This window comes from Arthrobacter sp. W4I7, assembly GCF_030816215.1.
Taxonomy (GTDB): Bacteria; Actinomycetota; Actinomycetes; order Actinomycetales; family Micrococcaceae; genus Arthrobacter; species Arthrobacter siccitolerans_A.
In genome coordinates this window covers 1547435-1661913 of the sequence record NZ_JAUSXU010000001.1, presented here as the reverse complement: position 1 = coordinate 1661913, position 114479 = coordinate 1547435, and the positions used below count along the sequence as shown (strand labels likewise).

Here is a 114479-nt window from a genome sequence, read left to right as displayed (position 1 = left end):
GGAGGCCCTTGTCCAGCGCGGCGTGACCGGCGTCATCGAACTGGCTCCCGCCGGTACCCTTGCCGGCCTGGCCAAGCGCGGCATGCCCGGCGTCAAGACCGTTGCGGTCAAGACCCCTGATGACCTCTCCGCCGCACTGGCGCTCTTCGCAGAACTGGAGGGCAACGCATGAGCGTTCCCACGCTGAAACAGGCTCCGATCCAGGAGCACACCCGCATCCTTGGCCTGGGCGCCTACCGGCCGGATGTCATCGTCACGAACGAGGACGTCTGCCAGTGGATTGACTCCTCGGACGAGTGGATCCGCCAGCGCACGGGGATCGTGACCCGCCACCGCGCGCCCGCTGATGTCAGCGTCATCGACATGGCCGAGGGCGCTGCCCGCGAAGCGATGGAAAAAGCCGGGATCCAAGGCTCGGACCTGGGCGCCGTTATCGTCTCCACGGTCACCCATCCGTATGCGACGCCGTCGGCCGCGGCCAGCCTGGCGGACCGGCTCGGCGCCACCCCTGCACCGGCCTTTGACATCTCAGCCGCCTGCGCCGGCTACTGCTACGGCATCGCCCAGGGTGACGCGCTGGTCCGTTCCGGAGCCGCGAAGTACGTGCTGGTGGTTGGTGCCGAGAAACTGTCCGACGTCATCGACAACCGGGAACGGACCATCTCCTTCCTGCTCGGGGACGGTGCAGGCGCCGTCGTGATTGGCCCCTCCGAGACACCCGGCATCGCGCCTTCTGTGTGGGGCTCGGACGGCAGCAAATGGGACGCCATCGGCATGACCCGGTCCATGCTGGACGTCCGCGACCTTGGCATGGCTGCCCGGCAGTCCGATTCGACCGGCGACCTTGCCCTGCTCGAAGAAGCCCAGGAGCTCTACCCCACCCTGCGCCAGGATGGCCAGACGGTCTTCCGTTGGGCCGTCTGGGAGATGGCGAAGGTAGCCCAGCAGGCGCTGGAGGCGGCCGGTGTACAGGCCGAGGACCTGGTGGCGTTCATCCCGCACCAGGCCAACATGCGCATCATTGATGAGATGGTGAAGAAGCTGAAGCTGCCCGAGACGGTTACAGTGGCACGGGACATCGCCGATGCAGGGAACACCTCTGCAGCGTCCATCCCGCTGGCTACCCACCGCCTCCTGGCGGAGAAGCCGGAACTGAGTGGCGGGCTGGCCCTGCAGATCGGTTTCGGTGCCGGGCTGGTCTTCGGCGCCCAGGTAGTAGTCCTTCCTTAGAAGCGCCCCCAACAGGCCGCAACCGCGTCCTGAACCATTTCCGGCATTCCCTGCCGGCAATAACAAGAAAAGGAGCCATCACATGGCTAGCAACGAAGAGATCCTGGCCGGCCTGGCTGAAATCGTCAACGAAGAGACCGGCCTGGCCCCCGAGGCTGTAGAGCTGGACAAGTCCTTCACCGAGGACCTGGACATCGACTCCATCTCCATGATGACCATCGTGGTCAACGCCGAAGAGAAGTTCGGCGTGCGTATCCCGGACGAAGAGGTCAAGAACCTGAAGACCGTCGGCGACGCCGTCAGCTTCATCGCCGGAGCCCAGGCCTAGCCACCGGCTTTCGCCGTACTACGGCTTGGCGGGGCTGCCGGTCCGGATGACCGGACCGGCAGCCCGCCGCATTTTTCCGGCACCTTGCGCTGTTCAAGCCGTGCCGACCACCAACACGCGGGACCCTCCGGCAGACGGAATCCCACCGACGAAAGAGTGATCCCATGACACGCAAAGTAGTCATCACCGGTCTGGGTGCCACCACACCCATCGGCGGCGATGTACCCACGATGTGGAACAACGCGCTCAAGGGGGTCTCCGGTGCCCGCACCCTCGAAGACGACTGGGTAGCAAAGTACGAACTGCCCGTCCACTTCGCAGCCCGCTGCAGCACCCCGGCGCTGGACGTGCTCAGCCGGGTTGAGGCCAAACGGATGGACCCCTCCACCCAGTTTGGTGTTATCGCCGCCCGCGAAGCCTGGGCCGACTCCGGCATCACGGAATTCGACAAGGACCGGCTCGCCGTAGCCTTCGCTACGGGCATCGGCGGGGTCTGGACCCTGCTGGACGCCTGGGACACGCTGAAGGAAAAAGGCCCCCGCCGCGTCCTGCCCATGACCGTACCCATGCTGATGCCCAACGGCGTGGCCGCCGCCGTCAGCCTGGACCTCGGCGCACGCGCCGGCGCCCACACCCCCGTTTCCGCCTGCGCCTCCGGCACCGAAGCCCTGCACCTGGGCCTGGACCTGATCCGCTCGGGCAAGGCGGACGTGGTGATGTGCGGCGGCGCTGAAGCAGCCATCCACCCCATGCCCCTGGCGGCGTTCGCATCGATGCAGGCCCTGTCCCGCCGCAACGACGACCCGCAGGGCGCGTCCCGTCCCTACGATCTGGGCCGCGACGGCTTCGTCATGGGTGAAGGCGCAGGCGCCCTGGTCCTCGAGGCCGAAGAACACGCCCTGGCCCGTGGAGCCCGGATCTACGGTGAACTCGCCGGAACCTCCGTTACCGCTGACGCCTACCACATCACCGCACCGGACCCTGAAGGCCTTGGCGCAACCCGCGCGCTGAAGGCAGCTATGTTTGACGGCCGCATCCAGGCCGAAGACGTGGTCCACGTGAACGCGCATGCCACCTCCACCCCGGTTGGTGACAAGCCTGAATACACCGCGCTGCGCGCCGCCCTTGGATCACACATCGACAACGTGGCGGTTTCGGCCACGAAGTCGCAGATGGGCCACCTCCTGGGCGCCTCCGGCGCCGTCGAGGCGGTTCTCACCGTGCTCGCCATCTACGAGCGCAAGGCGCCCGTGACGATCAACCTTGAGAACCAGGACCCGGAGATCCCCCTCGACGTGGTCACGTCAGCCAGGGATCTGCCTGCCGGCAATATCGTGGCGCTGAGCAACTCCTTCGGCTTCGGCGGACACAACGCCGTGGTAGCGGTTCGCAGCATCTAACAACCGTCCGGCGTTGCTGGCGGACACCAAACAGGAGGCCCCGCCGGCTGGCGGGGCCTCCTGTTTTGCTATGGAGATTTCTTGGTGTTGTTGCCGGCCGCGGCTTGATTACGACGGCGGCACGGAGCCGCTGACGACGGCGACAGCTTGGCTTCGGCGGTCAGCCCACCTGGTGCAGCCAGCGGACAGGCGCGCCCTCGGCGGCGTGCCGGAAGGGTTCGAGTTCCTCATCCCAGGCCTCACCCAGCGCCAGGGACAGCTCGTGGTAGACGGCTGCGGGATCGCCCGCGCCTGATTCGTAGGCGTAGCGGATCCTGTCTTCGGAAACCATGATGTTGCCGTGGACGTCTGTCACCGCATGGAAGATGCCCAGCTCGGGCGTGTGTGACCAGCGGCCGCCATCCACACCCTGGCTCGGCTCCTCGGTAACCTCATAGCGGAGGTGGGCCCAGCCGCGCAGGGACGACGCAAGCTTTGATCCCGTCCCGGGGGCACCGGTCCAGGACAGCTCGGCCCGGAACATTCCAGGCGCAGCAGGTTGAGGGGTCCACTCAAGATCCGTGCGCTTGTCAACGACGGAGCCGATGGCCCACTCGACATGCGGGCACAAAGCAGTAGGGGCTGAGTGAACAAACAGCACACCGCGGGTCATTGCAACAGACATTCCATCCTCCATAGCTCTAGGTACGTCTTCCCCAACGACCTCTGCCTGGATGGAACTGCCGTGCCCTGCACTGCGGGGCCTGCTCCCTGCTTCAATATTCAACTGTTCAGATTAAGCAGTGTCCGGACTTGCTGGTCCGCTCGAAGCGATGGAGCTTCAAGCGGGACTTGAAAGTTGCCGGACGTGACTCTTATTGTGCCGTACCCCGGGTAATTACGCCAGTGCGATTCCCTTGGCAGAGCCGCGCCGTCCGGGGTCAGGCCCTGGGGTGCGCCTGCTGGTAGCTTTGGCGCAGCCGGTCCACGGAGACGTGCGTGTAGATCTGGGTGGTGGCCAGGCTGCTGTGCCCCAGGATCTCCTGGACGGCCCGCAGGTCAGCGCCCCCGTCCAGCAGGTGCGTGGCTGCCGAGTGCCGCAGGGCGTGCGGGCCCGAGGCCGAAGTGTCACCCAGGGCCTCGAACAGAGTATTGACCAGCGCCCGGACCTGCCGCTGGTCCATCCGGCCGCCGCGGGCGCCCAGGAACAGAGCGGGACCGCTGTTGTCCCTGGCGAGCTTCGGCCTGCCCCGCCGGAGCCAGTCGTCCAAAGCCAGCGCCGCGGGGACGCCGTAAGGGACGGTGCGTTCCTTGTTGCCTTTGCCGATGACCCGCAGCGTACGCCGGTCCGGGTCGAGGTCATCGATGTCCAGGCCCGTCAGCTCACCGACGCGGACCCCGGTGGCATAGAGCAGTTCGACGATTGCCCTGTCCCGCACGGGCAGGGGTTCACCTTCCGCGGCAACTTCCTCCAGCCTGGTCAGCAGCCGTGTCAGCTGCTGGGACTGCAGCACGCCAGGCAGGGATTGCTCCCGTTTGGGTGCTTTGAGACGCAGGGCAGGGTCCGCAGGGACGTGCTCTTCCCTCAGGGCCCATGCCGTGAAAGCGCGGGCGGTGGCCGCCCGGCGTGCCAGGGTGGAGCGTGCGACGCCTGCCTGGCTCTGCACTCCCAACCACCGCCGAAGGGTACCGAGTTCCAGGTCAGCCAGTTTGGTTGCCCCCTCGGAGGCCGCATGGCAGAACAATCCTCGCAGGTCGCCCTCATAGGCACGCAAGGTGTGCTGCGACAGGGCCCGCTCCCCCGACAGGTACCGCACGAAAGCGCCCAGCGCTTGGCTTAGCTCGGGGGGCAATTCCTGGTTTTCCACTCCCCTACTGTCTCAGGTCTTACCGCTGACCCGGTCACTGACACGGTCTCTCAACGTCCTCGCGCTGACCGGCCAGTCCAGTTGCCGGGCCGGCTGGTCGGTTGCCGCATCCGTTGCGGGTACAGTGCGGTTCGCCCCTATCAGGCTGATGCCTTGCCGCGTTTCCAGCCGCCCCGCTCGGACACCGCCAGCCCGAGCAGCCCCAGCCGACCCAGCCCGGCCCGCACCGATTCCGGCCCGAGACCCGCCACGGAACAGAGTTTCTCAACCGACGTGGTGGACCGCAGGGGCAGCGCATCGAGGAGGATCAGGTCTTCGAGGGTCAGCCCGTCCTGGACTTCGGCTCCGCTCTGCCGGGATTCGGGAAGACCGGTTCCGCTCGATCCGGCCAGCTCAGCAACTTCGGCTGCGTCGGTAACGCAAACGGCGCCGCCGTCCCGAAGGAGCCGGTGGCAGCCGGCCGAATTCGCGCTGTGGACCGAGCCGGGGACGGCGCCCACTGCCCGGCCCAGCGTCTCGGCGTGGTGGGCCGTGTTCAATGCTCCTGACCGCCACCGCGCTTCGACAACGACCGTCACCGCCGACATCGCGGCGATGAGTCTGTTCCGTTGCAGGAAACGGTACCGGGTTGGCGCCGATCCCGGAGGAACTTCCGCAATCACCGCCCCCTGGTTGCACACCGCCCGGAGCAGGTCCTCATTCCCGGACGGGTAGAAGCGGTCAACACCGCCGGCCATCACGGCGATAGTGGGCACTGCGGCCGAGGCGCCGGCAAGCGCGGCGCGATGGGCGTGTGCATCGATGCCATAAGCGCCGCCGGACACTACTGTGAAGCCGCGTTGCGCCAAAGAATAGGCGATGTCCCCTGTTACCGATGCACCATAGCTGGTGCTGTCCCGCGACCCGACGAGCGCCATGCACTTGTCCGCCCCGGGAAGGGGCTGCTCCTGTCCACGCCACCACAGGCAGAGGGGTTCCTGGATCCCCAGGTCAGAGAGCTGGATGGGCCACAATTCGTCCGACGGGATGATCAGCCGGCCCCCGAGGCGCGCCATGGTGGCGAGGTCCCGCTCCGGTGCCAGATCTGGAATCCGGGGCTGCCAGCGTTTCAGGGATGCGGCCATCCCCGCCCAGCCGGCGGACCCGCTGTCCGCCAGGAGCGAGGTGATCTCGCGCTCCAGCCCGGCTCCGGCAGCAACCTCACCGGTGGCAATCCGCAGGGCGTCGGCTGCGCCGCAGATTTGCACGAGTGCCAGGCCGGCAGCATCCTGGGGCTCCATCAGCCGGGCCAGCGCGGCGCGGGACAGCCTTTCTGCGTCCACTTCGGTCTCCTTCATGCGGCCACCGCGGCTGCCTGCCGCAGCCCCAGCGCCTGTCCGATATCGTTGGTGTCCGGCCGTTCCCGGTGCCCGAGGTCGGCCATGGTCCAGGCCAGACGAAGGACCCGGTCGTAGCCGCGGGCAGTGAGGACGCCGCGCTCAAGTGAATGGTCGAGGATGCGGGTGGATGCCGGCGGAAGCCGTAGCTCTCCCCGCAGTACACGGCCGGGGACCTGCGAATTCGTTTCCAGCCCAAAGGGCTGCAGCCGGTCACGCTGCCGGCCGCGCGCGTCACGGACCCGCGCGGCAACGGACGCAGTGTCCTCCTCGGCGCCTCCCTGCCCGAACTCTGCCAAAGAGACCCTGTCCACCTGGAGCTGGATGTCCACGCGGTCCAGTAGCGGGCCGGACATCCGGGCCAGGTACCGCCGGCGCATCATCGGCGTACATGTGCAGTCCAGTCCCTTCCCGGAGGCCTTGCCGCAAGGGCAGGGATTGGCTGCTAGGACCAGCTGGAACCGGGCAGGATAGGCGGCGGTTCCAGCGGACCGGTGAATCACCAGCTCGCCGCTCTCCAAGGGCTGCCGAAGCGCGTCGAGGACACGGCGCTCATACTCGGGGGCCTCGTCCAGGAAGAGCACGCCCCGGTGGGCACGGGAGGCGGCCCCCGGCCTGGGAAGGCCTGAGCCGCCGCCAATGATTGCAGCGGCGGTAGCGGAATGGTGCGGGCTTTCAAAGGGCGGCCGGCGCAGCAGCTGGGCTGAGGAAGACGGCAGTCCGCAGAGCGAATGGATGGCGGTAACCTCCATGGCCTCATGGTCGGCAAGATCCGGCAACAGCCCGGGAAGCCGTTCGGCCAGCATGGTCTTGCCTGCACCCGGCGGACCCATCAGAAGAAGATGGTGTGCGCCGGCAGCTGCCACTTCGAGGGCCCGCCGTGCATCGCCCTGGCCGGAGACATCAGCCATGTCAGGGCAGGTGGCGTCTTCCTCCTGCTCGTCGGCTGGAAGATCCGGATCCTCCGGGTCAAAATCCAGGGCCAGCTCCTGCGGGTCAGCGCCAAAATCCAGGGCCAGGCGCGCCAGCGTGCGGTAGCCAGTGACGTTGGCGCCGGGAACCAGGGCAGCCTCGGCCAGGTTGGCGTGGGCCACCACAATATCCGGATAGCCTGCCTGGACGGACGCCATCACGGCCGGCAGGATGCCGCGGACCGGGCGCAGCCTCCCATCAAGCCCGAGCTCCGCGATAAAGACGGTTTTTCCAGTCGGCTTGATGTCGTTTGCTGCCCGGAGCACTGCCATGGTGACGGCCAGGTCGAAACCCGAGCCCCGTTTAGGCAGTGACGCCGGAATAAGGTTGGCGGTGATCTTCCGGCGGCTCAACGGTATCCCGGAATTTTTGGCTGCCGAGCGGATACGCTCCTTGGCTTCATTCAACGAGGCGTCCGGCAGCCCGAGGAGTATAAAAGCCGGCAGGGTTTGGCCGATGTCGGCCTCGACCTCCACGATGTAGCCGTTCAACCCCACTAAGGCGATGGAGTAGGTTCTGCCCAAGGCCAATCACCCCACCCCCTTGAGGTGCTCCACCAGGGGTTCGCCGCCGCCGTCGTCCACCACGGCGATGACATCCACCCGCCGCAGCGGCATCCGCAGCTCGCGGTCGCGGCACCATGCCGAACCCAGCCGGTGCAGGCGGGCAAGCTTCTTGGGACCTACCGCTTCAAAGGGGTGGCCGTAATCGAGGGATCGGCGGGTCTTTACTTCGGCAATGACAAGGGCATCGCCATCCAGGGCCACGATGTCGATTTCACCCTCGGTGCAGCGCCAGTTGCGCTCAACCACCAGCATGCCGACGGATTCTAGATAGCCGGCGGCAAGCTCCTCACCGCGACGGCCCAACAGGTCTTTTGATTTCATTTCTACCTCCGCAACCAGCCTGCGGGGGCGCAGTTGCGGAGGTAAGGGAGCTCATCCCGTATGTGTAAAAATCACTTGCCGGGGGCGAATGTGCAGGACAAGTCGCCGGGGCCCGTCAGGGACTACTGGCCCAGGTCAACATCCTTAGGCAGCGCGAGTTCCTCGTTGCGCGGAAGCTCTTCCACGTTGACGTCCTTGAACGTGAGGACCCGGACACTTTTCACGAACCGCGCCGAGCGGTAAACGTCCCACACCCAGGCGTCCTGGAGCGTCAGGTCGAAGTAGACTTCGCCGTCGGCGCTGCGGGCCTGGAGGTCCACGTGGTTGGCCAGGTAGAAGCGCCGTTCGGTCTCGACAACGTAGCTGAACAGGCCGACGACGTCGCGGTATTCACGATAGAGCTGCAGCTCCATGTCGGTTTCATAGTTTTCAAGATCCTCAGCACTCATGATTCCATCTTGCACCATCCACGGCGCCGCTGGCGCCCGCGCCGGGCCGTCAGTCTTCGCTGCCGGGCTCCTCGAGCCCTGGCTCGTCCGTGCTGTCCAGCAACTCCCCGCCGAGCAGGCGCCAGCTCACCCGGTGGTATGGGGTTGGCCCTGCCGCCCGGAGGACGTCCCGATGCAGCACCGTGGCGTAACCCTTGTTGATGTCCCAGCCGAAGTCCGGGTACTCGGCATGAAGCTTCCGCATCATCCCGTCCCGTTCCACCTTGGCGATCACGCTCGCCGCCGCCACGCTCAGGCACTGCATGTCCGCTTTGATTTTGGTGTGCACCGGGGCGTCGCAAACGGCGTCAAGGACCGGCTCGTCGAAGAGGGACAGCTGTTCGGCGGGCGAGAGCCAGTTGTGGCTGCCGTCCAGGAGCACCATGTCCGGTGTCACGCCCGCCGCGAGAATCTCCTGCCACGCACGGGTTCCCGCGAGGCGCAGCGCAGCTATGATGCCAAGGGCATCGATCTCCTGTGCCGACGCGTGCCCCACGGCGGATGCCACGCTCCATCGTCGGACCAGCGGGTCAAGCCGTTCCCGTTCAGCCGGGCTGAGGAGTTTGCTGTCCCGAACCCCGGCCAGGGGGCGCTGGCGCTCCAGGTCCACGACGGCGATGCCGACGCTGACGGGCCCGGCAAGGGCGCCACGGCCGACCTCGTCCACGCCAGCCACGAGGCGCACCCCCTGCGCCTTAAACGTCCGTTCGTGCCGCAGGGTGGGAGCCTTTGCGGGACGGGCCACCTTGGTGGAGCCGGCGCGTCCTTTGGCCGTGTTGGCCTTTACCGCGCTGGCCTTAACTATCGGGGACATGTTCAGGGTGCCGCCGGCACGTTCCGGAACACATCCGGGTAGTTGTCCAGGGTGGTGATCCGGCTCAGCGGCCACGCGATCACGGCGGCCTTGCCTTCAAGGTCTGCCATGTCGATGAACCCGCCGTCGATCTCCATGTGGGCGCGGGAGTCGGCTGAGTGGTTGCGGTTATCGCCCATCACCCACACCTTGCCTTCGGGGACAGTGACATCGAAGTTGCGGACCTGCGGGACCTCGGCCGAATTGATGTACTTCTCGTCGACGGCGGTCCCGTTAATCGTCAGTTTACCGCCGGCATCACAGCAGACGACATGGTCCCCCGGCAGCCCGATGACCCTTTTGACCAGGTGTTGCTCTGAGTTGTCCGGCAGGAGGCCAACAAAGGTAAGTCCGTCCTGCACCCAGGTGAACGGTCCCTCAGTCTTTTCCGGCGCGGCCGGCAGCCAGCCTTTGGTGTCGCGGAAAACCACAACGTCCCCGCGGCTCAGTGAGAAGGGTTCAGGCACCAGGAGGTTAACGAAGATCCGGTCGTCAACATCCAGCGTGTTCACCATGGATTCGGAGGGGATGAAGAAAGCCCGGAACAGGAAGGTTTTGATCAGGAAGGAAAGCACGACGGCGATGACCACCACTGTGGCTATTTCCTTCAGCCAGGCGAGCATCTGGCCGCCGCCGCCTTTTTCGTCGGCGGCCCTGGCTTCGGCCCGGCTGCCTGCAGCGGGAGAAGGTGCTTCGGGACCCGAAACTGCTTCCGGCGCAGCGCTGGCCGGGGAATCCGGAGCGCCGTCCCGACGCGGCTCGGGGGTCCACGGGTGGTTCTCGGGCATCTACTGTCCGTTCTGTGTTATTGGCCCTGCCGCTGGCGGCCGAGGTAATGCAGCAAATCTATCAAGCGGCCAGACGATCCGGACCGGCCTGCCAATCACCCTGTCCAACGGCACCATACCTCCGCCGGGGGCACCAAGCAGGCTCCGGGAGTCGGCGGACACGGACCGGTGGTCGCCCAGCAGCCACAAGCGCCCCTCCGGCACCTCTGCACTGAACTTTTGTGTGCTGGGTACATCCCCGCGGAAGACGTAGGGTTCGGCCAGTGGTTCACCGTTGACGGTGATTTTCCCGCCGGCGTCGCAACAGACCACGGAGTCCCCCGGAAGTCCGATGACGCGTTTTACATAGGTGGTGTCGCTGCCCGTCAGGCCAAGCCATTGGCTGATGCCCGCGGCGGTATCCACCAGTGCGCCCTTACCGCTGTTGAGCGGTGCGAAAGTGCCCCGGCCGTCAAAGACCACGATGTCCCCGCGCCGGACCGGTTCGGCCTTGAAATCGGTGCGCGAGACGAGGATGCGGTCCCCGCCCTGGAGGAGCGGTTCCATGGACTCGGACGGAATGTAGTAGACGTCGAGCCAGAGTGACCGGACCAGACCGCTGACTGCCAGGGCCAGCACAAAGGCAAGGAACACAAAACGCCAGCCCGTATTGGCGGGCTGGCGTTTTATCTGGTCCATAAGTCCGTATCCTGGGCGCTGGTGCATGGCTCCGGCGCTGGCCGGGTACGGCTGCGGCCCTGCCTGGTAGGTCCAGTGGGACTTACTTGGCGGTGCTGAAGTCGCGCTTTTCCTTGATCTTCGCAGCCTTACCGCGCAGCGCGCGCATGTAGTAAAGCTTGGCGCGGCGGACGTCACCCTTGGTAATGACCTCGATCTTTTCGATGATCGGGGAGTGCACCGGGAAGGTACGCTCCACGCCGACACCGAAGGACACCTTGCGGACGGTGAAGGTCTCGCGGACGCCTTCGCCCTGGCGGCCCAGGACGAAACCCTGGAATACCTGGACACGGGTGTTCTTGCCTTCAATGATGTTCACGTGAACCTTGAGGGTGTCACCGGCGCGGAACGCGGGAACATCGGTGCGCAGCGAGGCTGCATCGACGGAATCGAGAATATGCATGATTGCACTCCTGGTGAACGCCACAGGTCATTCACTTTAGGTCACGGCAGCCAAGCCCGGACGCTGTTGGCGCACCGGAGATTGCTGCCGAAAGTTTGATGGTCCGGCCACTTCACTGATTGACGTGCCCGGTTGTCATAGCTGTTGGTTGCGCTCCCCCTGTGGCAGGTGCGGACCCAGCAGACACAAGGACTAATTTTGCCACAGTCCGCGGCGGACAGCCAATCCCGGGAGCCGGAGGACGGCGGAACCGCCGGCCGGTCAGTCCTGCTGCTCGTCCGGCTGGGCAGGGCGGCGCCGCAGGCGGCCGTCGACGACGTCGTACCCCAGGTCCTGCAGGGCGGTGCGGTCGGCACGCGGCAGCTTTCCGGCGTCGAACGCTTCGAGCAGGTCCGGGCGGCGTTCCGCCGTCCGGCGGAACTGTTCATGCCGGCGCCACTGCGCAATCTTTCCGTGGTTTCCGCTCAGCAGGACTGCCGGCACTTCGCGTTCCCGCCAGACTGACGGTTTGGTGTAGACGGGGTACTCCAGCAGCCCGTCGGAGTGGGACTCCTCCACCAGCGACTCGGGATTGCCCACCACGCCGGGCAGGAGCCTGCCGATGGCCTCGACCATGGCAAGGACCGCCACTTCGCCGCCGTTCAGGACGTAATCGCCAAGGCTGACGGGCCGGACAGTGAAATGTTCCCCGGCCCATTCGATAACCCGCTCATCGATGCCCTCGTACCGTCCACACGCGAACGCGAGGTGCTCCTGTTCGGCCAGTTCATAGGCGAGGGCCTGGGTGAACCGTTCCCCCGCCGGCGACGGGACGATCAGGACCGGCTTGCCCGCACCTTCGGGGCGTCCCCCGGCCACCGATGACAGGGCCTGCGCCCACGGCTCAGGCTTCATGACCATCCCCGCGCCGCCCCCGTAAGGGGTGTCATCCACGGTCCGGTGCCTGTCCGTTGTGAACGACCGCAAGTCGTGGACGTGCAGGTCCAGCAGCCCGTCCTGGCGGGCCTTGCCGATCAGGGAGAGTTCCAGCGGCGCCAGGTACTCGGGGAAGATACTGACGACGTCGATCCGCATTTAGGCGTTGCTTTCCGGATCAGTGCCGGCGCCCTGGTCCGAGTTGAGCTCGAACAGGCCGTCCGGCGGGGTGAGGAGGACGAACCCTTCCTCGATGTTGACCTCCGGCACGATCTGCTCAACGAAGGGAATGAGGATCTCTTCGCCGTCGGGCGTGGTGACTACCAGCAGATCCTGGACAGGCATGGTGTTGAGCGCGGCAACCTTGCCCACCACCCGGGATCCAACCCGTGCCTCCAGTCCTACCAGTTCGTGCTCGTACCAGCCTTCGTCGTTGTCCTCGTCCAATTCTTCGGTCTCGATGAAGAGCTTGGCGCCGCGCAGGGTTTCCGCTTCGTTGCGGGTTTCAATTTCCTCGAAGCCGAGCAGGAGGATGTCCTTGTTCCAGCGGGCGCTGATGACGGTCAGTGGCCCGGCAGAGGCCGGTTCCACTACAAATTCGGTGCCCGGCACAAACCGGTCCCCAGGGGCGTCGGTGAGGACCTGGACCGTTACTTCCCCCCGGATACCGTGGGGCTTGCCGATTCGTGCCACCTGAAGCTGCATGTGTTCCTCTGTTCCGATGTGTCTGTTCCGTGCGGTTCGCGGGGTGTCCCGGTGAAAGCACTCCGGCCCCTCCACCATGGGTGGAGGGGCCGGAGCAAAGCTGATGTTGCCGTGCGCTCAGCGGCGGCGGTCTGTGTCGACGACGTCGACCCTTACCGGCTCACCGCCGGCCAAGGCAGCCACAACGGTGCGCAAGGCGCGTGCCGTGCGGCCCTGGCGGCCGATCACCCGTCCGAGGTCGTCCTGATGAACCCGCACCTCGAGGGTGTCCCCGCGGCGGTTGTTCTTCGAGCTGACCTTGACGTCATCCGGGGAGTCTACGATTCCCCGGACCAGGTGTTCCAGCGCGTCTGCCAGCAATTTACTCAGCCTCGGTGGTCTCTGCCTCGGCCGGCGCCTCGGCTGCGTCAGACTTGGATGCCTTCTTGGTGATGGCTTCCGGGATGATCACGGAACCCTTTTCCGGGGCAACGAAGGCTTCCTTCGGAGCTTTGGTCTTCAGGGTGCCTTCCTGGCCCGGGAGGCCCTTGAACTTCTGCCAGTCACCGGTGATCTTGAGGATCGCGGCAACCTGCTCCGACGGCTGGGCGCCGACGGACAGCCAGTACTGGGCACGCTCTGAGTTGACCTCGATGTATGAGGGCTCTTCGGTGGGGTGGTACTTGCCGATTTCCTCGATGGCGCGGCCGTCACGCTTGGTGCGTGAGTCTGCGACGACGATGCGGTAGTACGGTGCGCGCATTTTGCCAAAGCGCTTAAGGCGAATCTTTACGGCCACTTTTGTGGTCACTCCTGTTTCAGAAAAGGGGGTGAACCCGGCGTTCTGCACCCGTGGGGCGGGCCGTACTTGCGGGTTCGAAGGACAAGATCCGGACGCGGAGAGAGGGGCCACGCAGATCGAGTACCTGTTTATTGTGCCAGATCAGCGCCCGGATTTCGACTTGGCGCGCATCCGGCGCTGCCCGAAGGAAGCGGGAGCCAGGTCAGGCGGACCAGACGTACAGGCCGGTGCGCTCCGATTCATCGACGGCGCCGGCAAGTTCGGCCAGTTGCTGCACGTAGGTCCGGGCCTGCGCCGCATCGAACGGCATGTCGTCCTGGGCCGCCCACTGCTCGGCAACGTCGTCCAGGACGTTGCCTTCGCCTTCGGTTTCATACGAGAGCAGGTCCGCCAGGGCACGAACCATGGCAGGCGGGACGGCCAGCAGTGAATCGCTCGCCACATCCACCATTGTCAGCTCGTAGTCTGCTCCGCCGGCGTGCACGGCTGTACCGGCAAGGTCCCCGAGCTGTTCGACCTCAAAGTCGCTGATTCCCTCGATCCTGACTGCCTGGCCGGCCGGCGCGCTGCTGCCCTGGTCCAGCACCCCGGCGCGCTTCAGCGCACCCGCATGGTCAGCGACAAAGATCTCGGTGAAGCCCATGGGAATTACCCTCATTCCGTTGACGGTCCGGCACATTGGGAGGCAGAATCCGCCGCCCCGCCGTTCGGGTTTCAGCCTAGTACACGGGCCCCGGCTGTCCGGCCACGGCGGCCTTAACGGACAGAGACCCGGATGTTGTTGCGCCAGGGATCCTCGAACCTCAGCTCCGCACCGGTGTGGTGCGCGGGCACCCCGGCGACCTTCAGCCGGTCAGCCAGCGCCCCGACGTCGTCTCCGGACGGAACCTCGATGAGCACCTCGCCAAGGCCCAAGGTATCCTTGCGGGGACCGGCGCCGCGGCTGTTCCAGACGTTCATGGCCATGTGGTGGTGGTAGCGGCCCGCCGAAACAAAGAGTGCCTGCCCGTGCCAGCCGGCAGTCTTTTCGAAGCCGAGGATGCCGACGTAGAAGTCGCGGGCCTGCTGGACGTCGCCCACCTGGAGGTGGACGTGGCCCACTCCCGCCACGGTTCCACGCTGGCGCTCGAGGGATTCCTCAGTGAGGTGCTGCTCCAGGTAGCGCTGCGGCGGCAGGGCCAGGCTGTCCATGACCACGTCCGTACCGTTCCATGACCAGTTACTCCTCGGACGGTCCCAGTAGAGCTCGATGCCATTGCCTTCGGGATCGTTGAAGTAGAAGGCCTCGCTGACCAGGTGGTCGGCGCTGCCCGTGAACGAGCGGGGCTCGAATTGAGCGGCCGTGGCGATGGTGGCGGCGAGGTCGGCCTGGTTTTCAAAAAGCAGCGCGGTGTGGAAGAGGCCCGCTTCTCCCCTGCCCGGGAGGTTCAGCCCCGGAGCTGGCGCAAGGTGGACCAATGGCTTCCGGAGCCGGCCGAGGTACAGCCCGCCGTCCTGTTCGGCAACAACCTCAAGCCCAAGGGCACGCTGGTAGTAGTCGGTCATGACGTTCATGTCGCCCACCTTGAGCATCACGGTGCCCATGGTGAGTTCGGCAGGAAGGAGATCCTGGGTTGCGGCTTGTGCAGTCATTGAAAACTCCCGGTGCTGTGGCCCGTCGGGGTGGTGGGCCTGTCACTATTAAAATTACTTGAAGCTTCAATTTATTCCAAGTAGCTTTCGGGACTTTTCGCCTCAGCGAACGATCCGTCCTCCCAGCACCACGTGGGCCAACCTTTGCACCGTTTCGGGAACCTGCCGCGGATCTTCCGCGCACAGCACGACGTCGGCCCGGGCACCTTCGGTGAGCGCTTCGGCGCCGAGCCACTCCCGGGCGCCCCAACATGCCGCGTTCAGTGCGGCGGTGACGGGCAGTCCGGCGTGGTGGAGGGCCAGGATTTCGTCTCCGATCCTTCCGTGCCGGATGACGCTGCCCGCGTCCGTGCCGGCGTAGATCTTCACGCCGGCCTCGAAAGCCTCTGCCACCCGCTGGGCACGGCATTCCCACAGTGCGCGCATATGGGCGGCGTAGCGCGGGAACTTGGGCTCCGCCTGCGCCGCGATATCCGGAAAAGTGGCGATGTTGATGAGCGTGGGCACAATGGGCACACCCTGCTCAGCGAACCGCGGAAGGTGCCGCGGGAGCAGTCCGGTGGCATGTTCTATGCAGTCGATGTCCGCGTCCAGCATCTGGTCCAGCGTTTCTTCGGCAAAGCAGTGAGCAGTGATCCGGGCGCCTTCGTCGTGCACAGCCTGGACGGCGTCCCTGACGACGGCGGCGGGAAACGACGGCGCCAGGTCACCGGCGCCGCGGTCTATCCAGTCTCCCACGAGCTTGACCCAGCCGTCGCCGTCGCGTGCCTGCTTGCGGACGGCTTCGACCAGCCCGTCGGGTTCCACTTCCTCGGCGAAGCCCCGGAGATACCGGCGGGTCCTGGCGACATGCCTCCCGGCACGGATCAGCACCGGTGCATGGCGGCTGACCTGGAGGAAGCGGGTGTCGGCAGGGGAACCCGCATCCCGGACCAGCAGCGCGCCCGCGTTAAGGTCGGTTCTTGCCTGTTCTTCCGCCGTCGCTTCGTCGACGGCGCCTCCGGGACCCAGGCCGATATGGCAGTGGGCGTCAACCAACCCCGGCAGTACCCAGCCGTCCAGGATCCTGTCCGGTTCCGCCGCCGGCCGGCGGAACGTAAGCCTGCCGTCAACGGACCAGAGCCCGCGCGCCTCAGTGTCCGGCCCGGTCAGCACGGTCCCGTTGAACTGGATGATTTCTGCCATGGATTTGCCTCTTTTCCCGCCCGGACAGGCTAGCACTGCCGGATATGACACGGGCCCCCGCCCCTGCTGTGGTAGCTTCTTGGTGACCACACGGGTGCCCTTGCAGGGGCTGAGATCGGGCTGACGCAGCCTGCGACCGTTGAACCTGTCCGGGTAATGCCGGCGAAGGAAGTGAGTATTCCTTGAGTACATCAAATGCACAGCTTAACCCTGCCCAAAACCCGTCCGGCGCGGCGGCCGGCGGCCAGGACCAGCCTCCTGTCACGCAGTCGCTGAAGAACCATTCCCTGGCGTTTATCGAAGACGAGGCGGCCGGAATCCGCGTGCCGGTCACGGAGATAGCGCTGGCGGATTCACCGAATGGCCAGCCCAACGGGCCGTTTCGCGTCTACCGCACCGCCGGGCCGGGCAGTGATCCCGTCCGCGGCCTCACCCCGTTCCGCTCGGAGTGGATTGAAGCCCGCGGCGACACGGAAACCTACGGCGGCCGCGGGCGGAACCTGCTCGATGACGGCCGCTCGGCCGTCCGCCGCGGGGCGGCCAGCGCGGAGCGGAAGGGGGCGCGGCCGGTGCCCCGCCGCGCCGTCGACGGTAAGACCGTGACGCAGATGCACTACGCACGGCAGGGTGTTGTTACCCCGGAGATGCGGTTTGTGGCGTTGCGGGAAAACTGCGACGTCGAGCTGGTTCGCAGTGAAGTAGCTGCCGGCCGGGCCATCATCCCCAACAACGTCAACCACCCGGAGTCCGAGCCGATGATCATCGGCAAGGCATTCCTGGTGAAAATCAATGCGAACATCGGCAACTCGGCGGTAACCAGTTCGATCGCGGAAGAGGTGGACAAGCTGCAGTGGGCCACCCAGTGGGGTGCGGACACCGTGATGGATCTTTCCACCGGTGACGACATCCACACCACGAGAGAGTGGATCATCCGCAACTCTCCTGTTCCGATCGGGACCGTCCCCATCTACCAGGCCCTCGAGAAGGTCAACGGCGAAGCGAACGCACTGACCTGGGAAATTTTCCGCGACACCGTGATTGAGCAGTGCGAACAGGGCGTGGACTACATGACCATCCACGCCGGTGTCCTGCTCCGGTACGTTCCCCTGACGGCCAACCGGGTGACGGGCATCGTGTCCCGCGGCGGTTCCATCATGGCCGGCTGGTGCCTCGCGCATCACCAGGAGAACTTCCTCTACACGCACTTTGACGAGCTCTGCGAAATCTTCGCCAAGTACGACGTCGCGTTTTCCCTGGGTGACGGGCTGCGGCCGGGGGCGACGGCGGACGCCAACGATGCGGCGCAGTTTGCCGAACTGGACACGCTGGCTGAGCTGACGCAGCGCGCGTGGGAATTCGACGTGCAGGTGATGGTGGAGGGCCCCGGCCACGTTCCGTTCCACCTGGTGAGGGAGAACGTGGAACGCCAGCAGGAGTTGTGCAAGGGCGCGCCGTTCTACACACTGGGGCCGCTGGTCACCGACGTGGCGCCAGGCTATGACCACATCACCTCGGCCATCGGTGCCACCGAGATCGCCCGCTACGGTACGGCCATGCTGTGCTACGTCACCCCGAAGGAACACCTGGGCCTGCCCAACAAGGACGATGTCAAGACCGGGGTGATCACCTACAAGATCGCAGCCCACGCAGCGGACCTGGCAAAGGGCCACCCCGGTGCGCACGAACGCGATGACGCGCTGTCCAAGGCACGGTTCGAGTTCCGCTGGCGCGACCAGTTCGCGTTGTCCCTGGACCCGGTGACGGCCGAGGCCTTCCATGACGAAACACTGCCCGCCGAACCGGCCAAGACAGCCCACTTCTGCTCCATGTGCGGCCCCAAGTTCTGCTCCATGCGGATCAGCCAGGATATCCGGGACGAATACGGTTCCGCGGCGTCGCAGGCGGCACTGGCCGATGCTGCGGCGGGGATGCGCGGAAAGAGCGAGGAATTCCTGGCCGCCGGCGGCAAGGTCTACTTGCCGGAGCTCAGCGTTCCCGCCGGGAGCCAGGGCGTCAGGACGCCCTAGGCGCCTGCAGCCTGCTGACGTCCCGGATGAAGGACCGGATGATGCGGTCCCCCTCCACGGAGTCGTGGGGCCGGTGCCCTCCCGCCGCTGTGCGGTGCAGGGCGCCGGTCTCCCGCAGGTATCCGGCGATCTCCTCGTAGAGCGGTTCCCATCCCCCGGTGAGGACCAGGGTGGGCACGCCGGGAACGATGTGCAGCGCGGCTTCCCAGGCCGGGGCCTGCAGCCGGAGCCGCCTGGCGGAACGCTTTTCCTCGGCGGTAGCCGGTTGCTGCAGATCCGTGGCATAGACACGCCGGACGAACTCCCGCTGGAAGTCCTGGTCGCTCATCTGGTGCCGGGCGTCGAAGAGGGGCCGCATGAGGCTGATGTGGGCCGCGGTGGCCGGCAGTTCGGCGGTGAGCGACAGGCAGGCCGGCTCCACCAGCGTCAGGGAAAAGACCAGATCCGGGCGTTCGACGGCGGCCATCATGGCTGCAACAGCGCCTTGAGAATGTGCCACAACATGCCCGCCCGCGGCGCCCCTGCCGTCGTCGGCCAGTGACCGCAGCACAATCCTGGCGTCCTCCTCGAAGGAGGACTCGACAGGCTCGGCCACAGGATCGTAGCCGTGGCGGCGGAGGAACAGTGCGTCGTAGGACAGTGCCATCCCGTGCTGGCGCGGCCAGGCCGCGGAGCCGAAGCTGCCGGCGCCGTGCACGAACACTACCCTCTGCTTGAACATGACCCAACCCTATTCCACGGCACCGACATCTTAAGTGAGTAGCGCCAAGTGTCGTTTTGAGGGGTCAAAACGACACTTGGCGCTACACAGTTGGGCTGTTACTTGCCGAGGAACTTGTCGAAACCCTTGGGCAGGTTCAGCTGCGAGGGATCGAAGTCGCCGCCCTGCTGGCCGAAAGCGGCACCGGTGGGAAGCGCCTTGGCGGCGTTCGCGCGGCGGGCCTCGGCGTCCTTGCGCTCCTGGGCAGCCTTGGCCGGGTTGCCGGACTTGGCCTTCTTCTTGGGGGCGGCGTTCTTCGCGTTCTTCCGTGCGCCGCCGCCGGGCATGCCTGGCATTCCGGGCATTCCCGGCATCCCGCCCTGGGCCATCTTCTTCATCATCTTCTGGGCCTGCGCAAAGCGCTCCAGCAGACCGTTCACCTCGGAAACGTGCACGCCGGAGCCACGGGCGATGCGGGCGCGGCGTGAACCGTTGATGATCTTCGGGGCCAGGCGCTCATGGGGCGTCATGGACCGGACGATGGCTTCGACGCGGTCAATTTCCCGCTCGTCAAAGTTCTCGAGCTGCTGGCGGATGTTTTGCGCGCCGGGCATCATCATGAGCATTTTCTTCATGGAGCCCATGTTGCGGATCTGCTGCATCTGGGCCAGGAAGTCTTCAAGGGTGAAGTCTTCCTGGTCGGCGAACTTCTTCGCCATCCTGGCAGCTTCGTCCTTGTCCCAGTTCTTCTCGGCCTGCTCGATGAGCGTCAGGACGTCGCCCATGTCGAGGATGCGGGAGGCCATCCGGTCGGGGTGGAAGAGTTCGAAATCGTCCAGGCCTTCGCCAGTGGACGCAAACATCACGGGCTTGCCGGTGACCGACGCGACCGAGAGGGCGGCACCGCCGCGGGCGTCGCCGTCGAGCTTTGACAAGACGATGCCGGTGAAGTTCACGCCCTCGTCGAAGGCGAGCGCCGTGTTTACGGCGTCCTGGCCGATCATCGCGTCGATAACGAACAGGACTTCGTTGGGCACGATGGCGCGGCGGATCTGGCGTGCCTGCTCCATCATGTCGGCGTCGACGCCGAGGCGGCCGGCGGTGTCCACGATGACGACGTCGTGAAGCTTCTGGCGGGCTTCCTCAACGCCGGCGCGGGCAACCTCCACCGGGTCCCCGGCCGGGTGGTCCAGTTCGGAGGACGTGGCTCCCGGGTGGGGCGCGAAGACCGGTACCTTGGCCCGCTCACCCACTACCTGGAGCTGGGTGACAGCGTTGGGGCGCTGCAGGTCGCAGGCCACCAGCATGGGGCTGTGGCCCTGGGACTTCAGCCACTTGGACAGCTTGCCGGCGAGGGTGGTTTTGCCCGCGCCCTGGAGGCCGGCCAGCATGATGATGGTGGGGCCGTTCTTGGCCAGGCGGATCCGGCGGGTTTCGCCGCCCAGGATCTCCACCAGTTCCTCGTTGACGATCTTGACGATCTGCTGGCTCGGGTTCAGTGCACCCGAAACCTCGGAGCCCAGGGCGCGTTCGCGCACCCGGGCTGTAAATTCACGGACTACGGGAACGGCAACGTCCGCGTCCAGGAGGGCGCGGCGGATCTCCCGCACTGTGGCATCAACGTCCGCCTCAGTGAGGCGGCCCTTGCCGCGGAGATTCTTGAAGGTTGCTGTCAACCGGTCAGAGAGTGAATTGAACACGTGCCGTGCACTTCTTTCAGTGGATGATCGTGACTCGACTATCTAGGGTACCAAGCCGGCCCGCAAGGTGGCATGCTGGCGAAATGACGAGCCAAACAACGGTAAAAACCCTGCTCATCCTCGGCGCTTCCGGAGACCTCACAGGCCGGCTGCTCCTGCCGGGCCTCGCACGCCTTGTGGCCACGGGCCGCGCGGCAGGGCTGCGGCTGGTGGGGGCAGGCTCGGATCCCTGGACGCCGGAGCAATGGCGGGAGAGGGTGCATCAGTCTTTTGCGGCGTCGGCGGAAGCGGCCGATGCCGCAGGCCGGACGTCTTTGGAGGACCTTGAAAAGGAAACCGTCTACCACCAGCTCGATGTCACCGCCGACGGTGCTCTGGCCGCGGCCCTGGCCACCCTGGAGGGTCCCACGGCCGTCTATTTCGCGTTGCCGCCGCGGATCAGCCAGCTGGCCTGCGAAACCCTCCGGCCGGACCAGGTGCCGGCCGGAACGCGGCTGGTGATGGAAAAGCCCTTCGGCTCCAGCGAGGAATCCGCCCATTCGCTGAACCAGACCCTGGCGCGTCTGGTCCCGGAGGACCACATCCACCGGGTGGACCACTTCCTGGGGAAGGCCACGGTGCTGAATATCCTGGGTCTGCGGTTCGCCAACAACTTCCTGGAGCCGGTCTGGAACCGGCATCACGTGGAAAAAGTGGAGATCATTTTCGACGAAGACCTGGCGCTGGAGGGCCGGGCACGCTACTACGACGGCGCGGGCGCACTCCGTGACATGATCCAGAGCCACCTGCTGCAGATCATGGCCCTGATGGCCATGGAGCCGCCGTCGAGCATCAGCGAACGGGACCTGCGCGATGCGATTTCGACGGTCCTGCGCGCGGCCAGCGTCGGCGCGCCCTACGCCGGGTCCACCCACAGGGCGCGTTACACGGCCGGCACACTGGCAGGAAAGGAAGTCCCGGACTATGCCCGGGAGGACGGCGTGGACGCGTCACGCGGGACTGAAACCCTCGCCCAGATCCAGGTAGGAATCGAAAATTGGCGCTGGAAAGGCGTCCCGTTTATTCTCCGGTCCGGAAAGGCGATAGGCGTTAAGCGCAAGGAAGCCGTGGTGACGTTCCGGCCAGTGCCCCATCTGCCTCGGGGCTTTACCGGGGTGGATTCGCCAAACCAGCTTCGGATCGGCTTCGGGCCGGACACCCTCGAGTTCGACGTCGATGTGAACGGTCCAGGGGAAATCCTCAGCCTGTCCCGGATCACCCTTGAGGCAGAACTAAGCGCCTCCGAACTCCTGCCCTACGGTGAAGTCCTTGAGGGTGTGCTGGCCGGCGATCCGTTGCTCTCCGTCCGGGGCGATACCGCAGAAGACTGCTGGCGGATCGTTGAGCCGGTGTTAAAGGCATGGCAGCAGGACAGCGTCAGGCTGGAAGAGTACGACGCCGGATCGGCCGGTCCGGCGGAATGGTCCAGTACCGCGCGCGCAGAGTAGCGCCAGGCGGACCAGCGCAGGCAGCGGGTAGGGCAGAACAGAAGAGCGGGCAGGAAACCTTTGGGTTTCCTGCCCGCTCTTCCCAGGTGCCAGCCTGCCGTGTCGACGTGCCGCCGCCTAAATGGCGGCGACGCCGCGTTCCCCGGTGCGGACCCGGACTGCTTCGAAGACGTCAATGGTCCAGACTTTGCCGTCGCCGGCCCGGCCGGTGTTCGAACTGGCGATGATGACGTCCAGGATGTCATCGGCCTGCTCGTTCGTCGCCAGGACTTCCACCCGGATCTTCGGCAGCAGGTCCACGTTGTACTCGGCGCCGCGGTACACCTCGGTGTAGCCGCGCTGCCGGCCGTAGCCGCTGGCCGCGCTGACCGTCAGGCCCTGTACGCCGTAGGCTTCCAGTCCTTCCCGGATGGCTTCGAGCTTTTCCGGCCTGACGATTGCGGTGATCAGTTTCATGCCCCCACGCTTTCCTTACCTGTTGCTGATTCTTTCTTCGACGCTGCGGCTTCGGCAGCCTGTGCGCCTTCCTGCTGGGTCTTGCCCGTGATCATGTCGTGCAGCGGCTGGAAGCTTCCGCCGTGGCCGCTGACACCGAACTCGTAGGCGGTCTCGGCGTGCAGGCTGAGGTCCACACCCACCGTTTCCTGTTCCTGCGAGACCCGGAAGCCCATGGTCTTGTGGATGGCCAGGGCAATGATGGCCGTCAGGATCGCGGAGTAGGCAATGGCGATTCCTGCTGCTGCGAGCTGTGCCCACAGCTGGGTGAATCCGCCGCCGTAGCACAGGCCGCCACCCACGCCGTCGGCGGGCAGTGCGATGAAGCCCAGGGCAACGGTGCCGATGATGCCGGAGACGAGGTGGACGCCGACGACGTCGAGCGAGTCATCGAATCCCCAGCGGAACTTGAGTCCCACGGCGAGTGCGGAGGCTACTCCGGCTACCACGCCGAGGCCGAGGGCACCGACGGGGCTGACGTTGGCACAGGCGGGGGTGATGGCGACGAGGCCGGCAACGACGCCGGAGGCTGCGCCCAGCGAGGTGGGGTGGCCGTCGCGGATGCGTTCGGTGACAAGCCAGCCGAGCATGGCTGCCGCGGGGGCAGCGAGGGTGTTGACCCAGATGAGGCCGCCCTGTTCAGCAGTGGTGGCGGCGCCGCCGTTGAAGCCGAACCAGCCGAACCAGAGGATGGCTGCGCCGAGCATCACGAACGGGATGTTGTGCGGGCGGTGGTTCGGGTCCTTGCCGAAGCCCTTGCGGTTGCCGATGATCAGGACCAGTACCAGGGCCGCGACGCCTGCGTTGATGTGGACCACGGTGCCACCGGCGAAGTCGATGGCGGGTCCGAGTGCCTGTCCCACGGCACCCTCGGGGCCGAACAGTCCGCCGCCCCAGACCATGTAGGCCAGCGGGCAGTACACCAGTGTGACCCAGACGGGGACGAACACGGTCCAGGCGCCGAACTTGGCGCGGTCGGCGATGGCGCCGCTGATCAGTGCGACGGTGATGATGGCGAAGGTGGCCGCGTAGCCAACCTTGATCAGTCCATCAGGTGCATCGATCCCCTCGAGGCCGAACGTAGCGAAGGGGTTGCCGACAATCTGCAGGAAACCTTCGCCGGAGCTCATGGATGCACCCCAGAGAACCCAGACAACGCCGACCATGCCGATGGAGATGAAGCTCATCATCATCATGTTCAGTGCGGCCTTGGCACGGGTCATGCCGCCATAGAAAAATGCCAGACCTGGTGTCATGAACAGCACAAGGGCTGCCGCCACCATGATCCAAACGTGACCTGCGGTAAGTTCCATGGTGCACGTCCTCTCTCATCGATTCTTGCGGAGTCCTCCGCCTGCCAACGCCTTTTTGCGTCCTGTAAAGAGTTTGTCGTTGGCGTGTTTCGCCCGCGGAGGATTTAGATTGCCGGCCTGTTACAACAACCTCTAGGAAGTAAATGGTGCATATCGCACTTGTTACGGTTGTGTTTCCTCGTTCCCGCCGGCACCTGGCCCACCTGACTGCAAGGATTTCCGCACCATGACGGCAGCACCCCGCGGAAGCGGCGCCACTTCAAGGATCCTGGCCCGCCTTCGGCCGAATCGGGACCGGCTTCCGCGCGACATCAAGGTGATGCTCGTTGCCGCGTTCCTGATTGCGCTTGGATTCGGGCTTGTTGCGCCCGTATTGCCGCAATTCGCAACAACCTTTGGGGTGGGCAACACCGAAGCATCCGTGATTGTTGCCATCTTCGCGTTCATGCGGCTGGTCTTTGCTCCCGCTGGCGGGAGCCTGATCGGCAAGGTGGGTGAACGGCCCGTCTACGTGGCCGGGCTCCTCATCGTGGCCGTGTCGACGGCGGCCTGCGCCTTTGCCCAGGACTACTGGCAGCTGCTGCTCTTCCGTGGGCTCGGCGGTGCCGGCTCCGTGATGTTCACTGTGGCGTCGATGGCCCTGGTGATCCGGCTCGCGCCGCCGGAGAGCCGCGGCCGGGTTTCCGGGGCATACGCGTCAGCGTTCCTTGTCGGCAACGTGTGCGGTCCCATTGTGGGCGGGTTGTTGGCCGGGTTCGGCCTCCGGATACCCTTCCTGGCCTATGCCGCGGCGCTGGTTGTTGCCGCGCTGGTGGTGCAGACACAGCTGAGCCACCAGCGCCGCGGATCAGCGAGCGAACAGCAGCGGGCACCGGACATGCACTTTGGGGAGGCCCTGGCAACGGGCGCGTACCGGGCTGCGCTGGCATCCAGTTTCGCGAACGGCTGGGGCACGTTCGGTGTCCGGATGGCCACTGTTCCGCTGTTGGCCGCTGCTGTCTTCGGCGCCGGTCCGGAGGCGGCGGGGCTGGCGTTGGCCGTCTTCGCCGCAGGCAATGCCGCGGCGCTGACCTTTTCGGGCAGGTTGGCGGACAGCATGGGGCGCAGGCCCATGATGATCGCGGGGCTGCTGGTGGCGGGCGCCGCCACTGCTGCCATCGGGTTCGCTGACCAGCTCGGGTGGTTCCTGGCCGCCTCCGCAGTGGCCGGCGTCGGCTCCGGGCTGTTCGGGCCCGCCCAGCAGGCGGCCGTCGCAGACGTGATCGGCACCGGGCGGTCAGGCGGCAAGGTGCTGGCTGTGTTCCAGATGGCGTCCGACGTCGGAGCGATCGTTGGGCCTGTCGCGGCCGGTGTGCTCGCGGACCGTTTGGGCTATGGCTGGGCTTTCGGGGTTACCGGCGGCATCATGGTGCTGGCAGCGGGCGCGTGGCTCGTCACCAGGGAGACCCTCAAACCCGCCAAGGCCTGAGGGTCTCCGGCGGGACTAGTTCAGCAGGGCGTCCACAAATGCTTCGGCCTCGAAGGGCGCGAGGTCGTCCGCGCCTTCGCCCAGTCCGATGAGCTTGACCGGAACGCCAAGGGATTTCTGGATGGCGACCACGATGCCGCCCTTGGCCGTGCCGTCCAGCTTGGTGAGGACGATGCCCGTGATGTTGACCACTTCTGCAAACACCCGCGCCTGGTTCAGCCCGTTCTGGCCGGTGGTGGCGTCCAGCACCAGGAGGACCTCATCCACCTCAGCCAGCTTTTCCACGACGCGCTTGACCTTCCCGAGCTCGTCCATGAGGCCAACCTTGTTCTGGAGCCGGCCGGCGGTGTCAATCATGACCACGTCGACTTCCTGGTCGATGCCGGCCTTGACCGCCTCGTAGGCAACAGAGGCGGGATCGGCGCCGTCGATGTCCGATTTGACGGTGGGGACGCCCACGCGCTGGCCCCAGGTGGCCAACTGCTCGGCGGCAGCGGCCCGGAAGGTGTCTGCGGCACCCAGGAGGACGTCCTTGTCCTCCGCCACCAGCACGCGGGCGAGCTTGCCCACGGTGGTGGTCTTGCCGACGCCGTTCACGCCGACGACCATCATCACGGCAGGCTTGCCGTCGTGGCGCTGGACATTGAGGGTGCGGTCCATCGCGGGATCAACGAGCTTGATGAGTTCTTCCCGGAGCAGCACCTTGACGTGCTCCGGGGTCCGGGTGCCCAGCACCTTGACCCGCTCACGCAGGGCGTCAACCAGCTGCATGGTCGGTTCGGTGCCAAGGTCAGCCAGGAGGAGGGTTTCCTCAACTTCGTCCCAGACGGTTTCGTCGATGTTGTCGCTGGACAGCAGGGCCAGGAGGCCCTTGCCCATGATGTTGTTGGAGCGGACGAGCCGTTCGCGAAGGCGCATGAGCCGGCCGGCTACCGGCAGCGGCGTCTCTACCGGGATGACCTCCAGCCCCGCCGCGTCGTCCGGGACTGTGGTGGTGTCCAGTTCCTCCAGGTCCACGGTATCGGCGGCCGTGCCGTCCGTGGTGGTGGCCGGCCTGTCCTCGACCGCCGTGCTGCCGCCCCGGGGCAGTACGGGATCGTTGGCGTCCCGGGTGCCCGGGTACTGGTTGATGTTTTTCCGCGTCTTGAGCAGGACCGGAATCAGCCCGCCAATAACCGCCAAGGCAGCAACAATGGACAAAATTATGGGGAGGATGTCATTCACTCCCCTAGCTTCTCACACAGGCATGACGCGTGATTGACGCCAAACGGGCACCGCCCGCCGCCAGACGCGCCTAGACCTCAGCTGCCAGGCGCTGGCTGATCACGGTGGACACGCCGTCGCCCCTCATGGTCACGCCGTAGAGTGCGTCCGCTACTTCCATGGTCCGCTTCTGGTGGGTGATGACAATGAGCTGGCTGGACTCCCGGAGCTCCTCAAAGATGGTGATGAGCCTGCCCAGGTTGGTGTCATCCAAGGCAGCCTCCACCTCATCCATCACATAGAAGGGCGACGGGCGCGCCTTAAAGGTGGCCACCAGCAGGGCGACGGCGGTCAGCGAGCGCTCACCGCCGGACAGCAGCGACAGGCGCTTGATCTTCTTGCCCGCAGGGCGGGCCTCCACGTCAATACCGGTGGTCAGCATGTCCCCCGGATCCGTGAGGACCAGCCGTCCCTCGCCGCCGGGGAACAGCCGCTCAAAGACCCTGGTGAACTGCGCCTGGGTATCCTCGAAGGCTTCGGTGAAGACCCGCTGTACGCGGTCGTCCACTTCCTTGATGATGTCCAGCAGGTCCTTGCGGCTGGCTTTCAGGTCCTCCAGTTGCGTGCTGAGGAACTGGTGGCGCTCCTCGAGCGCGGCGAATTCCTCCAGTGCCAGGGGGTTCACCCGGCCCAGGCTGGAGAGGTCGCGTTCGGCTTTCCGGAGCCGTTTCTCCTGCTCCTCGCGGACGTAAGGCTTTCCCTCGATGATTTCCGTTCCGGCATCGTCCACCGGGGCGCGCAGGGCCGCCCACTTGTCGGCGCTTTCCCCGGCCGGGACCGGAACGGGCACGTCCGGCCCGTAGTCCGTCACCAGGGCGTCCGGGGTAATTCCGAGCTCATCAATGGAGCGGCTTTCGAGGGCTTCGATCCGGGCCAGTTGCTGTGCGCGGGCCAACTCATCCCGGTGCACATTGTCCGTGAGTTCGGCCAGTTCCCGGGCGAAGGTGTCGTTCGCTGACCGGATGTGCAGCAGTTCGCTATCCCGCTGTTCCCGGTTCTCCTCCGCAAGGTCGCGCTCGTGCCGTGCGACGTCCACGGACACATCCATGTACCGCAGGGCGAGTTCGACGGCGGCTGCGACGGCCGCGGCACGTTTCGCCTGGGCGCGCCGGCTGCGGGCCCGTTCCGCGGCTTCCTCGCGCGCGCGGCGTTCGGTGGCCGCCGCACGCTCCAGTGACGCAACCCGGTTTTGGGTGGCGGCGAGTTGTTCTTCGGCGCTGCGCAGCGACAACCGTGCCTCCACCTCGGCGGCCCGGGCTGCTGCCGCCGCGGCGGCAAGGGCATCCCGATGCCCGGTGGAGGGCTCCTGCTCCAGCGGCGCTTCCTGGGCGGCGGCCAGCCGCGCGGCCACGGCAGCGAGCGCTTCCTCTTCCGCCGCAACGTTTTGCTCGGCCCGCGCCAGCGACGCCGCCAGCCTCTCGCTTTCACCCACGGCACTGCGGAGCACGGAATTGAGGTGTCCCAGCCGCTCGGCAACAGCGGCCAGCCTCGCATCTGACTCATGCAGCCGGTCAAGGGCGGCGTCGGCCCGGTCCTGCGCCTCTGACCGCCGGGCCTCGGCGCCGGCCAGGGCGAACCTGCTGCGCTCAAGCCCAGCGGTGACGGCCGAGAGTTGGCCTTCGGCGTCGTCTACCGCAGCCTGGACTTCCAAAAGCGACGGGGCTTTGGCTGACCCGCCCGTGGCGGAAACAGCCGTAAAAATATCACCCGCCCGGGTAACCGCGGTGACCTCTGGGTGGGCCGACACCACGGCGGCAGCTGCCTGGACGTCGGGGACGACGGCGATGCCGTTCAGCAGGTGCCTCACCGCGGGGGCGGACAATCCGGCGTCCCTGATGAGTCCGGCAGCCCATTCGGCTCCCTCGGGGAGGGACGGCGCCGGGCGGGCCTCAGCTCCGGAAGCGGCACCTGCGGAAGCCAGCAGGAGCGACGCGCGGCCGGCGTCGTCATCCTTCAGAACCTGAACCACTGCTGCCGCCGTCTCCTCGTCGCGGACCAGCACCGCTTCGGAAGCCTCCCCCAGGGCAGCGGCTATTGCCGTTTCAAAGCCCGGTTCCACGGTGAGTTCCGCGGCGAGGCTTCCCAGCACTCCTGCAACGCCTGCCCGCAGGACATGGGCCGCACCGTCTTTCCTGGTGAGGCCAAGTTTCAGGGCGTCCAGGCGCGCCGCGAGGGCATCACGCTTCCGGATTCCCTCGCTGACGGCGGCGGTCAACCCGGAGATTTCCTGCAGCACCGCGTCCAGGGCCTCGCTGGCGGCCTCGTAGTCCGCATCAAGGGATTCCTCGCCCTCCTCCACCCCGGCCACCTGGTTTTCAAGCGCTGTGAACTCGGATTGTGCCCGGGCGCGCCGCTCCAGCCCCGCGGCCTGGGACTCCCGGAGCCTGCCCAGCTCAGCCTGCGCGGATTCCACGCGGGACCGTGCAGCGGCAACCTGCCCGGCGAGCCGTGCCAGTCCTTCGCGCCGGTCAGCGGCGGCCCGCAGAACTGCTGTGAGCCGTTTGTCTTCGGCTAGTGCTGCAGCTTCGGCTTGCGCCTTTGCCGCACTGGCCGTCTCCAGGGCACTCCGCCTGTCCAGGATGTGGCGTTCGAGTTCGGCGAGCTCCTCCCGGACCCGGGCGGCCTGGCGCTCCAGCTGTTCAGGGTCCCGGCCGGCGGGGGCGGGCTCAGTGGAACCGAGCAGGCGGCTGCGTTCCCGGGCGAGCGAGCCGAGGGAGCGGAGCCGTTCGCGCGAGGCTGTCAGCCGGTACCAGGTGTCGCGTGCCGCGTTCAGTTTTGGCGTTGCCTCGGCAGCGAGCTGCTCCAGGGCGGCCTGCTGCCGGCGGCCTGCAACCAGTTCCTGCTCGACGGCGGCGCGCCGGGTTTTCAGGGCGGCTTCGTCTGCCACGTCCTGCTCCATGGCCTGCTGCAGCTGGACGAGGTCGTCCGCCAACAGCCTCGCGCGTGCGTCGCGGACGTCGAACTGGACACGCTGGGCCCTGCGGGCAACCTCAGCCTGTTTGCCCAGCGGGGTGAGCTGGCGCCTGATTTCTCCCGTGAGGTCGGTGAGGCGCTGCAGGTTGGCCTGCATGGCTTCCAGCTTGCGCACCGTCCGTTCCTTGCGGCGGCGGTGCTTGAGGATGCCGGCCGCTTCCTCAATGAAACCGCGGCGGTCCTCCGGGGTGGCGTGCAGGACCCTGTCCAGCTGGCCCTGGCCCACGATGACGTGCATCTCGCGGCCCAGGCCGGAGTCGGAGAGCAGTTCCTGGATGTCCAGCAGGCGGCAGCTGGCACCATTGATGGCGTACTCGGACCCGCCCGCGCGGAAAAGCGTCCGCGCGATGGTCACCTCGCTGTACTCGATGGGCAAGGCACCGTCGGTGTTGTCGATGGTCAGCGAGACGTGGGCGCGGCCGAGCGGTGGCCGGCCTGAGGTTCCGGCGAAGATGACGTCCTCCATCTTCCCGCCGCGGAGGGTCTTGGCACCCTGCTCCCCCATGACCCAGGCCAGGGCATCCACCACATTGGACTTGCCGGAGCCATTCGGGCCCACCACCGCGGTGACGCCTGGTTCGAACTCGAAGGTGGTGGCGGACGCAAATGACTTGAACCCCCGGACGGTCAGGCTTTTGAGGTGCAAGGCGTTTCGGATCTCCTGGCTGGCGTGTGGCACATGCTTCGCTGCACCAAATCTACTGGGTAGTGGTGGAATGCCCGGGATTTAGCAGCAGGCGGACTACCAGCGACTGTTTCGGGGGCGGGGCTGGCAGACCGGACACGTGTGTGAGGAACGGTTCATGAACTGGTCGCGGCGGATCACTGCATGGATTCCCGCAGCGGCGCAGCGCTTGCACGGCTGTCCCTCCCGGCCATAGGCGTTGAGGGACCGGTCGAAGTACCCGGAGGCGCCATTGACGTTCACATACAGCGAGTCGAAGCTGGTTCCGCCGGCGGCCAGCGCATCGAGCATCACGTCACGTGCGCTGCCCAGCACCCTTTCCGCTTCGGCCCGGCGGAGGGTGTCCGTGGGCCGGGCAAAGTGCAGGCGCGCACGCCACAGTGCTTCGTCGGCGTAGATGTTGCCGATGCCGGATACCAGCCCCTGGTCCAGCAACGCCCGTTTGAGTCCGGTTTTGCGCTTGCGGAGGCGGCGGTAGAAAAGGTCAAACGAGAAGGCCTGGTCCAGAGGATCCCGTGCGATGTGCGATGCTTCCTCTGCTATCAGCGGGAGGGGCGACTCGGCGAGTCCGCCAGGGCCGCCGTCGTCCGTTGGTACCAGCGAGGTGACGAACAATCCGCCGAAGATCCGCTGGTCCACGAACCGCAATTGTTCGGGCATGCCGTCGCTGGAACTCAAACGGAACCGCACTTTGAGGTGCTTCTCGTCCGGAACGCTTCCGTCCTGCAGAAGCAGTTGGCCGCTCATCCCGAGATGGGCCATCAGTGCCACGGCGGGACGGCCGACGACGGAAGGGCTTGGATCCAGGGTGCCGGCGGAGGCGTCCAGCAGCGGCATCCAGAGGAACTTGCCCCGCCGCACGACGTCGGCGACGGTGGCCCCCTCGAGGTTCCCGACGAAATCCCCGGCACCCAGCGCATGGCGGCGGATTGATCGTTCGTCAAGGACGTCCACGCCCTCGATGGTCCGGCCGCGGACCCAGCTCACCAGGCCGCGGCGGACCACCTCAACTTCGGGAAGTTCGGGCACAACGCCTACTTGGCGGCGATGGAGCCGGCTGACTTGCCGCCGGTGGCGGAAGCGGGAGCCTTTGACACGGCAGTGCCGGAAAGGGCCCGCCACGCATCAGCGGCAGCTTCCTGCTCCGCTTCCTTTTTCGAGTGGCCCGTGCCACTGCCGTAGGCCGTGCCGCCGATGTGCAGGACTGCTGTAAAAACCCGTGCGTGGTCCGGGCCGGAACCCTCCACCGCATAGTGGATGGTTCCGAGCTGGCGGCTGGCCGCAAGTTCCTGGATGCTGGTTTTCCAGTCGGTCCCGGCGCCCAGGGCAGCCGCGTCCTTCAGCAGGGGCCCGATCAGCCGCATCACGAGCTGGCGGGCCGTCTCGATATCGTTGGACACGTAGGTGGCACCGATCAAGGCCTCCATGGTGTCTGCAAGGATCGACGCCTTGTTTTTTCCCTCAGTGAGCTTTTCGCCCTGCCCGAGGTAGATGAATTCGCCAATGCCCAGGCTGCGCCCGATGCCGGCAAGGGCCCGGGTGCTGACTACAGCCGACCGGCGCTTGGCAAGATCGCCTTCGGGAAGGTCCGGGTTGTCCCGGTACAGGGCGTCCGTTACGGAGAACCCCAGGATGGAGTCACCCAGGAATTCGAGCCGCTCGTTTGTGGGGATGCCGCCGTTTTCGTAGGCGTAGGAACGGTGTGTGAGCGCAAGACGAAGCGTCCCGGCGTCAATAGAGACACCGAGACGCTTCAGAAGCTCTTCAGTTGAAGACATCATGTCAGCCTGAGTGGCCGATTAGACGTCCGCGACCTTGCGGCCCTTGTACTCAAGGAACAGCGCAGTACCGGCCGAGTCGGTGACAACCTTGGCCTGGTGCGGCAGGCTGTAAGTAACCTGGCCGTTCTCCACGGTCTTCACCAGGTGGGGGGCGGTCGCCTTCCACTGCGAGCGGCGGGCGCGGGTATTCGAGCGAGACATTTTCCGCTTGGGAACAGCCACGGCTAACTCATTTCTCTCTAGACAAACACGTACAAATCAATTTTGCCGGTCAGGCTTAGCCATATCAGCTAGGGCAGCCCAGCGAGGGTCCAAGACCTCGTGGTGGTGCCCCGGCTCGTCTTCCAGGCGAACTCCGCATTCGGAGCAAAGGCCCTGGCAGTCTTCCCGGCACACCGGCTGGAACGGCAGATTGGTGACAACCGCGTCCCGCAACACCGGTTCAAGATCGATTACATCGCGCTCGACTCGACGTTGCTCTTCATCATCTTCTTCGTCCGAAAGCTGTACGCCTTCATAGAAGAAAAGTTCTTGCACATTGACCTCAAGGTCATACGCAAGGGGATCCAGGCATCGGCCGCATTCACCGGTTACTTCGGCAAGCGCAGTTCCAGATACCAGAATTCCTTCGTGTACGGCCTCAAACCTCAGATCCAGCTCGACATCCGAGCCTTCCTGAACACCAATGAGCGCCACACCAAGATCACCCGGTGCGGGTACATGTTCCTTCAGTGTCCGCATGCTTCCCGGACTGCGTCCGAGGTCCTTGACGTCGAACGCCAGGGGCGAACCAGCATCTCTTTTAATGAGAACTCCTGTTGAACATATGACCGACGTACCATCTTAGCCTGAAGAGCCGCGGGGACTCAAACCGACCAGCGGGGACCGCCGAAGTACCTGACCAGCCTACCCTCTTGGCTGGTCATCGACCGACGACCCGCCCGCCACCATCCTGCGGTGCACTGACCTGGGGACGTAGTCGGAGACGCTGCCGCCCAGTCCCGCGACTTCCTTGATCAAGGTGGAGGACAGGTGGATGTAGTGGGCTTCTGCCGGCAGGAAGACTGTTTCCACACCGCTCAACTGGCGGTTCATGGTGGCCATGGGCAGCTCGTAGTCGAAGTCGGAAGAGGATCTAAGGCCCTTAACGATGGCTGACACACCCCGCTGCCGGCAATACTCCGCGAGGAGTCCATCGCCCACCGGTTCCACCACAATGCCCTTCAGCGACGCCAGCGTTTCGCGGGCCATGTCCAGCCGCTCTGCCAGCGTGAACCTGTACTTCTTGGCCGGGTTGGTGGACACCGCAACGATGACTTCATCAAACAAACTGGCAGCCCGTGCAATAACCTCGAGATGGCCATTGTGGATGGGGTCAAAGGATCCGGGGCAGACAGCTCGTCTCATGCTCCGAACCTACCCCATGAAAAGGCCGGGATACCATGACTGGATGCATCCTCGACGGGAACTTTCCACCCCCCTGGCCCCTGCCCCCTGGCAACGGACGGCACTAGGAGCCAATCTCCTCGGGCCGGACGGCGGGCTCGGCGTCACCATCTTCGAGGAGATGACCACCCTCGCTGCGCAGACCGGTGCCATCAACCTGGGCCAGGGTTTTCCGGATGAGGACGGACCGCTGGAAATCAGGGAAGCTGCGCGCGCCGCCATCGCCGCCGGCGTGAACCAGTACGCACCCGGCAAGGGAATCCTGGAACTGCGCCAGGCAGTGGCCGCCCACCAGGAAAGGTTTTACGGCCTCTCCCCTGACCCGCAGACCGAGGTCATCATTACCACCGGTGCCACCGAGGGCATCGCCGCCGCACTGCTGGCCTTCGCCGGTCCAGGGGACGAAGTCCTGACGTTCGAACCGTTCTACGATTCCTACGGCGCGGTGATCGGACTCACCGGCGCCACCCACGTAACGGCCCCGCTGCTGGCCCCGGATTTTATGCCGGACCTGGCCGCCCTGGAAGCAGCCTTCACCGGGCGGACCAGGGCGGTGCTGCTGAACAACCCGCATAACCCCACGGGTGCAGTATTTCCGCAGAGCGTCCTGCAACGCGTCGTTGACCTGGCCAGGAAGCATGACTGCCTGATCATCACGGACGAAGTCTACGAACACCTCACTTTTGGCGCCCGCCACGTGCCGGTGGCGTCCCTGCCCGGAGCCGGCGACCGTACCATCACCATCTCCTCTGCCGGCAAGACGTTTTCCCTGACGGGCTGGAAAATCGGCTGGGTCACAGGCCCGGAGGAACTTGTGTCCGCCGTGCGCACCGTCAAACAGTTCCTCACCTACAGTTCGGGCACCCCGTTCCAGTCAGCCATTGCCGCCGGGCTCGGTTTGCCGGACGCCTTCTACAATGGCGTTGCCGCCACCCTGAAGCGCAAGCGGGACATCCTCAGCGACGGGCTGCGGGCCGCGGGCTTCGACGTCTACACGCCGCAGGGTACATACTTCGTGAACGTCGACACCGCGCCGCTGGGAATCCATGATTCCGTGGACCTGGCCCGCAGGCTTCCGGGCCTGGTGGGCGTCGCCGCAATTCCGGTCCCGGTTTTCTGCCATCCGGAAGGCGCGGGGAGGACACGCAGCCTGCTCCGCTTCGCATTCTGCAAAAAGACAGAGGTCCTCGAGGAGGCTGCCGCCCGGCTCGCCACCCTTGGCGGGCTGGTTTGATGCAGGCAGGCAGCGGGCCGGGAGCGGCACGGTTCCTTCGCACCACCGGACAGCACGCATCCATCGAGCCGGACACTTTCACCGAGGGCAGCTACGTGCTCAGCATCGGCGGGGCGGAACAGTCGCACGTGAACCTGGCGCGGCCGGAGGAGATCTTCTACGAGTACCTGCGGCGGATCGGGCATCTGGTGGACCTTTCCGCCCCCGCAGGAGCGCCGGTCACCGCGCTGCATCTGGGAGCGGGGGCCCTGACATTGGCGCGCTACATCCAGGCGACCAGGCCGGGATCAACCCAGTACGCGGTGGAGCTGGAACGTGAGCTGCTCGATTTCGTCCTCCGGCAGCTGCCCCTCCCCGAGGGGACCAAGCTGCACTCCATCATCGGAGATGCCCGGGATGCCCTGGCTGACCTTGATCCGGGCCTCCGCTTTGACGTGGTGATCCTCGACATCTTCTCCGGCCCCGAAGCGCCGGCCCACCTTGCCTGCACCGAGTTTTACAGCGAGCTGCGGAACTGGCTTGCCCCGCAAGGAATCCTGATCGTCAACGTTGGAGACGAGCCGGGCCTCACCCTGGTCCGGAGCCAGGTGGGCGCAATGCGGCGCGCCATGGGTGACGTTGCCGCTTTTGCTGAAGCAGGCATGTTCGAGGGCCGCTACCCCGGGAACATCATTTTGGCCGGCACCCAAACAGCCTGGCCGGCCGGCTGGTCCGCGGAATTGGCCGCGCGGGGACCGCATCCGGCCAGGGTCCTGGCAGGAGTGGACCTGGACGCCCTCGCGGTCTGAACACGGCCGGACCGGGCGGGTTGCCTAACTGCCGGTGCCGTCCGCCTCAACCGGATCCGGGTCAGCCCTGTCCGCATCCACGCCTTCCGCCTCAAGGGCGTCCGCGTCGATGGCGTCCGGCACAAAGGGCTCCGCAAACCACAGCCGGGTTTCGCCGTACTTTTTCTCTGCGAACCGCGCCAGCCCGCCCGGCCACGCCGGTTCCGGCGAACGGGAGGACCTCTCCACCACCACCACTGCCGCCGGCGCCAGGTGGGCGGCCAGCTTTTCGAGCACAGCGGCCAACGCGACCTCCTCCAGCGGATACGGCGGGTCCAGGAACACAAGATCCCATGCGGCGGCGGCAGTGGCGCGCTCCAGGAACGGTTCCACCTTGGACCGGTGCACCGTCACCGCTTTGCGGCCCAGGACCCCGTTGATGAGGTCCGCGTTGCGCTGGCAAACAGCACTCGCCTTCGCATCGGACTCCACCAGGTCTACAGTTTGGGCGCCCCTGCTGCCGCTCTCCACGCCCAGGGATCCTGAGCCGGCATAGAGGTCCAGCACCCTGGCACCACTGATGACGTCAAAGGCATCAAGCCTGGAGAAAAGCGCTTCCTTGACCCGGTCCGTAGTGGGCCTGGTCAGGGAGCCCGGGACCGCCTGCAGGGGCGTACCACCCGCTGCTCCTGAGATGATCCGGCTCACTGGCCACCTGTATTTCCGCCGCCGTGCCTTGCGGGTCCCACCGTGCTAACCGCGTTCAAGGAACGCCTCCTTTTCGGGGTTGAGGTACTTGTCGATTGCTTCGGCCAGTTCCTGGTGTGCAGCCAGCGACGGATCATGTGACACGATCTGCTGGGCGTCCTCCCTGGCCCGGCTGATGACGGCTTCATGCTCAAGCACACGCAGCAGCCTGAGCGTGGAGCGGCCGCCGGACTGGGAAGCACCCAGGATGTCGCCCTCGCGGCGCAGCTTGAGGTCCTCCTGGGAAAGCTCGAAACCGTCCGTGGTGGCGGCCACTGCTTCCAGGCGCTTCCTGCTGGGGTGGCCAGGCTCCAGGGCGGTGACCAGGAGGCAGGTTCCGGGTAGCCCGCCCCTGCCCACCCGGCCGCGCAGCTGGTGCAGCTGCGAGATGCCGAACCTGTCGGCGTCGAGGATGACCATCAGGGTGGCGTTGGGGACATCAACGCCCACCTCAATGACGGTGGTGGAGACAAGCAGCTTGACCTGGTTATCCACAAAGCCGGCCATGGCGGCGGCTTTCGTGTCCGGAGGCTGCCGCCCGTGAAGCGGCGCCAGGGGAACACCGGAAAGTGCCGGCTCGGCCAGGAGTTGTTCGACGACGGCGGTCACCGACGCGAGTTCCCGTCCGTTTTCCCCCTCAACGCCCTCCGCCAGGTCCGCTTCCCCCGGGCTGAAGTCGCCGTCGTCGTCCGTACCGATCTTGGGGCAGACAACATACACCTGGTGCCCGTTATCGATTTCCTCGCGGGAACGGGACCAGATGCGCCCGGCCCAGGCAGGGTTTTCGGCAAGGCCAACCAGGTGGGTGCTGATAGGGGCCCTGCCTGCGGGCAGTTCGTCCAGCACCGACGTCTCAAGGTCCCCGAACACGGTCATGGCAACAGTGCGCGGGATGGGCGTGGCGGTCATGACGAGCAGGTGGGGCGGCTTCCGCGCCTTGGCGCGAAGGGCATCCCGCTGTTCCACGCCGAAGCGGTGCTGCTCGTCCACCACGATCAGGCCAAGATCGTAAAAGGTGACGTTGCCGCTGAGCAGGGCGTGGGTGCCGATGATGATGCCCGCAGTCCCGGACGCGGCATCGAGCATGGCCTGCTTCCGTGCGGCGGTGGGCATGGAACCGGTGAGCAGCGTGACCTGGACCGCGGCAGCGTCCAGCCCGCCCAGCAGGCCATCTTTGGAGAGCGCTCCCAGGGAACGGCGGATCGACTCATGGTGCTGGGCGGCGAGGACTTCGGTGGGCGCCAGCAGTGCGGCCTGTCCCCCGGCGTCCACCACCTGCAGCATGGCCCGCAGCGCCACGATGGTCTTGCCCGACCCCACTTCGCCCTGCAGCAGCCGGTTCATCGGCGAGTCGCGGGCAAGTTCGGCCGCCAGGGTCTTCCCGATGGCCGCCTGCCCCGCCGTGAGGGTGAAGGGGAGGTTCGCGTCAAAGGCGGCGAGAAGCCCGTCAGGAACCTGGCGCCGGGCCGTGGCTTCCTCCGCGGCCAACTGCGCCCGCCGGCGCGCCAGGGCGGACTGCAACACCAGCGCTTCGTGGTACCGGAGCCGGTCCCGCGCCCGCCGCCAGTCGTCAGCGGATTCGGGCTCGTGGATGAGGCGGTAGGCCCGAGCCAGCGGCAGGAATTTTTCGCGGCTTACGACGGCGGGCGGGACCGGATCGGGCAAGGCGTCCAGGTCCAGCGTCTCCAGCAGCGTCTGAACAGCCTTCTGGATTTTCCAGCTGGGCAGTTTGGACGTGGCCGGATACACCGGGATAGGCATGGCGGCGAGTTTTTCCGGGTCTTGGCTGCCCTCGCTGAATGGGTCATCATCCAGGAGCTGGAAATCCGGGTTGGTGAGGCCGAGTTGTCCCTTGAACCTGGTCACTTTTCCGGAGAACAGGGCCCGGCGTCCCGGCAGGAGGTCGGTTTTTGCTTTGTACCCGTTGAAGAATGTGATTTTGAGGGTGCCGGGCGCTTTGCCGCGGTAGTCCCTCCCGCCGACCAGCCGAAGTCCTTGCCGCCCGTCGTCGTCGGACACTATGACGTCGGTGATGGTTCCGCGCCGCGCCTGCATGTTCCGGGTACTGCTGGACAGCACCCTGGCGATGAGCGTGACTTCCTCGTCGAGGGGGAGCTCGCCGATGGGTGTCAGCTCCCCGCGGTTCATGTAGCGGCGCGGGAAGTAGTTCAGCAGCCCGTCCACCGTGGTGATGCCAAGATGCTTCTCAATGACAGTCGCGGAACGCTTTCCGAGCCGCCGTTCCAGCGCGAGGTCCAGTTCAGCGGTCATGCCCACTGGAGTTCACTGCATCGGTGTGGGGTTCGCGGGGCAATGCGAGTTCGCTGATACTGAGTTGGGAAGGCTCCCCCAGGCCCCGGATGATGCTGACAGCCGGTTCGGGTTGCGGAACGTGCACATGGACCCGCCAGCGGTAGTTCCCCTCCGCGTCCTCGTTGCCGCCTACCTGGCTCATGATCACGGACTCGCCGATTTCGTCGAGCTGCTGCCGGAGGGTGGCTGCGTTGAGGGGTGAAAGGTTGATGGTGCACATGACTTCGACGCCGTCATCGTCGGGCAGGGCAGTGTGGATGTGCGGATCGGATACGTCATAGCCGTGCAGGCCGTCGAGCAGCTCGCTTTGGAGTTCCTGTCCCAGGACGGCGGAACGCAGGCAATCCAGGATCAGGAGCATTCCCACTCCGCCGGCGTCCACTACCCGTGCCGAGGTCAGGGCGTCCAGCTGGTCCTCGGTGCGGATCACGGCAGCCAGGGCACCTTCAACTGCGGCATCCAGGGCCAGGCCCAGGGCGTGGTTGCTGTCGTCACCGTTTTGCCCGGCGTCCACCGAGGCCGCAGCCCGGGCTGCGGCCTCCATGACTGAAAGCATGGTTCCCGGAACGGGGTCGCTGAGGGCTGACCATGCCCGGATCTGGGCCCGGTTAAGCGCTGCGGCGAGCAGGGTGGACGTCAGCCGGGTGTGGCCCGCCAGGGGTTCAGCCGCGGCACACAGGAACACCGAGAGAAGGGTCCCCGAGTTTCCGCGGGCCTCCTCCATCGCGGCCTGGCCGGCGGCGGCCAGGACGACGCCGACATCCAGCTGGGCGGGCTGGTCTTCAGCCGCAGCAGCAGACCGGGCGGCCGCGCGCACGGTCAGGTACAGGTTGGTACCTGTGTCCCCGTCTGCCACCGGGAAGATATTGATGGCGTTCAGGCGGTCACTGTGGTTCCCAATGACGGTCTCAGCCTTGCCCAACCACCTCTTCATCGCTTGCGCGTTGGCGGCAACCTTAGTGTGCAAAGTGATCCCATCCTCCGGCGTCCGCGGGCCGGCCCGCGATCTTGACGCTCGGGCTTTCGTTGCTTCCCAGTGCTTGTACTGAGCCTATCGCAGCGAATCCGGGAGGCAGCTGAACATCGGCAGGGAATGTGGCCAGCAGGCCGTGGTCCTCCCCGCCGTTGAGCACCCATGCCGCGGGGTCCGTTCCCAGCAGCGCCGAGGCGGGCCGCAACACTTCCCCCAGCACCTGGACTTGCGCCGGGTCCAGGTCGATTGCCATGCTGCTGGCTGTTGCCAGCCGCAACCCGTCCCGCAGCAGCCCGTCCGAGATGTCCAGCATGGCCGTGGCACCGGCCGCCCTGGCTGCGGGGCCGGCATCCAGCGGTGGCCGCGGCCTGCACTGCAGGTCCAGGAAGGCGCGCTCAGTTTCACCCAGAGCATTGACGTTTACGGTGGACTCCAGAAGGGCCAGGCCGGCAGCAGCATGTCCGGCCGTACCGGCCAGCGCCAGGACATCCCCCGGCTTCGCCCCGGACCGCAGCACGGCGTGGCCGCCGTCCAGGGTGCCGAGTACGGCAACGGTGACCGAAATTTCCCGGCCGCGGCCAAGGTCTCCTCCCGCCACGGAACATCTGCCGGCTCCGAGTTCCCGGATCCCGGCCGTCAGACCGTCCGCCAGGTCTTCCACCCAGCTGACCGGTGTCCCGGGTGGAAGGGTGAGGCTCACGACGAGGGACGTGGCGGTGGCCCCCATGGCATTGATATCGCTGAGATTCTGCGCCGCGGCCTTCCAGCCGACGTCGAACCCGGTGGTCCGGTAGCCGTTCGGCCATTCCAGGCGGAAATCCTGGTCCTGGACCTGGGTATCGATGCTGATGATGGTCTTCCCGTCCGGCGCCGCCACCACGGCGGCATCATCCCCCGGCCCGAGCAGCGTGCTTGAGGTGTGGGCGTCGTTCATGCGCAGGCGCGGGAAGATCCGGGCCAACAGGTCGGCTTCGGAAAGGCCGGCGACAGTAGGCTGGCGGTCAACGCGGTTGCGGAGGTCTTCGGGCACGCCACTACGCTACCGCGCCCGGCCGACATCGTGTCCGCGTGGACGTTCAGCGCCCGCGCAACATGGTGCAGTTGACGGCTACCCGCCATCCCTCTGGGGTCACAGGAATGGATACTTCCGGCAGTGCCGAATCAGCGTCACACCGGGTCGCAGCGACCTGCACAGCGGCAGCCCATTCTGGTCCCGTCTGACGTGTAGTGGTGGCCTGAAAGAAGTGGATCGAAAGAAAAACAACCATGAGGGCGGGGGCCCAGTACCTGCTCCTGCTGGCGGCAATCAGCTTTCTGTCCTCGGCCACGGCACATGCCGCCGGTATCAGGACCAGCAGAAACATTGACGGGGCCGCTGCATAACGGAAGAAGGTGAAGACGGTCAGCCACTCTTCCCGCGTGAAATTGGGAAAGTCGAACTCGGGTGAGGGTGGGGGGTTCAGGACAGTTGCTGCCGTCCAACAGGCCGCGGCTGCCGCAAATGCATACAGTGCCACCGCCCTCCAGCGGGGATGGCCGAACACAAGGATGTAAGCAAGCAGGCCGACGATGACGGCGCACGGAACAGCAACGGCGTAGCCACCAAAGGTGGCAACGTTGAGCGCCATCGTATGCGCATCCGTCACCCACATGGACCCCACCGCCTGGAGCAAAAAGCCGTACAGGATGGACAACGGCTCGGCTGCGTCGACCTGTGGTGCAGCCGAGTACCGGGGCGCGACGATGGTTGCTACGAGCTGGAGGCCGCTCCCGAGGACCAATGCGGCGGGCGCCCAGTAGTTCCTCTTCCTAAAAGCGGACCAGATGGCCAGGGGGAGAAAGAAAGCGACAAGAATCTCGGTGGTTGCGGCGGCCAGCATCGCGGCGAAGACGGCAAGGCCTGAATACCAGGTCCGCGGACGATAGATGAGGAGCCATGGGCAAAACCAGAGCATGTACCAGTGGAGGTTGGCGGCGTTGCCCAGCACTTCCAAAGGCCCAACAGGCACAAGCACCGGTATCATCGCCACCATCAGACGGTAGCTGCGGTGCTGGAAGAGCTGGCCGGACAGGACATAGGAGCCGACAGAGACGGCTGCAACCACCATGCAGCTTGTGAAGGACATCATCGTGGCGTAGGCCTCAATGGGACCTACGGAGTAGGCGATGGCCGCTACGAGGCGTGGAACGGTGTGCAAATAGCCTGCATAGGGAGTCACGATGCTTTGCCAGGGCCCGGATGACATGGCGTCGGCCAGGAAGACCACAGCATCCTCAGCCCAAACGGTGCCTCGCGTAACTTCGGGCAGGCGGAACCAGGCCAGGAAGCTAAGGCCAACGACTGCAAGCAGCCAGCCTGCTGCACTAACGCCTCGCCGGCGGGCAGGGAACGACGCCTCGTTTTCCATTGACTCCCCGCGGGACAACTGGGCAATCGCAGTCTTTTTCATGGTGAAACCACCTTATAGGGGGCTCGGCGGCATCGAAGACGGGCGCGCGCACGGCAGGAGCCGCCGACAAGCGCGCCGGCGATTGGTCTTGCCGCATCCCAGCCGGGATGATGGAGGGATGCACCGCCGCCATACTTCCCTGACCGCCCGCGCTGCCAGGACCGTATTGATCGGGGCTTTTGCAGCCCTCCCCCTGGCCGCCTGCGCGCCGGTGGTGGACGTACCGGCTGCCAAGGATGCGGCTAACCCGGCATGTGCTCCCATGATGGTGGCGCTCCCCGAGGCCATTGGAGACTCTGCGCTGCGCAAGACGAACAGCCAGGCCACTGCCGCCTGGGGCGATCCCTCACTGGTGGTCCTGCGCTGCGGCGTGAACGTGCCGGGACCCACCACCGACCGGTGCGTCACCGTCAACGGGATCGACTGGGTCATCAAAGAAGGCGACCCCGTGTGGACGCTCACCACGTATGGCCGGGAGCCCGCCACGGAGATCCTGATGGACCCGGACAAGATCAGTTCCGCCACGGTTCTTGCCGACCTCGCCGCTGCCGCAGCGGAGGTCCCGGCCGGCCGGAACTGCGTGGGCCAGGAAGAACTGCAGAACCTGCCGAAAAGCCAGTAGGTCAGCGCAGGCCCGTCTTCCGGTTCAAGGCCAGGTAGATGAGTTCGTCGATCAGGTCAGCGTAGCCCAGGCCGGAGGCAGCCCACATCTGCGGGTACATGCTCTTGGGGGTGAAGCCCGGCATGGTGTTGATCTCATTGATGATCAAGTGGCCGTCCGGGGTGTAGAAGAAATCCACCCGGCTCAATCCCTCGGCACCCACGGCGTCAAAAGCGGCCGCCGAAAGTTCACGCACCCTGGCGATGGCTTCCTCGGGCAGCTCTGCGGGGCAGCTGAGCGCTGCGGCACCGTCCTCCACGTACTTCGCGTTGAAGTCGTAGAACTCGTGAGTGCCGCCGGCCACGGAGATCTCGCCGGGCATGGAGGTGCGGGGAGCATCGGCGCCCCTGCCTTCCAGCACTGCGCATTCAATCTCACGGCCAACAATTCCCGCTTCGATGACGAGTTTGAGGTCGTGCCGCCGTGCTTCCTCGATGGCAGCATCCAGCTCGTCCAGCGAGTCCACCTTGGAAATACCCATGGAAGAGCCTGCCCTCGCCGGCTTGACGAAGACGGGGAAACCGAGCCGGTCCACCTGTTTCCGCACGGACTCCGCATCTTTGCGCCACTGCCTGTCGGTCACCGAGATATAGGGGCCCACCTGGAGGCCGGCCGCTTCGAAAACCACTTTCATGAAGTGCTTGTCCATGCCCACAGCGGAGGCCAGGACGCCGGCTCCGACGTACCTGGTGTCCGAGAGTTCCAGGAGCCCCTGGATGGTGCCATCCTCACCGAACGGGCCGTGCAGCAGCGGGAACACCACGTCCACGGCTCCAAGCTCCTGCGGAACCTCGTTCGGGGAAGCCACGATCAGCTGGTGTTCGCCGCCGATCTGGGCGAGCGTCACTGTTTTCTCCGACGGGGCCACCTCCGGAAGCGAGGAAGCGGCGAGGGACCACTGTGCGGTGTCACCGGCAGCAAGGACCCACTGCCCCGTCTTGGCGATCCCGATGGGGATCACCTCATACTTGTCTTTGTTGATGGCACCAAGGACGCCGGCAGCGGTAACGCAGCTCACGGCATGCTCGCTCGAGCGTCCGCCGAAAAGTACTGCCACCCGGGGCTTTGCCCCGCCGGCCGGCTCTGCTGCGGTCAGTTCGTCGTGGGACATGGTCAGTAATCGCCTTCAGGTTTCAGTTCCCGGGCCAGCAGGACAGGCCCCAGTTGGTCAACGGACAGCTTGCCTGCCAGCACGGCGACGACGGCGGCCGTGATCGGCATTTCGACACCGAGCTTTGCTGCGAGTTCGTGCACGGCCTGGCCGGACTTAATGCCTTCGGCCGTTTGGGTCATTTTTTGGCCCACTTCGTCCAGCGTCAGGCCCTGGCCGAGCAGCCGTCCGGCCGTGTGGTTCCTTGAGAGAGGTGAGGAGCAGGTGGCCACCAGGTCGCCAAGCCCCGCCAGGCCGGCCATGGTTTTCGCTTCGCCACCCAGGGCCAGCGCCAGGCGGGAGGTCTCCGCGAGGCCGCGGGTGATAACTGATGCCTTGGTGTTGTCCCCCATTTGCCGGCCCTCGCAAATACCCACTGCCAGCGCGATGACGTTCTTGACGATGCCGCCGATTTCCACCCCAACAATGTCCGCCGTGGTGTAGGGCCTGAAATAAGGTGCAGTGCAGCTGCGCGCGATCCAGCCGGCGGCAGAAGAATCAGTGCAGGCAACCACGGATGCCGTGGGCTCCTCGCGGGCGATCTCCATGGCCAGGTTGGGACCGGAAACGACCGCGATGCGCTCGGTGGGAACGCCCAGTTCCTCGCTGATGACTTCACTCATCCTGGCGTCCGTGCCCAGTTCCAGGCCCTTCATCAGTGAGACCACCATGGCACCGGGGGCAATCATGTCCGTCCATCCGCGCAGCTGCGGACGCAGGGACTGCGCCGGCACCGCCAGGACCACCAGGTCCGCCCCGTCCAGCACATCACGGACCTCGGTGGAGGCCGTAATGCTCTCCGGGAGGGCGATGTCCTTCAGGTATTGGCTGTTGCGGTGGACGGTGTTGATTTCCTCCACCACCTCACTGCGGCGGCCCCACAGCCGGATGGCACGCGGCTCACCGGCCGCGGTGGCGGCATCCGCCAGAATCTTCGCAAACGTGGTTCCCCAGGAGCCGGCACCGAGCACGGCAACGGAACGGGCGGACCCGCCGCGGTCCCCCTCAGGAATCACCGGGCGTCCGTTCGCCGGTCTGCTGCCCGCGGTCCACGAAGCGCCCGTGCTTTGACTGCTGCTGCTTGGCCGGATCCCAACGCACCGCCGGGGGCTGCTCTCCCCTGAGCTCCGAGAGGAGGCTGGTGATGGCGTCCATGATGGCGTCGGTGGCCCCGGTGAGCGTGGCCTTGTCCAGGGGACGGCCGGAGAAAGCGCTGAGGTCTACAGGATCACCCACCACTACCCGGGACTGCTTGCGCGGGAAGATGTGGAACCGCTTACCGTAACGCGGGAAGACCTCGTGCGCGCCCCAATGCGCGATCGGAACCACGGGAATGCCGCCCTCAAGGGCCAGGCGCGCCGCGCCGGTGTGGCCTTTCATGGGCCATAGGTCAGGGTCGCGCGTCAGCGTGCCCTCCGGATAGATGATGATGGCGCCGCCCTCGGCAACAATCTCCTGGGCGACCTGCAGCGAGCGGTTCGCTCCCGCCGTCGAACGCTCCACCGGAACCTGCTTGGTGGCGTGCAGCAGCCAGCCCAGGGCGGGCACCTTGAACAGGCCGGCCTTCGCCAGGAAGTGCGGGGCACGCTTCTGGTTGTACAGCATGTGGCCCACCACGAGCGGATCAATTTCGGTGCAGTGGTTGGGGGCGGCAATAAACCCGCCGGCGGGAAGCTTCTCCGTCCCCTCCCACTTTTTGCTCATCATGACGGTCATCAAGGGGCGGACAACGCCGGCGATGAACATGAACGTGGCCCTGCTCTTGGCCGATTCCTTCACGTTGGTACCGCTACTTCGTGGGGGTGATGTCGAAGTCGGCGCCCAGTCCGCGCCAGCTTTTCGGTGAAGCGCTCGTAGCCCCGGTTGATGATGTCGATTCCCGTAACCCGGGAGGTTCCCGTAGCAGCGAGGGCCGCAATCAGGTGGCTGAAACCGCCGCGGAGGTCCGGCACGTCGATGTCGGTTCCCTTGAGCTGGGTAGGGCCGGAGATCACTGCGGAGTGCAGGAAGTTCCGCTGGCCGAACCGGCACGGCACGCTGCCCAGGCATTCACGGTGCACCTGGATGCTGGCGCCCATGCGGATCAGTGCGTCGGTGAAGCCAAAGCGGTTTTCGTACACGGTCTCATGGACGATCGAGACACCTTCGGCCTGGGTCAGCGCCACCACCAGCGGCTGCTGCCAGTCAGTCATGAAACCGGGGTGCACATCCGTTTCCAGGACCAGGGGGTTGAGCTTCCCGCCGCGGTGGTAGAAGCGGATACCGTCCTCGCCGATGTCCATGCCGCCGCCCACCTTGCGGTAGGTATTCAGGAACGTCATCATGTCCCGCTGGGAGGCGCCTTCAACGTAGATGTCGCCCTTGGTGACCAGTGCGGCAGAAGCCCACGACGCCGATTCGTTGCGGTCCGAGAGCGCGCGGTGGTTGTAGCCGCCAAGGTCGCGGACGCCTTCGATGCGGATGGTGCGGTCCGTCTGGACGCTGATAATGGCGCCCATCTTCTGCAGCACGGCGATCAGGTCGATGATCTCCGGCTCGGTTGCAGCCCCGGAAAGTTCCGTGATGCCATCGGCGCGGGTGGCGCTAAGGAGCACCTGCTCCGTGGCGCCGACGGACGGGTAGGGCAGGGAAATCTTCGCGCCGTGCAGGCCCTTGGGAGCGGAAATATGGATGCCGCCGGGCCGCTTCTCCACCACGGCGCCGAACTGGCGCAGCACATCAAGGTGGTAGTCGATGGGGCGGTCGCCGATCTTGCAGCCGCCGAGGTCCGGAATGAATGCTTCGCCGATGGCGTGGATCAGTGGCCCGCAGAGCAGGATGGGAATCCGGGAGTCGCCGGCGTGGGCGTCAATCGCAGTGCTGGGCGCCGTCTTGGCGGCTTTCGGGTCCAACGTGAGGTCCCCGTTGACGGGGTCCTTCACGACTGTCACGCCGTGGAGCTGCAGGAGGGAGGTGACTACCTCAACGTCCTTGATCTCCGGCACGTTCCGCAACACGGACGGTTCGTTGCCCAGCAACGCTGCCACCATCGCCTTGGGAACGAGGTTTTTCGCTCCACGGACGGTAACGCGGCCTGTCAGCGGGACGCCGCCGCGGATTGTCAGAACACTACTCATATACCGGTTTCCTCACCATAACTAGCCCCCAAAACCTTGCAAAGGCTCCAACCAAGCATAGGAGGTCGCGTTACCGAACCGAAATACGCGGGCGACGGCGGCAGGGCGTGGCGGACCGCCGTCGCGCGGTCAGAGGTACTTCCGCCCCCTCAGGAAAGGCGTGCCGGCAGGGTTTTCGGCAGGAAGGCAGGGCGCGTGGCCTCGAATGCAGTGATGTCCGCCTCGTGCTGGAGGGTCAGCCCGATATCGTCCAGGCCTTCGAGGAGGCGCCAGCGGGTGTAATCGTCGATATTGAACGGCGCCACGATGTTGCCGCACACCACCGTCTTGGACACGAGGTCCACGGTGACCTGGGTGCCGGGAGCGTTCTCGAGCTCTTTCCAGATCAGTTCGATGTCGTCCTGCGCCACCTCCGCGGCCAGCAGGCCCTGCTTGCCGGAGTTGCCGCGGAAAATATCGGCGAACCGGGACGAGAGCACAGCTTTGAAGCCGTAGTCCTTCAGGGCCCACACTGCATGTTCACGCGAGGAGCCGGTGCCGAAGTCAGGGCCCGCCACCAGGACGGAACCCGTGTTGAACGGTTCCTGGTTCAGGATGAAGGAGGGGTCCTTGCGCCAGGCCGAAAACAGGGCGTCCTCGAAGCCCGTGCGGGTGATGCGCTTGAGGTAGACAGCGGGGATGATCTGGTCCGTGTCCACGTTGCTCTGGCGCAGCGGGACGCCGGTTCCGGTGTGGGTAGTGAACTTTTCCATGGCGTCTCCTAGGCTGCGTCGGTACGGATGGCGGCGGACTCGGGGGCCGGATCAAGGTCCGACGGCGAACTCAGGGTGCCGCGGATAGCCGTGGCTGCGGCCACCACCGGGGACACCAGGTGGGTCCGGCCGCCCTTGCCCTGGCGCCCTTCGAAGTTGCGGTTGGACGTGGAGGCACAACGCTCCCCCACCTCCAACTGGTCCGGGTTCATCCCCAGGCACATGGAGCAGCCGGCGAAACGCCACTCTGCACCGAAGTCCTTGAAGACCTTGTCCAGGCCCTCAGCTTCGGCTTCCAGGCGGACGCGCGCCGAGCCGGGGACCACCAGCATCCGGATGTTCGGATCCTTTTGGCGCCCGCGGATAATGTCCGCAGCGGCACGAAGGTCTTCCATCCTGGAGTTGGTGCAGGAGCCCAGGAAGACTGTGTCCACCCGGATGTCCTTCATCGGCGTGCCGGCCTCAAGGCCCATGTACTGCAGGGCGCGCTCGGCAGCAGCCTTGGCGTTCTCGTCGCCAAAGTCCTCCGGAGAGGGCACGGATTCGGACAGGGAGACGCCCTGGCCGGGGTTGGTGCCCCAGGTGACAAAAGGCTCCAGGGTGTCGGCATCCAGGTCGACCTGCACGTCAAAGGTGGCGTCGTCGTCGGTACGCAGCGTGTTCCAGTACTCCACGGCGGCGTCCCAGTCCGCGCCCTGCGGCGCGTGCGGACGGCCCTGCATGTACTCGTACGTGGTTTCATCCGGCGCCACCATTCCGGCGCGGGCACCGGCCTCGATGGACATGTTGCAGATGGTCATGCGGGCGTCCATGGACAAGGCGCGGATGGCGGAGCCGCGGTATTCCAGGACGTAGCCCTGGCCGCCGCCGGTACCGATCTTGGCGATAACGGCCAGGATGACGTCCTTGGCCGTGACGCCCGGACGGAGCGTGCCTTCCACGTTGATGGCCATAGTTTTGAACGGCTTCAGCGAGAGCGTCTGGGTGGCCATCACATGTTCCACCTCGGAGGTTCCAATGCCCATGGCCAGCGCCCCGAAGGCGCCATGGGTGGAGGTGTGCGAGTCGCCGCAAACAACTGTCATTCCCGGCTGGGTGAGGCCCAGCTGCGGACCCACCACGTGGACGATGCCCTGCTCCGCGTCCCCGAGGGAATGCAGCCGGACACCGAACTCGGCGCAGTTGTTGCGCAGGGTCTGGATCTGCGTGCGGCTGGTGAGATCGGCGATAGGCTTGTCGATGTCCAGCGTGGGAGTGTTGTGGTCCTCCGTGGCGATGGTCAGGTCCGGGCGGCGCAGCGGGCGGCCGGCCAGGCGCAGGCCTTCGAACGCCTGCGGAGACGTGACCTCGTGGACAAGGTGGAGGTCGATGAAGAGAAGGTCCGGCTGGGCGTTGGCTCCGTCGCCGTCGCCTTTGCGCACCACGTGCGCGTCCCAGACTTTCTCGGCCAATGTCTTTGCCATGGCCATCTCCCTTCACTGCTGTTTGGCTGATGAGATCCACTGAACCAGTACGGCTCGCACCGCGCCAGCCGAAAGATTTGCATCTCAGATACTGAGACGGCAATATCATTACATGGACAATTCTAGTGGAGTCGGCGTCATTGATAAAGCGGCCCATGTGCTTGATGCGCTTGAGGCCGGTCCCACCACGCTGGCGCAGCTGGTGGCGGCAACCGGACTGGCCCGGCCCACCGTCCATCGCCTCGCCCTGGCCCTGGTGCATCACCGGCTGGTGAGCCGCGACATCCAGGGCCGCTTCGTCCTGGGAAGCCGCTTGGTGGAATTGGCGTCGGCTGCGGGCGAAGACCGTTTGATCGCATCCGCCGGCCCCGTGCTGATGCAGCTGCGCGATGCCACCGGCGAGAGCGCCCAGATCTTCCGCCGCCAAGGCGACTGGCGCGTCTGTGTAGCCTCTGCCGAACGCCCCATCGGCCTGCGCGACACCATTCCCGTAGGCACGCAGCTGTCCATGAAGGCAGGGTCGGCCGCGCAGGTGCTGCTTGCCTGGGAGGACCACGACCGCCTGCTTGAAGGGTTGCAGTCCGCCCGCTTCACACCGACGGTCCTGGCAGGAGTACGACGGCGGGGCTGGGGCCAGAGCCTCGGTGAACGCGAGCCGGGGGTCGCCTCCGTGTCTGCACCGGTGCGCGGACCGTCCGGCCGTGTGATTGCGGCGGTTTCAATTTCCGGTCCCATCGAGCGGCTCACCCGCCAGCCGGGGCGGCTGCATGCGGAAGTGGTCTGCAACGCCGCCCGCATCCTCACCGAGGCGCTCCGCAAGAACAACGACTGACGCAGGACACGCCTCACGCCAGGAACACCGGCTGACCCCTCGGGGCTTTGCTGCTGGGGCTAGGATTTTCGCCATGGGCAGCTACTCAGTGTTTCTTCGCGGCATCAACGTGGGCGGCATCAACATCAAGATGGCAGAGCTCAGGGACGCGCTCAAATCAGCAGGTTTTCCGGATGCCCGGACCCTGCTTGCCAGCGGCAACGTCGTGCTGACCAGTACCTCGGACGCCGCCGCAGTAAAACGGGACTGCGAAAAATGCCTCCGGGACACCTTCGGCTACGACGCCTGGGTGGTGGTCCTGGACGCCGCCCGGGTGGCCGAACTGGTGGCGGCCTGCCCCTACCCGGACGACGATAAGTCCACCCACACCTACATCACCCTCTCCTCCGATGTTGGCATGCTGGACGAACTTGAGGCAGCCGGAGCCGCGCTGGAGGGCGCGGAGCAAAAGAGGCTGGGCCGCGAGGCGCTGGCCTGGCTGGCACCCGCCGGCGGAACGCTGGAGAGCCCGTTCAGTAAAATCACGGCCAAGTCCAGATTCAAGGCCTCCACCACCACACGTAACCTGCGCACCCTCATCAAGGTCAGGGACGCCGCCGCGGACCTTGAGGCAGCCGGCCGCTGACTGCCGCCGGGACGGTCCGCTACGTCTACCCGGCCGCCGCCTTCAGGGCCGCATTGAAGGCTGCCAGCCGGCTGACTTCAACCTCCACGGGTTCCACTACGAGTTCCTGGGCCGCTACGGCAACCGCAGAGTTCAGCCGTTTCCGGGCCCGCGCTGCCCGGGCATTGGCGGCGGCCGCGGCAATGAAACGGCCCGTGAGGGCCAGGAAAATCCCGAGGACCACCCCGCCGGCGATCATCAGCGTAGGGACCGGCCAGCCCTCCACCCTGGGCACCTCCGGTACGGGCAGCTGGAAGTAGCCTAGGGCTGCCAGCACGCCGAGCCAGACCAGGCCTCCCAGTACCGTGAGCAGGGCCAGCCATTGCACCACGTTGAACAAGCCCCACCACCAGGATTTTCGGTTGGCGGCGAGGTCAGTTCCGGCAATGGCCTGGTCAAGTGCATCGGGCAGCCGCTCCCGGCCCTCCCGCGCGGCACTCCGAATGGCTGCCCGCCACGGGCCGGGAGCGCCCGCACTGGCGGCGTCGGCAAATTCCCGCACCGCTGCGTCGGTCCGGGCGCGTTCCGGCGCGCCGGCGGGCGGCAGCGAGGTCCGGTTCAACTCCGACGGTGCGGTGCCACGCAGGTTGAGCCGCCGCAGGGGGTCGGGCCGGAACCGGGAAAGCCACCGCGTGACAGGCCAGCCCGTCCGCTTCACTGACTCGAGCCTGTAGGACTGGCGTACTGCCTGGACCACAGCCGGCACATTCGCCGCCACGGCCAACTCGTCGGCAAGACGTGTCTTCGCGCTGGACCGGACTCCAGCGGCCTCGCCGTGACCGGACACCGCTCCCAAATACGCTGAAGCCCGGGTGATGTCTGCAGCGAGCCGCTGCGACTGGGCTTTGCGCTTCACCGCAACACGTTGGATAGCCTCCCGCACCTTATCCACCCCTGTCCCGGTGAGTGCGGAAGCCGCGAGAACCTGGACTTTTGCGAGGCCGTCGCGGGCAAGGATGGACCGCAGGGATTCCAGTACAGGCTGCACGTCGTGGACGGGAAGACGGTCAACCTGGTTGAGCACCACCAGTGTGACGGCCCCGTGCGAGGCCAGCCGGGACAGGAAGTCGTTGTGGACCGCCGCGTCGGCGTACTTTTGGGGATCAAGGACCCACACCAGGACGTCGACGAGCCCCACCATCCGCTGGACCACTTCACGGTTTGCTGCCTTGGTGGAATCAAAGTCCGGCAGGTCCAGCAGGATCAAGCCGGTGCCTTCATCGGCGAAACCTTCCACGGCTGCCGCATGGTGGCGGTTCCGGACCTCCAGCCAGTCCAGCAGCGGCTCGCTGCCCTCCGCTCCCCACACCCCCGCCAAAGGTTCCGATGTGGTGGGACGCCGGGCCGCCGCCGTCGCGATTTCCGCTCCGCTGACGGCGTTGAACAGGGAAGACTTTCCGCTGCCGGTGGCGCCGAAGAATCCCACCACCGTGTGGTCAGCGGACAGCGACCGCCGCGAGCTGGCACGCTCCAGCACACTGAACACTTCCTGGAGCGATTCGTCCGGGAGGACGCCTTCGCCCAGCTCCCGGGCGTCGTTAAGGGCCGACAGCCTGCGGTCCAGCCGTGATGAATCACGGGTGTCGCTGTGGCGGCTCATGCGGTGTCCGCCAGCCGGGACAGCGCGTCCGAGTGCGCTGCGAGGGACTGGGCGGAACTGTCGTCGCGTTCCGGAAGCCGGGACAGGAACTTCTGCTGTTCGTCCTGCAGCAGCCGCTGGCAGCGGGTGTAGAGGTCCTCCCGGGCTTTTTCCGCCATGCGCCGGACGGCGTCCTCCCCGAAAACCGCCTCAAGCAGCCGCTGGCCCACAACGGCGGTTCCACCCGCCACTCCTACCTCGAGTCCGGTCAGCCCGGCCGTCATCGAGAACACCACGATCATCAGGGCGGCCCCCAGCCCGTTGATCCCGAAGGACAGCCAGCGGGCCTGGGTCCGCTTTCCCTGGCCCTCGGTGCGGATCAGTTCCATCAGGGATTCCTGCCAGGCCCTGATTTCGGCGGCGGCCCGGTCCTCGAAGCCGGGAGTTGTCCCGGAAAGATCGTCCGTTCCCAGCAGATGGCGTCCGGCGGGGTCGGTCCGCCAGCGCTGGTCCGTGTCCTCGGCGGCATTGGCCGCTTCGTCCACGATGACGGCCTGCAGGCCCGTCTCGATGGCTGCTTCCACGCGGATAGCGGGTGGCGGTTCACCCCGGAAGAAGGCGCCCATCCGGTCCCGAAACCGGCCGACGTTCTGTTCCAGGGTCCGGAAGAACTCTCCGGTGCCCACAAAGTCCTGCCAGCGTGCCAGCACTTCGCCGCGAAGGAGTGAGCCGTCCCTGGTGGCGTCGAGGATGCGGGCGGCTGCACCGTTGTAGGCCGAAACGGCGGCAGTCTCGAGGTTGTGTGCCGCCTGCTGCTGCTCCCGCGCCGCCTGGGCCACCAGGGCAACCCGGCCGGCCAGGGCCCTGACCGTCCCGTTGAGGGTGCGGCGGGCGATTTCGGAACGGCCGGCGGAATCGGCGGCGAGATTGCCAAGCCAAGTGCGCAGCGGAAGGACCATGCCGGAGGGAAGCATGCCCAGCGGGTCGAGTGCTGTTTCCGGAATCATGAATAGTTGGGCGGCAGCCAGGCCTTCGCGGTCCAGGAGGCCGCGCAGGTCCTCGCTGACCTCAGCTTCCGCCCCCGGCGGCACCCGGTCCAGCACCACAGCCACCATGATGTCGCGGCCGGCTGCGTCCAGGAGCAATTTCCAGGGAACAGCGTCGGCATAGCGGTTGGCCGTGGTGACGAAGACCCACAGATCCGCCGCGGCGAGCAGCTGCCCCGCAAGCTTCCGGTTGTCGTCGGAGATGGAGTCGACGTCGGGGGCATCCAGGAGTGCGATTCCCTCGGGGAGTGCGGGGTCGGCTACCAGGACAAGTGAGGACATTGCACCCGGGTCCGGGACGGGCCCTGCACTCGTAGCCGGGACGGGGCTGCTGGTGACGTATCCGCGGATCCTGCTAAGGGTGGGCAGGACGCGCTGGCCCTCAAACCAGGCCGCCTCTGACGGATGATGCAGGAGGATGGGCTGCCTTGTGGTGGGGCGGATGGCTCCAGACCGGGTCACCGGGTGGCCCACGAGGGCGTTGACGAGCGTTGACTTGCCCGCCCCGGTGGAACCGCCGACGACGGCCAGCAGCGGAGCGTCTAGGCTCCGGTAGCGCGGGAGGATGTAGTCATGGAGCTGGGCAAGAGCGTTCGCCGCATCACCCCTGGCCTGTTCCGCCCCGGGCAAGGCCAACGGCAGCACCGCAGTGGCCAAATCACCGCGCACCTGTTCCAGCAGGGCCACAGCCGCCATCGATGACTGTGTTGGCTCTGGATCGTGCGGTAAGTCCTGCTCGTTCCGGGAGGTCACAGAATCATCATGCCAGTTCAGAACAGCCTCGGTCCTGTTCCATCACACCAACAGACCTCCAAAAGTATCTGCCGCCATGGTTTCCCTCCAACGCCCCATCACCTCCTGCAGCTTTCCCTGCAACGCCCCATCACCTCCTGATGCGGTTCGACGGCGGTGCTGGCGCGGGCAGCGCGCCGGGGCGTTCCCCGGAAGATTTCCGAAAGTGATGGAGCGTTTCCCGATTTGGTGCGGGAGGTGATGGAGCGTCCCCAATTTGATGCGGGAGGTGATGGAGCGTCCCCCAATTTGATGCGGGACGTGATGGAGCGTCCCCCAATTTGATGCGGGACGTGATGGAGCGTCCCCCAATATAGTGCGGGAGGTGATGGAGCGTCCCCAATTTGATGCGGGACGTGATGGAGCGTCCCCCAATTTGATGCGGGAGGTGATGGAGCGTCCCCCAATTTGATGCGGGAGGTGATGGAGCGATCCCAGGTTTTGGGTCGATGCATCAGGAGCAAACAAAAAAGGTCCCGGGCGTCTGCCCGGGACCTTTTCGTTGGTGACCCCAGCGGGATTCGAACCCGCGTTACCGCCGTGAGAGGGCGGCGTACTAGGCCGCTATACGATGGGGCCGTGTACTTTTCCGTACTTCCAACCAGCGTTTCCGCTGGTCAAGCTCAGTGATTCTTTCACACACTTCGCTTCGGTTTCAAATCGGCGGACCGGCTGAAACCGTCTGTTTTCCTGCCCGCTGGCGGGCTTTCAACAGAGCTGGGATACCAGGACTCGAACCTAGAATGACGGTACCAGAAACCGTAGTGTTGCCAATTACACCATATCCCAATGGCACTTCCGGGCCGGTTTTCAGGGCTTCTTCCCTGCTCCGTGCGCCTCAGCACGAGAAATTACTTTACCCGAGACTTCCGGCTCGCACAAATCGGCCCGGTGTGACCTAGCTGACCAGTTCAGCCAGGGATGCCACCATGCCGCCGTCGAAGTCCGGCACAATCTCCCCCGCCCGGTTCAGCCACACACCAAGGAGGCCGGCCGCCGTCGAGCCCTCGGCATCAAGCAGGCGGTTGTCGCCGACATACAAGGTGTGGGAAGGATCCGTGCCCAGCAGCCGTACCCCTTCGAGGTAAATGGCCGGATCCGGTTTGGCCACGCCCAGCGTGTCGGTTCCAACGAGGCGGCGCACGCGTTCAAGTCCTGCCCCGTCCAGCTTGGCACGCTGGTAATCGTGGACATTGTTGCTGACCGCACCGTAGGGGACGCCCGCCCGGTCCAGCCTGTCCAGCAACGGCATTACATCCGGAAAGGGCTTTACGTACGCGGGCTGTTTTTCCATGTAGGCGTTAAGCCACTGGTGCGATTGCTCGCCCGCAAGCTCAACCCCGAAATGTCCCAGCGCGGCGCGGCCGCGGAGCAGGCGCTGTTCGTTGAACGTCAGCTCGCCGGCCAGGTACCGGTCGTAGTAGTGAGTGGTTTCGTGCGTAAAGATCCGCCCGAACCGTTCCCACCCGGCCTGGTCGAGGCCGGGCAGGAGGTGTTCGCTGACCTCCCGCAGGGCGGTGGTCATCGAGTATTCGAGGTCAACGAGGGTGTCGTCGATGTCGAACAGCACGCCACGGACTGCGCCGAAGGGTGTTTCCAGGACCGCACCCTTTGCCTGGCTGGGAGCCGTCATCAGCCGCGGAAGGTCTTGAGCCGGCGGAGGGAGGACTCCTTGCCGAGGATCACCATGGACTCGAACAACGGAGGCGAGATGCGGCGTCCGGAAACGGCCGTGCGTACCGGTCCGAAAGCAAGGCGCGGCTTGAGTCCCAGGTCCTCGACCAAAGCCTGCTTCAGGGCTGCCTGGATGGCGTCCGGAGTCCAGTCCCCGACAGGTTCGAGCGCAGCGATCGCGGCGTCCAGCACGTCCGTCAGGTTCTCCGGCAGTCCCTTGAGAGCGTCAGCTGCGATATCGATGGCGTCGTCGGCCTTGAAGAGGAATGCCAGCATTTCGGGCGCCTCCCCCAGCAAGGTGATGCGCTCCTGGATCAGGGGCGCGGCCTCGGTGAGGATTTCCTCTTCGCGGTCCGTCAGGATCTCGCCCACCAGGTCGGCGGCGCGCAGGTACGGGGCCAACCGCTCCCGGAAAACCTCGGGTGCCAGCATCCGGACGTGCGTTCCGTTGATGGCCTCGGCCTTCTTCAGGTCGAAGCGTGCAGGGTTGCCCAGCACATCGTGGATATCGAAATGCTCCACCAGCTGTTCAACGGTGAAAATGTCCTCGTCGGCGCTCAGGGACCAGCCCAGCAGGGAGAGGTAGTTCAGCAGGCCTTCGGGGATGAAGCCGCGCTCCCGGTGCAGGAACAGGCTGGATTCCGGATCACGCTTGGAGAGCTTCTTGTTGCCCTGTCCCATCACGTACGGCAGGTGGCCGAACTCCGGCATGTACTGTGCCACGCCCACTGCATACAGCGCACGGTACAGTGCGATCTGCCGGGGCGTGGAGCTGAGCAAGTCTTCCCCGCGAAGCACGTGGGTGATGCCCATGAGGGCATCGTCCACCGGGTTGACCAGGGTGTACAACGGCGCACCGTTGGCACGGACCACTGCGAAGTCCGGTATCGATCCGGCGCGGAAAGTGATGTCGCCGCGCACCAGGTCGGTAAAGGTGATGTCCTCGTCGGGCATGCGGAGGCGCAGAACGGCATCCCGGCCTTCGGCCTTGTACTGGGCGAGCTGCTCGTCCGTCAGGTGGCGGTCAAAGCCGTCGTAGCCCAGCTTCGGATCACGTCCTGCGGCGCGGTGGCGGGCCTCGATTTCCTCCGGGGTGGAGTAGGACTCGTAGATGAACCCGCCGTCCCGCAGGCGTGCAATCACATCCTGATAGATGCCGCCGCGCTGCGACTGCCGGTAGGGTTCGTGCGGGCCGCCCACCTCCACACCCTCGTCCCAGTCGATGCCCAGCCACTTCAAGGCGTCCAGCAGCTGGTGGTAGCTTTCCTCACTGTCACGGGCCGCGTCGGTGTCTTCGATCCGGAACACCATGGTGCCCTTGGTGTGGCGGGCGTAGGCCCAGTTGAAGAGGGCCGTACGGATCAGCCCCACGTGCGGGGTGCCGGTGGGCGAAGGGCAGAAACGCACCCGTACGGGCGTCTCCGCGGTGACGGGCGGGATGGAGGCAGCAGTCGACGCAGAAGCAGTAGTCATAGTGGCTTCAACTTTACCGTCTGCCGCCCGCCGCCCGCCGCGGCAAGGGTCAGCGGCGGACTATGGGGTTGGACAAACGCCCGATGCCCTCGATCTCCACCTCAATGCGGTCACCTGCGGTCACTAGGCCCACGCCGGCCGGCGTCCCCGTCATGATGACGTCGCCGGGCAGGAGGGTGAACGCCTGGGAGACAACGGAGACGAGTTCCCGCACTCCCCTGATCATCTGGCTGGTGCTGCCGTCCTGCCGCAGCTCGCCGTTGAGCCGGGCCTGGATCTGCACGTCCTCCGGATCAAGGTCCGTCTCAATCCAGGGACCCAGCGGCGCCGACGTGTCAAAGCCCTTGGCGCGGGTCCACTGGAGGTCGCTTTTTTGGACATCCCGGGCGGTGAGGTCGTTGCCGCAGGTATAGCCGAAGATGACGTCGTCAACGCGGTCTTCGGGCACGTCCTTGCAGATCCGGCCGATCACCACGCACAGTTCCGCCTCGAAGGAGACTTCCTCGGAGAATTCGGGCAGCACCACAGGATCGTTGGGACCCACGACAGCGGTGTTGGGCTTGAGGAAGAGCAGCGGCTGGGCGGGAACCTCGTTGCCGAGTTCGTGCGCGTGCTCCACGAAGTTGCGTCCGACGCCGACCACCTTGCTGCGCGGAATGATAGGTGCGAGCAGCCGGACGTCTTCCAGCTTGTGGCGGACGGAGGTGCGCTCCACCCCGTTGAAGAAGGGGTCTCCATGGATAACAGTGATGACCTCACTGCCCGTGTCACCTTCGACAACGCCGTAGAGGGGATCAGAATCGACGACAAACCTGGCAATACGCATGGCTCCTACCCTACCGTCTCGGCAGCCGGCTCCCCGGCGGCGCTACTGCGGCGCTGCTCCGCCGCGCAGGTAGTGAAGCTGGGCGGCAACAGAGGTCTCGGCGGCCCGCCGGACGGAAGGGTCGACGTCGGCATAGACGGCGTCGGCGACGTCACCTACGGCCGCGTCCCGGCCCAGGCTGTCCAGGGCCGCGCGGATTTGCGCCAGCCGTTCGAGGCGGTGGCTGCGGTAGGCGCGGGCGATATCCGCAAGGGACGGCAGTACTGGACCGTGGGCGGGAAGGACTGTCCCGGGCCCCAAGGCTTCCAGCCTGTCCAGCGACGTGAGGTAGTCCGCGAGGGTCCCGTCAGGGTAGTCAAGAACGGTGGTGCCGCGGCCCAGGATGGTATCCCCGGTAAGTGTGGAACCGGACGTGCCGTCGGCGGGGAGGTGGAAGCACACGGAATCGGAGGTGTGGCCAGGCGTGGCCATGACCCTCACCTCGACCCCGGCTGCGGACAGTACCTCCCCGTCCTGCAGCGCCGTGCCGCTTCCATGGCAGTGGACACCATCGGCGGCACGGACGGGAGCCCCCGTCAGCTGGTGCAGCCGGGCCGAACCTGCTGTGTGGTCGGCGTGGCGGTGGGTGATGAGGATCAGTTTCACGGGCCCCGCACCGGCAAGGGCCTGGAGGTGCGCCTCGTCCAGCGGTCCCGGGTCCACCACCACGGCGCCGGCAGAACCGGGCACCCGCAGCACGTAGGAGTTGGTCCCGTCCAGGCTCATCGGCCCGGGATTGGGGGCCAGGATGAACTGGGTCAGGCCAGAGCTGCGCTGGAGGACGGGGCCGGAAGCTGAAGTCACTTTCCTATCTTCGCACCGAGCGCGGGCCCAACATCCCTTGCCAGCAGGAATAGAACAGCCAGCAGACCGGGTTGACGCCGGAAGACCACATCAACTCCACCAGGAAGCGGACCAGACATAATGAGCACCACCACTACTCTTGCAGACCTCCTCGCCGGCGCTGATGCCGCCGGCCATGACCATGCTGCCACTGAGAAGAGCACCGGCCTCCGGCACATCCACAACCACGCCACCGGCGCCGTGGTCTGGTTCCCCACCTGGCAGGCATTCCGCCGCACAGACGACTGGGCGGAAGCGGTGGCCGAACAGGAAGCCGTGCTGGCCAAGGCCACCGATGACGGGACGCCAGTTGCAGAGGCAGCCGCCGAACACCTGGAACAGCAGCTCGAGATCCTGCTCGAGAGGGCTGCCGTATCCGCCGACCCGAGCGCGTTTGTGGAAGTCAACCTGGTGCCCCACCTGACCGAAACGTGGGCGGTAGCGGATGCCGTGGCCCGGACCTCGGGCGAACAGCTTCCTGACGGCACTCCCCCGGCTGGGTTTGCCTCGTATCCCTATGAGTTGTACAGCCAGGACGGGGGAGTTTTCGCTACCACCCTGTGGAATGACCTCCTTGATGCCCGACGTCAGCGGGCCCTGGAGGAGGAAGCGGCCAGGAAGGCCCTTAAGCCCGTATCCCGCAAGGCGCTGAAGAATGCCGCCCGGAAGGCTGCGCGGCGCTAATCTCCGGGTTGCAGAACGAACGGCGCCTGCCGGGCATGAGCCCGGCAGGCGCCGTCGTAATTGCTGCAGTCAGGTAAAAGCGGGACTAAGCGAGGCGGGTGAGCCAGCCGTGGGTATCGGGGACGGCGCCTGTCTGGATGCCGAGCAGCTGTTGGCGGATGGCCATGGTGGTCTCCCCTGCCTTGGCATCCTCGGAACCGATGAATTCGGTGGCGTCCTTCAGAACACCGATGGGCGTGATCACTGCCGCCGTGCCACACGCAAAGACCTCTGCGATGTCACCTGAGGCAACGCCGTCGCGCCACTCTTCAAGGGTGATCTTGCGCTCGACGACTTCGCTGCCCATGTCCTTGGCTACCTGGATGACGGACATCCGGGTAACGCCTTCCAGGATGGTGCCGGTCAGCGCGGGGGTCACCAGTGAGCCGTCCTTCAGCACGAAGAACACGTTCATTCCGCCCAGTTCTTCCACCGCGTCATCGTTGAAGTGGTCCAGGAAGAGGACCTGCTTGCAGCCGTTGGCTTCAGCTTCCTGCTGGGCGATAAGGGAGGCAGCGTAATTGCCGCCGCACTTGGCATCGCCGGTTCCGCCGCGGCCGGCGCGGGCGTACTCGCGGGAGATCCAGATGGATACCGGCTTCAGCTCGCCGCCGAAGTAGTTGCCGGCGGGCGAAGCGATCACCCGGAAGGAGACTTCGCGGGCTGCGCGAACGCCGAGGAAGGCTTCGGTGGCGATCATGAACGGCCGCAGGTACAGTGCTTCACCGTCGCCGCTGGGGACCCATTCCTTATCAGCTGCCACGAGTTCGCGGATGGCGCCGAGGAAGTACTCAGCCGGCAGTTCGGGCAGGGCGAGCCTGCGGGCGGACTTGTTCAGGCGGGCAGCGTTTGCCTCCGGCCGAAAGGTCCAGATGGATCCGTCGGCGTGGCGGTAGGCCTTGAGCCCCTCGAAGATCTCCTGGCCGTAGTGGAAAACAGCAGCGGAGGGATCGAGGACGATCGGCCCGTACGCTTCAATCCTGGCATTCTGCCAGCCGCCGTTGCCGTTCTCGTCCACGCTGTAGTCGACGATGGCGGTGTTGTCGGTGAAGTAGTTGCCGAATCCCGGGTTCGCCAGGATGGCTGCACGCTCTTCAGCAGACTTCGGGTTGGCCGAGAGTTGCTGGCTAAATTCGACGCCGTGGGCAGTCTGAGTCATGGTTCCTCCACGATCGGCCGCCCTGGATTCAGCGTTGAACGGCAAGGCGGCATTTGGTGATTCGAGACAAGCTTACGCCCGTTGCCGGCAGGCCCCGGCGCGGCTAGAGGCCGGCGGCGATGGCGTCGCCCACCGCGCTGGTGCTGCGTGCCCCGTCGTCGCGCTTTTCGACGTCGGCAACTACTGCTGCTTCAATCCTGCGCGCCGCTGCGGCGAAGCCGAGGTGGTCCAGCAGCAGTGCCGCCGACAGGATGGCGGCGGTGGGGTCGGCTTTGCCCTGTCCGGCGATGTCCGGGGCCGAACCATGGACCGGTTCGAACATGGACGGCGCGGTGCGGTCCATGTTGATGTTCCCCGAGGCAGCCAGGCCGATGCCGCCGGTGATGGCTGCGGCGAGGTCGGTGAGGATGTCGCCGAAGAGATTGTCCGTGACGATCACGTCGAAGCGTGACGGGTCAGTGACCATGAAGATGGTGGCGGCGTCCACGTGGAGGTAGTCATGCGTGACCTCCGGGAACTCCTGGGCCACCGCCTCGACAGTGCGCTTCCACAGGTGGCCTGCGAAGACGAGGACGTTGTGCTTGTGGACCAGGGTGAGGTGCTTGCGCTCCCGGAGGCTGGCGCGGCGGAAGGCGTCCCGGACCACGCGCTCCACGCCGTGGGCCGTGTTCAGCGAAACTTCGGTGGCCACTTCGTGCGGCGTGCCCGCGCGGAGGGTGCCGCCGTTGCCGACGTACGGGCCTTCGGTTCCTTCGCGCACCACGATGAAATCGATGACACCGGGGTTGGCCAGGGGGCTGCCCACCGTTCCGTAGAGCCGTGAAGGCCGCAGGTTGACGTAGTGGTCCAGGCTGAAGCGGAGCTTGAGCAGCATCTCGCGTTCGATGATGCCGGACGGAATGCGCGTGTCGCCCGGGGCTGCCCCCACGGCGCCGAACAGGATGGCGTCCCGGGTGCGGAGGTCTGCCAGGACGTGGTCCGGGAGGGTTTCGCCGGTGGCCAGCCAATGCTCCGCGCCGAGCTTGTAGTGCGTTTGCTTAAGCTCGACGCCCTCGGCCGCCACGGCCTTCTCCAGCACCTTCAGTGCCTCCGCAATGACCTCAGGGCCAATGCCGTCGCCGGGGATAACTGCAAGATCGATGGAGGATGCGCTCATGCTTTCAGCGTAGCGAGGTCATCCATATGCTGGTCAAGCTGTCTCATTATGCGAACACGGCGCACGCCGTGACGCATTTTAAGCTTCCGCAGGCTCCTCATACTTGGGGAACACCGGGGCTGGTGCCGGCAATTCCGTGCCGGCAGCAAGGCGCGTGCCGATGGCGGCGAACTGCCGGGCCTCCCCTTCGGGCTGACCCAGGGTCTCCAGGAGCGCGGCCGTTGCCGTTGGCATCACCGGCTGGGCCAGGATGGCCACGATGCGCAGGACTTCCAGCGTCACGTACAGCACAGTGTTCATGCGTTCGACGTCGGTCTTCCGCAGCACCCAGGGTGCCTGCTCGGCGAAGTAGGCGTTGGTGTCGCCCAGCACGCCCCAGATTACTTCGAGGGCGCGGCTGAATTCCTGCTTTTCAAACGCTGCCCGTGCGGCTTCGAGGAGGCCGCCGGCCTGTGCAAGGATCGCGTTGTCCGCATCCGTGAATGCACCAGGAACCGGGACCCTGCCTTCGCAGTTCTTCGCCACCATGGACAGGGAACGCTGGGCCAGGTTTCCGAAGTTGTTGGCAAGGTCGGCGTTCATCCGGCCGACGATCGCCTCATGGTTGTAACTGCCGTCAGCTCCGAACGGCACCTCGCGCAGGAAGAAGAACCGCACCTGGTCAAGGCCGTACTGTGCCACGAAGTCGGCCGGGGCCACCACGTTGCCCAGGGACTTGGACATCTTAACGCCGTTGTTGTGCAGGAAGCCGTGGATCATGACCCGCTTCGGCAGGTCCAGTCCGGCGCTCATCAGGAAGGCCGGCCAGTAGATGGCGTGGAAGCGGGAGATGTCCTTGCCAATGATGTGGACATCGGCAGGCCAGAACTTCCGGAACTTCTCTGAGTCGACGTCCGGGTAGCCCACACCGGTGAGGTAGTTGGTCAGGGCATCCACCCAGACGTACATCACATGCTTGTCGTTGCCGGGTACCGGGACGCCCCAGTCGAAGGTGGTGCGGCTGATGGACAGGTCCTCCAGGCCGCGCTTCACGAAGCTGATGACTTCGTTAAAGCGGTATTGCGGGGCGCCGAACTCAGGCTGCGCCTCGTAAAGTGCGAGGAGCTTGTCCTGATAGGCCGAAAGTCGGAAGAAGTAGCTCTCCTCAGCCGTCCAGGTCACCTCGGTGTCCGTCTCCTTGGAGTAGCGCACGCCGTCGTCCTTGACCACAGTGTCGTCCTCGCCGTAGAACGCCTCGTCCCGCACGGAGTACCAGCCCTCGTACTTTGAAAGGTAGATGTCCCCGTTGGCCCCCATCTTTTTCCAGATGGCCTGCGAGGCGGCGTAGTGGTCCTGGTCAGTAGTGCGGATAAAGCGGTCGTACGTGATGCCCAGGGCTGCATGCGCGTCCTTGTAGACCTCGGCGTTCCGGTCCACCAGTTCCTTGGGCGTGATGCCTTCCTTTTCCGCGGTCTGGGCAATCTTCATCCCGTGCTCGTCCGTGCCGGTCAGGAACATCACGTCATAACCGTCCAGCCGCTTGAAGCGCGCCATGGCGTCGGTGGCTATGTACTCGTAGGCGTGGCCGATGTGGGGCACGCCGTTGGGGTAGGTGATGGCCGTGGTGATGTAGAACGGCGTTTTCTCTGAAGCAGTCACGGGAGGACGTTACCTTCGGTGCGGAGGGACAGGCTAGATCAGTTCAGTCAGGGTATCGCTGAGCCGGACGAGTTCATGGTCGTGCGAGGCAACCAGCACTGCGATGCCATCGGACGTGGTGTCCTTCAGGATGCTGATAATGCGGTTCGCGGAAGCTCGGTCGAGGCTCGCCGTGGGTTCGTCCACGACGAGGACCCTGGTGCCCAGAATCAGTGCCCGGGCGATTGCGACGCGCTGGCGTTCACCGCCGGACAGCTGGGCGGGGCGGTGCCGCATGCGGCGGCCCAGGCCCACCAGATCCAGCAGGTCCTTGGCCATGTCCCGGCGCTGGTCCACTTCGCCGTCGGGAACCGCCGGCAACAGCACGTTCTCCAGGGCGCTCATCCCGTCGATCAGGGCACCGCCCTGGTCCACATAGCCGATGAGTGCCCGACGGCGGTCGGCGATTTCGTCGTCGCCCATGCTTTCGAGGGAGTCGCCTTCCCAGAAGACGCGGCCCGACGTCGGCAGGGTCAGTCCGGCGCTGACTGTCAGGATGCTGGTCTTGCCCGAGCCACTTCGGCCGGCGACGCAGTGCATCTCGCCCGCGTGCAGCGTCAGGTCGAAGCCTTCCACCACGCTGACGGCTTCCGCCCCGCCTTTGCCGCCCCCGTAGCGGATGGTGATGTCGCTCAGTTCCAGCGGGGTCCCGTGGTCAGCGGCCTTGACGATGGTATTGGCGCGCGTCTGCAGGGGGACGTCGCCGGAGCCGGACCGGCGGCTCCGCTGGACATTCGTCGGGTTTGTCATTGGACCACTTTCGTTGCAATCGGTATCCAGCAAAGTACAGCCACGAGCCCGGCCACGCCTGCCCACAGGGCGGCGTAGGGGGCCAGCAGCAGGCCGATGCCGAGGGCGCCCAGCACGCCCAGCGGCAGGGCCACGGTTCCCACCAGCGCATTCTCGAACAACCGGACCTGGCGGAGCATGTCCGGGTTCCAGCCCATGGCTTCGAGGATGCCAAGGTACTGGCGCTTGGCATTGAGTTCAAACCGCCCGGTGACGAGGGTGAGCACCAGTCCCACCACCACGCCGGAGAGCGCCAGAAGGATGCTCGGCAGGGCAACGCTGGCAGCCGCGAGGCCGCTCAGTGCGCTGGCGCCGGCCGCACGGGGGATGTCGATCAGCAGCGCGATCAGCCCGCCCACGGCGGCGCCGAAGACGCCGACAGCAACAGCCAGGGACAGCGTGTTGAACTTGTTGGTGCCGAGCTGACGGTTCGCGAAGGTCAGCGGCGAGTCCACCGGGATGAGCCTTTCGTCATGCTGCGGCTCCTGGTCGATGACATCGCGGTGGCGGAGCTGCTGGGCGGCAAAGAAGGCCGCTGCGGCGTACAGCACCAGGACGGAAACGGACACCAGGGCGGTGGCGAGGCTCCAGCTCACAAGGCTCAGGACGAGGCCGGCAACGGCAAGCAGGACCGCGCCCACCCCGAATTCCTCCAGGACCCAGCTGCGGATCCGGCGCTGGGTCCACCCCATGGCGCGGAGGGTTCCGGCTTCGGAGCGCCGTTTACGGATGTAGCTCACGGTGGAGGCACCGGTCAGGAGTGCAGCCCCGCACAGCGTCAGGAAGAGCAGCGTGATGTTGGTTCCGGAGAGGGACCCGGTCACGGCGTCGGCAGCGTTCTGCCGGACCCAGGACTGCTGGACCGTGCCCAGGGCCGACTCCTTGCCGGCGTCGTCCTTGGAGTAGCCGGGAACGAAGATGCTGGCGTCTTCACGGGCGGAGCCGGCCACGACAGTGGCTTCCAGGCCCATGTTCCGGATCTCGGCGGCCAGCTTTTCAACCTCCGGCTGGGCCTCCTTCCAGCTTCCGGGTGCGTCAGCGCGGACACGGACGGCATCGATTACTGCCGCGTTTTGCGTGTAGCCGCGGGCGGCCGCGAGGCCGTAGTAATCGGTGATGGCGCCGGCGGACTGGCTGGCAAGCCCGGTGGCGCTCAGGGAAGGCTTAAGCTCGGCGGCCGGAACGTCCTTGCCCTCGGCGTCCTTGACCAGGCTGAACGGGGTGGGGTCGTAGCCGCCGAGGGGCAGCCTGTTGACGTCACCGGCCGCCTTCGCCACGGCGGAGGGGTCGAAGGTGCCGTACACCATGGCCAGCGGAGCCGAGACCTTCTTCGCGCCGGTCTCCAGGTTTTCGCGGTAGGACCGCTCGTCCACGGGTTCGCGCTGGGTCTGGTCCACGGGGGTGCCGTTGGCGCTCTTTTCGGGCAGCCGGTTCACGGTAACCCATTCGCCGGGCACTGCAGCCTTGTCCACTGCGCCGTTGGCTGCTGTTTTGCCGTCGGTGTACTGCGGGGCCGCAGCGAAAGCGGTGCTCCACTGGGCGGGCGTGTAGAGCCCCTGGTTGAAGTTGCCGGCGGCGCCGAGGAGAGATGTGTGGTCCGTGGATCCTGGCCAGGAGAGGACGAAGGGGTCCTTGGAGACGAACGGCAGGTAGTCCTGGCCCAAGGACCTGGAGACTGTTCCGACGTCCTTGACCACCTTGCCGGCGCCGTCGATTTCTTCGATCTTGACGTTGTACTTCAGGTCCAGTGATGTGCCCGAGCGGACCACCAGGGGTATGGCCTGGGAGTCTGCGGTGAGCTGGCCGGTGCGCTTGGCCTGCTGGTACTGGGTCATCAGAGGTGCCCAGTACTTGAGCTTCACGCCGAGGAAGTCAGGTCCTTCCTTCAGCTGGTCCAGGCCGATGCCGTTGGTGAAGAGGCCTTCCAGGTACCGTCCGACGGCGCCGGCGTTGCGGGCGTCGGCTGGCGGAGCCTTTTCCAGCGGGGCAAGGAAATCCCCGGAAGATCCCAGCAGGGCGCGTTCGGCGGCAGGATCGACGGCGACCACTGACTCCGTGACTTCCGGGGCAAGGGGCAGTGACACGGACAGGTTGAAGAGGTTGTGCTCTGAACCGCCCGCCGGTGCCGCGAACTTGATGCCCGTTTCGCCTTCGGGGGCCGCGATGCGGATGCTGCTTCCCCCGGCGGCCTGCTGCTCGACGAGCTTGGCTTTGCCGAGGGTGCCTTCGGCGGTGGACTTGAACAGCGTCTGCTCGGAAACACCGTCGGAACTGACGGCGCTGGCCGTGAGCCGGTATTTCTTCGCTTGATCGCTCAACACGGACTCTGCCGCGGGCCACTGGGCCGGAGCGGTGGCACCTGCGGCCTGGTCCGCCGTCGCGGTTCCTGCCAGCCCGGCGTTGTAGCCGAGGTAATCCATGGCGTCCAGCCGCGGGGCCTCGAGGTTCTGGGTCACGCGGGACACCAGGCTGATGGGCGCTGCCACGGACGTGCCGGACAGCTTCCGGATGGCGTCCAGCTGCTCGAAGCTGATGCCCCCGGTGCCGTTGGCGATCTCGGGCTGCAGCATGCTACCCGAGGGCGCCTTGGCCTGGACCAGGACGTCATAGAGGCCCCGTGAATTTTCATTCACGGTCCGGCTGAGAGCCGCCTGCGACTGACTTTGGACGACGACCGACAAGCACATGGCTGCGATCAGGATGGCCGCGGTCAACAGCAGCACCCTGCTTCTGATGAACCTCTGGACGGCGTTCATTGAACTCCCTGAAACCTGGATTGCGTGCGCACATTCGAGTCCGCGTGCGGCGGACGTGGACGATCACGGACGGATGTGCAAAAGGTATTGGCCGGCCTGCCGGCATGGTCCCGAACCAGGACCCAGCCATTGTAAGCAGACCGGCCAATCATACGTGGCCCCGCCCGGACGCGCCGAGCGGAGGCCGACGCTACGGCGTTTCCCCCACCCTGGGTTAGTCCTCCAGGTCCACTTCCCGGACCATCTCGGCACCGATGCCGGCCTTGATGGCATCCAGGACCTGCTGGGGCACGGAGCTGTCGATGGTCAGCAGTGCGAGGACCTGGCCGCCCTGGTCGTGGCGTGCCACCTGCATGCCGGCGATGTTGATGTTGTTCATGCCCAGGATGTGGCCGATGGTGCCGATCACGCCGGGACGGTCGGTGTACGCAACCACAACGAGGTGCTCGCTGATGGGGATTTCAACTTCGAAGCCGTTGATGCCCACCAGCTTTTCGATCTGCTTGGGTCCGGTCAGGGTGCCGGCCACGGAGATCTGGCTGCCGTCGCTGAGGGCCCCGCGCAGGGTCAGGACGTTGCGGTAGGACTCGGTCTCCGGGGTGGTGATCAGGCGGACGTTGATGCCTCGCTGCTCGGCGATAACCGGGGCGTTGACGTAGGAGACCTGTTCGGTCACCACGTCGGCGAAGATTCCCTTCAGTGCTGCGAGCTCCAGGACCTTGACGTCCAGGGAGGAAATCTCGCCGGCCACCTCCACGTCGAACTGCGTCAGGGAGTCGTGGGTGAGGGCGGTGAAGATCCGGCCCAGCTTCTCGATCAGCGGGATGCCCGGGCGGACGTCCGGGGCGATGACGCCGCCGGCGACGTTGACGGCGTCGGGAACCAGCTCGCCGGCCAGTGCGAGGCGGACGGACTTGGCCACGGATACGCCGGCCTTTTCCTGGGCTTCGTCCGTGGAGGCACCCAGGTGGGGCGTGACCACAACGTTGTCCAGCTTGAAGAACGGCAGGTCGGTGCTGGGCTCCTTGGAGAAGACGTCCACGCCGGCGCCGGCGATTTCGCCGTCCTGCAAGGCAGCGAAGAGGGCTTCCTCATCCACGAGGCCGCCGCGGGCCACGTTGACGACGTAGGCGGTCTCCTTCATCTTCTTGAACGCATCCGCCCCCAGCATGCCGACCGTCTCGGGGGTCTTGGGCATGTGGATGGTGATGAAGTCGGACTGCGCCAGGAGCTCGTCCAGGGTGACCAGCTGCACGCCGAGCTGCGCTGCCCGGGCGGAGGTGATGTAGGGATCGTAGGCGAGGATCTTGGTGTCGAAGCCCTTCAGGCGGGCTGCCACCAGGGCGCCGATGCGGCCGAGGCCGATGATGCCGATCTTCTTTTCGAACAGTTCGATGCCCGTGTACTTGGAGCGCTTCCACTCGCCGTCCTTGAGGGCGGCACTGGCCTGCGGGATGTGGCGGGCCAGGCTCAGGATGTGGCCCACGGTGAGCTCGGCAGCGGAAACGATGTTGGACGTGGGGGCGTTGACCACCATGACGCCGGCCTGGGTGGCGGCCTTGATGTCCACGTTGTCCAGGCCCACGCCGGCGCGGGCGATGACCTTGAGGTTCTTCGCCGCGGCGATGGCCTCGGCGTCCACCTGGGTAGCCGACCGGACCAGGATCGCGTCAACGTCGCCGATGGCAGAGAGCAGCTGGGAGCGGTCAGCGCCGTCGGTCTGGCGGATGTCGAAGTCCGGGCCGAGGGCCTCAATGGTGGCGGGGGAAAGTTCTTCGGCGAGCAGTACTACGGGTTTTGACACGGCTGATCCTCTGCGTTGCAGTCCTGGGGATGGAACAAGTCTAGGCCGACGGAAAGGCCGGGCTCACATTGTTAAGTGTGAACCCGGCCTCACTGCTGCCTTTATAGCGGCGCCTGACGGGCTGCCTTAGCGCGCGGCGGAACCTTCAACGTAGTCCACGTCCTGCTGCTGCCAGGAGAAGAGCGAACGGAGCTCGCGGCCAACAGCCTCGATGGGGTGCTGCTCGGCCTTGGCGCGCAGTTCCTTGAACTCTGCACCGCCGTTGTCCTGGTCTTCGATGAAGCGCTTGGCAAAGGCGCCGGACTGGATGTCGGCAAGGACAGCCTTCATGTTTTCCTTCACCTCGGGGGTGATGACGCGCGGGCCGGAGACGTAGTCGCCGTACTCAGCGGTGTCGGAAACGCTCCAGCGCTGCTTGGCGATGCCGCCCTCCCACATGAGGTCAACGATGAGCTTGAGCTCGTGGAGTACCTCGAAGTAGGCGATCTGCGGCTGGTAGCCGGCTTCGGTGAGGGTTTCGAAGCCGTACTGGACCAGCTGGGACACGCCGCCGCAGAGGACGGACTGCTCGCCGAAGAGGTCGGTTTCGGTCTCTTCGGTGAAAGTGGTCTTGATGACGCCGGCGCGGGTGCCGCCGATGGCCTTGGAGTAGGACTTGGCCAGATCCCAGGCGGAGCCGGTAGCATCCTGCTCGACGGCGATGATGTCCGGGATGCCGCGGCCGGCCTCGAACTCGCGGCGAACGGTGTGGCCGGGTGCCTTCGGAGCGATCAGGATGACGTCAACGCCCTCCGGTGCCTGGATGTAGCCGAAGCGGATGTTGAAGCCGTGCGCAAAGGCAAGGGCCTTGCCGGGCTTCAGCTTGTCCTTGATGGAGTCGTTGTAGATCGAGCGCTGGTGCTGGTCCGGTGCCAGGATCATGATGACGTCGGCCCACTCGGCGGCGTCGGCGACGTTCTTGACCGTGAAGCCTGCGTCTTCGGCCTTGGCGGCGGACTTGGAGCCGTCCTTCAGGGCAATAACAACCTCGACGCCGGAATCGCGCAGGTTCAGCGCGTGGGCGTGGCCCTGGGAGCCGTAGCCAACAATGGCAACCTTGCGGCCCTGGATGATCGACAGGTCGGCGTCGTCGTCGTAAAACATTTCAGTCACTTGCGTAACTCCTCTTGAGTGGATTGTAGATATTTCTGTGGTGGTGCGGTTACGGGCGTCGCGCCCTGCCGGGAAGTTCCCGGCAGGTTCCTACGCGGAGCGCAACGCCCTGTCACTCATGGAGCGGGATCCCCGTCCAACGGCCAGGGTGCCGGACTGCACAATTTCGCGGATGCCGAAGGGCTCCAGCACTGAGAGCAGTGCCGTGAGCTTTTCGGGGTGGCCGGTTGCTTCAATGACGACGGAATCGGTGGAGACGTCGACCACTGAGGCGCGGAACAGGTCTGCAGCCTGGGTCACCTGCAGACGTGTTGCGGCATCCGCACGTACTTTGACCAGGATGTGGTCACGCTGTACGGAAGATTCGGAGGTCAGCTCAACAATTTTGATGACGTTGATCAGCTTGTTGAGCTGCTTGGTGACCTGCTCGATGAGGTCGCCGTCGGCGTCGACCACCACGGTCATCCGGGAAATGCCCGGGACTTCGGTGGGGCCGACGGCCAGGGAGTTGATGTTGAAGGCGCGGCGGGCGAAGAGGCTTGCGACGCGGGTCAGGACGCCGGGCTTGTCTTCAACCAGGACGGAGAGTGTGTGGCGGCTCATGGTCAGTCCTCTTCTTCCCATTCCGGGGTCATGTTGCGGGCAACCTGGATCTGGTCGTTGCTCACGCCGGCGGGCACCATTGGCCACACCATGGAGTTGGGGCTCACCACGAAGTCGATGACCACGGGGCGGTCATTGATTTCCAGCGCCTTCTGGATGGTGGCGTCAATGTCCTCGTCGCGTTCGCAGCGGAACGAGGCGCAGCCATAGGCCTCCCCCAGCTTGACGAAGTCCGGGATGCGGACGGTGTCGTGGCCGGTGTTGAGGTCGGTATTGGAGTAGCGGCCCTCGTAGAAGAGGGTCTGCCACTGGCGCACCATGCCCAGCGAAGAGTTGTTGATGACGGCAACCTTGATGGGGATTTTGTTGATGGCGCAGGTGGCCAGTTCCTGGTTGGTCATCTGGAAGCAGCCGTCGCCGTCGATGGCCCAGACCACACGGTCCGGCTCCCCCACCTTGGCGCCCATGGCGGCCGGGACTGCGTAACCCATGGTGCCGGCTCCGCCCGAGTTGAGCCAGGCGTGCGGACGCTCGTACTTGATGAACTGCGCGGCCCACATCTGGTGCTGGCCGACGCCCGCCACGTAGATGCCTTCGGGTCCGGTCAGCGCACCGATGCGCTCGATGACCTTTTGCGGCGCAGTCAGTCCGTCGTCCGGCTCGGTCCAGCCCAGCGGGTAGGTTTCCTTCAGGTTGTTAAGGAATGCCCACCAGGTGGTGAGGTCCGGCGTGCCGGCGGCCTCGAACTGGGTACGGACCGCCTCCGTGAGTTCGGGAATGATTTCCTTCACCGATCCCACAATCGGGACATCGGCGGTGCGGTTCTTGGAGATTTCGGCCGGGTCGATGTCCGCGTGGATGACCTTCGCGTGGGGTGCGAAGGTCTTCAGCACACCGGTGACGCGGTCATCGAACCGCGCGCCGAGGGTGATCAGGAGGTCGGACTGCTGCAGCGCGGTAACGGCCGAGACAGTGCCGTGCATGCCGGGCATGCCCATGTGCTGCGGATGGGAATCCGGGAACGAGCCCTTGGCCATCAGCGTGGTCACCACCGGGGCGCCAGTGGCCTCGGCGAGGGCCAGCAGCTCGGCAGAGGCATGGGCCTTGACCACACCGCCGCCCACGTAGAGCACGGGTTTGCGGGCTGCGGCGATCAGCTTGGCAGCCTCGCGCACCTGCTTGTTGTGTCCGCGGGTGACGGGACGGTAGCCGGGAAGGTCCACCCGGGGCGGCCAGGAGAAGGTCATCTGGCCAACCTGGGCGTCCTTGGCAACGTCCACCAGGACCGGGCCGGGGCGTCCGGTGGATGCCAGGTGGAACGCTTCGGCCATGACGTGCGGGATGTCGTTGGGATCGGTCACCAGGAAGGAGTGCTTGGTGATGGGCATCGTGATGCCCACGATGTCCGCTTCCTGGAAGGCGTCGGTGCCAATGACGCCGCTGGACACCTGGCCGGTGATGGCCACCAGCGGCACGGAGTCCATGTGGGCATCCATGATGGCGGTAACGAGGTTGGTGGCGCCGGGGCCTGAGGTGGCGATACAGACGCCCACCCGCCCGGTCACCATGGCGTAGCCTTGCGCGGCGTGGCCGGCTCCCTGTTCGTGACGGACCAGGACGTGGTTCATGCTGGAGGCCATCAAGGGGTCATAGGTGGGCAGGATCGCGCCACCGGGCAAACCGAAAATATCGTCGACGCCGAGTTCTTCGAGCGAGCGGACAATAGCTTGCGAGCCGGTCATCACCGTGGGGGGTACAACGTTGTTCGGCCCGAGGACAGGAGAGGCGGCAGCAAGGTCGGCGACGACGACGGCGTGCTCAGCCGTGCGGTCGGCGCGTTCCGGAGCCTTGGTGGCTCCAGCGGACTTAGTAGCCATCAGCGAGGGGCTGATCGGCGATCCTTTGCTCATCGGACTCTTCCTTGTGGATCATCTGTGGTTCTTGGAAACTGCGGGAAATAAAAAAACCCCTCAGCCTGGCGGCTCTTCGAGGGGTTTGCGCGTGACGGTTCGTTACCAGGGCTAATGTGCCACGCGCTTGGTAAGGACGACGACGGTGCCGGCGGTAACGAAAGTCATGAGTTCAGTGTTCCCTCTGGGCAAGATACGTGTCAACGAGGCGTTGCACGATCTCACCATGTGGACGTCATTGTCCACTTATTGATCCCTCCGCTGGAGGGATCAAACCTACAGCTAATCACCCCCACCCGGAAGGGCTTAATAAGGGTGATGCCGAGGGGCCCTTTGTGTGAGGCGCTCAGCGCCTCACACAAAGGGAAGGTATCACCCGCAGTATGCGCCTGTTGAGGCGCTGTGCACCAGTTTGGCGTACTTGGCGAGGACACCCTTGGTATACCTGGCCGGCAGCGGCTCCCAGCCCACCTTGCGGGTTTCGAGCTCGGCTTCGTCCACCAGGAGGTCGAAGCTGCGGGCCGCGATGTCCACGCGGATCCGGTCGCCGTCCTGCACGAACGCGATGGGGCCGCCGTCGACCGCTTCCGGGGCAACGTGGCCGATGCACAGGCCGGTGGTGCCGCCGGAGAACCGGCCGTCGGTGAGGAGGAGGACGTCCTTGCCCAGGCCCGCACCCTTGATGGCGCCGGTGATGGCGAGCATTTCGCGCATACCCGGCCCGCCCTTGGGGCCTTCATAGCGGATGACCACAACGTCGCCGGCATGGATCCGGCCCTTGTCCAGGGCGTCGAGGGCGCCCTGTTCACGTTCGAAGACGCGGGCAGTGCCTTCAAAGACGTCAGCGTCAAAGCCCGCGCTCTTCACCACTGCGCCTTCGGGGGCCATGGTGCCGTGCAGGATGGTAATGCCGCCGGTCTTGTGGATGGGGTTGTCCAGCGCGCGCAGGATCTTGCCGTCCAGGTCCGGCGGGTTGATCGCCGCGAGGTTCTCGGCAACGGTCTTGCCGGTGACGGTGAGGCAGTCGCCGTGCAGCAGCCCGGCGTCGAGCAGTGCGCGCATGATGACCGGCACGCCGCCGATCTTGTCGACGTCGGTCATCACGTAACGGCCGAAGGGCTTGAGGTCACCCAGGTGCGGGATCCTGTCGCCGATGCGGTTGAAGTCGTCAAGGGTGAGTTCGACTTCGGCCTCGCGGGCGATGGCCAGCAGGTGCAGGACGGCGTTGGTGGAGCCGCCGAAGGCCATGGTGACAGCGATGGCGTTCTCGAAGGCCTTCTTGGTCATGATGTCGCGGGCGGTGATTCCCTGGCGGAGCAGGTTGACCACCGCTTCGCCGGACTTGCGGGCGAATTCATCACGACGGCGGTCTGCCGAGGGCGGGGCAGCGGAGCCGGGCAGTGACATGCCGAGCGCCTCGCCGATGCAGGCCATGGTGTTGGCCGTGTACATGCCGCCGCAGGCGCCTTCGCCCGGACAAATGGCCTTTTCGATCCGGGTCAGGTCTTCCATGCTCATCTTGCCTGCGGCGCAGGCTCCGACAGCTTCGAAAGCGTCAATGAGGGTGACTTCCTTTTCGGAGCCGTCCTCGAGCTTGACCCAGCCGGGCATGATGGAGCCGGCGTAGAGGAAAACGCTGGACAGGTCCAGGCGGGCTGCAGCCATCAGCATGCCCGGGAGGGACTTGTCACAGCCGGCCAGCAGGACCGAACCGTCAATGCGCTCGGCCTGCATCACGGTTTCCACGGAGTCGGCAATAACTTCGCGGGAAACCAGTGAGAAGTGCATGCCTTCGTGGCCCATGGAGATGCCGTCCGAAACGGAGATGGTGCCGAACTGCATGGGGAACCCGCCGCCTGCGTGGACGCCTTCTTTGGCGCCCTGGGCAAGCCGGTTCAGTGAAAGGTTGCACGGGGTGATTTCGTTCCAGGAGCTGGCGACACCCACCTGGGGCTTGGCGAAGTCGTCATCGCCCATGCCGACCGCGCGGAACATGCCCCGCGCGGGGGCGGCGTGGATGCCGTCCGTTACTACCCGGCTGCGCGGTTTGATGTCAGGCTTGTTGTCGGTTCCCGTCAGGGTGTCCTCACTCATAGGGGAAAGTCTATGGCTCCGCGGAACGGCGCAACGACAGACCGACGTCCTTTAAGCGCAAAAACGGGAAATTTCTGACCAGATGATGGACTGCCGTCTCGAATGATGAGATCACCCGCTGCTCGCGGCTTGGTCTTTTGTGGTTTGGATCACCTTCCGCTGGATGTGTCTGACCGAGGTCATCCCGCCCTCACTGCCCCTCACCTGGACGGGCCACGTACTGCCCCGCGAAAAAGGACGTCCCTGCAGGTCAAAGTGCTGGACAGCACTGTGGACCCGACGTAGCGTCGGGCAAAGGAGCTTGCCAAACCGACTGAAGGGATTGCCATGGAAGCTGTCTTCTTGATCATTCTGCTCGTTGTGCTGGCGGGCGTTGTCTGGTGGCGGCTGAACGCCAAAAAGTCCGCTGCTGCGCGCGAGGCCGGCGGGCAGGCCGAAAGGACCCGCGCCGACGGCGGTACCCGGACTGACGGTGCACTTTCCGGCGGCAGCGCCGCAGCTTCCGCCGAAGCTGCGGGCACCTCCGGTATAGCCAGTGCAGCAGGATTCGGGCGCCCGGCAGAACCTGCAGCCCCCACCACCGCCGACGAGCCGGCCGGGACTGCCGCCCGGGCCCATGACGTTCCCGCGGCCGGGACACAGCGCAGCGGTGCGGGGTCCTCCTCAGTGGGTACCGCAGCCGCCGCTGACAGCGGGCGAGACGCCGGGAGCTCGGAAGGCTCCGGAAGCGTGCAAGGCGCCGACCGGGAAGAACGGCGGATCCAGGATCAGGCTGAATGGGAAACCCAGTGGTCGGAGGCTTCAGGTTCAGCCCCGGCCCATGAAGGCGAGGCTCCACGGCAAAGCGCGGCCCACCGGGAAGCAACGGCCCAGCGGGAAGGGGCAGCGGCGACGACGCCAGTCCCGCCCGCGCAAAGCGGGTCCGGTGCAGTGCCTTCCGAAACCGGAGAGGATACCGCCGGCGCCTCGCAGCCCGTTCACCACACCGAGTACACCGCGCCCCACGCCCCTACCCTCCCCGGGGCCGAAACGGCCGCAGTGGAAGAGCCAGGGGACACAGGTATCGCAGGCGCCGCCGAAGCCGGCAACGCAACGGCTTCTTCCGGCGGTGCCGGCACCGGCCTCCCAGGCGACGCCGCCGCAACGGAAACGCAGGATCGGACGCAATCTTCCGCACTGGTGGAAACCGGCTCTGACCATAGGCAGGACCAGCCCGCGGCTATGCCTTCGACAGGAACGGAACCAGCGGGGCACCTGGCGGCGGAAGAGCCCTACGGTATGGGCTCGGCGTCGGCTGCCTCTGACGGAAGCGGGCCCGCGGATTACACCGTCAAGGCCGACGCCGGCGCCATGGTGTACTACGAGGAGGGACACCCCGAGTATGAGCAGACCAGGGCCGATGTGTGGTTCGAATCGCCTGCCCATGCCGAAGCTGCGGGCTTCAGGGCGCCGCGGCGGAGGCGCATCTAGCACCGCTCGTGCCGCATCGCGGGGGCAGGCTGGTGTGGGCGCGCTGGCTGCGGCCGTCTGCCTCGCGCTGCTCCTGGCGTCCTGCACAGGCAAGCCCGATGGCACGCCCACGGGAAGCAGCCCCTCGCTGACTAGCACAACCGGTGCCGATCCGGCTCCGGGAACACCGCAGCGCCTGGATCTGCAGCTGGAAATCCCCTGGGCCGCAGTGTTCCTGCCGGACGGAACAGCGGTGATCTCGGAGCGCGACACCGCCCTTCTCAAAGCCGTCCGTGGGGGCGAAGCCAGGGAACTGGGTAGAGTTCCGGGCGTGGTTCCGGGAGGGGAAGGCGGCCTGCTGGGGCTTGCGGTGTCCCCCGCTTTCGCAACCGACCGCTACCTTTATGCCTACTTCACCTCCGGGTCGGACAACAGGATTGCCCGCCTTCGCCTGGCGGCGGCCAGTGACGGCACGCTCTCCCTCGGGGAACCGGAAGTGATCTTCACAGGGATTCCGAAGGCCTCCACCCATAACGGGGGCAGGATCCGTTTCGGACCGGACGGGCTGCTGTATGCAGGGACCGGCGATTCCCAGCGCAGGGACCAGCCGCAGGATCCGGATGCGCTGGGCGGGAAGATCCTTCGCCTGACACCCGACGGCGATCCGGCCCCGGGCAATCCGTTCGGCAATGCTGTTTACAGCCTGGGACACAGGAACGTCCAGGGGTTGGCCTGGGACAGTGAGGGGCGGTTGTGGGCCAGCGAGTTCGGGCCGGACGTCGATGACGAACTGAACCTGGTTGTGCCCGGCGGCAACTACGGGTGGCCTGCCGTCACCGGCGCTCCCCACCGCTCCGGGTTCCAGGACGCAAAAGTCGTATGGCCGGCAACGAGTGAATCCTCACCGAGCGGACTGGAAATTGTGCGCTCAACGGCGTACCTGGGTGCACTGCGCGGCGAGCGGATGTGGACAGTGCCCTTGGCCGGAGAGGAAGCCGGCACGCCTGTGGGTTACTTCACACGCGAATTCGGGCGGATCCGGGATGTGGTCCACACTCCGGAGGGCGGTTTTTGGTTGCTGACAAACAACGAAAACCCCGACTTTGTGCTGGTTTTGCCCCCTCCGGACTGACCGGGGCCAGGCGGCCAGCGCCGATTTCACATGCACCAAAAGTTCGTGTAGAGTTTCATGTCGTTGCGGAGATCAACGGGGAAAGAAAAAGCCCCAAACGATTGAAACAAAAGATGCACCTCTAGCTCAATTGGCAGAGCAATTGACTCTTAATCAATGGGTTCCGGGTTCAAGTCCCGGGGGGTGCACCACTGGGAAAACAGCCTCCGGCTTGCGGAAACGCAAACCGGGGGCTGTTTTGTTGTGCCGGAGCCCCGGCTGATTCACAGGGCAGGCTTAACTCTCAAAGAACTTGGCACAGCGCCCCGTCCAACCTTGCAGAATTACCGAGGAACGCTCCATCACCTCCTGCATCAAATCGGCAAACGCTCCATCACCTCCTGCATCAAATCGGCGAAGGCTCCGTACTTTTTATGTTTCCCCGGGAAAACCCTCCTGCACCCAGGCTCGCGGCAGCACCGCCGTCGAACCCCGCCCGGGACGTGATGAGGCGTCCGGCGGGAAAGCCGCGGAACCTGATGGCGCGTCGCGCGAAAAGGCGCGGGACGTGATGGCGCGTCCCGCGAAATGGTGCGGGAGGTGATGGCGCGTCCCGCGAAAAGCCGCGGAAGGTGATGGCGCGTCGCCGGAAGGTCATGAACGAAAAAATAAAGCGTGACCCCAGCCTGCTAGGGCTGTGATCACGCCGGGCGCCGGCAATGCCGGCGGAAGTGGGACGGCCTCTACGGGGTCAGGGACGGGTTTTCGATAAGTGCTTGGGCAGTGGACGATCCGAACTGGCTCGCAAGCTCGCGGACCACTGCCTTGAGTTCCTGCCGGAGGACGTCGGGGTCGATGGTGGCCGCTGCCAGGACTGTACGTTCCATCTCGACGGCGGCGGCGACGGCTTCCTTGCCCCTCTCGGTGAGGGACACCACGTGGCTGCGGCGGTCAGAGGTGCTGCGGACCCTGGCGATGTGGCCGTGGGCCTCCAGGCGGCTAAGGGTTTTGCCCATGGTCTGGGCCTGGACCCGCACGTATTGGGCAAGCTGGGCCTGAGTCATGGGGCCCTGCGCGTTGAGGACCTCGATGGCAATAACACCGGCGTGGGTGAGACCGATAGCGCCGAGTTTTTCATTCCAGGAGTGTTCTACGAGGCGCGCAGCAGTGGACAAGAGGCGCCCTGTGGGCCATTGATCCATATCAGGCATAGCAGCAAGTATAGCCAAGTGTCGATTAGCAGTGCTCCGGCCTGCTTACTAGGCTGTTGTGTCCCGCCTGCAACAAGGAGAAAAACATTGGCTGACAGACTCGCAACAGGTGACGACGCACCACACTTCACCCTGAAGGATTCGTCCGGCAAGGACGTTAGCCTGGCACCGCGCCCCGGGCGCCATACCATCGTGTACTTCTATCCGGCTGCCTCAACCCCCGGCTGCACAAAGGAAGCCTGCGATTTCCGCGACAGCCTGGCCTCCCTGCAATCGGCAGGCTATGACGTACTGGGCATCTCCCCGGATCCGGTGCAGAAGCTTGCCGCCTTCGCTGCAAACGAAACCCTCACCTTTCCGCTGCTCTCGGACCAGGACCATGCAGTGGCGGACGCTTACGGCGCGTGGGGAGAAAAGAAGAACTACGGCAAGACCTACGAGGGCCTGATCCGCTCGACCATTGTGGTTGACCCTGACGGAAAGGTGGCGCTGGCGCAGTACAACGTGCGGGCCACCGGACATGTGGCCAAGCTGCGCCGTGACCTGAAGCTGGACGCCTGACCCTGCCGCCGCTGACGCAGCTCACGCCTGCGCGACGCTACAATAAAAACTGGCATCCGCCGTCGTACGTTTCCGGCCCTGGTTCAGGCGCTTGAACATCCGGCGCGGGCAGCCAAGCGCGAGTGGTGAAATTGGCAGACACGCAGGATTTAGGTTCCTGTGCCTTCGGGCGTGGGGGTTCAAGTCCCCCCTTGCGCACTGAACGAAAAAGATCCCCCGGCCTATGTGACCAGTTCACGGGCCGGGGGATCTTTTTGTTTCCCGGCCGTACATAGGGCTCGGCGGCCACCAACGCGGCCCCGGCGTGCAAAAGAATTTCCGGGAATCACGGACGCGCCGAAAAAGACCTTGAAGTTGACCCATCCATGTTTCTGCAGCAGCCGAATACCCAGTGAGACACCAGCCAAGGGCAGGTGCCCACCAGCCAGAGGCAATCAGCGCCGCGAACATCCCGTTCACGGACAGGTAAACATGTTCAACCCAAGGAGAACCAAAATGCAGACCATCAAGCGCACCACTTTCAGCGTCGCAGGCGTTGCAGTTGCAGCTCTGCTCAGCCTGACCGCCTGCGGCGGCACGGCCGGCACTTCAAGCTCCTCCGCACCGGCCGCCGCGCCGTCATCCTCGGCTTCGGCAAAGGCTTCCACGATGGCCCCGTCCCCGTCAGCCAGCACCTCAGCGGGCAGCATGGATCCCGCCGCCAACCTGGTGGGCACCGGCTGCGCCGGCTACGCCAAGCAGGTCCCCACGGGCGCAGGTTCCGTGGAAGGCATGGCCCTGGACCCCGTTGCCGTAGCAGCATCCAACAACCCCATCCTGACCACCCTCACGGCAGCCGTTTCCGGCAAGCTGAACCCGAAGGTGGACCTGGTGGACACCCTCAACGGTGGTGAATTCACCGTCTTCGCACCGGTTGACGACGCCTTTGCCAAGATCGATCCGGCAACCATCGAAACCTTGAAGACCGATGACGCCCTCCTGAGCAAGATCCTGACCTACCACGTGGTTCCCGGCCAGATCACTCCCGACAAGATCGCCGGCACCCACGCCACGGTCCAGGGCGGTTCCGTCACGGTCACAGGCAGCGGTGACACCCTCAAGGTGGACAACGCCAACGTGATCTGCGGCGGCGTCAAGACCAAGAACGCGACGGTCTACCTCATCGATTCGGTCCTGATGCCGAAGTAATCCAGGCAGACAATGAACCCGGGCTGTAGCAGTAATCCCGGGTGTGCGGCCCGGGGCCCGTTCCACAAAGGGACGCGCCCCGGGCCTTTTAGCGTGCGGGGCGAGGTTGCGGCTCCGCACGCTAAAAGGCCCGCGCCTGCGGGCCGCCCGGAAAGCGCAGCAGGAGGTCAACTAGACTGGGTCCCGGCCCGCAACCGGCGGCGCCGGCAAGATCCCGAGGTGGTAAACGAGTGCCCAGCAGTCCATCCCGGCGGACGGTCCTCACGACCGGTGCCGCCCTCCTGGCGTTGAGCGTCACCTCGTGCACCGCGGTTCCGGCCCCCTCGCCCTCATCCACCTCCCCTGCCCCCAGCACGACGGCGGAGCCCACCGCCACCTTCAACTTCGGCACAGCAGTCCAGCCGCTGGGCCTTGACCCGGCGCTGTCCGGCGATGTGGAGTCCCAGCGGATCACCCGGCAGATCCTCGAGGGACTGGTGGGGGTGGACCAGACCACCGGGAAACCCACCCCGCTGCTGGCCACCGAGTGGAGCGAATCCAACGAAGGCCGCTCCTACACGTTCAAGCTGCGCAGCGGTGTGACGTTCCACGACGGCACACCGTTCAACGCCGATGCGGTCTGCAGCAACTTCAACCGGTGGTTCGCGTTCACGGAGGACCTCCGCCGGCAGGCTCCCGGTAGTTCGTTTAAGGGCGTGTTCAAGGCGCACTCGGACCACCCGGAGCTGTCCATCTTCAAGAGCTGCACCGCCCTGGCCGCCGATACTGTGCGGATCGACTTGACCCAGCGTTTTACCGCATTCCTGCAGGCACTGACACTGCCTGCCTTCGCCATCGCCTCCCCTGCAGCGCTTGCCTCAGGAAAGGCAGACGTGCTGGACCAAAACCGCGGCGGCCAGGCGATGTCCGCCTTCGGCACCAATCCGGTGGGCACCGGCCCTTTCACCCTGAAGTCCTGGGACGAAGGCAGCGTCAGCCTGGCCAGCAACGCGGCGTACTGGGGAGACCGCGGCCAGATCGCCACTATCAACTTCGTTGCATACAACCACCCCCAGGCCCGTCTCCAGGCCCTGCTGGACGGAAAGATCGACGGCTACGACGCCGTGACCGTGGGCAACTTTGACCAGCTGGTGAAGCGCGGCAAGCAGATTGTGCAGCGCGACCCGTTCTCGGTGATGTACTTGGGGCTCAACCAGGAAATCCCGGTCCTGCAGAACCAGAAGGTCCGCCAGGCCATCGAGCTGGCGATCGATAAAGAAACCCTGATCCGCAAGTTCTTCATCGACAACACTGCCGTGGCCACCCAGTTCGTCCCGCCGAAGATCAGCGGCTTCAACAACGACGCCCCCGCGCTGGGGCACGATCCCGCCAAGGCCAAGGAATATCTCAAAGAGGCCGCCTACGCAGGTGAGGAGCTGAGGTTCTACTATCCCCTGAACGTCACCCGGCCCTACCTCCCCACCCCTGAGAAGGTCTACGCCGAAATCAGCCGGCAGCTCACCGCCGTGGGCTTCAACGTCAAGCCCGTCCCCGTGGACTGGTCCGAGGGGTATCTGCAAAAGGTGCAGTCCCCCGGGGACCACGCACTCCACCTGTTGGGCTGGAACGGCTCCTACTCCGATGCCGACAATTTCGTCGGCCCCCTTTTCGGCGAGAAGAACGGCGAGTTCGGCTACCAGGACGCGCAGGTCTTCTCCAAGATCAACAGGGCACGCGGGATGCCGGAGGGACAGGCGCGGGATGAGCAATATCACACCATCAATGCCCAGATCGCGGCCACTGTTCCCGCAGTCCCCGTCGCTTTCCCCATCTCGGCCCTGGCCCTTTCAGACCGGGTGGTCAGCTATCCAGCATCGCCTGTCTTAAATGAAGTTTTCACCAAAGTACAACTGAAGCCTTGACGGGCCAGCCCAATTTCAGTAGTAGGGCCGCCCGGGGATATTCTGTGACAGCCAGAGCCGCTGCAATCGGAGACTGATCGTGACCTTCATTTCCAAGACCCCACATGCCGACGTCGTCCTGATTGGCGGCGGCATCATGAGCGCCACACTGGGGGCATTCATCAAGCAGTTGGAGCCGGACTGGACCATCTCCATGTTCGAGCGGCTGGACGAGCCGGGGCTGGAAAGCTCGGATCCGTGGAACAACGCCGGAACCGGCCACGCCGCCCTCTGTGAACTCAACTACTCCCCCGCAGCCAAAGACGGCTCGGTGGATCCCACCAAGGCATTGCTCATAAACGAGCAGTTCCAGCTTTCCCGCCAGTTCTGGTCCCACCTTGTGGACCAGTCCCTGATCGGTTCGCCCAAGCGCTTCATCAACACCGTGCCGCACATGAGCTTTGTGATCGGCGAGGAGAACACGCGGTTCCTGAGGACCCGCTATGAGGCCCTCAAGCCGCACCCGCTGTTCCGCAGCATGGAGTACTCCGAGGACCACGGCCAGATCGGCAAGTGGGCTCCGCTGATCGTGAAGGGCCGGGATCCGAAGCAGCGGATCGCAGCCACCCGGGCCGCGGAGGGCACCGACGTGGACTTCGGGGCACTCACACGTGAGTTGACCACGTACCTGGGGAACAACGGCGTCGAAATCAACTACGGCCACGATGTCACCGGGATCTCCAGGGCGTCCGACGGCGGCTGGAACCTTTCGCTGAAGTACCCCAAGTCAGGCGAACACGGCAAGATCCATGCGAAGTTTGTCTTTGTGGGCGCCGGCGGCGGCGCCCTCCATCTCCTCCAGGCTTCCGGCATTCCGGAAAGCAAGGGCTACGGCGGTTTCCCGGTCTCCGGGCAGTTCTTCCGCTGCACGGACGAGACCCTCGCAGCGCAGCACAGCGCCAAGGTTTACGGCCAGGCGTCCGTGGGTGCGCCGCCCATGTCCGTGCCCCACCTGGACACCCGGTACGTCAACGGCAAGCGTTCCCTGCTGTTCGGCCCGTACGCCGGCTTCTCCACCAACTTCCTGAAGAACGGCTCCTACCTGGACCTGCCGCTGTCCATCAGGCCAAGCAACATCATCCCCATGCTGGCCGTTGCCAAGGACAACATGGACCTCACCGCGTACCTGGTCAAGGAAGTGGCCAAAAAGCATGGTGACAAGGTGGAAGCGCTGCGCGAGTACTACCCGGAAGCCAAAGCCGGCGACTGGGAACTGATTACAGCCGGCCAGCGTGTACAGATCATCAAGAAAGACCCGCAGAAGGGCGGCGTGCTTCAGTTCGGCACTGAAGTCATTGCCGGCCGTGACGGTTCCATCGGCGCACTCCTGGGTGCTTCGCCCGGAGCCTCCACAGCAGTGCCCATCATGATCGAACTGCTCCGGAAGGCCTTCCCGAAGAACTTCAAGGGCTGGCAGTCCAGGCTCAAGGACATGATGCCCGGCTACGGCGTCAAGCTCGATGACAACCCGGAACTCGCCGCGCAGCTTGAAAAGGCAACGGCGAACTCCCTCCAGCTGGAGAGCGTTACCGCCAGCCACTGACCCTGCCGGGGTCGGTGGCTGGCTGCCCGGTCCGCAACAGTCAGCACAACCCCACAGGAGACCATGCGATGTTCCGGCTGGCACAACTTTCACTGGCAAACCGGGCACTGATCGCACTGATCACCGTCTTCGCTTCCGTGTTCGGCGTGATCACCATGTCGTCGCTGAAGCAGGAGCTCATCCCGTCGATCGAGTTCCCCCAGATCACGGTGCTGACCGCCATGCCCGGCGCCTCCCCGGAGGTGGTGGACAAGCAGGTGAGCGGTCCGCTGGAGACGGCATTGAACGGCGTGGAGGGGCTGGAATCCACCTCCTCCACGTCGCGCAACGGCGTCTCCCAGATCACGATGGTCTTCACCTACGGTTCCAACCTTGACCGGGCCCGGAACCAGATTGACCGGGCCATCTCCAATGCCAAGCGGAACCTGCCGGAGGACGTCCAGCCGCAGGCCATTGCCGGGAGCATCAGCGACTTCCCCATCGTTTTCCTGGCGGTCTCCTCGGACAAGAGCCTCAGCGAGCTCAACGCCGACCTGCAGCGCCTGAGCGTCCCTCGGCTGCAGAAGATCGACGGCGTCCGGGGCGCCGATGTGACCGGCGGCGCCACCCAGCACATCGAGATCCTTCCCCGCGCCGATGCAATGGCGGCCTCCGGTGCCACCATCACGTCCATCCGCGATGCACTGGGGAACAACGGCGCCCTCCTCCCGGCGGGCACGCTCGAGGAGCAGGGAAAGACGCTGTCCCTGCAGATCGGCAGCCCGGTGGACTCCCTGGATGCGGTCAAGGCGCTGCCGCTGGCAGGAGCGAAGAACGCCGCCACCATCGGCGCTGTGGCCGACGTCTCCATCAAGGACGACGCACGCACCTCCATCACGCGCACCAACGGTGCGGAAACCCTTGCCGTCTCCGTTACCAAGAAGCCTGAAGGGGACACCGTGGCCATCTCGCACACCGTGCGGGACACCTTGGACGAGCTCGAAGCCGAACTGGGCTCCAATGCCAAGTTCACGCCGGTCTTCGACCAGGCCCCCTTCATCGAAAAGTCCATCAAGGACCTCACCACCGAGGGCCTGCTGGGCCTGGGCTTCGCCGTGGCGGTCATCCTGGTTTTCCTGATGTCCGCCCGGTCCACGCTGGTGACGGCCGTGTCCATCCCGCTCTCGCTCCTGATCACCTTTATCGGCCTGTCAGCCACGGGCTACTCGCTGAACATCCTCACCCTCGGCGCGCTCACCATCGCGATCGGCCGGGTGGTGGACGACTCGATCGTGGTCATCGAAAACATCAAGCGGCACCTCAGCTACGGCGAGGACAAGGTGACTGCCATCCTCACGGCCATCCGGGAGGTGGCCGGCGCCATCACCGCTTCCACGCTGACCACCGTGGCAGTCTTCCTGCCCATTGCGTTTGTGGGCGAACTCGCGGGTGAACTGTTCAGGCCGTTTGCCCTCACCGTCACAATGGCGCTGCTGGCGTCGCTGCTGGTCTCGCTGACCATCGTTCCCGTCCTTGCCTACTGGTTCCTGCGGAATCCCCGCCTCACCCCGGGCAGCGAGGCAGCGCGCCGGAATGCCGATGAGGCGCGGGCCAAGGCCCAGGAAGCGGAACAGCGCGGCAGGCTCCAGCGCGGGTACCTTCCCATCCTCACCAAGACCCAGAAGCATCCCGTCGTCACCCTGGTCGCCGCCGCCCTTGTGCTTGGCGGCACCGCGGCGATGGCTCCCCTACTGGCCACCAACCTGCTGGGCAACTCAGGCCAGAACAGCCTGACCGTGCGGCAGGTGCTGCCTGCCGGCACCAGCCTGGCGGACACCAGCGCCGCCGCCATCCGCCTCGAGGAGGTCCTGCGCGGGATCGACGGCGTCCGGGACGTCCAGGTAACGTCCGGGAACGCACAGGCCGGGTTTGCCGCGATCACCTCCACCGGGTCCTCCAACTCCACCTTCACTGTGGTGACCGATGAAAAGGCGGACCAGGCCGAACTGCAGGAGACTGTGCGGTCAGAACTGGCGGAGGTGCCTGATTCCGGGAAGGTCTCCGTGGGCACACAGCAGGGCGGCTTTGGAACGTCCTCCACAGTGGACATCACCATCAAGGCCGCCACCTCCGCGGACCTGAAGACTGCCAGCGACGCCATGGTCGAGGCCATGACCGGAGTCCCCGGCACCAGCGAAGTGGCCACCAACCTCGCCGCCAGCCAGCCAGTGGTGCAGGTGAAAGTGGACCGCGCCAAAGCCGTCGCGGCAGGGCTCAACGAAGAACAGGTGGCGGGCGTCCTCGCCTCGACCATCAGCCCCGTCCCGGCCGGAACCATGCGGATCGATACCAACGACTTCCCGGTCCAGATCGGCAAGGGCACCAGGTTCACCAGCATCGACGCCGTCCGCAGCATTCCGCTGCCCGGGGCCGGCAGCGCCCTTACGCTCGGCAGTATCGCCGCAGTGGAGCAGGTGGACGTGCCGGTATCCATCACCGCCAGCAACGGCCAGCGCACCGCCCGCGTGTCCGTGACGCCGTCGGGATCCAACCTGGGCGCCGTCAACACAGAGGTCCAGAAGCGCCTGGCCGGTGTCCAGCTGCCAGCCGGGGTTACCGCCGAAATCGGCGGTGCCACCACCCAGCAGCAGGAGTCCTTCGAACAGCTTGGGCTCGCCCTGCTGGCGGCGATCGCCATTGTCTACGTGATTATGGTGGCGACTTTCAAATCCCTCATCCAGCCCCTGATCCTGCTGGTCTCGGTGCCGTTCGCGGCTACCGGCGCCGTGGCCCTGCTCCTGGTGACCGGGGTCCCGCTGGGCCTGCCGTCACTGATCGGCATGCTGATGCTGGTGGGGATCGTGGTCACCAACGCCATTGTGCTGATTGACCTCATTAACCAGTACCGGCAGCCGCGCGACGGCCGGCCGGGTATGAACGTTGCCGATGCCATAACCCACGGCGCCCGCCAGCGGCTCCGCCCCATCCTGATGACCGCCCTGGCCACGGTGTTCGCCCTTACCCCGATGGCGCTGGGCCTTACGGGCGGCGGCGGGTTCATTTCGCAGCCCCTGGCCGTGGTGGTCATCGGCGGCCTCGTCTCATCGACTGCCCTGACCCTGGTCCTGGTCCCCGTGCTTTATCGCCTGGTGGAGGGGCGCCGTGAGAAGAAGGCCCTGCTCCGGGAACTGCAGGCGCGCCCGGAATTCGGCCCCGGGGCCGACGTCGACGAGGAGTTCCGCGACTGGACCACGGGCATGGTTCCCAAGGTCAGCGGACGGCGGGCAGCACCGGGAAGTCCCGAGTAAAACAGCGGAATATTTTTTGCGTGGCAGCGTTGTATCCGACGATAGATGCATATGCATCTAAATTGGCCTATACTGGAACCAAGGCCAGCAGGTCCAAGCAACGGAAAGGCACATCATGCAGATCGGTGTTTTCAGCGTCAGCGACATCACCACGGACCCCACCACGGGCCGGACCCCCACCGAGAACGAACGGATCAAGGCCTCCGTCGCCATCGCGAAGAAGGTCGAGGAAATCGGCATGGACGTGTACGCCATCGGCGAGCACCACAACCGGCCCTTCTTCTCCTCCTCCCCCACCACCACCCTGGCCTACATCGCAGCGCAGACCGAGCGGATCATCCTGTCCACGGCCACCACGCTGATCACCACGAATGACCCGGTCAAGATCGCCGAAGACTTCGCCATGCTCCAGCACCTGGCCGACGGCCGCGTTGACCTGGTCCTGGGCCGCGGCAACACGGCGCCGGTCTACCCGTGGTTCGGCAAGAACATCCAGGACGGCGTGGAACTCGCCATCGAGAACTACAGCCTGCTGCGCAAGCTGTGGGACGAGGACACCGTGAACTGGTCCGGCAAGTTCCGCACACCGCTGCAGAACTTCACCTCCACACCCCGCCCGCTCGACGGCGTGGCCCCCTTTGTGTGGCACGGTTCCATCCGCACGCCGCAGATCGCCGAAGTGGCGGCGTACTTCGGCGACGGCTTCTTCGCCAACAACATTTTCTGGCCCAAGGAGCACTACCAGCAGCTGATCAGCCTCTACCGTGAGCGCTACGAGCACTACGGCCACGGCAAGGCAGACCAGGCAATTGTGGGCCTGGGCGGCCAGTTCTTCATGCGGAAAAACTCGCAGGACGCCGTCAAGGAGTTCCGTCCCTACTTTGACAACGCTCCGGTCTACGGGCACGGTCCGTCCCTGGAGGACTTCACTTCCCAGACGCCCCTGACTGTCGGCAGCCCGCAGGAGGTTATTGAAAAGACCCTGACGTTCCGCGAGTACTTCGGCGACTACCAGCGGCAGCTGTTCCTGATCGACCACGCCGGTCTGCCGCTGAAGACCGTGCTGGAACAGCTGGACCTGTTCGGGGAGGAAGTCCTGCCTGTCCTGCGCAAGGAGTACGCCGCCCTCAAGCCGGCGCACGTTCCCGAACCGCCCACCCATGCGGGCCGGGTTGCGGCGGCACTGGCCGCCCAGGACGCGCAGGGCCAGGATGTTCAGGCTCAGGACGCGGAAAAGTCCGCTGCGGGGGCATGATGGCCGGCAACAATTCCGAATCGCCGGTCCGGCTTGCGGCCGAGGCCTGGGAGTCGCTGTTCCGGGCACAGGTGGCCGTGATGCGCAAGCTTCAGGCAGGCCCTGCCTTCCGGAAGCTTGCGGTCAACGAGTATGACGTCCTGTTCACGCTCGCCCGCTGTCCCACCGGGTGGCTGCGGCTCAACGAGCTCAACGACAACGTCCTCCTGAGCCAGTCCAGCCTCAGCCGGCTGGTGGAGCGGCTGGAAAAGCGCGGGCTGGTGGCCAGGATGCCGGCTCCCGAGGACGGCCGCGGCGTACTGTTGCAGCTCACCGACGCGGGCCGGGAGCTGCAGAAGGAGATCGGCCGCGAGCACGTCCGGGACATCTCCACCCTGATGGGTCCGGCCCTGACTCCGGAAGAGCAAAAGGAACTCCGGCGGCTCACCGAAAAGCTGAGGAGTTCGCTGGGGCCCCGCCCGCTCCGGTGAGCGGGCGGGATCCGCTGAGCCGGGCAGGATCCTCCATGGGCAGGGGTCAGCCCAGCTTCATAAGCCGGGCAGGATCCTCCACGGGCAAGGCGCCGTTGACCACAGCCGTGACCTGGAGCTGGTTGAGGACCAGGCTGCCGCCCACGGTGGAGAGGAAAGCAGTATCCGCCGAGTCGCGGCCGGCAGTGATGCGCAACATCGATTCCCGCGGGGCCAGCCCCGTGGGGTCGATGACGTGCCAGGCACCCTCCACGTAGGCCTCGGCTACGGCGTGGAAATCCATCGGCTTCAGGCCGGGGGCGTACACGGCTGCGAGCCTGGCGGGGATGTCCTTGGAACGCAGCAGAGCGATGGCAAGGTGCGCGAAGTCCCGGCACACACCGCGCCGGCTCAGGAGGGTCTCCACTGCACCGTCGGTGCCCCGGGATGATCCGCTGAGATAGCGCAGTTCCCCGTTCACCCAGTTCCTGACGGCGCGCAGCAGCTCAGCGCCCTGCAGCCCCTCGAACTCGGCGTAAGCGGTGGGCAGGAGCCGGTCGGACTCTGCGTAGCGGCTGGGCCGGACGTACCGGATCCGGTCTGCGAGTTCCGCCTCCTCCGGCTCGGCTTTCCCGGCCACGGTGGCGGAGTATTCCACTGTCACCTCCGCCGGCCCGGCGAACTCCATGTAGTGGAACCGGCCGCCGTGGTGGTCGCCCACCTCGGTCAGCGGGACCTGGCCCGCGCCGGCCGTGACGGACAGCGACTCTTCAAAGGAGGAGTAGCCTCTGTTCCTCGCCACGGCGATGGCCATGGCCACCTTGGTGTTGGCTACGGTTTTGAAGACCAGTCGTGCGGAAACGCTGCGTTCCATGGCTCCTTCGGGGTTGTGTGCGGTGCAAGGGAAGTCACCGCCTGCCGCAGCACACGGGCCGGGAACGGGACTAGTTTTTGATCTTCAGCGACATTAGCATCCGCTGGACGTTGGCAAATTCAGTGCCCTCGTTGGCGTAGCGGGCGGCCTCGCCCAGGGTGTCGAAAGCTTTGGCGGGGGCCACTTTTTCGTCGGGCGCAAAGGCTTTGACCGCCACCAGGTCGCCGAACGAGTAGTCGCCCTTTCCGGCCGGGCCCCGCAGGATGTTGCGGAGTTCGCAGGCCTGACCGTCGGCGCCACCCACCACGTTGGTGATCCCGTAGGAACCGAAGTAGCGGTAGCCCTGGATCACGCGGAAAACCACCCTGGGCGGTATGGTCCCCTCCCCGCCTGCGGCGGCCACTTCCACCGGCACACTGCTGACTACCGTGTACGGCCGCCGGGACGTTTCCGGGCATTCCGCGGACGACGGCGGCAGTCCGGTGCGCAGCGCTGCCATAAAAGTGCCGTCGGACTTCTTCACCTCAATCTTCAGCGCCCCCGGCAAGGTGCCTTCCTCCGGCGTGACGGACTGCGCGATCCAATCCTCCGGGAGGTCGAAACTTACGGTCTTGCCTGAATCCGAAAAAGTCTTCCAGGCAGCTGCGGTGGCTACAGCCTGCGGGGTGCCGGATGAGGCGGCGCCGGGGCTGGCGCCAACGGACGCCGTCGCTGGGGATGAGGCGTCCGCCGATGCTGGCGCCGTGGCGCCGGAGCCTGGCTGCGCTGTCCACCCCGGCGCCTTGGATTCCGCCGTGGCGCAGCCTGCAAGAAGGGTGCCAACCACCAGCAGCGCTCCGGACAGGAGAGTCCTTGTTGCCTTGCCTGTCATGCAGCCAGCCTAGCCGCGCGGCTTCCTTGGGGCGTTGACCTTGGCGGCGTTTCGGGCCCGTCCCGGGCGGAACGGGAGCGGCGCGCCCGCCCCGGTGCCGCCGTCGGACGGTATACCTGCGTGCTGGGACTAGGCTGGTGGCTATGGAAGAGCATCGGGGCGCAGCCGAAGAAAGCCGGACGGACATCTCCGCCGTCGACATCGCTGACTGGCGGCTGCGGACATTTGCCCTATACCACAACGTCCGCAAAATCTCAGTTGAAAGCCCTGCTGAGGCACATACCTACTGGCGCCACCAGCGCGACCTGATGTTTGCCACGCACCCGGCTTCTGCATTGACCCCCGCAGATCAGGGGCGCTTTTCCGGGCTTAAAACGGCTGACTATGATCCGATCTACCGGTTCCATGTTCCGCTGACCAAGGAAGGTGCGGGACGGGAAATCAGCGTGGAGACGGGCACCGACGGGGCGGTCCGCTTCGTCCGGCTGGGCACCTTTGACCTCCCGGAAGTAGGCCAGCTCGCGGTATGGAGGCTGCAGGGGTACGGCGGCGGTATTTTTGTGCCGTTCCGGGACGCCACGGCCGGCCTGCCCGGAGGCAGCTATGGTGCCGGCCGGTATCTGCTGGATACCATCAAGGGCGCGTTCCACGGCGTCCAGGGGACCGGCCCGGACGCCACGTTCGTCCTGGACTTCAACTTTGCCTACAATCCGTCGTGCGCCTACAACGATGCCTGGGCCTGCCCGCTTCCGGGACCGTCCAACCGCCTGGCCGTGGAGATTCCGGTGGGCGAGCTCTACTGATGTCACACGGCGCCAGCAGTCCGGAAGGCTGTTCCGCCGGCCCGTAGGATTCCTTCATGACTGCACTTCCCCGCCGCATAGCGCGCGTTCGCCCCTTACCCGCTGCCCACCCGGCAGAACAGTTCTTCGTGGCCAGCGATGCGGCGGACTTCGGCGGCGTTGAAGGCAAAACGTGGACGGTTACGGGAAGCCCCTTTTGGGGATCACTGGCCAACGCTTCGAGCCACCCCCGGGAGGGGTGGGAGCCCGGGGACCAGGTGAGGGAGGGCTCCTTTACTTTCCTCGCTCCGAGCGTGCCCGCCAACGTCCTGGGGATGGCGCACAACACCGGCCAGCCCGGGCGGGACCTGCCGCCCCAGGCGTTCCACAAGGCGGCCACCAGCGTCATCGGACCCGGCGACTCGATTGAACTGGCTCCCGGAATGCGGCGGGTGGATCCGGAAACGGAGCTGACCATTGTGATCGGCACAAAAGCGCGGGGCCTGACTCCGGAGAACGCCCGTGGCGCCGTTCTGGGCTTCACCATCAGCAACGACGTGACGTGCCGGGACCTGCAGAAGACCGATGAACTCTGGATCAGCGCCAAGAGCCAGGACACGTTTACGCCCGCGGGACCGTGGATTGTCACCGGCCTGGACGAAGCCGCACTCGCCGTCGATGTGCTCCTCAATGGCACCCCGTTGCAGGCCGCCAGCACTGGTGACCTCGGCTGGAAGGTCGACGAGATCCTCGTGTACCTGACGTCCTTTATGACCCTGTATCCGGGCGATCTGGTGCTGACTGGCTTTCCGGCAGAGTGCGCACCCCTGAGCCCGGGCGACACCGTGGTGTGCCGGGTCCAAGGTATCGGCGAGCTCGTGAACCCGGTCATAGCCTCGCCCTGGCCGGGACCTGTTGGCCCGGGACCTGCCGTCTGAGTTGAGGTAGCGTCGGCTAGGCGCCGAGCGCCCTGACCCGTCCGATGGCGTCCTGCAACCCGGCCGCGGCCGTTGCCAGATCCGCTTCGGTCACCGCTGCATCAAAGCTGAAGCGGACGGCCGTCTGGGCCACCTCCGCGGCAATTCCCAGTGCCTTGAGCACCGGCGACGGCGCGTCCGAGCCCGCGGCGCAGGCTGAACCGCTGGAGCAGACAATGCCCTGGCGTTCCAGCTCCAGGAGCACCGACTCGCCGCTGGTTCCCGGGAAGCAGAACGAGGCCACGGAAGGCAGCCGCTCGACAGGATGCCCGGTGAGGACCGCGCCCGGGACACCGGTGAGCACAGCGTGAATGAACGTGTCCCGCAGACCCGCCACCCGCCGTCGTTGTTCCGCCTGGCCGGCCTGGGCCAGCGCCAGTGCGGTTGCCAGGCCCACAGCTCCGGCCACGTTCTCTGTTCCTGAGCGGCGGCCGCGTTCCTGCCCGCCGCCGTGGATCAGCGGCTCGAGTTTGGTGCGTCCACGGACGAACAGGACACCGCACCCTTTGGGCGCCCCCAGCTTGTGCCCGGAGATGCTCATCGCATCCACGTCCAGCGCTTTGGTATCCAACGGCAGCCACCCGGCCGCCTGGACGGCGTCGGTGTGGAAGGCGATGCCCCGTTCGTGGGCCAGGGCGGCCAGTTCGGCAATGGGCTGGACCGTTCCCACCTCGTTGTTTGCGTACATGACGCTGGCCACCGCTGTTTCCGGCGTGAGTACTTTTCGGAACGCTTCCGGCGTCACGCGCCCAGTACCGTCAACGGGAACCACGTCAACGGCGAAGCCGTGGAAGCGCTCCAGGTACCGTGCAGATTCCTCCACTGCAGGATGTTCGACGGCGGTGATCACCACCCGGTTGAGCCGCGGGTCGGCGGCCTGCCGGGCCAGGGCGATGCCCTTGACGGCGAGGTTGTCCGCTTCCGTGCCGCCGGCGGTGAAGGTTACTTCCCCGGGCCGGCAGCCCAGCACCGCGGCCACGGACCGGCGTGCGTCGGCGAGCGCGGTGGCGGCAGCCTCGCCCAGGGTGTGGTGGCTGGAGGGGTTCCCGAACTCTCCGGTGAGGTAGGGCCACATGGCGTCCAGCACCTCACGGCGGACGGGGGTTGTGGCCGCGGCGTCGAGGAAGATCACGGCTTCACCCCGCAGTCAGTTCGACATCCAGGCCGAGGTCGAGGGCGGCCACGGTGTGCGTGAGGGCGCCGATGGAGATGACATCCACTCCGGTGGCGGCGATCCCTGCCACCGTCGCGAGGTTCACGTTCCCGCTGGCTTCAACGCGTGCGCGTCCGGCCACCAGCGCCACCCCGGCCTTCAGCTCCTCTACGGTGAAGTTGTCCAGCATGATGGTGTCCACGCCGGCCGCCAGCACCGGCTCGATCTGGTCCATCCGGTCCACCTCCACCTCGAAGTGGGTGGTGTGTCCCAGCTGTGCCTTGGCCGCGGCGAGCAGCGCGGTCAGCCGGGCGGGGTCCCCCCCGGTCATCACGGCGAGGTGGTTGTCCTTGGCCAGGACGGCGTCGGAGAGGCTGTACCGGTGGTTGGCGCCACCGCCGCAGCGCACCGCGAACCGCTCAAGGATCCGCAGCCCGGGCGTGGTTTTGCGGGTGTCCGTGATCCGGGCGGACGTCCCCTCAGTCAGCTGGACGAACTGGGCGGTCTTTGTGGCGATGGCGGACATGCGCTGCACGAGGTTCAGGGCCACCCGTTCGGCGAGCAGCACGGACCGGGCGCGTCCGCTGACCCGCGCGAGGTGCATGCCGGCGTCGAACCTTTCCCCGTCGGCGAGCAGCAGCTCCACGTCGGTTTCCGGGTCCACCAGCTGCATGGCGTCCCGAAACACGGTGGCGCCGCTGAAGACCCCGGGTACGCGGGCGTTCAGGACTGCGGTGGCGCGGGCGCCGGAGGGGATCAGCAGCTGGGAGGTGATGTCTCCGGCAGGAGCGTCCTCGGCGAAGGCCCGCTCCAGGATTTCCCGCACCGGAGCCGACGGCAGCGTCAGGTCCAGCCGCGGGGCGCCGGTGCCCGGTGCAGTCACGGGATGGTCGGTCATTGCCAGTTCACTCATGGACGAGGCTCGCTTTCGGGCGGGTTCGGGAAGATTCTTCAAATTCGGCAGCGATACCGGCAGCATCGGCCGGATCATCGCTCCGGTAATGGGCGCCGAGCGACTCACTGCGCTCCTGGGCTGCAGCCACCAGCATCTGCGCGGCCAACAACAGGTTCCGGTCCTCATGCAGGCGGGTGTCTGTACCAGCGGAAACAGCTTCAGGACGAACGACGGCGGCCCACCGGGCAAGTGCCTCCGCCGCCTCCCGGAGCAACGCCCCAGAGCGAAGCACCCCAGCCTTGGCAGTCATCAACCGCCGCAGGGCTTCCCGCGAGAACAGCTCACTCCCCCCATCGAAGCTGGCAAACAAGCTCACACCCGCAGCACCAGATCCGGCCGCCTCTCCAGTTGGAACCCCTTCTGAAGGTGACCTGACCTCGTCGAGTGACGGGGCTCCGGAAGCGAGCGTCAAGGGGAGGCCGCCCGCGGCCGAGACAGCGAGCGGAGGAGCGCCGTCAGGCGACACCCAACCAGAGCAGTCACCGGAGAGGAAGTCTTCAACAGCGCGCCGGCCGAAGACGAGGCCCTCCAGTAGGGAGTTGCTGGCCAGGCGGTTTGCACCTTGGACACCCGTGCAGGCAACTTCCCCGGCGGCATAGAGCCCGGGAACGGTGGTCCGGGCGTGGAGGTCGGTGGCTACCCCGCCCATCCAGTAGTGGGCCGCAGGCGCAACAGGGACCAGTTCGCGGGTCCAGTCGATACCGGCGTCGCGGGTGCGCTGGCTGAGGGTGGGGAAGCGCTCGGCCAGGAATCCGGGGCCCTTGGTCTGTTCAATGACCCGTGCGTCAAGGTAGACATGGCCGTTGGGATCGCCGAGCTTGGCCAGGTGCAGGGCTATGCTGCGGGACACGACGTCGCGCGGGGCGAGTTCCGCGTCGGAGTGGTACGCCCGCATGAACCGCTTGCCGTTCCCATCGACGAGGATGGCTCCCTCACCGCGGACGGCTTCGGAGATGAGGAGCGGATCCTGGTCCAGCGCGGGCGCTGTGCCCGGGTTCGCTGCGCTGGCGCCGGGAACCAGGCAGGTGGGGTGGAACTGGAAGAATTCCAGGTCAGCCACGGCCGCCCCGACGCGGACAGCGAGCGCAAGGCCGTCGGCGGTGGCCACCGCGGGATTGGTGGTCTGGGCAAACAACTGGCCGGCTCCGCCGGTTGCCAGCAGGACGGCATCGCCGCGCAGGGATGCTGAACGGCCGTCCCGAACGAACTCAACACCGTTGACGGTGCCTTGTTCCTGCAGGAGTGCGGTGGCGTGGGCGCCCGTATGAATCGTCAGGGTACCGTCCGCTTGCCGGGCCAGGACTGTACGGATCAGGGCAGCGGCGACCTTCGTGCCCGTGGCGTCGCCGCCGGCGTGCAGGATGCGGGGCGCGGAGTGTGCCGCTTCCAGCCCTAGTGCCGGGCCGCCGCCGGCACCGGGGTCAAAGTGCACGCCGAAGCGCTCCAGCCCGGCGATGTCCCGCCGCGCCTCGGTGCACATCAGCCGGACAGCTGCTTCGTCGCAGTGTCCCGCGCCGGCCAGGAGTGTGTCGGCGATGTGGGCCGCGACCGTGTCCCCGGGAGCGGGCTCGTCCAGCACAGCCGAGATACCGCCCTGGGCGTACCAGGTGTTGCTCTCGCGAAGCTGGCCTTTGCTCAACAGCACCACGTCGGCGCCGGCATCCGCTGCCAGCAGTGCGGCGTAGAGTCCGGCGATACCGCTGCCGACGACGATCAGCCGCTGGCGGACAGTGGCACCGCCATTGCCCCGGGGTACGGTTCCCGCCGCAGGGGCGGGCGTGTTCGCCTGCCGGTTCATTACGGCCTGGCAGCGAGCATGCGCTCGAGCGCGGTGCGGGCGTGGTCCTGCACGGAGTCAGCCACGGTGATCCGGTTGACGATCCGCCCTGCAACCAGCTCCTCGAGGACCCACGCCAAATATCCAGGGTGGATCCGGTACATGGTGGAGCAGGGGCAAATCACGGGATCGAGGCAGAAGATGGTGTGCTGCGGGTATTCGGCAGCGAGCCGGTTCACCATGTTGATTTCGGTGCCGATGGCGAACGCGGTGGGCTCGGTGGCCGCGGCGATGGCCTTCTTGATGAAGTCCGTGGAGCCGGCGGAGTCGGCCGCGTCCACCACCTCCATGGGGCATTCGGGGTGGACGATCACCTGGACGCCGGGGAAGTCGGCCCTGGCCTTTTCGATCTGCGCAACGTTGAAGCGCTTGTGCACTGAACAGAATCCGTGCCACAGGATGACCCGGGAATCCAGCAGTGCCTGCTCGTCGTTGCCGCCGAGATCCTTGCGGGGATTCCACATGAGGCATCTGCTCCAGGGGCACGCCCAGTGCCTTGGCGGTGTTGCGGCCCAGGTGCTGGTCCGGGAAGAACAGCACCCGCTGGCCGCGCTCGAACGCCCACTCCAGGACGGTTTTAGCGTTCGAGGAGGTGCAGACGATGCCGCCGTTCTCGCCGCAGAAAGCCTTCAGGGCTGCGGAGGAATTCATGTAGGTGACCGGGATGACCGGAACCCGGCCTTCGGCGTCGGGCTCGGTGCCGAAGATCTCCTCAAGCTGCTCCCAGCACTCGGCCACGGAGTCGGCGTCAGCCATGTCCGCCATGGAGCAGCCGGCCGCCAGGTTGGGCAGGATGACAGCCTGTTCGGGCGCGGAGAGGATGTCAGCGGTTTCGGCCATGAAGTGGACGCCGCAGAACACGATGGCCTCGGCGTCCGGCCGCGTGAGCGCGGCGTTGGCCAGCTGGAAGGAGTCGCCCACGAAGTCCGCGTACTGGATGACTTCGTCGCGCTGGTAAAAGTGCCCCAGGATGACGGCCCGGTCGCCCAATACAGCCTTGGCGGCTAGGATCCGTTCGCCCAGCTCAGCGTCGCTGGCGCGCTTGTACTCCTCCGGCAGTTGCCCCTGGCGCGGCGTTGCGGCGGGGGCCACGTCAGCGCTTGAGGCACCGGGGCCGTAGGCGGGAACGCCGGCGAGCGCCTCGGCAAGGTCGTAGTCCCATGGGCCCTTGGCCAGGGCGGGGCTGCAGGTGCCGCCCTTCGCCGCCGCGCCGTTCTCCGCCTGCTCGCGCGTGATCAGCTGGATTGCTGTGTTGACGCTGCTCATACTGTGCTCCTGTTGTCTGGGTCGAGGCCGGGCAGGCCGGTAAAGCGGTAGAGGCGGGGCGGGCGGTGTTTGCCGCCCTGGAGGTATTCGCCGGTTTCCTCTATCTCCGGCGTGGATTTGAGCTGGCGCCGGAAGTTCGCCGGGTCCAGTTGGCGGTCCAGCACAGCCTCGTAGACTTCCCGGACCTGGGCCAGGGTGAAGTACTCCCCCAGCAGGTGGTATGCCACGGAGCCGTAGGCGAGCTTGTTCCGCAGCCGCCACAGCGCGTAGTCCACAATCGTGTTGTGGTCAAAGGCCAGTTCGCCGAGCCGGTCCGCCCGGAACCACCTGACGTTCTCGGACTCGTCTGCCAGGGCGGCTTCCGTCGGCTGCACCAGGGCCCAGTAGACGATGGAGACCACCCGCTGCGTGGGAGAGCGGTGGAGGCCGCCGAAGGCGTACAGCTGCTCGAGGTAGCTCGGAGCGAGGCCGGTGGTCTCCCGCAGGTTGCGGGAAGCCGCGTCCTGCAGGGATTCCGAGTGGCTCAACGGCCCACCGGGCAGCGCCCACAAGCCTTTGAACGGTTCCCGGATCCGCCGGACCAGCGGCAGCCAGAGCGTGGGCCGCCCCGAGCGTTCACTGGGGCGGAGCGCGAAGATGACGGTGGAGATGGCGAGCGACGGCGGCGCGGCCTGGCGCTCCGAGACGTTTGCTGAACTCGCGTACATTTCCACCTCCTTCCGCCCTGCCGCGGCTGCCCATTGAAGCCCGCCTAGTTATGGTCAAACTGACCATAACTGATTCTACGGGCAACCGCCCCTCAATTGCCAAATGTTTCTGAAGGCTTTCGCCGTAGGTGGCATCCGAACCCGGGTCCTATGGAAGCCGGGCAGCCCCATGCCAGGAGCTCCCGGATGCGGGCAGTGCAGCCGCGAGACGGTAAATTCAAGTGGTCCCACGAGGAGCCACCAACCAGACCCCAAGAAGGTTCAGCAGCAGATGACGATGATGTCCACCGAAACCCGTCCACCAGGCCACCTTGGCCACAGCATGAAGCCCCGCCAGCTCACCATGATGGGACTGGGCAGCGCGATCGGCGCCGGCCTCTTCCTCGGGTCCGGGGCAGGCGTGCAGGCGGCCGGTCCTGCCGTACTCATCTCCTACCTGGTGGCCGGCACCCTGATCATCCTGGTGATGTGGGCGTTGGGTGAAATGGCTGCCGCGAACCCGAACAGCGGTGCCTTCTCCGTTTACGCCGAACGGGCCCTGGGCAAAACGGCCGGCGCCACGATCGGCTGGCTCTGGTGGCTGCAGCTGGTGGTGGTGATTGCCGCCGAGGCGCTCGGAGGGGCCGGGCTCCTCTTCTCCGTATGGCCGGTGGTCCCGGTCTGGGCGCTCGCGCTCATCTTTATGGTCGTGTTCACCGCCATCAACCTGGCCGGCGTCAGGAATTTCGGCGAGTTCGAGTTCTGGTTCGCCATCCTCAAGGTCGCGGCCATCATCCTGTTCCTGGTGATCGGCGCCGCCCTTCTCCTGGGCCTGCTGCCGGACGTGGCATCGCCGGGCATGGCCAACCTGACGTCCGATTTCGCCCCCGCGGGACTGGGCGGGATCGCGGCGGCACTTTTTGTGGTCATCTTCGCCTTCGGCGGCACTGAGATCGTGTCCGTGGCGGCGGCTGAAACCGAAGACCCTGAACACAGCGTGGGCAAAGCGATCCGGACGGTGGTGTGGCGCATCCTGGTTTTCTACATCGGATCCGTTTTCGTGATTGCCGCCGTCCTGCCGGCCACGTCGGAAAGCCTGGCCTCACCCTTTGCCGGCGTCCTGGACGCCGCCCGCATCCCAGGCGCCGCCACGGCAATCACCCTCGTGGCCGTCGTCGCCCTCCTCTCGGCACTGAACGCCAACCTCTACGGTGCATCGCGGATGGCCTACTCGCTTGCCGAGCGAGGCGAGGCACCACGGTTCCTGACCCGCCTGAGCGGCGCCAACGTGCCGATGCTGGCGGTCGGCGTGTCCGTCGCCTTCGGTTTCGTGGCCACTGTCCTTGAGCTGCTGTTCCCGGAGCGGATCCTTCCCGCCCTGTTCCAGCTGGTGGGATCCACCTGCCTGGTGGTGTGGGGCAGCGCGCTGGTCTCCCAGCTGGTCCTGCGGCGCCGCGCGGACCGGGACGGGACTCCCCTGCCGCTGAGGATGAAGGGCTTTCCGGCCCTGACGATTGTGGGGCTCGTCCTGCTGGGTGTGATTTTCGCCGTGGGCTTCAGTGCCGAAAGCAGCCGCGTGCAGCTGTTCAGCACCTTTGGCCTGATCGCGGGGATCGCGGCGGCCTGTGCAGCGGGTGCCCGGCTCAGCACCAGGACCAGCCGCAGGTAGAGTAGTCCCGAAGCACGAGGTTCCGACGCGCCGGGTCCCGCCTGGGCGCCGTAAGTTGATGAGGACTGACACCATGAGCGGCAGGCACACCGGCGAGCAGCATTCGCACACCGTGGAGGGCACCGACCCCCAACTGTATGTGGCGGTGCTTGATCCCGCCGCCGACGCCGGCCTCCGGCCCGTCCTGCTCCTGCACGGCTTCTCGTCGTCCAGCAAACTCAACTGGGAGGATACCGGCTGGGTGGCTGCTCTGCTCGAGGCCGGCCGCCGCGTCATCATGGTGGACTTGCCCGGGCACGGCCGCAGCGGCGCCCCGGAGGACCGGGATTCCTACTCCCCCAGCAGGATCCGTGCGGACCTGCTGCAGGTAGCGTTCGACGCCGGCGTGCGGCCTGTGCAGGACGGCGACCCTGCCAGCGGCCTGGACGTGGTGGGCTATTCCCTGGGTTCCCGGCTCGCCTGGGAGTTCGCTGCCACCCAGCCCGAGCTGGTGCACCGGATTGTCCTGGGCGGGCCGAACACCGCGGACCCGCTGGCGGAGTTCGACCTCGCCGCCGCACAGGATTACCTGGCCGACGGAACTCCCATCGCGGACGAGTCCACGGCCAGGCTGCTCAAAATGGCGCTGCTGCTGCCCAGCAACAACATCTTCGCCCTGCTGTCGCTGGTGGAAGCCATCAAGGCCGAACCCTACGATCCCGCCGAGGCGGTCCCGCATGTGCCGATGCTCCTGGTGGCCGGTGACCAGGACGAGCGCGCAGGCAGCCTTCCGCAACTGGCCGGACTGGCCCAGGGCGCCGGTGCCCTGGCGGAACAGCTGACGCTGCCGGGCCGCAACCACACCAACGCCGTGACCAGCCGCGCCTTCAAGCAGGCTGCCATTTCCTTCCTCGCCGTCTGAGACGTCGGGTTGAATTAATTACCGGCCGCCTGCCCATCCCCCTCCTGCCGCCCCTTCCCCGGCGGTAGGCTGAAAGGGAGGGCTGGAACCGCCGGGAGGGCCACATGGATATGCGTTTCGAAGACCGCACGGAGGCCGGCGAGCGGCTGGCTGCAGTCCTGACGCAGTTCCGTGAGCGGCCGGACACTGTTGTCCTGGGCCTGGCCCGCGGCGGAATCCCGGTGGCGGCGGCAGCAGCCAAAGCCCTGTACCTTCCGCTCGGTGCCGTCCTGGTGCGCAAACTCGGCATCCCCGGGCACGAGGAAACGGCGTATGGAGCCCTGGCATGGGCCCGCGGGCGGACCGTGCGCCTGCTCAACAAGCCGCTGCTGGACCGGGTCCGGGAACATGGAGTCCGCGACGAACTCCTGCATCAGGTGGAGCAGCGCGAACAGGGCGAACTGCTCCGCCGCGTGGAACTCTACCCCCGGACAGACCAGGAGATTTCAGGCAAAACCGTCCTGCTGATCGACGACGGCCTGGCCACCGGCGCCACTATGAGGGCCGCCGTCGAGGCCGTCCGGGAGGGCGGGGCGGAGATTGTGGTGGCCGCCGCTCCCGTTGGCTCCATTGAGGCGCAGGCATCCGTGGAGCGGGTGTGCGACGCCGTACTGTGCCTGCATCTGCCGGGCAAATTCCGTGCCGTGGGCAGTTTCTACCGGCACTTCGAACAACTGACGGACGATGACGCCATCAGCTACCTGAAGCAGTAGCAGCGCCTGGCGACGGCGGGCCCGGACCAATAAGTTCCGGGCCCGCTGCGTCCCGGCGTGGGACCATGCGGTCAGTGGTGGCTGACGCCCAGCGGCCGGCCCTTGGTCTCCTTGGCCAGCACCACACCGATGGCCGAGATGACGCAGAGCACCATGATGTAGATGCCGATCGATCCGGTCCACTTGGTGGCCTGCAGCAGGGTTTCGGCGATGGTGGCGGCGAAGGCCCCGCCCAGGATGGCGCCGAACGCGTAGCCGATGGAAATGCCGGAATACCTGACGTTGGCCGGGAACATTTCGGCGTACATTGCGGACATGGGTCCGTAGGACAGGCCGAGGCCGATGGTAAGGACGAACAGCGCCAGCCCGTACAGCCAGATGTTCCTGGTATCGATCAGGGCAAACATGGGAATCATCCAGGCGAACACAATGGCGTAGCCGGTGAGGAAGGTCTTGACCCGGCCAATGCGGTCCGAGAGCCAGCCGCCCACCAGCGTGAAGATCAGCCAGCCAAAGGACGCGAGGGTGGTGGCCAGCAGGACCTGGGGCGTGGGCATCTGCAGCGTCCGGGTTGCGTAAGCGATAAAGAACGCGATCAGCAGGTACCCGGCGGCGTTGTTGCCGATGAAAATCATGGTGGAGTAAAGCACCGGCTTCTTGTGGCTGCGGACCAGCTCGCCCAGGGGCGCCTTGCTTTCCCGCTTCCGTGCGGCCATCTCCTGGAAGACCGGGCTTTCGGCGACCGCGCGCCGGATCAGGTAGCCCACCACGATGAGGACGATCGAGAGCAGGAACGGCATCCGCCAGCCCCAGGCGGCGAAGTCTTCCTTGGACATGCTGGTGTTGAGGAAGAAGAGCAGGCCCGTGGCCAGGATCATGCCCACCGGCACGCCGATCTGCGGGTAGGCGCCGAAGAGTCCGCGTTTGTTCAGGGGCGCGTGCTCCACAGCCATCAGTGCCGCACCGCCCCACTCGCCGCCCGCTGAGAAGCCCTGGATGATCCGCAGGAGGATCAGCAGAACGGGCGCCCAGGCGCCGATCTGCGCATAGGTGGGCAGCATGCCGATGAGCGCGGTGGCGGCACCCATCATCACCAGGGTGAAGACGAGCATCGCCTTGCGTCCCAGCCGGTCCCCAAGGTGGCCCGCCACCACGGCACCCAGCGGCCGGAACAGGAAGCTGATGCCGATCAGGGCGAAGGAGAGAATCTGCGCCAGGCCAGGGTTCGACTGGTTCAACGGGGCCAGGAACAGGGGCGACAGCAGCGTTGCCGTCAGCTGGGCAAAGATGAAGAAGTCATACCACTCGATGGTGGTGCCGACCAGGGTGCCGGCCAGGACTTTGCGCTCCTCCCGGCGGGTGCTGGGACCGGAGAGTGTATCCACCTTGGAAGGTGTGGTCATCGAAACTCCATTGTTTAATGGCAGCCAGGCTGCCAGGACGCCTTCAGGATTACCGACAGAACGGTCAGTTAGTTAGTAGGGTACTACGAAAATGTGAGACAGGACACGCGCTGGGCGAATTTGCTGCTTACGGGATTTGCCGGGCAGCGCAGCGGGATCGCTGGTACCGCTCCCGGGCCGACTCCCGCTCCGGTTCTATATGTGAACTGACGCTTCGGTATCCGGACGCTGCATTCTAGGATGGACACCATGACTTCCACCGCTGCAGCCACCACCGGGGCCGCCCCCGCGCAGGCTTCACCCTCCCAGACGCTTTCGCGGGGCATCCGCGCGTTGGAAATCCTTGCTGCAGCACCGGGCCCGCTAACGATTGCCGAACTCGCCGATGCAATGGGCGTCCACCGGTCGGTGGCCTACCGGATCCTTCGAACACTGGAGGACCACTCGCTGCTGGTCCGCGACGATGCCGGGCGGGTCCAGCCCGGTCCCGGCCTGGCGGTCCTGGCCCGCGGAGTTTCGAGGAACCTGCAGAGCGCCGCCCTCCCCGAACTCACGCATCTGGCGAACACGTTGGATATGACCGCGTTCGTGGCGCTGTGGGACCACCACGACTGCATCACCCTCGTCACCGTCGAGCCGCGGCACTCCGGGGCCACCGTGGCACAGCACCCCGGCACCCGCCACCCCATCAATGCTGGCGCACCCGGCATCGCCATCCAGTCAGCCCTCACGGAAGCCGAGTGGGAGCGCCTCGAGACCGGCGTTCCGTACCGGCCCGAGGCTGCCGAAGCCCGCCGTACCGGATACTCCGCCAGCCACGACGAGGTCATTGCGGGCGTTTCGTCGCTGGCGGCACCGGTCCGGGTTCCGGGCGGACGGCCGGCAGCACTCGCCGTCGTTTACATCCGGTCAGCCCACGACCCCTCAGCGGTGGGCGCGGCGCTGGCGGAAAGCGCGGCCAGAATCGAACGCCAGCTGGCCTGAGCGCAGGGGGCAGCAGGCGCTCAGGCTTGCCGGCGTTGAAGTACGACGGCGGCCGCCGCACCGAGGAGCGCCAGGGCGGCTGCCGCGCAGGCAGGGACGAGGAATGCAGCCCCGTAACCGTGGTCCTGGGCCAGCCTGCCGCCAACGGCTGAACCGATCGCTGTACCGGCGACGATTCCGCTGGCCAGGGCGGTCATCACGGTGCCCAGCCGTCCCGCCGGGGCCACCACCCCGCCAACGGCAAAGACGGTCACCATGACCGGTCCCACCGGGACCCCCAGGACCAGCAGCACCAGCACCATTGACCCCAAGGACGCAGGCATCAGCAGGAGCACGGCCAGCGCTGCCATCAGCGCAGCAGACAATATCCAACGCCAGGCAAGGCTGAAGCGCTGCGGCCAGTAGGCAACCGAGAGAGCCGCCGCGGCGGAGCTGAGGCCCATCACGGCGTACAGCAAGCCGGCGATTTCGGAACTGGCATAGTGGGCGGAAAAGGAGCTTAACGCCGCCTGCGCGGAGCCGAAGAACGTGCCCATGCAGACCATCGCCAGCACCGGAACGGCGACGGACGCCGGCAAACCAGGCCTGGCAGTTTGTTGCCCCGCCGGCAAAGGGGGGCGTGGTCCTGCCGGGACTGCCCGGCGGCGGATCACCGGGACTGCCCGGTGGGTGCGGTGCGCTGCGAAGGCGGGCACCAGGGTGATGGTCATCGCTGCCGCCAGTGCAAGCGGCAGCCAGGGTGCCAGGAGGCTGGCCAGGATTCCCACGAGCGCCGGGCCCAGCACGAAGGTGATTTCATCGGCAGTGCTTTCGTATGACAAGGCGGTGTCCAGGTCGCGCCTGTTGTCCACTTCACTCCCCTGCGACGTCAGTGCCATCCACCTCACCCGCGCCAGCGGCCCTACCTGAGGGCAGCTTGCCCCCGAAAGGAACGCGGCGGCCAGCACTCCGGCAGCAAAACTTCCGGCCGTCCCCAGGACAGCGGCTGCAAGAATCAGCGCCACCACCGCGGCCGTGTTGAGGGCAGCCGCGAACAGCAGCACGGGACGCTGGCCGCGCCTGTCCGCCAGCGTCCCCAGGACCGGGGCGCCCAGAGCGGACCCGATGCCCACCGCCCCTGCGGCCGTGCCACCGAGCGCGTAGGAACCACTGTTGGAAGTAACCACGGTCAGGGTTCCCACCGTGAGCATGGCCAGGGGAAGCCGGGCAAAAAGGCCCAGCGGGATGAAACTGCGGCCGGCAAGTTGCGGAAGCCTGGCAAACCGGCTGCCGGAAACACTTCCCGGGGCGGCGGAGGAACCGGCCTTGCCGGAGGCAGCACCCTCGGTGATGGCGGAAGAACCCTCACTGCTGGCGGAAGAACCCTCCGTGCTGGCGGAAGAATCCGGGATGGCTGGGCCGGGCGCATGCTGCGAAGGCGATGGCTGGTCAGGGGAAAGGGAGGTCGAAGATTTCAATTCCGGGCTCGTTCATTCATGCGCATCGTCCCTCCTCCCGATGCGCTGAACCCGGTAACTGTCCAAGTATATCCGCCGTTCCTGCTGCCCGTTGGCGGGCTGCATCCGCGGCTGCCGGCCGGGTCAGACCGGGGTGTCCAGGGCCTCGGAAATTCGCAGTGTGGAGCCGTTGCGTCCTTTGAGCACCTGGAGCTGCATGCCGATCCGCTGCTTCATTTCCGCTACATGGCTCACCAATCCCACAACCCTGCCCCCGTCCCGCAAGCCTTCAAGGGCGTCCATCACTTGTTCCAGGGACTGCTCGTCAAGGCTGCCGAACCCCTCATCCACAAAGAGCGTTTCGATTTCCACGCCGCCCGACTCCTGCTGGACAACGTCGGCCAGTCCGAGTGCCAGGGACAGGGACGCCATAAACGATTCGCCGCCGGAGAGGGTGGACGTGTCCCGGCGGTGGCCGGTCCATTGATCCACCACCTCCAGTCCCAGCCCGGACTTGGCACCGCGTGCTGCCTTCGCGTCAGTGTGCTGCAGGAGGTACCGGCCGTCGCTCATGGCCACCAGCCGTTCCGAGGCGGCCAGGGCCACTTGCTCCAGCCGCGCTGCCAGGACGTAGCTGTTCAGGCTCATCCGGTATGTATTGTCTCCGCGGCCGGCTGCCGCGTCCGCCAGGCCGGACAGCATCCGGGCATGCTCAGCAGGGCCGCGGGCGGAGCCGGCAAGTTCGGAATACTTGCCGGCGATGGCTGCCAACGACTCAAGGCAGCGCGATGCCAGGCCCACTGCCACGTCAGCGTCGCGTGCCTCCTGAAGGGCAGCGGCCGCATCAGCCTGCAGGGCCGCGAGCCGCTGGTGGTCCACCTGAATTCCGGCGGCCGTTTCTTGCAGGGCGAGCACAACCTCGTCCGATGCGAACAGTTCGGCAACCCGGGCGGCCTCGTCCTGGACGGACCGTATTTCCGCTTCGAGGGCAGCAGCTTCCGTGCCGGGAAGCAGGTGTGCCCTGGCTTCCTCCGCAGAGGAAAACCCGGATTCCGGCAAGGCCAGTTCCAGCTGCTCCCGGGCTTCCGCAGCCTGGGCTCGCGCCGTGACATGGGCAGCCTGCGCTTCGACGGCTTTGGACAGCATGGCGGCCGCGTTTTCCAAGGCGCGCAACCGCTGTGAGAGGCTGCGGTGCCCTGCCCGCAGGCCACCCAGTGCCTGGTCAAGTGACGACGACTGTTCGGCCAGGTCAGCAAGGGAGGACACAACTGTCGCGAGCTCGGCTTCAGCGCTGGCCCGGGACTCCCGGGCCGCGGCGATGTCCGCTTCGAGTGCTTCAAGCCGCGCACGTGTTGCCGCGAGTTCACCCACGGCCTGTTCGGCGTCGGCCGCGGCCGCACGCGCCTCCTCAGCCAGGGCGACGGCCTCTTCCTTGGGGGTCCCGCCGCCTTGGCCGGCCAGGACCGCCACCAGTTGCTTTGCCTCGGCCAGCCTCTGGCCGGCACGGGCGAATTCAGCGTCGGCGGCCTCAAACAGCTGGTGGGCTGCCTCCTCGTCCTGTTCAAGTCCCGGTCCGCCCCCGGAACCGGCTGCCGGCGAGGGATGCTCGGCACTGCCGCACACCGGGCACTCTTCCCCCTCCACCAGCTTGGCTGCCAGCTCGGCAGCCGCATTGGCCAGACGCTGCTCCCGTACATCGAGCCAGCGCCGCTTGGTCTCAAGCTGGTTCTCGCGTAACGCGCCGTGATCCTGCTTCGCCGCCTCCTGCACCGCCACTGCCGTGGCGTAGCGCCGGACCACGTCCAGCAGTTCGCCGGCAGCAGTCGCCTCTTTGGCGCGCAGGGCCGCTGCCCCGGCCGGTCCTTCGAGTGTTTCCAGACCGGAGGTGAGGCTCAGCCGCTCGTCGAGAAGAGCCTCCACACGGCGGTCCAGTGCGATATTGGATGCTGCGATTTCCTGCTGTTTTGCCGTTAACTGCTGGTGCTTTGACCGGAGCGCCTTCAGGCGGTCTTCGTCCGGAATCCTTGCCTCCACCACAGCCAGGAGGGACCGGAGCCGGTCCAACTCATCTCCGGCGGCCGGGACCAATGCCGGGCCGTCGGAGTCCTGCGCGGCATGATGAGCGGAGCCGAGCTCCAGCCGGCCGAGCTCCGGGTCTTCGCCGGCAGCGAGGCGAAGCAGGGTGAAAGCCGATTCCATCGCATCGGCGGCCCGATGGACTTTGACAGCCGCCGCGTCCACGCCGCGCAGTTGACCGGCCAGAACTTCCGCCTGGCGGTGCCGGCCAAGCCTAAGGTTCAGGTTCTCCAGCCGCGGCAGCGCTTCCTGCACTGCGGCCTGCCTGGTGGTTGCCTCCTCCAGCCTGCGGTGCCGGCCCCGGAAGGCGGTCTCCGCTTCAACGGCACGCATCCGTTCCTGGCTCGCCTCCCCCGCGGCCAACGCCAGCTCCGAGAGTTCACGCTTCCGGCGGGCCGCACCTTCCTTCAGCCATTCGAGCCGCGCCGCCATGGTGTCCGGCGCCGGTTTGCCGGCCGTTGAAGTATCTTGTGACGCCCCGTCAGACTCCTCAAGGTGCAGCGTTTCCGCTTCCGACTCCGCCCGCGCGGCCAACAGTTCCAGTTGGCCGCTGAGGACGGCTACCTCCTCCTTTGCTGCCAGCGCCTGCCGTGAGAGTTCCTGCTCCACGGCTTCAAACCGCTCGGTGCCGAAGAGTTTCTGCAGAAGGTCGAGCCGGTCCGTGGCCTTGGAGCGCAGGAAGGCGGCAAAATCACCCTGCGGCAGCATCACTACCCGGGTGAATTGCTCACGGTCCATCCCCAGCAGGGCAAGTATCTCTGCCCCCGCCTCGTCATTGCGCGCGGACTTCTCCACCCACGTTCCGTCCACGCGTTCACGCAGGAGGGTCTTGGCCTGTTGGGTGGTGAACCCGTTTTTGCCCCTGGCGCTCGGCTTTTCCCAGGCGGGCGACCGGGTGACATCAAAACGGCGGCCCTGGGCTGAGAATTCACAGCTCACCGCAGGTTCCTGGCCCGGTTCGGCGTGGTCGCTGCGGAGCCGCTTTCCGTCCTGGCGCGCTCCCGGCACTGAGCCGTAGAGCGCAAAGCAGATGGCATCGAGAACGCTGGTTTTACCCGCGCCGGTGGGGCCGTTCAGGAGGAACAGGCCATGCGCGCTCAGGGTGTCGAAGTCGATTTCCTCGGTGCCGGCAAAGGGACCGAAGCCGGAAATCCGGAGGCGGTGGATCCTCACAGCGAAGCCTCCTGCAGCCGGACGTTCTCCAGTGCGGTGGTGAGTGCCGCCTTTTCCGCGTCATCCGGAACCCGGCCGCGAACGTGCTCCAGGAAGCCGCAGCACACGGCGAGGTCATCCGGCGCTTCCGCCAGTCTGCTGCTGTAGGTGGAGGCAGTGCCGGCACTCCCGCCCTGGGGGTCGAATGCGAGGACCAAGGTGTCCGGGAAACGCGTACGGAGCTGTTCCATGGCCCGGGCGGGACGCTGCGCGTCGGTAAGGGTGACCTGGCAGTAGGCGGTTTCGGCCCAGGAATATTCGGGCGACTCAAGCAGCTCGGGCAAGGGCCCCCGGAGCACCGCCAGGGTGCGCGGGGCGTCCCACAGGACTTCCTGGACGCCGGCCACGCCGCCGGCACCGATGTCGATGAGCCACGCCCCCTTCCGGTGCGACGCCTCCGAGAAGGAGTATGCCAGCGGCGATCCGGAGTAACGGACCTGGGGCGACAGGGCCTGGCGCCCATGCAGGTGGCCCAGGGCGGTGTAGCTGAAGCCATCAAAGAGGTCCAGCGGAACCGCCCCTACGCCACCGATGCTGAGGTCGCGTTCACTGTCCGAGCTGACCCCGCCGCTGGCAAAGGTGTGCGCCAGCACCACCGAATGGACTGTGGCAGAAGCCGAGCGCCGTTCGATGTCCTGCCGGATCAACCCTGTTGCCGCCCGGGTCACCTCGAAGTGGCTGGCAGTCTGGACGCCCAGCTGGTCGGCCACAAGCCGTGGTTCCAGCCAGGGAATGCCGTAAATGGCCACCAGCGCCTCACCGCTGGCAGGGAGCAGCAGGGGCTGGCCGAGACTGTCCAGCCTGGTCCGCAGGTGCACCCCGCCGCGTTCCAGCAGCCGCGAAGCGAATCCCAGGCGGATGGCGGAGTCGTGGTTTCCGCTGGTAAGCACCACCTGCGCTCCTGCCGACGTCAGCCGGACCAGGGCATCGTCCAGGAGGCGCACCACATCCACGCCCGGGAGGGCGCGGTCATAGACGTCGCCCGCGATGAGCACAACATCCACGGCATGCCGGGCAACGGCGTCCACCAGCTGGTCGACGAAGGCCCGCTGCGCATCCAGCATCCCGATCCCGTGGAAGGACCGGCCCAGATGCCAGTCCGATGTGTGAAGTAACCTCATGTTTCTAAGCTATCGGCTGCCAGTGACAGTTCCGGTAACCGCCGCAGCGGTCGGCACCCTGCCAGGGTCAGCCCCGCTTGCCGTCGAAGAACTCCTGCGCTTCGCTGGTTTCAGTTTTTGTGTCCCTGGTGACGCGCTCAGCCGCGTCTCGTCGGCTTCCAGAGGCTCATCGTCGGCTGCCACGGGCTCATCACCGGTAGCCGCCGGGGCTTCCCCGGACGCGTCTGTCCCCGCACCGAAACTCCGGAAGGCGAGCCCGGCGATCACGGCGCCCACCAGGGGAGCCGCGACAAAAACCCAGAGCTGCTCAACGGCCCATCCCGAGCTGAACACTGCGGAGGCAATGGCCCTTGCCGGGTTGAAGGGCAGGTTGCCCACGGACAGGCCCAGCTGGAGGAGGACGGCGAAGGACAGGCCAACGGCAACAGGTGCGGCGGAGCGGCCGTTGCCGTCCCGGCGCGCCGTTCCCAGGAAGACTGCGGTGATGATCGCCGCGCCGATCATCTCCAGCAGCAGCGCGGCCGCCAGCGGCGCCTGGATGATGGAGTGTTCGCCGAAGCCGGCAGTGACGGTGTCAAACGCCGTCCGGCTGTCCGCGATCCCGGGCAGCGTGCGCAGGATTCCGTACAGGGCCAGCGCCGCCAACAGTCCCCCGGCCAGCTGGGCTGCGGCATAGGCGGCGGCGGAACCTCCACGGATCCGGCCGGCCACCAGGTGGCCGGCCGTGATGGCAGGGTTGAAATGGCCGCCTGAAGCATGGCCGCAGGCAAGCATGGCCGCGGTCACCGCGAGCCCCGCAGCAAGGGCCGCAGGCAGCGGGCTGGACTGCGGGATGCTGAACAGCGGCACGCCGAGGCCGGCAAGAGCAAGGAAGAAGCTGCCAAAAGCCTCGGCCACCAGGCGTGGCAGAAGCCGTGGCTGGGCTGGTTCAGTTCCGGATGACTGAAATGCGTCGTGACGGGCCGGGACGGGCGTGCTCATGGAGGTGACCTTCGAGGTAGGCGGGTGTGGAAGTGCGGACGGCAACCCGGACATTATTCCAGTGCAGGCTGTACGTTCGCTGGACAGCGGCGCCCGCGCGCTGCAATACAGGCGCGCAGTGTCGCCGGTGGGGTCGGGCAGCCCGTGGCGGCCACGGTAAATTTGCCACCATGAGTATTGAGTCGGACACTTCCACCCCTTCCCTCAAGTCCCGTATCCGCGGCTGTCTCCTGGGCGGCGCGCTCGGAGATGCGTTGGGCTACGCGGTGGAGTTCGACTCGATTGACCAGGTCCGCAGCCGCTACGGCAGGAATGGCCTCACCGGTCTCGATCTCCTCACAGCTCCCAGCCATTTCTCCGATGACACCCAGATGACCCTGTATACCGTGGACGGCCTCGTTGAGGCGCTGGAGTGGGCGAACTCGGGCGTCGGCGCGGACGTCAACGCCTGCCTGTGGCTCGCGTACCTGCGGTGGTTTGCCACCCAGGGGGAAACAGCACCGCCGTCGGCTCCCGTCCCCCAAACCCGGTGGATTGATGCCCAGGAAGTGCTCCACCAGCGGCGGCATCCCGGCAAGGCCTGCATCTCCGGGCTCGCCACCGGGGAAATGGGCACCTCCGCCCGGCCCGTGAACCCTGACTCGAAGGGCTGCGGGACCGTGATGCGTTCAGCTCCGTTCGGGCTCATCCCGCACATCACACCCGACGCCGTCTACAAGCTAAGTGCCGACGCCGCCTCGCTCACGCACGGTCACCCGTCAGCCCGCCAGAGTGCGGGAACGTTCAGCCTCCTCATCCACCGCCTGGTGTCCGGTGAGGGACTGCGGGAAGCGGCAGCCGGGGCGCTGGCCCAGGCCGTCGGCCTTGATGGTGTAGCGCCCGAGCTGCCGGAACGGCTGGAGGCCGCCCTGCGGATGGCCGGAAAGGGCGTAGTGACGCCGGAGGAACTGGTCCAGGCGCTCGGCGAGGGCTGGGTCGCCGAGGAAGCCCTCGCCGTCGGGCTTTACGCCGTCCTGGCCACGCTCCCGGAAGCGGCGCCGCCGGAACCAGCGCGGCACTTCCGTGATGCTGTGGTGCTGGCCGTTAACCACAGCGGCGACAGCGATTCCACCGGCTCCATTGCCGGGAACATCCTCGGCGCTTACTACGGCGAAGTCTGCCTCCCCCCGGAATGGCTTGCGGCGCTGGAAGGGCAGGACGTGATCCGCGGCATGGCGGACCAATTGGTAAAGGTCACAACCGGCGAAGACTGATGTTGTTGCAGGCCTCGCAGACTTCCGCCGGAATCAGCCCGCGCCGCTGCAGGAATCCGAAGATCACGCAGCCGAGGCAGAACCCGGCAAATGCTTCCAGCGACGCCGCCACGATCAGGATGCCCAGCACTGTCCAGGCGGCCGGGGCAGCGCCGGCCGCGAACAGGGCCAGGGCCGTAGTGGAGACCACCGCACCCATGCCTTGGGCGAAGCGCTTGGGCGGCCCGGGAACCAGTTTCACGTGGCCCAGCCGTGGGGTGATGACTTTCACGGACAGCAGTGCCAGCGGCGAGATCCGGGGTCCGAAGAGCACGCGGAGCCAGAACCCGGCGGCGATGGCCAGCAGGCCCCATCCCGACCCCGCCGCTGCCGTCACCAGCGCCAGCACAACCACCAGCCCTGCCGTCACGCGGGCGGCGTACTCGTTCACGGGGTTGGGGAAGGCAAATACGGTGCGCATGAGGCCAGGCTAGGGGCCTCCGACGCCGGGCGGAAGGTTTGTTGCGCCGCGTGAACGCGCGCGGACCTCGGCTCAGGCGCTGACGGCTCCGGCGAAACTGTTCACCATCTGCAGGAATTCACCCTCAGAAAGAACCTCGATGGCCTGTCCCCGCTCATGGAGTTCCAGGACCCGGCGGGCTTTGCCCGTGAGCCTGCCCGAGCGGAGGTCTGCGGCCACAAAGCCATCCCCCACCACCAGGACGGTGGTGCGTCCCGTGACCCGGCTCTCCGCCCGGGCACCGAATTCGGCAGAGCGCTGCTTCGCTTCGGGCCGGCCCATGGAAAGCTGTCCGGTGAAAACGACTGTCTGGCCGTAGAGCGGGTGGCCGGGCTCTGCGTGCGGATTGGGCTCGGGGTTTGCTCCCTCTTCCGGCCAGCCGCCCTGGAAGGGCCGGACCAGCCCTGCCCCGCTGGCCGCGGCACTGGAGAGGGCGGCAAGGCTGGCCTTGGACAACGTGTCCCGGGCGGGGTCGAACGCTTCCTGGCGCGGCATCACAAGCCCCAGCGACAGGTAGAGCTCGGCGATGCTGTTGGCGCCGTTGCGGCCCGCTATGTCCACTAGGATGCCGGCGCACGCACGGGCGTCTTCGGCGGCGTCGTGGTGCTTGACCAGGGGAACCCCGGCCTCCTCCGCGGCAAAGGGCAGGGAATTGGACACCAGCGAGTAGCAGCGCCTGGACAGCATCACGGTGCAGACGTAGTCGTAGGCCGGGCCGGGCAGCCCTGACACCTCCAGTCCCGAGCGGATCACACCGAGATCGAAGGCAGCATTGTGCGCCGCAAGGATGTCATCGCCAATAAAGGCGCCGATCTCCGGGAAGAGCTCCCCAAACCGGGGCATCCCCGCGACGTCGGCGGCAGTGATCCCGTGGATCCGGACGTTGTGGTAATCGAAGTGGTCATGGCTGGCCGGCGGACGCATCAGCCATGAGGCTTCCTCAACAACCTTGCCGCCGCGGACTTTCGTCAGGCCTACCGAGCAGGGTGAGCCCCGAAATCCGTTGGCAGTTTCGAAGTCGATCGCCGTAAAGTCCAAACCCACGGGCCCCACCTTACCGCCGGACCGGTTCGTTCCCGTGCCACCCATGCGGCCATGTCACGGATATCACCCCTGTCCGCCCCGGCCGTGTTCCTCCCGGAGCCACCGGGAGGAAGAGGCACGTCAAGTACCCTTGAGGAGTGAACTTTCCTGTGATGAACGACTTCGCTGTGTCCATGCTGGGCGGTGCGGGACCGGTGCAGCCACAGTTGGCATCCTTCCTGCCCGACTGGCTGAACCCCCAGGTCTTCCTGGCTGATCCTGCCCTCGCACCGTGGGTGGTCCTGCTTGTCTGCGGCATCGTCTTCGCAGAAACCGGGCTGCTGGTGGGCTTCTTCCTGCCGGGCGACTCGATGCTGTTCACCGCCGGCCTGCTGGTGGCCACGGACACCATTAAATTCAACGTGTGGCTGCTCGCCCTGCTGATTGTTGTGTCGGCCATCGTGGGCAACCAGACCGGTTACCTCATCGGATCCAAAGCTGGCCCGGCGATCTTCAACAAGCCCAATTCCCGCCTCTTCAAGCGCGAGAACATTGAGAATGCCCACGCCTTCTTCGAAAAGCACGGCGGAAAAGCCCTGATCCTTGCACGCTTCGTGCCGATCATCAGGACCTTTGTCCCGGTCATTGTGGGCGTTGCGCAGATGAGCAAAAAGAAGTTCTTCGTTTACAACGTCATTGGTGCCTTCCTCTG

General features: G+C 66.0%; 98 protein-coding genes, 4 tRNA genes, 2 pseudogenes and 1 riboswitch (2 of these 105 running past the window's edge). Of the genes and pseudogenes, 32 read left to right on the top strand and 72 right to left on the bottom strand.

The annotated features are described in order from the left end of the window. The 4 genes from QF047_RS07650 to QF047_RS07635 form a co-directional block, all read left to right on the top strand. Positions 1–172, top strand: the final stretch of a protein-coding gene (locus QF047_RS07650; protein WP_307275302.1) for an ACP S-malonyltransferase. Its footprint begins 758 nt before the window's first position; 172 of the gene's 930 nt are visible here — the last part of the coding sequence; its start codon lies off the left edge, out of view; the stop codon is at positions 170–172. After that, positions 169–1230 carry a beta-ketoacyl-ACP synthase III gene (locus QF047_RS07645; RefSeq protein ID WP_306634123.1) on the top strand — a complete coding sequence of 354 codons (1062 nt, stop codon included), beginning with the start codon at positions 169–171 and terminating at the stop codon, positions 1228–1230. Before QF047_RS07650 ends, QF047_RS07645 begins: the two co-directional genes overlap by 4 nt. A gap of 82 nt (positions 1231–1312) precedes the next feature. Further along, on the top strand, positions 1313–1558 hold the full coding sequence (locus QF047_RS07640) for an acyl carrier protein (RefSeq protein ID WP_009359314.1): 246 nt from the start codon (positions 1313–1315) through the stop codon (positions 1556–1558). 164 nt (positions 1559–1722) lie between these two features. Further along, positions 1723–2958 carry a beta-ketoacyl synthase gene (locus QF047_RS07635; RefSeq protein WP_306634125.1) on the top strand — a complete coding sequence of 412 codons (1236 nt, stop codon included), beginning with the start codon at positions 1723–1725 and terminating at the stop codon, positions 2956–2958. 160 nt (positions 2959–3118) lie between these two features. Here the strand turns inward: QF047_RS07635 and QF047_RS07630 are convergent, their stop codons facing one another. The 17 genes from QF047_RS07630 to QF047_RS07550 form a co-directional block, all read right to left on the bottom strand. Then, on the bottom strand, positions 3119–3622 hold the full coding sequence (locus QF047_RS07630) for a DUF3145 domain-containing protein (protein ID WP_041652118.1): 504 nt from the start codon (positions 3620–3622) through the stop codon (positions 3119–3121). 256 nt (positions 3623–3878) lie between these two features. Next, on the bottom strand, positions 3879–4805 hold the full coding sequence (locus tag QF047_RS07625; protein WP_307275297.1) for a tyrosine recombinase XerC: 927 nt from the start codon (positions 4803–4805) through the stop codon (positions 3879–3881). A 140-nt stretch (positions 4806–4945) separates the two neighbouring features. Continuing rightward, positions 4946–6142, bottom strand: coding sequence for a DNA-processing protein DprA (dprA, locus tag QF047_RS07620; protein WP_307275294.1), 1197 nt, complete (start codon positions 6140–6142; stop codon positions 4946–4948). Further along, complete coding sequence (locus QF047_RS07615; RefSeq protein ID WP_306634131.1) at positions 6139–7683, bottom strand: YifB family Mg chelatase-like AAA ATPase; 1545 nt, start codon at positions 7681–7683, stop codon at positions 6139–6141. Before QF047_RS07615 ends, dprA begins: the two co-directional genes overlap by 4 nt. Then, positions 7684–8040, bottom strand: coding sequence for a YraN family protein (locus tag QF047_RS07610; protein WP_307275291.1), 357 nt, complete (start codon positions 8038–8040; stop codon positions 7684–7686). 122 nt (positions 8041–8162) lie between these two features. Continuing rightward, positions 8163–8489, bottom strand: a complete 327-nt coding sequence (locus QF047_RS07605; RefSeq protein WP_013601392.1) for a DUF2469 domain-containing protein — start codon at positions 8487–8489, stop codon at positions 8163–8165. 49 nt (positions 8490–8538) lie between these two features. Beyond that, complete coding sequence (locus QF047_RS07600; protein WP_307275289.1) at positions 8539–9342, bottom strand: ribonuclease HII; 804 nt, start codon at positions 9340–9342, stop codon at positions 8539–8541. A gap of 2 nt (positions 9343–9344) precedes the next feature. Beyond that, on the bottom strand, positions 9345–10169 hold the full coding sequence (gene lepB, locus QF047_RS07595; protein WP_307275287.1) for a signal peptidase I: 825 nt from the start codon (positions 10167–10169) through the stop codon (positions 9345–9347). After that, the gene (gene lepB, locus QF047_RS07590; RefSeq protein ID WP_307275285.1) at positions 10170–10847 is read right to left on the bottom strand and encodes a signal peptidase I; all 678 of its coding nucleotides are present in this window, start codon (positions 10845–10847) and stop codon (positions 10170–10172) included. A gap of 82 nt (positions 10848–10929) precedes the next feature. After that, a complete protein-coding gene (rplS, locus tag QF047_RS07585) occupies positions 10930–11289 on the bottom strand; it encodes a 50S ribosomal protein L19 (RefSeq protein WP_307275283.1) in 360 nt (119 codons plus the stop codon). 261 nt (positions 11290–11550) lie between these two features. Beyond that, a complete protein-coding gene (trmD, locus tag QF047_RS07580) occupies positions 11551–12363 on the bottom strand; it encodes a tRNA (guanosine(37)-N1)-methyltransferase TrmD (protein WP_306634141.1) in 813 nt (270 codons plus the stop codon). Then, positions 12364–12909 carry a ribosome maturation factor RimM gene (gene rimM / locus QF047_RS07575; RefSeq protein WP_307275280.1) on the bottom strand — a complete coding sequence of 182 codons (546 nt, stop codon included), beginning with the start codon at positions 12907–12909 and terminating at the stop codon, positions 12364–12366. A gap of 117 nt (positions 12910–13026) precedes the next feature. Beyond that, positions 13027–13269: an RNA-binding protein gene (locus tag QF047_RS07570; protein ID WP_306630842.1), complete on the bottom strand. Its 243-nt coding sequence runs from the start codon at positions 13267–13269 to the stop codon at positions 13027–13029. 1 nt (position 13270) lies between these two features. Beyond that, entirely contained in the window at positions 13271–13687 is a 417-nt protein-coding gene (gene rpsP, locus QF047_RS07565) for a 30S ribosomal protein S16 (RefSeq protein ID WP_306634145.1), read from the bottom strand. Positions 13688–13892: 205 nt separating this feature from the next. Next, positions 13893–14333, bottom strand: coding sequence for a hypothetical protein (locus QF047_RS07560; protein ID WP_306639086.1), 441 nt, complete (start codon positions 14331–14333; stop codon positions 13893–13895). Between the two features lie 113 nt (positions 14334–14446). Further along, positions 14447–15322 (bottom strand): VOC family protein, encoded by an 876-nt coding sequence (locus QF047_RS07555; protein ID WP_307275267.1) that lies wholly within the window; start codon positions 15320–15322, stop codon positions 14447–14449. A 102-nt stretch (positions 15323–15424) separates the two neighbouring features. Then, positions 15425–16507 (bottom strand): amidohydrolase family protein, encoded by a 1083-nt coding sequence (locus QF047_RS07550; RefSeq protein WP_307275264.1) that lies wholly within the window; start codon positions 16505–16507, stop codon positions 15425–15427. Between the two features lie 80 nt (positions 16508–16587). After that, positions 16588–16695, top strand: a riboswitch (TPP riboswitch). Here QF047_RS07550 and thiC point away from each other — a divergent pair. After that, a complete protein-coding gene (thiC, locus tag QF047_RS07545) occupies positions 16690–18534 on the top strand; it encodes a phosphomethylpyrimidine synthase ThiC (protein ID WP_307275258.1) in 1845 nt (614 codons plus the stop codon). (Overlaps the previous riboswitch by 6 nt.) Here the strand turns inward: thiC and QF047_RS07540 are convergent. Both QF047_RS07540 and ffh read right to left on the bottom strand, forming a co-directional pair. Then, on the bottom strand, positions 18521–19255 hold the full coding sequence (locus QF047_RS07540; protein WP_307275257.1) for an alpha/beta fold hydrolase: 735 nt from the start codon (positions 19253–19255) through the stop codon (positions 18521–18523). The two genes, thiC and QF047_RS07540, sit on opposite strands and share 14 nt — an antisense overlap. A gap of 98 nt (positions 19256–19353) precedes the next feature. Next, positions 19354–20934 (bottom strand): signal recognition particle protein, encoded by a 1581-nt coding sequence (gene ffh / locus QF047_RS07535; protein ID WP_307275255.1) that lies wholly within the window; start codon positions 20932–20934, stop codon positions 19354–19356. 83 nt (positions 20935–21017) lie between these two features. Between ffh and QF047_RS07530 the strand changes: the two genes are divergently transcribed. Further along, entirely contained in the window at positions 21018–22421 is a 1404-nt protein-coding gene (locus QF047_RS07530; protein ID WP_307275252.1) for a glucose-6-phosphate dehydrogenase, read from the top strand. A gap of 117 nt (positions 22422–22538) precedes the next feature. Here QF047_RS07530 and QF047_RS07525 read toward each other — a convergent pair whose 3' ends face one another. Further along, entirely contained in the window at positions 22539–22877 is a 339-nt protein-coding gene (locus QF047_RS07525; protein WP_306634157.1) for a P-II family nitrogen regulator, read from the bottom strand. Beyond that, positions 22874–24229, bottom strand: a complete 1356-nt coding sequence (locus QF047_RS07520; protein WP_307275248.1) for an ammonium transporter — start codon at positions 24227–24229, stop codon at positions 22874–22876. The genes QF047_RS07525 and QF047_RS07520 overlap by 4 nt, the downstream gene beginning before the upstream one ends. Positions 24230–24455: 226 nt before the next feature. Here QF047_RS07520 and QF047_RS07515 point away from each other — a divergent pair, with 226 nt between their 5' ends. Next, positions 24456–25697, top strand: a complete 1242-nt coding sequence (locus tag QF047_RS07515) for an MFS transporter (RefSeq protein WP_307275245.1) — start codon at positions 24456–24458, stop codon at positions 25695–25697. Positions 25698–25712: 15 nt separating this feature from the next. On the opposite strand, the gene ftsY is transcribed toward QF047_RS07515, so the two are convergent. The 7 genes from ftsY to coaD all read right to left on the bottom strand — a co-directional run bounded on the left by ftsY (position 25713) and on the right by coaD (position 33806). Continuing rightward, complete coding sequence (gene ftsY / locus QF047_RS07510) at positions 25713–26921, bottom strand: signal recognition particle-docking protein FtsY (protein WP_307275242.1); 1209 nt, start codon at positions 26919–26921, stop codon at positions 25713–25715. A gap of 70 nt (positions 26922–26991) precedes the next feature. Then, positions 26992–30579, bottom strand: coding sequence for a chromosome segregation protein SMC (smc, locus tag QF047_RS07505; protein ID WP_307275239.1), 3588 nt, complete (start codon positions 30577–30579; stop codon positions 26992–26994). 96 nt (positions 30580–30675) lie between these two features. Further along, positions 30676–31647, bottom strand: coding sequence for a bifunctional DNA-formamidopyrimidine glycosylase/DNA-(apurinic or apyrimidinic site) lyase (gene mutM, locus QF047_RS07500; RefSeq protein ID WP_307275236.1), 972 nt, complete (start codon positions 31645–31647; stop codon positions 30676–30678). 5 nt (positions 31648–31652) lie between these two features. Beyond that, a complete protein-coding gene (rnc, locus tag QF047_RS07495; protein WP_307281831.1) occupies positions 31653–32396 on the bottom strand; it encodes a ribonuclease III in 744 nt (247 codons plus the stop codon). A 21-nt stretch (positions 32397–32417) separates the two neighbouring features. Next, positions 32418–32621 (bottom strand): 50S ribosomal protein L32, encoded by a 204-nt coding sequence (rpmF, locus tag QF047_RS07490; RefSeq protein WP_009356569.1) that lies wholly within the window; start codon positions 32619–32621, stop codon positions 32418–32420. 36 nt (positions 32622–32657) lie between these two features. Further along, positions 32658–33182, bottom strand: coding sequence for a DUF177 domain-containing protein (locus tag QF047_RS07485; RefSeq protein ID WP_306639087.1), 525 nt, complete (start codon positions 33180–33182; stop codon positions 32658–32660). Between the two features lie 123 nt (positions 33183–33305). Further along, on the bottom strand, positions 33306–33806 hold the full coding sequence (gene coaD / locus QF047_RS07480) for a pantetheine-phosphate adenylyltransferase (protein ID WP_307275233.1): 501 nt from the start codon (positions 33804–33806) through the stop codon (positions 33306–33308). Between the two features lie 43 nt (positions 33807–33849). Between coaD and QF047_RS07475 the strand changes: the two genes are divergently transcribed. Then, complete coding sequence (locus QF047_RS07475; protein WP_307275231.1) at positions 33850–35079, top strand: aminotransferase class I/II-fold pyridoxal phosphate-dependent enzyme; 1230 nt, start codon at positions 33850–33852, stop codon at positions 35077–35079. Beyond that, positions 35079–35867 carry a spermidine synthase gene (locus tag QF047_RS07470; RefSeq protein WP_307275230.1) on the top strand — a complete coding sequence of 263 codons (789 nt, stop codon included), beginning with the start codon at positions 35079–35081 and terminating at the stop codon, positions 35865–35867. Before QF047_RS07475 ends, QF047_RS07470 begins: the two co-directional genes overlap by 1 nt. A 24-nt stretch (positions 35868–35891) precedes the next feature. Here QF047_RS07470 and rsmD read toward each other — a convergent pair whose 3' ends face one another. The 5 genes from rsmD to QF047_RS07445 are packed head-to-tail and all read right to left on the bottom strand — an operon-like array spanning position 35892 to position 42329. Beyond that, positions 35892–36554, bottom strand: coding sequence for a 16S rRNA (guanine(966)-N(2))-methyltransferase RsmD (rsmD, locus tag QF047_RS07465; protein WP_307275228.1), 663 nt, complete (start codon positions 36552–36554; stop codon positions 35892–35894). A gap of 45 nt (positions 36555–36599) precedes the next feature. Continuing rightward, positions 36600–38864, bottom strand: coding sequence for an ATP-dependent DNA helicase RecG (locus QF047_RS07460; RefSeq protein ID WP_307275226.1), 2265 nt, complete (start codon positions 38862–38864; stop codon positions 36600–36602). Continuing rightward, positions 38854–39840 (bottom strand): DAK2 domain-containing protein, encoded by a 987-nt coding sequence (locus QF047_RS07455; RefSeq protein WP_306634180.1) that lies wholly within the window; start codon positions 39838–39840, stop codon positions 38854–38856. The genes QF047_RS07460 and QF047_RS07455 overlap by 11 nt, the downstream gene beginning before the upstream one ends. Positions 39841–39862: 22 nt before the next feature. Beyond that, positions 39863–40909, bottom strand: a complete 1047-nt coding sequence (gene thiL, locus QF047_RS07450; RefSeq protein ID WP_307275223.1) for a thiamine-phosphate kinase — start codon at positions 40907–40909, stop codon at positions 39863–39865. Between the two features lie 46 nt (positions 40910–40955). Then, positions 40956–42329, bottom strand: a complete 1374-nt coding sequence (locus QF047_RS07445) for a hypothetical protein (RefSeq protein WP_307275221.1) — start codon at positions 42327–42329, stop codon at positions 40956–40958. Between the two features lie 118 nt (positions 42330–42447). On the opposite strand from QF047_RS07445, the gene QF047_RS07440 reads away from it, so the two are divergent. Further along, the gene (locus tag QF047_RS07440) at positions 42448–42951 is read left to right on the top strand and encodes a DUF3515 domain-containing protein (RefSeq protein WP_307275219.1); all 504 of its coding nucleotides are present in this window, start codon (positions 42448–42450) and stop codon (positions 42949–42951) included. 1 nt (position 42952) lies between these two features. Here the strand turns inward: QF047_RS07440 and QF047_RS07435 are convergent, their stop codons facing one another. From QF047_RS07435 to leuC, 6 genes and pseudogenes are all read right to left on the bottom strand, one after another. Further along, the gene (locus tag QF047_RS07435) at positions 42953–44101 is read right to left on the bottom strand and encodes a D-alanine--D-alanine ligase family protein (protein WP_307275217.1); all 1149 of its coding nucleotides are present in this window, start codon (positions 44099–44101) and stop codon (positions 42953–42955) included. 2 nt (positions 44102–44103) lie between these two features. Beyond that, entirely contained in the window at positions 44104–45156 is a 1053-nt protein-coding gene (locus QF047_RS07430; RefSeq protein WP_373427752.1) for an NAD(P)H-dependent glycerol-3-phosphate dehydrogenase, read from the bottom strand. After that, positions 45146–45919, bottom strand: coding sequence for a 1-acyl-sn-glycerol-3-phosphate acyltransferase (locus QF047_RS07425; protein WP_306634188.1), 774 nt, complete (start codon positions 45917–45919; stop codon positions 45146–45148). Before QF047_RS07425 ends, QF047_RS07430 begins: the two co-directional genes overlap by 11 nt. Before the next feature lie 10 nt (positions 45920–45929). Then, positions 45930–47256: pseudogene (murA, locus tag QF047_RS07420) on the bottom strand (UDP-N-acetylglucosamine 1-carboxyvinyltransferase). A gap of 149 nt (positions 47257–47405) precedes the next feature. Beyond that, positions 47406–48008: a 3-isopropylmalate dehydratase small subunit gene (leuD, locus tag QF047_RS07415; RefSeq protein ID WP_307275214.1), complete on the bottom strand. Its 603-nt coding sequence runs from the start codon at positions 48006–48008 to the stop codon at positions 47406–47408. Positions 48009–48016: 8 nt separating this feature from the next. Further along, a complete protein-coding gene (gene leuC / locus QF047_RS07410; RefSeq protein ID WP_307275212.1) occupies positions 48017–49471 on the bottom strand; it encodes a 3-isopropylmalate dehydratase large subunit in 1455 nt (484 codons plus the stop codon). Between the two features lie 112 nt (positions 49472–49583). Between leuC and QF047_RS07405 the strand changes: the two genes are divergently transcribed. Continuing rightward, positions 49584–50303 carry an IclR family transcriptional regulator gene (locus QF047_RS07405; RefSeq protein ID WP_306634196.1) on the top strand — a complete coding sequence of 240 codons (720 nt, stop codon included), beginning with the start codon at positions 49584–49586 and terminating at the stop codon, positions 50301–50303. Between the two features lie 73 nt (positions 50304–50376). After that, on the top strand, positions 50377–50928 hold the full coding sequence (locus QF047_RS07400; protein WP_306634198.1) for a DUF1697 domain-containing protein: 552 nt from the start codon (positions 50377–50379) through the stop codon (positions 50926–50928). A gap of 25 nt (positions 50929–50953) precedes the next feature. On the opposite strand, the gene QF047_RS07395 is transcribed toward QF047_RS07400, so the two are convergent. The 8 genes from QF047_RS07395 to QF047_RS07360 all read right to left on the bottom strand — a co-directional run bounded on the left by QF047_RS07395 (position 50954) and on the right by QF047_RS07360 (position 59200). Beyond that, positions 50954–52567 carry a GTPase gene (locus QF047_RS07395; RefSeq protein WP_307275209.1) on the bottom strand — a complete coding sequence of 538 codons (1614 nt, stop codon included), beginning with the start codon at positions 52565–52567 and terminating at the stop codon, positions 50954–50956. After that, on the bottom strand, positions 52564–54288 hold the full coding sequence (locus tag QF047_RS07390) for a dynamin family protein (RefSeq protein ID WP_307275206.1): 1725 nt from the start codon (positions 54286–54288) through the stop codon (positions 52564–52566). The genes QF047_RS07395 and QF047_RS07390 overlap by 4 nt, the downstream gene beginning before the upstream one ends. A 599-nt stretch (positions 54289–54887) precedes the next feature. Further along, positions 54888–54963 (bottom strand) — tRNA-Glu (locus tag QF047_RS07385). Between the two features lie 138 nt (positions 54964–55101). Next, a tRNA-Gln gene (locus QF047_RS07380) sits at positions 55102–55173 on the bottom strand. Between the two features lie 109 nt (positions 55174–55282). Further along, entirely contained in the window at positions 55283–56017 is a 735-nt protein-coding gene (locus QF047_RS07375; protein WP_306634202.1) for an HAD family hydrolase, read from the bottom strand. Then, complete coding sequence (gene gltX, locus QF047_RS07370) at positions 56017–57531, bottom strand: glutamate--tRNA ligase (protein ID WP_307275204.1); 1515 nt, start codon at positions 57529–57531, stop codon at positions 56017–56019. Before gltX ends, QF047_RS07375 begins: the two co-directional genes overlap by 1 nt. Before the next feature lie 49 nt (positions 57532–57580). Beyond that, positions 57581–58357, bottom strand: a complete 777-nt coding sequence (locus QF047_RS07365) for a fumarylacetoacetate hydrolase family protein (RefSeq protein ID WP_306634205.1) — start codon at positions 58355–58357, stop codon at positions 57581–57583. Positions 58358–58399: 42 nt separating this feature from the next. Then, complete coding sequence (locus QF047_RS07360; RefSeq protein ID WP_307275201.1) at positions 58400–59200, bottom strand: MBL fold metallo-hydrolase; 801 nt, start codon at positions 59198–59200, stop codon at positions 58400–58402. Positions 59201–59320: 120 nt separating this feature from the next. Here QF047_RS07360 and QF047_RS07355 point away from each other — a divergent pair, with 120 nt between their 5' ends. Then, entirely contained in the window at positions 59321–59923 is a 603-nt protein-coding gene (locus QF047_RS07355; RefSeq protein WP_307275199.1) for a hypothetical protein, read from the top strand. Between the two features lie 85 nt (positions 59924–60008). Here the strand turns inward: QF047_RS07355 and QF047_RS07350 are convergent, their stop codons facing one another. The 10 genes from QF047_RS07350 to ilvD form a co-directional block, all read right to left on the bottom strand. Then, the gene (locus tag QF047_RS07350; RefSeq protein WP_307275198.1) at positions 60009–61121 is read right to left on the bottom strand and encodes a branched-chain amino acid aminotransferase; all 1113 of its coding nucleotides are present in this window, start codon (positions 61119–61121) and stop codon (positions 60009–60011) included. A gap of 103 nt (positions 61122–61224) precedes the next feature. Next, positions 61225–62277 carry a 3-isopropylmalate dehydrogenase gene (locus QF047_RS07345; RefSeq protein WP_307275196.1) on the bottom strand — a complete coding sequence of 351 codons (1053 nt, stop codon included), beginning with the start codon at positions 62275–62277 and terminating at the stop codon, positions 61225–61227. 78 nt (positions 62278–62355) lie between these two features. Next, on the bottom strand, positions 62356–63915 hold the full coding sequence (gene metG / locus QF047_RS07340; protein ID WP_307275195.1) for a methionine--tRNA ligase: 1560 nt from the start codon (positions 63913–63915) through the stop codon (positions 62356–62358). Between the two features lie 33 nt (positions 63916–63948). Next, positions 63949–64704, bottom strand: a complete 756-nt coding sequence (locus tag QF047_RS07335) for an ABC transporter ATP-binding protein (protein WP_306634214.1) — start codon at positions 64702–64704, stop codon at positions 63949–63951. Then, on the bottom strand, positions 64701–67499 hold the full coding sequence (locus tag QF047_RS07330; protein WP_307275191.1) for an ABC transporter permease: 2799 nt from the start codon (positions 67497–67499) through the stop codon (positions 64701–64703). Before QF047_RS07330 ends, QF047_RS07335 begins: the two co-directional genes overlap by 4 nt. Positions 67500–67713: 214 nt before the next feature. Then, a complete protein-coding gene (serA, locus tag QF047_RS07325) occupies positions 67714–69303 on the bottom strand; it encodes a phosphoglycerate dehydrogenase (protein ID WP_306634216.1) in 1590 nt (529 codons plus the stop codon). A 126-nt stretch (positions 69304–69429) separates the two neighbouring features. Further along, on the bottom strand, positions 69430–70455 hold the full coding sequence (ilvC, locus tag QF047_RS07320) for a ketol-acid reductoisomerase (RefSeq protein ID WP_307275188.1): 1026 nt from the start codon (positions 70453–70455) through the stop codon (positions 69430–69432). 90 nt (positions 70456–70545) lie between these two features. After that, the gene (gene ilvN / locus QF047_RS07315; protein ID WP_050054685.1) at positions 70546–71058 is read right to left on the bottom strand and encodes an acetolactate synthase small subunit; all 513 of its coding nucleotides are present in this window, start codon (positions 71056–71058) and stop codon (positions 70546–70548) included. 2 nt (positions 71059–71060) lie between these two features. Further along, positions 71061–72968: an acetolactate synthase large subunit gene (locus tag QF047_RS07310; protein WP_306634218.1), complete on the bottom strand. Its 1908-nt coding sequence runs from the start codon at positions 72966–72968 to the stop codon at positions 71061–71063. Between the two features lie 372 nt (positions 72969–73340). Further along, on the bottom strand, positions 73341–75062 hold the full coding sequence (gene ilvD, locus QF047_RS07305) for a dihydroxy-acid dehydratase (RefSeq protein WP_306634219.1): 1722 nt from the start codon (positions 75060–75062) through the stop codon (positions 73341–73343). A gap of 327 nt (positions 75063–75389) precedes the next feature. Here ilvD and QF047_RS07300 point away from each other — a divergent pair, with 327 nt between their 5' ends. The 3 genes from QF047_RS07300 (at position 75390) to QF047_RS07290 (ending at position 77834) form a co-directional block, all read left to right on the top strand. After that, positions 75390–76532 (top strand): hypothetical protein, encoded by a 1143-nt coding sequence (locus tag QF047_RS07300; protein WP_307275183.1) that lies wholly within the window; start codon positions 75390–75392, stop codon positions 76530–76532. Between the two features lie 34 nt (positions 76533–76566). Next, a complete protein-coding gene (locus tag QF047_RS07295; protein ID WP_307275180.1) occupies positions 76567–77643 on the top strand; it encodes a sorbosone dehydrogenase family protein in 1077 nt (358 codons plus the stop codon). Between the two features lie 115 nt (positions 77644–77758). Beyond that, positions 77759–77834: transfer RNA gene (locus tag QF047_RS07290), tRNA-Lys, on the top strand. A gap of 531 nt (positions 77835–78365) precedes the next feature. Here the strand turns inward: QF047_RS07290 and QF047_RS07285 are convergent. Then, positions 78366–78824, bottom strand: a complete 459-nt coding sequence (locus tag QF047_RS07285; protein WP_306639090.1) for a MarR family winged helix-turn-helix transcriptional regulator — start codon at positions 78822–78824, stop codon at positions 78366–78368. A gap of 96 nt (positions 78825–78920) precedes the next feature. On the opposite strand from QF047_RS07285, the gene bcp reads away from it, so the two are divergent. The 8 genes from bcp (at position 78921) to QF047_RS07245 (ending at position 89077) form a co-directional block, all read left to right on the top strand. Then, a complete protein-coding gene (gene bcp, locus QF047_RS07280; RefSeq protein ID WP_307275177.1) occupies positions 78921–79394 on the top strand; it encodes a thioredoxin-dependent thiol peroxidase in 474 nt (157 codons plus the stop codon). 116 nt (positions 79395–79510) lie between these two features. Continuing rightward, positions 79511–79592 (top strand) — tRNA-Leu (locus QF047_RS07275). A gap of 297 nt (positions 79593–79889) precedes the next feature. Continuing rightward, the gene (locus tag QF047_RS07270; protein ID WP_307275175.1) at positions 79890–80582 is read left to right on the top strand and encodes a fasciclin domain-containing protein; all 693 of its coding nucleotides are present in this window, start codon (positions 79890–79892) and stop codon (positions 80580–80582) included. A gap of 230 nt (positions 80583–80812) precedes the next feature. Continuing rightward, on the top strand, positions 80813–82483 hold the full coding sequence (locus tag QF047_RS07265) for an ABC transporter substrate-binding protein (RefSeq protein WP_306634226.1): 1671 nt from the start codon (positions 80813–80815) through the stop codon (positions 82481–82483). 79 nt (positions 82484–82562) lie between these two features. Next, positions 82563–84065: a malate:quinone oxidoreductase gene (locus QF047_RS07260; protein ID WP_306634227.1), complete on the top strand. Its 1503-nt coding sequence runs from the start codon at positions 82563–82565 to the stop codon at positions 84063–84065. A 68-nt stretch (positions 84066–84133) separates the two neighbouring features. Continuing rightward, entirely contained in the window at positions 84134–87352 is a 3219-nt protein-coding gene (locus tag QF047_RS07255) for an efflux RND transporter permease subunit (RefSeq protein ID WP_307275172.1), read from the top strand. A gap of 115 nt (positions 87353–87467) precedes the next feature. Further along, the gene (locus QF047_RS07250; protein ID WP_306634230.1) at positions 87468–88607 is read left to right on the top strand and encodes an LLM class flavin-dependent oxidoreductase; all 1140 of its coding nucleotides are present in this window, start codon (positions 87468–87470) and stop codon (positions 88605–88607) included. Next, on the top strand, positions 88607–89077 hold the full coding sequence (locus tag QF047_RS07245) for a MarR family winged helix-turn-helix transcriptional regulator (RefSeq protein ID WP_306634231.1): 471 nt from the start codon (positions 88607–88609) through the stop codon (positions 89075–89077). Before QF047_RS07250 ends, QF047_RS07245 begins: the two co-directional genes overlap by 1 nt. Before the next feature lie 46 nt (positions 89078–89123). On the opposite strand, the gene QF047_RS07240 is transcribed toward QF047_RS07245, so the two are convergent. After that, positions 89124–89930, bottom strand: a complete 807-nt coding sequence (locus QF047_RS07240; RefSeq protein WP_307275169.1) for a transglutaminase family protein — start codon at positions 89928–89930, stop codon at positions 89124–89126. A gap of 70 nt (positions 89931–90000) precedes the next feature. Then, positions 90001–90801: a hypothetical protein gene (locus QF047_RS07235; protein ID WP_307275167.1), complete on the bottom strand. Its 801-nt coding sequence runs from the start codon at positions 90799–90801 to the stop codon at positions 90001–90003. A gap of 143 nt (positions 90802–90944) precedes the next feature. On the opposite strand from QF047_RS07235, the gene QF047_RS07230 reads away from it, so the two are divergent. Further along, positions 90945–91604, top strand: a complete 660-nt coding sequence (locus QF047_RS07230; RefSeq protein WP_306634234.1) for a DUF1684 domain-containing protein — start codon at positions 90945–90947, stop codon at positions 91602–91604. 56 nt (positions 91605–91660) lie between these two features. Continuing rightward, positions 91661–92521 carry a fumarylacetoacetate hydrolase family protein gene (locus QF047_RS07225; protein WP_307275165.1) on the top strand — a complete coding sequence of 287 codons (861 nt, stop codon included), beginning with the start codon at positions 91661–91663 and terminating at the stop codon, positions 92519–92521. Positions 92522–92537: 16 nt separating this feature from the next. Here the strand turns inward: QF047_RS07225 and QF047_RS07220 are convergent, their stop codons facing one another. From QF047_RS07220 to QF047_RS07200, 5 genes and pseudogenes are all read right to left on the bottom strand, one after another. Beyond that, positions 92538–93692, bottom strand: coding sequence for a cysteine desulfurase family protein (locus tag QF047_RS07220; RefSeq protein WP_307275163.1), 1155 nt, complete (start codon positions 93690–93692; stop codon positions 92538–92540). 4 nt (positions 93693–93696) lie between these two features. Further along, positions 93697–94611 (bottom strand): carboxylating nicotinate-nucleotide diphosphorylase, encoded by a 915-nt coding sequence (gene nadC, locus QF047_RS07215; RefSeq protein ID WP_307281825.1) that lies wholly within the window; start codon positions 94609–94611, stop codon positions 93697–93699. 7 nt (positions 94612–94618) lie between these two features. Further along, a complete protein-coding gene (locus tag QF047_RS07210) occupies positions 94619–96466 on the bottom strand; it encodes an L-aspartate oxidase (protein WP_307275161.1) in 1848 nt (615 codons plus the stop codon). Further along, a pseudogene (nadA, locus tag QF047_RS07205) lies at positions 96466–97771 on the bottom strand (quinolinate synthase NadA). Before nadA ends, QF047_RS07210 begins: the two are co-directional and overlap by 1 nt. Beyond that, the gene (locus tag QF047_RS07200; protein ID WP_307275159.1) at positions 97768–98478 is read right to left on the bottom strand and encodes an NUDIX domain-containing protein; all 711 of its coding nucleotides are present in this window, start codon (positions 98476–98478) and stop codon (positions 97768–97770) included. Before QF047_RS07200 ends, nadA begins: the two are co-directional and overlap by 4 nt. A 271-nt stretch (positions 98479–98749) precedes the next feature. Here QF047_RS07200 and QF047_RS07195 point away from each other — a divergent pair, with 271 nt between their 5' ends. The 3 genes from QF047_RS07195 (at position 98750) to QF047_RS07185 (ending at position 101779) form a co-directional block, all read left to right on the top strand. Then, on the top strand, positions 98750–100126 hold the full coding sequence (locus tag QF047_RS07195) for an amino acid permease (protein ID WP_307275157.1): 1377 nt from the start codon (positions 98750–98752) through the stop codon (positions 100124–100126). A gap of 73 nt (positions 100127–100199) precedes the next feature. After that, positions 100200–101027 (top strand): alpha/beta fold hydrolase, encoded by an 828-nt coding sequence (locus tag QF047_RS07190; RefSeq protein ID WP_307275156.1) that lies wholly within the window; start codon positions 100200–100202, stop codon positions 101025–101027. A 104-nt stretch (positions 101028–101131) separates the two neighbouring features. Then, entirely contained in the window at positions 101132–101779 is a 648-nt protein-coding gene (locus QF047_RS07185; RefSeq protein ID WP_307275153.1) for a phosphoribosyltransferase, read from the top strand. A 71-nt stretch (positions 101780–101850) separates the two neighbouring features. Here QF047_RS07185 and QF047_RS07180 read toward each other — a convergent pair whose 3' ends face one another. After that, positions 101851–103182 (bottom strand): MFS transporter, encoded by a 1332-nt coding sequence (locus QF047_RS07180; protein WP_306634246.1) that lies wholly within the window; start codon positions 103180–103182, stop codon positions 101851–101853. A 249-nt stretch (positions 103183–103431) separates the two neighbouring features. Here QF047_RS07180 and QF047_RS07175 point away from each other — a divergent pair, with 249 nt between their 5' ends. Then, positions 103432–104166 carry an IclR family transcriptional regulator gene (locus tag QF047_RS07175; protein WP_306634247.1) on the top strand — a complete coding sequence of 245 codons (735 nt, stop codon included), beginning with the start codon at positions 103432–103434 and terminating at the stop codon, positions 104164–104166. Positions 104167–104186: 20 nt separating this feature from the next. On the opposite strand, the gene QF047_RS07170 is transcribed toward QF047_RS07175, so the two are convergent. From QF047_RS07170 to QF047_RS07155, 4 genes are all read right to left on the bottom strand, one after another. Continuing rightward, a complete protein-coding gene (locus QF047_RS07170) occupies positions 104187–105497 on the bottom strand; it encodes an MFS transporter (RefSeq protein ID WP_373427799.1) in 1311 nt (436 codons plus the stop codon). A gap of 249 nt (positions 105498–105746) precedes the next feature. Beyond that, positions 105747–108851, bottom strand: a complete 3105-nt coding sequence (locus QF047_RS07165) for an SMC family ATPase (protein ID WP_307275151.1) — start codon at positions 108849–108851, stop codon at positions 105747–105749. Then, entirely contained in the window at positions 108848–110011 is a 1164-nt protein-coding gene (locus QF047_RS07160; protein ID WP_307275149.1) for an exonuclease SbcCD subunit D, read from the bottom strand. The genes QF047_RS07165 and QF047_RS07160 overlap by 4 nt, the downstream gene beginning before the upstream one ends. A 9-nt stretch (positions 110012–110020) precedes the next feature. After that, complete coding sequence (locus QF047_RS07155; RefSeq protein WP_307275147.1) at positions 110021–110992, bottom strand: aquaporin; 972 nt, start codon at positions 110990–110992, stop codon at positions 110021–110023. 170 nt (positions 110993–111162) lie between these two features. Between QF047_RS07155 and QF047_RS07150 the strand changes: the two genes are divergently transcribed. Then, positions 111163–112245: an ADP-ribosylglycohydrolase family protein gene (locus QF047_RS07150; protein ID WP_307275145.1), complete on the top strand. Its 1083-nt coding sequence runs from the start codon at positions 111163–111165 to the stop codon at positions 112243–112245. On the opposite strand, the gene QF047_RS07145 is transcribed toward QF047_RS07150, so the two are convergent. Together QF047_RS07145 and QF047_RS07140 are read right to left on the bottom strand one after the other, a co-directional pair. Then, entirely contained in the window at positions 112226–112705 is a 480-nt protein-coding gene (locus tag QF047_RS07145; RefSeq protein ID WP_306634253.1) for a DUF4395 domain-containing protein, read from the bottom strand. The genes QF047_RS07150 and QF047_RS07145 overlap by 20 nt on opposite strands. Positions 112706–112777: 72 nt before the next feature. After that, positions 112778–113788 carry an exonuclease domain-containing protein gene (locus tag QF047_RS07140; protein ID WP_307275142.1) on the bottom strand — a complete coding sequence of 337 codons (1011 nt, stop codon included), beginning with the start codon at positions 113786–113788 and terminating at the stop codon, positions 112778–112780. Positions 113789–113940: 152 nt separating this feature from the next. Here QF047_RS07140 and QF047_RS07135 point away from each other — a divergent pair, with 152 nt between their 5' ends. Then, positions 113941–114479, top strand: the 5' portion of a protein-coding gene (locus QF047_RS07135; RefSeq protein WP_306639094.1) for a VTT domain-containing protein. 256 nt of this gene lie beyond the right edge of the window; the window shows 539 of its 795 coding nt (coding positions 1–539); it begins with the start codon at positions 113941–113943; its stop codon lies off the right edge, out of view.

What these genes read in the sequence shown, in the direction of transcription:
- QF047_RS07645 (WP_306634123.1), top strand. Translation starts at nt 169, where the DNA reads ATGAGCGTTCCCACGCTGAAACAGGCTCCGATCCAGGAGCACACCCGC.
- QF047_RS07640 (WP_009359314.1), top strand. Translation starts at nt 1,313, where the DNA reads ATGGCTAGCAACGAAGAGATCCTGGCCGGCCTGGCTGAAATCGTCAAC.
- QF047_RS07635 (WP_306634125.1), top strand. Translation starts at nt 1,723, where the DNA reads ATGACACGCAAAGTAGTCATCACCGGTCTGGGTGCCACCACACCCATC.
- QF047_RS07630 (WP_041652118.1), bottom strand. Translation starts at nt 3,622, where the DNA reads ATGTCTGTTGCAATGACCCGCGGTGTGCTGTTTGTTCACTCAGCCCCT.
- dprA (WP_307275294.1), bottom strand. Translation starts at nt 6,142, where the DNA reads ATGAAGGAGACCGAAGTGGACGCAGAAAGGCTGTCCCGCGCCGCGCTG.
- QF047_RS07610 (WP_307275291.1), bottom strand. Translation starts at nt 8,040, where the DNA reads ATGAAATCAAAAGACCTGTTGGGCCGTCGCGGTGAGGAGCTTGCCGCC.
- QF047_RS07605 (WP_013601392.1), bottom strand. Translation starts at nt 8,489, where the DNA reads ATGAGTGCTGAGGATCTTGAAAACTATGAAACCGACATGGAGCTGCAG.
- QF047_RS07600 (WP_307275289.1), bottom strand. Translation starts at nt 9,342, where the DNA reads ATGTCCCCGATAGTTAAGGCCAGCGCGGTAAAGGCCAACACGGCCAAA.
- lepB (WP_307275287.1), bottom strand. Translation starts at nt 10,169, where the DNA reads ATGCCCGAGAACCACCCGTGGACCCCCGAGCCGCGTCGGGACGGCGCT.
- lepB (WP_307275285.1), bottom strand. Translation starts at nt 10,847, where the DNA reads ATGGACCAGATAAAACGCCAGCCCGCCAATACGGGCTGGCGTTTTGTG.
- rplS (WP_307275283.1), bottom strand. Translation starts at nt 11,289, where the DNA reads ATGCATATTCTCGATTCCGTCGATGCAGCCTCGCTGCGCACCGATGTT.
- trmD (WP_306634141.1), bottom strand. Translation starts at nt 12,363, where the DNA reads ATGCGGATCGACGTCGTCAGTATCTTCCCCGAGTACCTGGCGCCGCTG.
- rimM (WP_307275280.1), bottom strand. Translation starts at nt 12,909, where the DNA reads ATGCAGCTTCAGGTGGCACGAATCGGCAAGCCCCACGGTATCCGGGGG.
- QF047_RS07560 (WP_306639086.1), bottom strand. Translation starts at nt 14,333, where the DNA reads ATGGGCTTCACCGAGATCTTTGTCGCTGACCATGCGGGTGCGCTGAAG.
- QF047_RS07555 (WP_307275267.1), bottom strand. Translation starts at nt 15,322, where the DNA reads ATGACTGCACAAGCCGCAACCCAGGATCTCCTTCCTGCCGAACTCACC.
- QF047_RS07550 (WP_307275264.1), bottom strand. Translation starts at nt 16,507, where the DNA reads ATGGCAGAAATCATCCAGTTCAACGGGACCGTGCTGACCGGGCCGGAC.
- QF047_RS07540 (WP_307275257.1), bottom strand. Translation starts at nt 19,255, where the DNA reads ATGTTCAAGCAGAGGGTAGTGTTCGTGCACGGCGCCGGCAGCTTCGGC.
- QF047_RS07530 (WP_307275252.1), top strand. Translation starts at nt 21,018, where the DNA reads ATGACGAGCCAAACAACGGTAAAAACCCTGCTCATCCTCGGCGCTTCC.
- QF047_RS07525 (WP_306634157.1), bottom strand. Translation starts at nt 22,877, where the DNA reads ATGAAACTGATCACCGCAATCGTCAGGCCGGAAAAGCTCGAAGCCATC.
- QF047_RS07520 (WP_307275248.1), bottom strand. Translation starts at nt 24,229, where the DNA reads ATGGAACTTACCGCAGGTCACGTTTGGATCATGGTGGCGGCAGCCCTT.
- QF047_RS07515 (WP_307275245.1), top strand. Translation starts at nt 24,456, where the DNA reads ATGACGGCAGCACCCCGCGGAAGCGGCGCCACTTCAAGGATCCTGGCC.
- rnc (WP_307281831.1), bottom strand. Translation starts at nt 32,396, where the DNA reads ATGTCTTCAACTGAAGAGCTTCTGAAGCGTCTCGGTGTCTCTATTGAC.
- coaD (WP_307275233.1), bottom strand. Translation starts at nt 33,806, where the DNA reads ATGAGACGAGCTGTCTGCCCCGGATCCTTTGACCCCATCCACAATGGC.
- QF047_RS07475 (WP_307275231.1), top strand. Translation starts at nt 33,850, where the DNA reads ATGCATCCTCGACGGGAACTTTCCACCCCCCTGGCCCCTGCCCCCTGG.
- QF047_RS07470 (WP_307275230.1), top strand. Translation starts at nt 35,079, where the DNA reads ATGCAGGCAGGCAGCGGGCCGGGAGCGGCACGGTTCCTTCGCACCACC.
- QF047_RS07460 (WP_307275226.1), bottom strand. Translation starts at nt 38,864, where the DNA reads ATGACCGCTGAACTGGACCTCGCGCTGGAACGGCGGCTCGGAAAGCGT.
- QF047_RS07455 (WP_306634180.1), bottom strand. Translation starts at nt 39,840, where the DNA reads ATGAAGAGGTGGTTGGGCAAGGCTGAGACCGTCATTGGGAACCACAGT.
- QF047_RS07445 (WP_307275221.1), bottom strand. Translation starts at nt 42,329, where the DNA reads ATGAAAAAGACTGCGATTGCCCAGTTGTCCCGCGGGGAGTCAATGGAA.
- QF047_RS07440 (WP_307275219.1), top strand. Translation starts at nt 42,448, where the DNA reads ATGCACCGCCGCCATACTTCCCTGACCGCCCGCGCTGCCAGGACCGTA.
- QF047_RS07435 (WP_307275217.1), bottom strand. Translation starts at nt 44,101, where the DNA reads ATGTCCCACGACGAACTGACCGCAGCAGAGCCGGCCGGCGGGGCAAAG.
- leuD (WP_307275214.1), bottom strand. Translation starts at nt 48,008, where the DNA reads ATGGAAAAGTTCACTACCCACACCGGAACCGGCGTCCCGCTGCGCCAG.
- leuC (WP_307275212.1), bottom strand. Translation starts at nt 49,471, where the DNA reads ATGGCAAAGACATTGGCCGAGAAAGTCTGGGACGCGCACGTGGTGCGC.
- QF047_RS07405 (WP_306634196.1), top strand. Translation starts at nt 49,584, where the DNA reads ATGGACAATTCTAGTGGAGTCGGCGTCATTGATAAAGCGGCCCATGTG.
- QF047_RS07400 (WP_306634198.1), top strand. Translation starts at nt 50,377, where the DNA reads ATGGGCAGCTACTCAGTGTTTCTTCGCGGCATCAACGTGGGCGGCATC.
- QF047_RS07395 (WP_307275209.1), bottom strand. Translation starts at nt 52,567, where the DNA reads ATGAGCCGCCACAGCGACACCCGTGATTCATCACGGCTGGACCGCAGG.
- QF047_RS07390 (WP_307275206.1), bottom strand. Translation starts at nt 54,288, where the DNA reads ATGGCGGCTGTGGCCCTGCTGGAACAGGTGCGCGGTGATTTGGCCACT.
- QF047_RS07375 (WP_306634202.1), bottom strand. Translation starts at nt 56,017, where the DNA reads ATGACGGCTCCCAGCCAGGCAAAGGGTGCGGTCCTGGAAACACCCTTC.
- gltX (WP_307275204.1), bottom strand. Translation starts at nt 57,531, where the DNA reads ATGACTACTGCTTCTGCGTCGACTGCTGCCTCCATCCCGCCCGTCACC.
- QF047_RS07365 (WP_306634205.1), bottom strand. Translation starts at nt 58,357, where the DNA reads ATGCGTATTGCCAGGTTTGTCGTCGATTCTGATCCCCTCTACGGCGTT.
- QF047_RS07355 (WP_307275199.1), top strand. Translation starts at nt 59,321, where the DNA reads ATGAGCACCACCACTACTCTTGCAGACCTCCTCGCCGGCGCTGATGCC.
- QF047_RS07350 (WP_307275198.1), bottom strand. Translation starts at nt 61,121, where the DNA reads ATGACTCAGACTGCCCACGGCGTCGAATTTAGCCAGCAACTCTCGGCC.
- QF047_RS07345 (WP_307275196.1), bottom strand. Translation starts at nt 62,277, where the DNA reads ATGAGCGCATCCTCCATCGATCTTGCAGTTATCCCCGGCGACGGCATT.
- QF047_RS07335 (WP_306634214.1), bottom strand. Translation starts at nt 64,704, where the DNA reads ATGACAAACCCGACGAATGTCCAGCGGAGCCGCCGGTCCGGCTCCGGC.
- QF047_RS07330 (WP_307275191.1), bottom strand. Translation starts at nt 67,499, where the DNA reads ATGAACGCCGTCCAGAGGTTCATCAGAAGCAGGGTGCTGCTGTTGACC.
- ilvN (WP_050054685.1), bottom strand. Translation starts at nt 71,058, where the DNA reads ATGAGCCGCCACACACTCTCCGTCCTGGTTGAAGACAAGCCCGGCGTC.
- QF047_RS07310 (WP_306634218.1), bottom strand. Translation starts at nt 72,968, where the DNA reads ATGAGCAAAGGATCGCCGATCAGCCCCTCGCTGATGGCTACTAAGTCC.
- ilvD (WP_306634219.1), bottom strand. Translation starts at nt 75,062, where the DNA reads ATGAGTGAGGACACCCTGACGGGAACCGACAACAAGCCTGACATCAAA.
- QF047_RS07300 (WP_307275183.1), top strand. Translation starts at nt 75,390, where the DNA reads ATGGAAGCTGTCTTCTTGATCATTCTGCTCGTTGTGCTGGCGGGCGTT.
- QF047_RS07285 (WP_306639090.1), bottom strand. Translation starts at nt 78,824, where the DNA reads ATGGATCAATGGCCCACAGGGCGCCTCTTGTCCACTGCTGCGCGCCTC.
- QF047_RS07270 (WP_307275175.1), top strand. Translation starts at nt 79,890, where the DNA reads ATGCAGACCATCAAGCGCACCACTTTCAGCGTCGCAGGCGTTGCAGTT.
- QF047_RS07255 (WP_307275172.1), top strand. Translation starts at nt 84,134, where the DNA reads ATGTTCCGGCTGGCACAACTTTCACTGGCAAACCGGGCACTGATCGCA.
- QF047_RS07250 (WP_306634230.1), top strand. Translation starts at nt 87,468, where the DNA reads ATGCAGATCGGTGTTTTCAGCGTCAGCGACATCACCACGGACCCCACC.
- QF047_RS07245 (WP_306634231.1), top strand. Translation starts at nt 88,607, where the DNA reads ATGGCCGGCAACAATTCCGAATCGCCGGTCCGGCTTGCGGCCGAGGCC.
- QF047_RS07240 (WP_307275169.1), bottom strand. Translation starts at nt 89,930, where the DNA reads ATGGAACGCAGCGTTTCCGCACGACTGGTCTTCAAAACCGTAGCCAAC.
- QF047_RS07235 (WP_307275167.1), bottom strand. Translation starts at nt 90,801, where the DNA reads ATGACAGGCAAGGCAACAAGGACTCTCCTGTCCGGAGCGCTGCTGGTG.
- QF047_RS07230 (WP_306634234.1), top strand. Translation starts at nt 90,945, where the DNA reads ATGGAAGAGCATCGGGGCGCAGCCGAAGAAAGCCGGACGGACATCTCC.
- QF047_RS07225 (WP_307275165.1), top strand. Translation starts at nt 91,661, where the DNA reads ATGACTGCACTTCCCCGCCGCATAGCGCGCGTTCGCCCCTTACCCGCT.
- nadC (WP_307281825.1), bottom strand. Translation starts at nt 94,611, where the DNA reads ATGACCGACCATCCCGTGACTGCACCGGGCACCGGCGCCCCGCGGCTG.
- QF047_RS07210 (WP_307275161.1), bottom strand. Translation starts at nt 96,466, where the DNA reads ATGAACCGGCAGGCGAACACGCCCGCCCCTGCGGCGGGAACCGTACCC.
- QF047_RS07200 (WP_307275159.1), bottom strand. Translation starts at nt 98,478, where the DNA reads ATGTACGCGAGTTCAGCAAACGTCTCGGAGCGCCAGGCCGCGCCGCCG.
- QF047_RS07195 (WP_307275157.1), top strand. Translation starts at nt 98,750, where the DNA reads ATGACGATGATGTCCACCGAAACCCGTCCACCAGGCCACCTTGGCCAC.
- QF047_RS07190 (WP_307275156.1), top strand. Translation starts at nt 100,200, where the DNA reads ATGAGCGGCAGGCACACCGGCGAGCAGCATTCGCACACCGTGGAGGGC.
- QF047_RS07185 (WP_307275153.1), top strand. Translation starts at nt 101,132, where the DNA reads ATGGATATGCGTTTCGAAGACCGCACGGAGGCCGGCGAGCGGCTGGCT.
- QF047_RS07180 (WP_306634246.1), bottom strand. Translation starts at nt 103,182, where the DNA reads ATGACCACACCTTCCAAGGTGGATACACTCTCCGGTCCCAGCACCCGC.
- QF047_RS07175 (WP_306634247.1), top strand. Translation starts at nt 103,432, where the DNA reads ATGACTTCCACCGCTGCAGCCACCACCGGGGCCGCCCCCGCGCAGGCT.
- QF047_RS07160 (WP_307275149.1), bottom strand. Translation starts at nt 110,011, where the DNA reads ATGAGGTTACTTCACACATCGGACTGGCATCTGGGCCGGTCCTTCCAC.
- QF047_RS07155 (WP_307275147.1), bottom strand. Translation starts at nt 110,992, where the DNA reads ATGAGCACGCCCGTCCCGGCCCGTCACGACGCATTTCAGTCATCCGGA.
- QF047_RS07150 (WP_307275145.1), top strand. Translation starts at nt 111,163, where the DNA reads ATGAGTATTGAGTCGGACACTTCCACCCCTTCCCTCAAGTCCCGTATC.
- QF047_RS07145 (WP_306634253.1), bottom strand. Translation starts at nt 112,705, where the DNA reads ATGCGCACCGTATTTGCCTTCCCCAACCCCGTGAACGAGTACGCCGCC.